The sequence below is a fragment of the Kitasatospora sp. NPDC088783 genome, assembly GCF_044750705.1.
In the GTDB taxonomy this organism is placed as follows: domain Bacteria; phylum Actinomycetota; class Actinomycetes; order Streptomycetales; family Streptomycetaceae; genus Kitasatospora; species Kitasatospora fiedleri.
The window spans coordinates 1-111754 of record NZ_JBIVKJ010000019.1; the positions used below are offsets into that span (position 1 = coordinate 1).

100 protein-coding genes, 2 tRNA genes, 2 pseudogenes and 1 riboswitch (1 of these 105 cut by a window edge) are annotated in these 111754 nt (G+C 74.6%); of the genes and pseudogenes, 51 read left to right on the plus strand and 53 right to left on the minus strand.

Annotated elements, in window-relative coordinates:
- Window positions 1-371 precede the first annotated feature (371 nt).
- Together ACIP60_RS33190 and ACIP60_RS33195 are read right to left on the minus strand one after the other, a co-directional pair.
- Window positions 372-1604 (minus strand): PP2C family protein-serine/threonine phosphatase, encoded by a 1233-nt coding sequence (locus ACIP60_RS33190; RefSeq protein ID WP_400692057.1) that lies wholly within the window; start codon window positions 1602-1604, stop codon window positions 372-374.
- A 269-nt stretch (window positions 1605-1873) separates the two neighbouring features.
- The gene (locus ACIP60_RS33195; RefSeq protein WP_400692063.1) at window positions 1874-3211 is read right to left on the minus strand and encodes an NAD(P)/FAD-dependent oxidoreductase; all 1338 of its coding nucleotides are present in this window, start codon (window positions 3209-3211) and stop codon (window positions 1874-1876) included.
- A gap of 696 nt (window positions 3212-3907) precedes the next feature.
- Between ACIP60_RS33195 and ACIP60_RS33200 the strand changes: the two genes are divergently transcribed.
- A complete protein-coding gene (locus ACIP60_RS33200) occupies window positions 3908-4738 on the plus strand; it encodes a TetR/AcrR family transcriptional regulator (RefSeq protein WP_400691807.1) in 831 nt (276 codons plus the stop codon).
- A gap of 353 nt (window positions 4739-5091) precedes the next feature.
- Window positions 5092-7083, plus strand: coding sequence for a sigma-70 family RNA polymerase sigma factor (locus ACIP60_RS33205; RefSeq protein WP_400691809.1), 1992 nt, complete (start codon window positions 5092-5094; stop codon window positions 7081-7083).
- A 48-nt stretch (window positions 7084-7131) separates the two neighbouring features.
- Here ACIP60_RS33205 and ACIP60_RS33210 read toward each other — a convergent pair whose 3' ends face one another.
- The 4 genes from ACIP60_RS33210 to ACIP60_RS33225 form a co-directional block, all read right to left on the minus strand.
- Window positions 7132-7587 (minus strand): hypothetical protein, encoded by a 456-nt coding sequence (locus tag ACIP60_RS33210; protein WP_400691812.1) that lies wholly within the window; start codon window positions 7585-7587, stop codon window positions 7132-7134.
- 178 nt (window positions 7588-7765) lie between these two features.
- Complete coding sequence (locus ACIP60_RS33215; RefSeq protein WP_400691815.1) at window positions 7766-8461, minus strand: DsbA family oxidoreductase; 696 nt, start codon at window positions 8459-8461, stop codon at window positions 7766-7768.
- Window positions 8462-8583: 122 nt separating this feature from the next.
- Window positions 8584-9081, minus strand: a complete 498-nt coding sequence (locus ACIP60_RS33220; RefSeq protein ID WP_400691818.1) for a universal stress protein — start codon at window positions 9079-9081, stop codon at window positions 8584-8586.
- Window positions 9082-9180: 99 nt separating this feature from the next.
- Window positions 9181-11262: an asparagine synthase-related protein gene (locus tag ACIP60_RS33225; RefSeq protein WP_400691821.1), complete on the minus strand. Its 2082-nt coding sequence runs from the start codon at window positions 11260-11262 to the stop codon at window positions 9181-9183.
- A 665-nt stretch (window positions 11263-11927) separates the two neighbouring features.
- On the opposite strand from ACIP60_RS33225, the gene ACIP60_RS33230 reads away from it, so the two are divergent.
- The 3 genes from ACIP60_RS33230 to trmB all read left to right on the plus strand — a co-directional run bounded on the left by ACIP60_RS33230 (window position 11928) and on the right by trmB (window position 15731).
- A complete protein-coding gene (locus ACIP60_RS33230) occupies window positions 11928-13376 on the plus strand; it encodes an MFS transporter (RefSeq protein ID WP_400691824.1) in 1449 nt (482 codons plus the stop codon).
- 79 nt (window positions 13377-13455) lie between these two features.
- The gene (lhgO, locus tag ACIP60_RS33235; RefSeq protein WP_400691827.1) at window positions 13456-14688 is read left to right on the plus strand and encodes an L-2-hydroxyglutarate oxidase; all 1233 of its coding nucleotides are present in this window, start codon (window positions 13456-13458) and stop codon (window positions 14686-14688) included.
- A 212-nt stretch (window positions 14689-14900) separates the two neighbouring features.
- Window positions 14901-15731, plus strand: a complete 831-nt coding sequence (gene trmB, locus ACIP60_RS33240; RefSeq protein WP_100836879.1) for a tRNA (guanosine(46)-N7)-methyltransferase TrmB — start codon at window positions 14901-14903, stop codon at window positions 15729-15731.
- Window positions 15732-15776: 45 nt separating this feature from the next.
- On the opposite strand, the gene ACIP60_RS33245 is transcribed toward trmB, so the two are convergent.
- Window positions 15777-16286 (minus strand): hypothetical protein, encoded by a 510-nt coding sequence (locus tag ACIP60_RS33245; protein ID WP_400691830.1) that lies wholly within the window; start codon window positions 16284-16286, stop codon window positions 15777-15779.
- A 703-nt stretch (window positions 16287-16989) separates the two neighbouring features.
- Here ACIP60_RS33245 and ACIP60_RS33250 point away from each other — a divergent pair.
- From ACIP60_RS33250 to ACIP60_RS33260, 3 genes are all read left to right on the plus strand, one after another.
- Window positions 16990-17955, plus strand: coding sequence for a PrsW family intramembrane metalloprotease (locus ACIP60_RS33250; protein ID WP_400691833.1), 966 nt, complete (start codon window positions 16990-16992; stop codon window positions 17953-17955).
- 159 nt (window positions 17956-18114) lie between these two features.
- Window positions 18115-18188 (plus strand) — tRNA-Met (locus tag ACIP60_RS33255).
- Window positions 18189-18306: 118 nt separating this feature from the next.
- A tRNA-Met gene (locus tag ACIP60_RS33260) sits at window positions 18307-18380 on the plus strand.
- Between the two features lie 280 nt (window positions 18381-18660).
- Here the strand turns inward: ACIP60_RS33260 and ACIP60_RS33265 are convergent.
- Window positions 18661-19944 carry an MFS transporter gene (locus tag ACIP60_RS33265; protein ID WP_400691835.1) on the minus strand — a complete coding sequence of 428 codons (1284 nt, stop codon included), beginning with the start codon at window positions 19942-19944 and terminating at the stop codon, window positions 18661-18663.
- Window positions 19945-20022: 78 nt separating this feature from the next.
- On the opposite strand from ACIP60_RS33265, the gene ACIP60_RS33270 reads away from it, so the two are divergent.
- Window positions 20023-20394 (plus strand): MerR family transcriptional regulator, encoded by a 372-nt coding sequence (locus tag ACIP60_RS33270; RefSeq protein ID WP_400691838.1) that lies wholly within the window; start codon window positions 20023-20025, stop codon window positions 20392-20394.
- Here the strand turns inward: ACIP60_RS33270 and ACIP60_RS33275 are convergent.
- The 3 genes from ACIP60_RS33275 to ACIP60_RS33285 form a co-directional block, all read right to left on the minus strand.
- Window positions 20352-21116 (minus strand): class I SAM-dependent methyltransferase, encoded by a 765-nt coding sequence (locus ACIP60_RS33275; RefSeq protein WP_400691841.1) that lies wholly within the window; start codon window positions 21114-21116, stop codon window positions 20352-20354. The genes ACIP60_RS33270 and ACIP60_RS33275 overlap by 43 nt on opposite strands.
- Window positions 21117-21670: 554 nt before the next feature.
- Window positions 21671-22369: a sensor domain-containing protein gene (locus ACIP60_RS33280; RefSeq protein ID WP_400691844.1), complete on the minus strand. Its 699-nt coding sequence runs from the start codon at window positions 22367-22369 to the stop codon at window positions 21671-21673.
- 194 nt (window positions 22370-22563) lie between these two features.
- Entirely contained in the window at window positions 22564-23133 is a 570-nt protein-coding gene (locus ACIP60_RS33285) for a GNAT family N-acetyltransferase (protein WP_400691847.1), read from the minus strand.
- Between the two features lie 50 nt (window positions 23134-23183).
- On the opposite strand from ACIP60_RS33285, the gene ACIP60_RS33290 reads away from it, so the two are divergent.
- The gene (locus ACIP60_RS33290) at window positions 23184-23996 is read left to right on the plus strand and encodes a hypothetical protein (protein WP_400691850.1); all 813 of its coding nucleotides are present in this window, start codon (window positions 23184-23186) and stop codon (window positions 23994-23996) included.
- A gap of 52 nt (window positions 23997-24048) precedes the next feature.
- Here ACIP60_RS33290 and ACIP60_RS33295 read toward each other — a convergent pair whose 3' ends face one another.
- Window positions 24049-24855 carry a M23 family metallopeptidase gene (locus tag ACIP60_RS33295; RefSeq protein WP_400691853.1) on the minus strand — a complete coding sequence of 269 codons (807 nt, stop codon included), beginning with the start codon at window positions 24853-24855 and terminating at the stop codon, window positions 24049-24051.
- 10 nt (window positions 24856-24865) lie between these two features.
- Window positions 24866-25015: riboswitch (cyclic di-AMP (ydaO/yuaA leader) on the minus strand.
- 241 nt (window positions 25016-25256) lie between these two features.
- Between ACIP60_RS33295 and ACIP60_RS33300 the strand changes: the two genes are divergently transcribed.
- From ACIP60_RS33300 to ACIP60_RS33375, 16 genes are all read left to right on the plus strand, one after another.
- Entirely contained in the window at window positions 25257-25547 is a 291-nt protein-coding gene (locus ACIP60_RS33300; RefSeq protein WP_100836888.1) for a YiaA/YiaB family inner membrane protein, read from the plus strand.
- A 185-nt stretch (window positions 25548-25732) separates the two neighbouring features.
- On the plus strand, window positions 25733-26611 hold the full coding sequence (locus ACIP60_RS33305; RefSeq protein ID WP_400691856.1) for an alpha/beta fold hydrolase: 879 nt from the start codon (window positions 25733-25735) through the stop codon (window positions 26609-26611).
- Window positions 26611-27195, plus strand: coding sequence for a TetR-like C-terminal domain-containing protein (locus tag ACIP60_RS33310; protein WP_400691858.1), 585 nt, complete (start codon window positions 26611-26613; stop codon window positions 27193-27195). Before ACIP60_RS33305 ends, ACIP60_RS33310 begins: the two co-directional genes overlap by 1 nt.
- A gap of 30 nt (window positions 27196-27225) precedes the next feature.
- The gene (locus ACIP60_RS33315; protein ID WP_400691861.1) at window positions 27226-27417 is read left to right on the plus strand and encodes a hypothetical protein; all 192 of its coding nucleotides are present in this window, start codon (window positions 27226-27228) and stop codon (window positions 27415-27417) included.
- Between the two features lie 176 nt (window positions 27418-27593).
- Window positions 27594-27818, plus strand: coding sequence for a hypothetical protein (locus ACIP60_RS33320; RefSeq protein ID WP_400691863.1), 225 nt, complete (start codon window positions 27594-27596; stop codon window positions 27816-27818).
- A gap of 137 nt (window positions 27819-27955) precedes the next feature.
- Window positions 27956-30133 (plus strand): SpoIIE family protein phosphatase, encoded by a 2178-nt coding sequence (locus ACIP60_RS33325; protein WP_400691865.1) that lies wholly within the window; start codon window positions 27956-27958, stop codon window positions 30131-30133.
- A gap of 103 nt (window positions 30134-30236) precedes the next feature.
- Window positions 30237-31583 (plus strand): sensor histidine kinase, encoded by a 1347-nt coding sequence (locus ACIP60_RS33330; protein ID WP_400691868.1) that lies wholly within the window; start codon window positions 30237-30239, stop codon window positions 31581-31583.
- The gene (locus ACIP60_RS33335; RefSeq protein WP_400691871.1) at window positions 31567-31974 is read left to right on the plus strand and encodes a roadblock/LC7 domain-containing protein; all 408 of its coding nucleotides are present in this window, start codon (window positions 31567-31569) and stop codon (window positions 31972-31974) included. Before ACIP60_RS33330 ends, ACIP60_RS33335 begins: the two co-directional genes overlap by 17 nt.
- Window positions 31971-32315: a DUF742 domain-containing protein gene (locus ACIP60_RS33340; RefSeq protein ID WP_100836896.1), complete on the plus strand. Its 345-nt coding sequence runs from the start codon at window positions 31971-31973 to the stop codon at window positions 32313-32315. The genes ACIP60_RS33335 and ACIP60_RS33340 overlap by 4 nt, the downstream gene beginning before the upstream one ends.
- Window positions 32293-32889 carry an ATP/GTP-binding protein gene (locus tag ACIP60_RS33345; protein ID WP_100836897.1) on the plus strand — a complete coding sequence of 199 codons (597 nt, stop codon included), beginning with the start codon at window positions 32293-32295 and terminating at the stop codon, window positions 32887-32889. Before ACIP60_RS33340 ends, ACIP60_RS33345 begins: the two co-directional genes overlap by 23 nt.
- Complete coding sequence (locus ACIP60_RS33350; RefSeq protein WP_400691875.1) at window positions 32886-34301, plus strand: cytochrome P450; 1416 nt, start codon at window positions 32886-32888, stop codon at window positions 34299-34301. The genes ACIP60_RS33345 and ACIP60_RS33350 overlap by 4 nt, the downstream gene beginning before the upstream one ends.
- The gene (locus tag ACIP60_RS33355; RefSeq protein WP_400691878.1) at window positions 34298-35386 is read left to right on the plus strand and encodes a cytochrome P450; all 1089 of its coding nucleotides are present in this window, start codon (window positions 34298-34300) and stop codon (window positions 35384-35386) included. Before ACIP60_RS33350 ends, ACIP60_RS33355 begins: the two co-directional genes overlap by 4 nt.
- A 71-nt stretch (window positions 35387-35457) precedes the next feature.
- Complete coding sequence (locus ACIP60_RS33360) at window positions 35458-35715, plus strand: hypothetical protein (RefSeq protein WP_400691881.1); 258 nt, start codon at window positions 35458-35460, stop codon at window positions 35713-35715.
- 75 nt (window positions 35716-35790) lie between these two features.
- A complete protein-coding gene (locus ACIP60_RS33365; protein WP_400691884.1) occupies window positions 35791-37524 on the plus strand; it encodes a pyruvate dehydrogenase in 1734 nt (577 codons plus the stop codon).
- A gap of 440 nt (window positions 37525-37964) precedes the next feature.
- The gene (locus ACIP60_RS33370) at window positions 37965-38570 is read left to right on the plus strand and encodes a helix-turn-helix domain-containing protein (protein ID WP_111555021.1); all 606 of its coding nucleotides are present in this window, start codon (window positions 37965-37967) and stop codon (window positions 38568-38570) included.
- Between the two features lie 31 nt (window positions 38571-38601).
- On the plus strand, window positions 38602-38781 hold the full coding sequence (locus ACIP60_RS33375) for a DUF6126 family protein (protein ID WP_318551985.1): 180 nt from the start codon (window positions 38602-38604) through the stop codon (window positions 38779-38781).
- Here ACIP60_RS33375 and ACIP60_RS33380 read toward each other — a convergent pair.
- Window positions 38769-40199 carry a PLP-dependent aminotransferase family protein gene (locus ACIP60_RS33380; protein ID WP_400691888.1) on the minus strand — a complete coding sequence of 477 codons (1431 nt, stop codon included), beginning with the start codon at window positions 40197-40199 and terminating at the stop codon, window positions 38769-38771. The genes ACIP60_RS33375 and ACIP60_RS33380 overlap by 13 nt on opposite strands.
- 50 nt (window positions 40200-40249) lie before the next feature.
- On the opposite strand from ACIP60_RS33380, the gene ACIP60_RS33385 reads away from it, so the two are divergent.
- From ACIP60_RS33385 to ACIP60_RS33410, 6 genes are all read left to right on the plus strand, one after another.
- Window positions 40250-40717 (plus strand): carboxymuconolactone decarboxylase family protein, encoded by a 468-nt coding sequence (locus tag ACIP60_RS33385; protein WP_400691891.1) that lies wholly within the window; start codon window positions 40250-40252, stop codon window positions 40715-40717.
- A gap of 60 nt (window positions 40718-40777) precedes the next feature.
- Window positions 40778-41395 (plus strand): SDR family oxidoreductase, encoded by a 618-nt coding sequence (locus ACIP60_RS33390; protein WP_100836903.1) that lies wholly within the window; start codon window positions 40778-40780, stop codon window positions 41393-41395.
- 56 nt (window positions 41396-41451) lie between these two features.
- Window positions 41452-41919, plus strand: coding sequence for an SRPBCC domain-containing protein (locus tag ACIP60_RS33395; protein WP_400691895.1), 468 nt, complete (start codon window positions 41452-41454; stop codon window positions 41917-41919).
- Window positions 41920-41993: 74 nt separating this feature from the next.
- Window positions 41994-42737 (plus strand): HAD family hydrolase, encoded by a 744-nt coding sequence (locus ACIP60_RS33400; RefSeq protein ID WP_400691898.1) that lies wholly within the window; start codon window positions 41994-41996, stop codon window positions 42735-42737.
- Complete coding sequence (locus ACIP60_RS33405; RefSeq protein WP_400691901.1) at window positions 42734-45136, plus strand: glycoside hydrolase family 65 protein; 2403 nt, start codon at window positions 42734-42736, stop codon at window positions 45134-45136. The genes ACIP60_RS33400 and ACIP60_RS33405 overlap by 4 nt, the downstream gene beginning before the upstream one ends.
- 165 nt (window positions 45137-45301) lie before the next feature.
- On the plus strand, window positions 45302-46492 hold the full coding sequence (locus ACIP60_RS33410) for a S8 family serine peptidase (protein WP_400691904.1): 1191 nt from the start codon (window positions 45302-45304) through the stop codon (window positions 46490-46492).
- Between the two features lie 113 nt (window positions 46493-46605).
- Here ACIP60_RS33410 and ACIP60_RS33415 read toward each other — a convergent pair whose 3' ends face one another.
- Window positions 46606-48372: an ABC transporter ATP-binding protein gene (locus ACIP60_RS33415; protein WP_400691907.1), complete on the minus strand. Its 1767-nt coding sequence runs from the start codon at window positions 48370-48372 to the stop codon at window positions 46606-46608.
- Between the two features lie 221 nt (window positions 48373-48593).
- Here ACIP60_RS33415 and ACIP60_RS33420 point away from each other — a divergent pair, with 221 nt between their 5' ends.
- Both ACIP60_RS33420 and ACIP60_RS33425 read left to right on the plus strand, forming a co-directional pair.
- Entirely contained in the window at window positions 48594-49106 is a 513-nt protein-coding gene (locus ACIP60_RS33420) for a SigE family RNA polymerase sigma factor (RefSeq protein WP_100836909.1), read from the plus strand.
- Window positions 49103-50530 (plus strand): LCP family protein, encoded by a 1428-nt coding sequence (locus ACIP60_RS33425; protein ID WP_400691910.1) that lies wholly within the window; start codon window positions 49103-49105, stop codon window positions 50528-50530. Before ACIP60_RS33420 ends, ACIP60_RS33425 begins: the two co-directional genes overlap by 4 nt.
- Before the next feature lie 34 nt (window positions 50531-50564).
- Here ACIP60_RS33425 and ACIP60_RS33430 read toward each other — a convergent pair whose 3' ends face one another.
- Entirely contained in the window at window positions 50565-51443 is an 879-nt protein-coding gene (locus ACIP60_RS33430) for a phosphotransferase enzyme family protein (protein WP_400691913.1), read from the minus strand.
- A 150-nt stretch (window positions 51444-51593) separates the two neighbouring features.
- Here ACIP60_RS33430 and ACIP60_RS33435 point away from each other — a divergent pair, with 150 nt between their 5' ends.
- The 3 genes and pseudogenes from ACIP60_RS33435 to ACIP60_RS33445 all read left to right on the plus strand — a co-directional run.
- On the plus strand, window positions 51594-52142 hold the full coding sequence (locus tag ACIP60_RS33435; RefSeq protein WP_400691916.1) for an RICIN domain-containing protein: 549 nt from the start codon (window positions 51594-51596) through the stop codon (window positions 52140-52142).
- Between the two features lie 266 nt (window positions 52143-52408).
- Window positions 52409-52921: pseudogene (locus tag ACIP60_RS33440) on the plus strand (carbohydrate binding domain-containing protein); the annotation flags it as partial.
- Window positions 52922-53146: 225 nt separating this feature from the next.
- Window positions 53147-54103 (plus strand): annotated as a pseudogene (locus ACIP60_RS33445) (chitinase); the annotation flags it as partial.
- Between the two features lie 89 nt (window positions 54104-54192).
- Here the strand turns inward: ACIP60_RS33445 and ACIP60_RS33450 are convergent.
- From ACIP60_RS33450 to ACIP60_RS33465, 4 genes are all read right to left on the minus strand, one after another.
- Window positions 54193-55536 (minus strand): GH1 family beta-glucosidase, encoded by a 1344-nt coding sequence (locus ACIP60_RS33450; protein WP_100836915.1) that lies wholly within the window; start codon window positions 55534-55536, stop codon window positions 54193-54195.
- A gap of 98 nt (window positions 55537-55634) precedes the next feature.
- Window positions 55635-56477, minus strand: coding sequence for a carbohydrate ABC transporter permease (locus ACIP60_RS33455; RefSeq protein WP_400691920.1), 843 nt, complete (start codon window positions 56475-56477; stop codon window positions 55635-55637).
- Window positions 56474-57466, minus strand: a complete 993-nt coding sequence (locus ACIP60_RS33460) for a carbohydrate ABC transporter permease (protein WP_400691923.1) — start codon at window positions 57464-57466, stop codon at window positions 56474-56476. The genes ACIP60_RS33455 and ACIP60_RS33460 overlap by 4 nt, the downstream gene beginning before the upstream one ends.
- Before the next feature lies 1 nt (window position 57467).
- Window positions 57468-58778 carry an ABC transporter substrate-binding protein gene (locus tag ACIP60_RS33465; RefSeq protein ID WP_400691926.1) on the minus strand — a complete coding sequence of 437 codons (1311 nt, stop codon included), beginning with the start codon at window positions 58776-58778 and terminating at the stop codon, window positions 57468-57470.
- Between the two features lie 143 nt (window positions 58779-58921).
- Here ACIP60_RS33465 and ACIP60_RS33470 point away from each other — a divergent pair, with 143 nt between their 5' ends.
- The 5 genes from ACIP60_RS33470 (at window position 58922) to ACIP60_RS33490 (ending at window position 64184) form a co-directional block, all read left to right on the plus strand.
- The gene (locus ACIP60_RS33470) at window positions 58922-60157 is read left to right on the plus strand and encodes an ROK family protein (protein WP_400691929.1); all 1236 of its coding nucleotides are present in this window, start codon (window positions 58922-58924) and stop codon (window positions 60155-60157) included.
- Window positions 60158-60372: 215 nt separating this feature from the next.
- Window positions 60373-60618, plus strand: a complete 246-nt coding sequence (locus tag ACIP60_RS33475; protein WP_400691932.1) for a hypothetical protein — start codon at window positions 60373-60375, stop codon at window positions 60616-60618.
- 166 nt (window positions 60619-60784) lie between these two features.
- Window positions 60785-60985 carry a hypothetical protein gene (locus tag ACIP60_RS33480; protein WP_400691935.1) on the plus strand — a complete coding sequence of 67 codons (201 nt, stop codon included), beginning with the start codon at window positions 60785-60787 and terminating at the stop codon, window positions 60983-60985.
- Between the two features lie 173 nt (window positions 60986-61158).
- On the plus strand, window positions 61159-63036 hold the full coding sequence (locus ACIP60_RS33485; RefSeq protein ID WP_400691938.1) for a BTAD domain-containing putative transcriptional regulator: 1878 nt from the start codon (window positions 61159-61161) through the stop codon (window positions 63034-63036).
- Between the two features lie 152 nt (window positions 63037-63188).
- On the plus strand, window positions 63189-64184 hold the full coding sequence (locus ACIP60_RS33490) for a LuxR C-terminal-related transcriptional regulator (RefSeq protein ID WP_400691941.1): 996 nt from the start codon (window positions 63189-63191) through the stop codon (window positions 64182-64184).
- Between the two features lie 25 nt (window positions 64185-64209).
- On the opposite strand, the gene ACIP60_RS33495 is transcribed toward ACIP60_RS33490, so the two are convergent.
- The 23 genes from ACIP60_RS33495 to ACIP60_RS33605 all read right to left on the minus strand — a co-directional run bounded on the left by ACIP60_RS33495 (window position 64210) and on the right by ACIP60_RS33605 (window position 88887).
- Window positions 64210-65985, minus strand: a complete 1776-nt coding sequence (locus ACIP60_RS33495) for a DHA2 family efflux MFS transporter permease subunit (protein WP_400691944.1) — start codon at window positions 65983-65985, stop codon at window positions 64210-64212.
- A gap of 49 nt (window positions 65986-66034) precedes the next feature.
- Window positions 66035-67207, minus strand: coding sequence for a hypothetical protein (locus ACIP60_RS33500; protein ID WP_400691947.1), 1173 nt, complete (start codon window positions 67205-67207; stop codon window positions 66035-66037).
- Window positions 67204-67857 (minus strand): hypothetical protein, encoded by a 654-nt coding sequence (locus ACIP60_RS33505; RefSeq protein WP_400691949.1) that lies wholly within the window; start codon window positions 67855-67857, stop codon window positions 67204-67206. The genes ACIP60_RS33500 and ACIP60_RS33505 overlap by 4 nt, the downstream gene beginning before the upstream one ends.
- A 1379-nt stretch (window positions 67858-69236) precedes the next feature.
- Window positions 69237-71567 (minus strand): beta-ketoacyl synthase N-terminal-like domain-containing protein, encoded by a 2331-nt coding sequence (locus ACIP60_RS33510; RefSeq protein WP_400691951.1) that lies wholly within the window; start codon window positions 71565-71567, stop codon window positions 69237-69239.
- Window positions 71567-72595, minus strand: coding sequence for an aminomethyl transferase family protein (locus ACIP60_RS33515; protein WP_400691954.1), 1029 nt, complete (start codon window positions 72593-72595; stop codon window positions 71567-71569). Before ACIP60_RS33515 ends, ACIP60_RS33510 begins: the two co-directional genes overlap by 1 nt.
- A gap of 35 nt (window positions 72596-72630) precedes the next feature.
- The gene (locus ACIP60_RS33520) at window positions 72631-74652 is read right to left on the minus strand and encodes a GNAT family N-acetyltransferase (protein ID WP_400691957.1); all 2022 of its coding nucleotides are present in this window, start codon (window positions 74650-74652) and stop codon (window positions 72631-72633) included.
- A gap of 44 nt (window positions 74653-74696) precedes the next feature.
- Window positions 74697-75239 (minus strand): 3-hydroxyacyl-ACP dehydratase FabZ, encoded by a 543-nt coding sequence (gene fabZ / locus ACIP60_RS33525; RefSeq protein WP_233533710.1) that lies wholly within the window; start codon window positions 75237-75239, stop codon window positions 74697-74699.
- A gap of 2 nt (window positions 75240-75241) precedes the next feature.
- The gene (locus ACIP60_RS33530; RefSeq protein ID WP_035864774.1) at window positions 75242-75532 is read right to left on the minus strand and encodes an acyl carrier protein; all 291 of its coding nucleotides are present in this window, start codon (window positions 75530-75532) and stop codon (window positions 75242-75244) included.
- Window positions 75533-75594: 62 nt separating this feature from the next.
- Window positions 75595-76347, minus strand: coding sequence for a 3-oxoacyl-ACP reductase FabG (gene fabG / locus ACIP60_RS33535; RefSeq protein WP_100836931.1), 753 nt, complete (start codon window positions 76345-76347; stop codon window positions 75595-75597).
- Window positions 76344-77375: a 2,3-diaminopropionate biosynthesis protein SbnB gene (sbnB, locus tag ACIP60_RS33540; protein ID WP_400691962.1), complete on the minus strand. Its 1032-nt coding sequence runs from the start codon at window positions 77373-77375 to the stop codon at window positions 76344-76346. Before sbnB ends, fabG begins: the two co-directional genes overlap by 4 nt.
- Window positions 77372-78427: a 2,3-diaminopropionate biosynthesis protein SbnA gene (gene sbnA, locus ACIP60_RS33545; protein WP_400691965.1), complete on the minus strand. Its 1056-nt coding sequence runs from the start codon at window positions 78425-78427 to the stop codon at window positions 77372-77374. The genes sbnB and sbnA overlap by 4 nt, the downstream gene beginning before the upstream one ends.
- Window positions 78424-80763, minus strand: coding sequence for a lantibiotic dehydratase (locus ACIP60_RS33550; RefSeq protein WP_400691968.1), 2340 nt, complete (start codon window positions 80761-80763; stop codon window positions 78424-78426). The genes sbnA and ACIP60_RS33550 overlap by 4 nt, the downstream gene beginning before the upstream one ends.
- A complete protein-coding gene (locus ACIP60_RS33555) occupies window positions 80760-81965 on the minus strand; it encodes a PLP-dependent aminotransferase family protein (RefSeq protein WP_400691971.1) in 1206 nt (401 codons plus the stop codon). Before ACIP60_RS33555 ends, ACIP60_RS33550 begins: the two co-directional genes overlap by 4 nt.
- Before the next feature lie 13 nt (window positions 81966-81978).
- Complete coding sequence (locus tag ACIP60_RS33560; protein WP_400691974.1) at window positions 81979-82221, minus strand: acyl carrier protein; 243 nt, start codon at window positions 82219-82221, stop codon at window positions 81979-81981.
- A complete protein-coding gene (locus tag ACIP60_RS33565) occupies window positions 82202-83749 on the minus strand; it encodes a class I adenylate-forming enzyme family protein (protein WP_400691977.1) in 1548 nt (515 codons plus the stop codon). Before ACIP60_RS33565 ends, ACIP60_RS33560 begins: the two co-directional genes overlap by 20 nt.
- The gene (locus ACIP60_RS33570) at window positions 83736-84683 is read right to left on the minus strand and encodes an ACP S-malonyltransferase (protein WP_400691980.1); all 948 of its coding nucleotides are present in this window, start codon (window positions 84681-84683) and stop codon (window positions 83736-83738) included. Before ACIP60_RS33570 ends, ACIP60_RS33565 begins: the two co-directional genes overlap by 14 nt.
- Window positions 84684-84786: 103 nt before the next feature.
- Window positions 84787-85581, minus strand: a complete 795-nt coding sequence (locus ACIP60_RS33575) for an ABC transporter permease (protein WP_400691983.1) — start codon at window positions 85579-85581, stop codon at window positions 84787-84789.
- On the minus strand, window positions 85581-86600 hold the full coding sequence (locus ACIP60_RS33580; RefSeq protein ID WP_400691985.1) for an ABC transporter ATP-binding protein: 1020 nt from the start codon (window positions 86598-86600) through the stop codon (window positions 85581-85583). The genes ACIP60_RS33575 and ACIP60_RS33580 overlap by 1 nt, the downstream gene beginning before the upstream one ends.
- Before the next feature lie 170 nt (window positions 86601-86770).
- The gene (locus ACIP60_RS33585; RefSeq protein WP_400691987.1) at window positions 86771-87175 is read right to left on the minus strand and encodes a type II toxin-antitoxin system VapC family toxin; all 405 of its coding nucleotides are present in this window, start codon (window positions 87173-87175) and stop codon (window positions 86771-86773) included.
- The gene (locus tag ACIP60_RS33590; protein WP_400691989.1) at window positions 87172-87444 is read right to left on the minus strand and encodes a type II toxin-antitoxin system Phd/YefM family antitoxin; all 273 of its coding nucleotides are present in this window, start codon (window positions 87442-87444) and stop codon (window positions 87172-87174) included. Before ACIP60_RS33590 ends, ACIP60_RS33585 begins: the two co-directional genes overlap by 4 nt.
- Window positions 87445-87522: 78 nt before the next feature.
- Window positions 87523-87711, minus strand: coding sequence for a DUF397 domain-containing protein (locus ACIP60_RS33595; protein WP_400691991.1), 189 nt, complete (start codon window positions 87709-87711; stop codon window positions 87523-87525).
- A gap of 137 nt (window positions 87712-87848) precedes the next feature.
- Complete coding sequence (locus ACIP60_RS33600) at window positions 87849-88037, minus strand: DUF397 domain-containing protein (protein WP_400691993.1); 189 nt, start codon at window positions 88035-88037, stop codon at window positions 87849-87851.
- Entirely contained in the window at window positions 88030-88887 is an 858-nt protein-coding gene (locus tag ACIP60_RS33605) for a helix-turn-helix domain-containing protein (protein ID WP_400691995.1), read from the minus strand. The genes ACIP60_RS33600 and ACIP60_RS33605 overlap by 8 nt, the downstream gene beginning before the upstream one ends.
- Window positions 88888-89116: 229 nt before the next feature.
- Here ACIP60_RS33605 and ACIP60_RS33610 point away from each other — a divergent pair, with 229 nt between their 5' ends.
- Entirely contained in the window at window positions 89117-89287 is a 171-nt protein-coding gene (locus tag ACIP60_RS33610) for a hypothetical protein (protein WP_400691998.1), read from the plus strand.
- 180 nt (window positions 89288-89467) lie between these two features.
- Window positions 89468-89776, plus strand: a complete 309-nt coding sequence (locus tag ACIP60_RS33615) for a hypothetical protein (RefSeq protein ID WP_400692001.1) — start codon at window positions 89468-89470, stop codon at window positions 89774-89776.
- A 66-nt stretch (window positions 89777-89842) separates the two neighbouring features.
- On the opposite strand, the gene ACIP60_RS33620 is transcribed toward ACIP60_RS33615, so the two are convergent.
- The 5 genes from ACIP60_RS33620 to ACIP60_RS33640 all read right to left on the minus strand — a co-directional run bounded on the left by ACIP60_RS33620 (window position 89843) and on the right by ACIP60_RS33640 (window position 96456).
- Window positions 89843-91495 (minus strand): LCP family protein, encoded by a 1653-nt coding sequence (locus ACIP60_RS33620; RefSeq protein ID WP_400692004.1) that lies wholly within the window; start codon window positions 91493-91495, stop codon window positions 89843-89845.
- 302 nt (window positions 91496-91797) lie between these two features.
- Complete coding sequence (locus tag ACIP60_RS33625) at window positions 91798-93156, minus strand: basic amino acid/polyamine antiporter (protein ID WP_400692066.1); 1359 nt, start codon at window positions 93154-93156, stop codon at window positions 91798-91800.
- Between the two features lie 231 nt (window positions 93157-93387).
- Window positions 93388-94548, minus strand: a complete 1161-nt coding sequence (locus ACIP60_RS33630) for a pyruvate carboxyltransferase (protein ID WP_100836946.1) — start codon at window positions 94546-94548, stop codon at window positions 93388-93390.
- 82 nt (window positions 94549-94630) lie between these two features.
- Window positions 94631-95812 (minus strand): pyridoxal phosphate-dependent aminotransferase, encoded by a 1182-nt coding sequence (locus ACIP60_RS33635; protein WP_400692008.1) that lies wholly within the window; start codon window positions 95810-95812, stop codon window positions 94631-94633.
- Complete coding sequence (locus ACIP60_RS33640; RefSeq protein WP_400692011.1) at window positions 95809-96456, minus strand: cysteine hydrolase family protein; 648 nt, start codon at window positions 96454-96456, stop codon at window positions 95809-95811. Before ACIP60_RS33640 ends, ACIP60_RS33635 begins: the two co-directional genes overlap by 4 nt.
- A 374-nt stretch (window positions 96457-96830) precedes the next feature.
- Here ACIP60_RS33640 and ACIP60_RS33645 point away from each other — a divergent pair, with 374 nt between their 5' ends.
- The 4 genes from ACIP60_RS33645 to ACIP60_RS33660 all read left to right on the plus strand — a co-directional run bounded on the left by ACIP60_RS33645 (window position 96831) and on the right by ACIP60_RS33660 (window position 101992).
- Window positions 96831-98858, plus strand: a complete 2028-nt coding sequence (locus tag ACIP60_RS33645) for an FAD/NAD(P)-binding protein (RefSeq protein WP_400692014.1) — start codon at window positions 96831-96833, stop codon at window positions 98856-98858.
- A gap of 35 nt (window positions 98859-98893) precedes the next feature.
- Entirely contained in the window at window positions 98894-100294 is a 1401-nt protein-coding gene (gene leuC / locus ACIP60_RS33650; protein ID WP_400692069.1) for a 3-isopropylmalate dehydratase large subunit, read from the plus strand.
- A gap of 9 nt (window positions 100295-100303) precedes the next feature.
- Complete coding sequence (gene leuD / locus ACIP60_RS33655) at window positions 100304-100891, plus strand: 3-isopropylmalate dehydratase small subunit (RefSeq protein WP_400692017.1); 588 nt, start codon at window positions 100304-100306, stop codon at window positions 100889-100891.
- A 153-nt stretch (window positions 100892-101044) separates the two neighbouring features.
- Entirely contained in the window at window positions 101045-101992 is a 948-nt protein-coding gene (locus tag ACIP60_RS33660) for a LysR family transcriptional regulator (RefSeq protein ID WP_400692019.1), read from the plus strand.
- A gap of 58 nt (window positions 101993-102050) precedes the next feature.
- On the opposite strand, the gene ACIP60_RS33665 is transcribed toward ACIP60_RS33660, so the two are convergent.
- The 3 genes from ACIP60_RS33665 to pdhA are packed head-to-tail and all read right to left on the minus strand — an operon-like array spanning window position 102051 to window position 105585.
- A complete protein-coding gene (locus ACIP60_RS33665; protein ID WP_400692022.1) occupies window positions 102051-103457 on the minus strand; it encodes a dihydrolipoamide acetyltransferase family protein in 1407 nt (468 codons plus the stop codon).
- 12 nt (window positions 103458-103469) lie between these two features.
- Complete coding sequence (locus ACIP60_RS33670; RefSeq protein ID WP_100838559.1) at window positions 103470-104435, minus strand: alpha-ketoacid dehydrogenase subunit beta; 966 nt, start codon at window positions 104433-104435, stop codon at window positions 103470-103472.
- A 16-nt stretch (window positions 104436-104451) separates the two neighbouring features.
- The gene (gene pdhA, locus ACIP60_RS33675) at window positions 104452-105585 is read right to left on the minus strand and encodes a pyruvate dehydrogenase (acetyl-transferring) E1 component subunit alpha (protein WP_400692025.1); all 1134 of its coding nucleotides are present in this window, start codon (window positions 105583-105585) and stop codon (window positions 104452-104454) included.
- A gap of 483 nt (window positions 105586-106068) precedes the next feature.
- Between pdhA and ACIP60_RS33680 the strand changes: the two genes are divergently transcribed.
- The 3 genes from ACIP60_RS33680 to ACIP60_RS33690 all read left to right on the plus strand — a co-directional run bounded on the left by ACIP60_RS33680 (window position 106069) and on the right by ACIP60_RS33690 (window position 109016).
- Window positions 106069-107082 carry a taurine catabolism dioxygenase TauD gene (locus ACIP60_RS33680; RefSeq protein ID WP_400692027.1) on the plus strand — a complete coding sequence of 338 codons (1014 nt, stop codon included), beginning with the start codon at window positions 106069-106071 and terminating at the stop codon, window positions 107080-107082.
- Window positions 107083-107224: 142 nt separating this feature from the next.
- Window positions 107225-107644, plus strand: coding sequence for a cupin domain-containing protein (locus ACIP60_RS33685; protein WP_400692030.1), 420 nt, complete (start codon window positions 107225-107227; stop codon window positions 107642-107644).
- An 88-nt stretch (window positions 107645-107732) separates the two neighbouring features.
- Complete coding sequence (locus ACIP60_RS33690) at window positions 107733-109016, plus strand: MFS transporter (protein WP_400692033.1); 1284 nt, start codon at window positions 107733-107735, stop codon at window positions 109014-109016.
- Between the two features lie 200 nt (window positions 109017-109216).
- Here the strand turns inward: ACIP60_RS33690 and ACIP60_RS33695 are convergent, their stop codons facing one another.
- From ACIP60_RS33695 to ACIP60_RS33705, 3 genes are all read right to left on the minus strand, one after another.
- The gene (locus ACIP60_RS33695) at window positions 109217-110020 is read right to left on the minus strand and encodes a response regulator transcription factor (protein ID WP_100836957.1); all 804 of its coding nucleotides are present in this window, start codon (window positions 110018-110020) and stop codon (window positions 109217-109219) included.
- A 285-nt stretch (window positions 110021-110305) separates the two neighbouring features.
- Window positions 110306-110725 carry a cupin domain-containing protein gene (locus ACIP60_RS33700; RefSeq protein ID WP_400692037.1) on the minus strand — a complete coding sequence of 140 codons (420 nt, stop codon included), beginning with the start codon at window positions 110723-110725 and terminating at the stop codon, window positions 110306-110308.
- Window positions 110726-110865: 140 nt separating this feature from the next.
- Window positions 110866-111754 carry the 3' portion of a tetratricopeptide repeat protein gene (locus ACIP60_RS33705; RefSeq protein WP_400692040.1) on the minus strand. It continues 428 nt past the right edge of the window, so 889 of the gene's 1317 nt are visible here — the last part of the coding sequence; its start codon lies beyond the right edge, outside the window; it ends in the stop codon at window positions 110866-110868.

Consider the following 111754-nt stretch of genomic DNA (forward strand, 5'->3'; position numbering starts at 1 on the left):
AGTTCTCAAGGAACGGACGCTTCCTTCGAGCCGCATTCCTGCGGACCCTCCGGGCGCTTCGTTCTTTCGTGTTTCCAGCTTATCAGATCCGAGCTTGTGCTCTTTCCCGACTCGCTTTCGTCTTTCGCGGCCTGACGGCCCGTCCGACGTTTCAAACTCTAGCCGATCCCCGCTCCGAAAAGCGAATCGGCCGCAATCTCCGAAAAAACGCACGACGAATACGAACGGGGACGCGAAAGAGACGCGACCCGTCACGGATCCAGCGGTTTGTTTCTCAGGGGATTGGCCGCCCCGGGACCGTCCACGCAGATGCGTGCTCGGTGCTCCCTGTCAGGCAACTCGAAGAACTGTACATACCTGGGGGCCCGGGATCAAGTGGTGCCGGCGGACGGCACCTGGAAGACCAGGATCGCGACGTCGTCGTCGTGCTCGGCGGTGACGCCCAGGGCGCGCAGGAGGCGGGAGCAGACGGTGTCGGGGGTGCTGACCGGGCCGGTGAGGGTGTGGGCGAGGTGGTCGATGCCCTGGTCGATGTCCTGGTCGCGGCGTTCGACCAGGCCGTCGGTGTAGAGGACGCCGGTGGTGCCGGGGAGGAGGCGGAGGGTGTGGGAGAGGTGGCCGGCGCCGCCGGTGCCGAGGGGTGGGCCGTTCTGTTCCTCGCCGCGCAGGACGGTGCCGTCGGGGCTGCGGAGGAGGAGGGGGAGGTGGCCGGCGGAGGCGTAGACGAGGGTGGTGGCGGCCGGGTCCCAGACGGCGTAGGTGCAGGTGGCGATCTGGTTGGCGTCGATCTCCATGGCGAGGCCGTCGAGGAGGGTCATCACCTCGTGCGGGGGGAGGTCGAGGCGGGCGTAGGCGCGGACGGCGGTGCGGAGCTGGCCCATGACGGCGGCGGCGCGCAGGCCGCGGCCCATGACGTCGCCGATGACCAGCGCGGTGCGTCCGCCGCCGAGGCCGATGACGTCGTACCAGTCGCCGCCGACCGCGGCGTCGGCTCCGCCGGGTTGGTAGGTGGCGGCGACGTGGAGGTCGGCGGGCTGTTCGAGTTTCTGCGGGAGGAGGCTGTGCTGGAGGGTGACGGCGGCCTCGCGCTGGCGGCGTTCGGCTTCGCGGAGGCGGCCGGCGGACTGGACCTGGTCGGTGACCTCGGTGGCGAAGACCAGGACGCCGGTGGGGGTGGCGTGTTCGTCGGGGCCGAGCGGGACGCAGGCGATGTTGTAGTAGCGGTTGCCGCCGAGGCCGAGGATGCAGCGGGACTTCACGCTGCGCGGGCGTCCGCTGCGCAGGACCTGGTCGAGCAGCGGGAGGACGCCGAGGGTGGCGAGTTCGGGGAGCGACTCGGCGGCGGGGCGGCCGGGGGTGCGGGCGCCGAACAGGTCGCGGTAGGCCCGGTTGGCGTAGCCGAGTTGGTGGTGGGGGCCGTGGGTGAGGGCGACGGGGGCGGGGAGCCGGCGCAGGACGTCGCGGAAGTCGTAGGGCTGTTCGGCGTCGCGGGGGTCGGGGCAGGGGGCGGCCGGGTCGCGCGGGGCGGGAACGGTGACGGGTTCGTCCGCGGTGGCGGGAGTGGCCCGCCAGGCGGCTCCGGTGAGCCGGGCGCTCCAGCGCATGAGGTCCAACGTTGGCCGCTTCCTCGGGGACTGATGGGAGGTGGTGCCGGTCGACGGGCAGCTGCGGTGTGATGATCACCATGCGTATGCGGGTCTGCACTCGCCGTAATGGTTCCACCGGGGTTGATCCTGTCAGGCTCCGGGGTGATTCCGGAAGTCGTGCCATCGGTACGGCGCGTTCGGTGAGGTGCGCGCCGGTGGTGCACTCCCGTGCGACGGGTGAAGACGGAGAGAGAAGGCGGAGGAAGAAGGCGGAGGCGGTGCGGGCGTCAGGTGCCGGGGCCGGTGGTGAAGCCGGACTCGAACTCGGCCCGGGGGTGCTCGATGGCGCCCAGGGCGACCACCTCCCGGGGGAAGAGGCCGCCGAACAGCCAGTCCGTCAGCACCCGGATCCGGCGCTCCCGGGTGGGGAGGCGGCGCAGCTGGCGGACGCGGTGCAGCCACCAGGCGCGGCGGCCGGTGAGGCGGGTGCCGCGGCGGGTGTGGGCGACGGCGCGGTGCAGGCCGAGCGAGGTGGAGCAGGCGGGGTCTTCGGGCCGGTAGGCGGTGAGGGGTCGGCCGGCCAGCTCCGCGGCCAGGTTCTCGGCGAGCAGTCTGGCCTGGGCGAGGGCGTGCTGGGCGTTGGGGGCGCAGGGTTCGCCGGTGTGGTCGGGGACGGCGGCGCAGTCGCCGGCGGCCCAGGCGTCGGGCAGCGGGAGGCCGTCGGGGGTGGCGATCCGCAGGGTGGGCAGGCAGGTGATCCGGCCGGCGGCGTCGAGCGGGAGGTCGGTGAGGGCGAGGACGGGGGCGGGGCGGATGCCGGCCGTCCAGACCAGGGTGCGGGCGGCGAAGCGGCTGCCGTCGGAGAGCGTCATGCGCTGGTCGGCGGCGGACTCCAGCGTGGTGGAGAGCCGGACGTCGATGTTGCGTTCGCGCAGTTCGGCGAGGGTGTGGGCGGCGAGTTCGGGGGTCTCCTCGCCGAGGATGCGGTCCTTGGCCTCGACCAGGATCCAGCGCAGGTCGTCGGGGTCGAGGTTGTGGTAGCCCTTGGTGGCGGTGCGGGCCATGTCCTCCAGTTCGGCGAGGGCGCCGACGCCCGCGTAGCCGGCTCCGACGAAGACGAACGTCAGTGCGGCGTGGCGGAGTTCGGGGTCGCGGGTGGAGGAGGCCAGGTCGAGCTGTTCCAGGACGTGGTTGCGCAGGGCGACCGCCTCGCCGACGGTGGCGAAGCCCATGCCGTGCTCGGCCAGGCCGGGGACGGGGGCGGTGCGGGAGACCGAGCCGGGGGCCATCACCAGGACGTCGTAGCGGACTTCGGTGGGCAGCCGGAGTTCGCCGCGCGGGGCGGCGTCCACCCAGGCGGTGCGGGTGGCGTGGTCGATCCTGGTGACCCGGGCGGTGAGCACCCGGCAGTCGGGGAGCGCGGTGCGCAGCGGGACCACCACGTGGCGCGGGTCGATGGTGCCGGCGGCGACCTCGGCCAGCAGCGGCTGGAACGTCAGGTAGGGCTGGGGTTCGACGATCGTCAGTTCGATCCGGCGGGTTCTCAGCCGGTCGCGCAGCAGCTGCTGGAGGCGCAGCGCGGAGCTCAGTCCGGCGCAGCCTCCGCCGATGATCAGGACTCGAATGGGGCACCTCCGGCCGGCCCTGGTGCTGTGACCCGTTTCACGTTCCCCCTATGACGCACCCGGTGGTGGGCTCTTGTCCACAGTCAGGGCCGGATCGGTCCGAATCCGGCCGGGAAAGCGGGCGCCGCCGGGGTTGCCGGGCCGGGCGGGGCGTCTTCCGCGGGGGCGGGCGGGGGTGGTGCGGAGAGCGGGGGCGGGGGGCGGGAATGTGTACGTCCGACCGTTCGTCCGGCTTTCGTCCGTTCGCACGTCCGATCGCCCGTCCGGCGGTGCGGAGCGGGGTGGAGCGGGGCGGTTCGAACTGACGGCTCGTCAAGGTCCGGCAAAGGAAGGCAAGTCGGGGTGAACGGGGGCGTCGCCCGGCCCGATGATCGGGCTGTGATTCGTCTCACGTGGGTCCGCGGCGGGGGCGTGCGGGGATTTGTCCGCACGTGGGGGCCGGGTCGGACCGGTCCGGGGCGATCAGTGGTGCACTTCTGCGGCGAACTTCCTTGAACTATGGTCGGATTGTGCTTCGGACCGCCAATGGCGCCGGTCCGTTCGCCCTGGACCTGGTGGCGTCGACGCGACTGCACGGGAGCCGTCAGGGGAAGGTAGTGCGCGGACGTCGGACCACGGCCGGTGTCGGCGGCGCACACCAGGGGGCGTAGTAGCCGTTCGGGTACCCGGGACGGGGTGCCCCGGGGGAGGTTTGGCATGTCGGAGCAGGATCAGGTCGCGGGCCGGGTGCCGGTCGCGGCGTTCGGGAGGGCCGCGGTGGACGTGGTGCCGGAGCAGCGCGGTCCTGGCGAGCGGGAGCGGTACGCCTTTCCGCCCGGTGAACGCGAGCGCGAACGTGAGCGCGAACGTGAGCGCGAGCGCCAGGGCGAGTCCGGGCGCGGGGCGGGTTCGCGGTTGCGGGTGGACGCCCGGCGGAACCTGGAGAGCGTGCTGCGGGCCGCCCGCGAGGTGTTCGGCGAACTCGGCTACGGAGCGCCGATGGAGGAGGTCGCCCGGCGGGCCGGGGTCGGCGTGGGCACCGTGTACCGGCGGTTCCCCAGCAAGGAGGTGCTGGTCCAGCGGATCGCCGCCGAGGAGGTGTCCTGGCTGACCGCGCAGGCCCGGGAGTCGCTGTACGGCGGGCTGACCGGCCCGTGGGACGCGCTGGCGGGCTTCCTGCAGCGGGCGGCGGCCTCCGGCGCGGGGCGGCTGCTGCCGCCGGAGGCGTTCCGGTACGCCGAGGAGATCGGCCGGGTGCCCGAGCAGCGCGGCACCGAGCTGCGGGCGTTCGGCGGCGCGCCGGTCGCCGAGGGCGAGCAGAGCGCCGATCCGCGGCTGCTGCTGCAGTTGCTGGCGGCGCTGGTGGCCCGGGCGGGCGCGGCCGGCGAGCTGCGGCCCGGGGTGACGGTGGCCGACGTGGTGCTGGTGCTGACGGCCGCGGTGCCGGTGCACGCCTCCGCGGCCGTCCCGGTGCGGGAGGGCGAGCCGGAGGGCGGGGCCGGACACCGGCTGCTGCAGATCCTGCTCCAGGGCCTGCGCGCGGCCTGAAATCGCCCGGTGCGCGGCCGTTCTGACGCACCGTGCGGGCGCCTCTCCGGCGGGCGGGTTCCGGGGAGCGGCCGGGACGCGCCGTTCGGGTGACGGGACGCCGCCCGGCGCGACGCTCCGGCCGGGGGCGCGCGGAACGTTCCGGGTACGCGCGGTGCTTGCGCGGCCGAGGTTCGAACAGGTCCGCGAGCGGCGGCCCGGACGGGTGGGACGGGGCGGACCCGGCTACCGGTGGTCGCCGCGCTATGCCATTCTTTGCCCGTGGTTGGAGCCATTGTCCCGTTGCGCACCGTGACCGCCGTCGAATCCGAGGGGCGGCCCGTGCCGTGCGCCGTGCGGCGGGGCGGGGCCCGGTGAACCCCGACGAGCAGGGCGACGCGGGCGAGTTCGGCTCCGGCCTGGAGACGCCCGGCCAGGTGCCGGACCAGGGCGGCAGCCCGGCCCGCGAGTCGCTGACCGGCCGGGTGCCCGGCCAGGCGCCGGCCGGACGGGGCGGGGTCGCCCCCGAGGCGTTCATCGGCGAGGAGCTCCCGTCCCGCGCCGTCGTACCCGCCCCCGCCGACCCGGTGGACGGCGAACGGCCCCCTTCCGACTCCGAGTTGACCGCCCTGGTGCGGGCCGGGGACGACGCCGCGTACGAGGAGATCTACCGCCGGCACGCGGACGCCGTCCGCCGCTACGCCCGGACCTGCTGCCGGGACAGCTTCACCGCGGAGGACCTGGCGGGCGAGGTGTTCGCCCGCACCCTGCAGGCGCTCAAGGCCGGCAAGGGACCCGAGTTCGCCGTCCGGGCCTACCTGTTGACGGCGGTGCGCAACGTGGCCGCCGCCTGGGCCCGCTCGGACCGGCGCGAACAGCTGGTCGACGACTTCACCGGCTTCGCCGAAGCCTCCGCCGCCACCGTCGAGTTCGACCTCGCCGACCCGGGCGCGGACGCCTGGGCGCTGGCCCTGGCCGACCAGCGGATGGTGATGCGCGCGTACGCCGAACTGCCCGAGGACGACCGGGTGGTGCTCTGGCACACCGAGGTCGAGCGGGAGTCGCCCAAGACGGTCGCGGTGATGCTCGGCAAGACCGCCAACGCCACCGCCGTCCAGGCCCACCGGGCCCGCGACCGGCTGGCCGCCGCGTTCCTCCAGGCGCACGTCTCGGGCAGCCAGGAGTCCGGCTGCGCCGGGTACGCCAACCGGCTCGGCGCGTACGCCCGCGGCTCGCTGCGCAAGCGCGCCTCGGCGGAGGTCGGCAAGCACGTCCAGGACTGCACCCGCTGCACCGCCGCGTACCTGGAGCTCGCCGACATCAACCACGGCCTGCGGGCGGTGCTGCCCGGCGGCGCGCTGCTCTGGGTCGGCAGCGGCTGGTTCGCGGTGGCGGCCGCGGCGGTCGGCGGCGCCGCCGTCACCGGGGCGGCCGTGGGCGGGGCGGCGGTGGCCGGCGGTGCGGCGAGCACCGGGGCGGCGACGGCCGCGGGGGCGGCCGGGGGCGCCGGTCCGTCCGGCGGCGGGGCGGCGGCAGCGGCCGGGGAGGGACTCGGCACCGCCGCGAAGGCCGGGATCGCGGCCGGGATCGCCGTCGTCGCGGCGGCGGTCGCCGCGTTCGCGCTGACCGGTTCGCCGGAGCCCGCGCCCGCGGTGGCGGCCCCGCCGGTGGTCACCGCACCGCAGGCTCCCCCGCCCGCCCCGGCCCCGGCCCCGCGTCCGACGCCGTCCCCCGCGCCGACGCCGACGCCGACACCCACCCCGACGCCGAGCCGCACGCCCGCGCCGAAGCCCACCCCGTCCCCGACGCCCAAGCCGAAGCCGAAGCCGTCCCCGACGCCGACGCCGACCCCGCGGCAGGTGCCGCCGCCGTCCCCGACGCCCACCCCGAGCCCGACGCCGACGCCCACCCCGACGCCCCCGGTGGTGACCTCGCGCCAGTTCTGGCTGGACGAGCTGCCGCTGGACCGGGGCCGGCGCGCCGTCCCCGACACCCCGACCGTCCGCGGCGGCCAGGTCCTGCAACGGCCCGCGGCCTGGCTGCACGGCACCCGCTACGCGCACGTGCTGGCGGCCCCGGTGCCGTCCCGGGTGACCGTGGACCTGAACCGCGCCTGCCGGTCCTTCGACGCCGTCGCGGGGCTGGACGACTTCGGCGTGAGCTACGGCGAGGCGGTCTTCTCGGTGCAGGGCGAGGACGGACGGGTGCTGTGGAGCTCCCCCCGGATGTCCGCGGGCGACCGCCCGGTGCCGGTGCACGTCCCGCTGGACGGCCGGACGTCGATCCGCCTGGTGGTCACCCCGGTCCGCGGCTCGTTGCCGGTGATCGACCTGGCGGACTGGGCGCAGGCCCGGATCACCTGCTGAACCCGGCGGTTCGGCCGGTCGGGCGCGACGACCGGCCGGGCGCGGCGGTCAGCCGAGCCGGGCGGTGAGCGCCTGCTGACCGCGGGCGATCCAGCGCACCGGCCAGCGCAGCAGCAGGACCAGGCAGAGCGCCCAGCCACCGGCGTGGACGGCCCAGACGCCCGCCATGGTCGGCCCGCCCCACGCCTGGTGGTAGTCGGTGTGCAGGTACCAGAGCGGGTAGCCGAAGTTGCGGACCGAGTTGAAGACCGCGTAGCCGAACAGCAGCAGGGCGGACGCGTCCAGCGGCAGGCCGAGCAGGAGCCGGGCCAGCCGCCGGCCGACGCCCGTCGGCCCGGGCTGCAGGCGCTCCGCCGCCGTCCGCCGCCCGGCCAGCAGCAGCGCGGTCGCGGCCAGGCCGGCCGGCAGGGCCAGACCGGCCCGGAGGACGGGGACGGCCGCGGCGGCGGTCCGGCGGCCCGGGACGGCGGTCCGAGGGCTGGTCGCGGGCACGGTCACGGCCATCTGCGGGCTCCTTCTGCGCGGTACTTGCCGGTCTCCCGGCGGACACCCGCCACCTTCCCGGAGCGGGGCGGTACGGGTCATCACACCGGGGAGCCGGACCGCCGTCATACCGGGGTACTACCCGCGCCGTCCGTCGCCGCGCCGGTCGAAGCGCCGGGTGGCACCGGGCGGCGCCGGGTCAGATCGCGCAGGCGCCGTCCTCGCAGGTGTCGGCGGGCGGGGCGAGCGGGGTGATCCGCTTGGCGGTCTCGGCCTCGACCTGGCGCAGGACCTGGAGGAAGGTCTCGGCCTCCTGGCCGCCCTGGACGGCCCACTGGCCCTCGAAGACGAAGGTCGGGACGGCGGTGACGCCGATGGCGCGGGCCTCGGCGAGGGCGGCGCGCGTCTCGGCCTCGCCCTCGGTGCCGGCCAGGTAGGCCGCGGCCCGGTCGCGGTCGATGCCGGTCTCGGCGGCCAGGGCGGCGAGCGCCTCGACGTCGCCGACGTCGACGCCCTCGGAGAAGTGCGCCTTGAGCAGCCGCTCCTTGAGGGCGGCCTGGACGGCGGTGCCGTACTCGGTCTCGGCGAGGTGCAGCAGGCGGTGGGCGCGCAGGGTGTTGACCTCCAGCGCGGCGTCGAAGTCGTAGTCGATGCCGACGCTGCGGCCGACCTCGGTGATCCGGGCGTCCATGGCGAGGGACTGCGGCCCGTAGCGCTCGGCGAGCCACTCGCGGTGCGGGCGGGCCTGCTCGGGGGCGTCGGGGACGAGCTGGTAGGGGCGGTAGACCACCTCGACGCCGTCCTTGCCCTCGAACCGGTCGAGTGCCTGCTCGAAGCGCCGCTTGCCGACGTAGCACCAGGGACAGGCGATGTCCGAGTAGATTTCGACCTTCATGGCGGGCGGGCTCCTGTCCGGCGGTTCGGGTGCTCCCGGGCGACCGGGGGCGGCCGTCCGACGGAAGGTGAACGCTCAACCATCCGCGGACATTCCGGTCAGGCCCCCGCGGTTCGGTCCCCTCAGGCCCCCTCGGCGGGGGGTGCGGGGACGACCAGCACCGGGCAGGTGGCGTGGTGCACGGCCGCGGTGCTGACCGAACCGAGCAGCAGCCGGCCGAAGCCGCCGTTGCCGCGGGTGCCGACCACCAGGGTGTGCCGTCCGTCGGCGGCCCGGAGCAGCACCTCGATCACGTTGCCGAGGACGACGTACAGGGCGAGCTGCCCGGCGTACGGGCGGACCCGGGCGGACTGCACGGTGGCGACGGAGCGGCGCAGGCCGTCCGCCATGCTCTCGGTCAGCCGCTCGATGCTCTCCTGGACCAGGTCGGCCATGCCCGGCGGGTAGCCGGTCGGCGAGGGGTTGACCGCGGCCAGGACGTACAGCGGGAGGTGGTGCGCCTCGGCCTCGGTCATGGCGCGGTCGAGGGCCCAGAGCGCGGCGTCCGAGCCGTCGCAGCCGGTGAGGATCGCGGCGCCGGGCGGCGGCGCCTCGTGGTGCACGGGGAGGGTGGCGGTCATGGCGCGCGCTCCGGGAGGGACTCGGGGCTCAGCGGGTCGGGGGTTCCCGACGCTATCCGGCGCGCGGCCGGCGGCGGGGCAGGCGCACCCGGTCCGGGGTCAGGTTTCCAGGGCGGCGCGGGGCGCGGCGGGCAGGCCGGTCCAGGAGGAGCCGGGGCGGCGGGCGGCCAGGCGGCGCAGCCAGAGTTCGGCGGCGACCAGGTCGGCGAGGGCGGCGAGGGTGCCGGGCGGGGCGTTCCCGGCGGGGTCGGTGGCGGCGGCGAGCGCCTTGCGGGCGGCGGGGGCGTCGAGCAGTCCGGCTTCGGCGAGCAGCGGGCGGTCGAGGAGTTCGGCGAGTGCGGGGGCGGCGGCGCGCAGGCCGCGGCGGGCGGGTGCGTGCGGGTCGGGGCCGGGGGCGCGGCCCCAGTCGGCGGGGAGGTCGGTGCGGCCGGTGCCGGCCAGCACGGCGGCGAGCAGGGCGTGCCGGGCGCCGGGTTGCAGGCGCAGGTCGTCGGGGAGCAGCCGGGCGGCGCGGACCACCTGGTTGTCGAGGAAGGGGGCGTGCAAGCGCTGGCCGTGCTGTTCGGTGGCGTGCACCAGGGTGCGGTAGTGGGCGGCGTGCCGGTGCAGGGCGAGCCGGGCGCGGCGGGCGCCGGGGGCCTCGGTGGGGGCGCTGCCGCGGGCGGCGGTGCGCAGGTGCTGGGCGAGGGCGGCGAGCGGTTCGTCGGCGAGCAGGTGGGCGGCGGGGCCGGGGCGGTGCCAGGCGAGGTCGGCGGCCAGGGCGCGGCCCACCGTCCTTTCGGACGCCGGTTCCTGACGGAGCGTCAGGTGGAGTGCCAGGTCGTCGAGGGCGTCGGCGTAGCGGGCGCGGGCGAGGCGGCGGGCGGCGCGCAGCACGGTGACGGGGGTGTGCAGGGTGCCGGTGAGGGCGCCGGCGGTGGCCCGGTCGGCGCCGGCCAGGGCGGCGAGCGGGGCGAGCAGGTCGAGCGAGCGGCCGGCCCGGACCAGGTCGGCGAGCCGGGCGGGGTGGCCGTCCAGGACCTGGCGGGCGCCGTGGCCGGTGAGGTGGTCGGCGCCGCCGGCCCGGTGGGCGGCGGTGTGCCGGGCGGCGTGGACCAGGGCGGGGCCGGGTTCGTCGGTGAGCGGGCCGGCCAGGGGGTCGGCGAGGCCGGCGTACGGGGCGACCGGCGGGACGAGCAGGTGGCGCAGGCGGGGGGCGTGCACGGCGAGGGCGGGTCCGTCGGGGTCGCCGAGGGTGACGGCGGGGAGGGTCTCGGGTTCGGGCGGTTCGGCGCGGCGGGCCCAGGAGCCCTTGACGGCGCCGGTGCGGGCGGCGGGCCGTTCGGGCCCGGGGTCGGTGCCGGGGCCGGACGGCAGCGGGACGGCGGCGGCCAGCAGGGCGACGGTGGCGGAGGCGGTGCCGTAGGAGAGGTCGACGCCGAGCCGGGGCCGGTCGGCGGGCCCGGTGGCGCGGACCCGGCAGCGGACGGCCTCCAGCAGGGCACGGGTGAGTTCGCGGACGGCGGGGGCCTCGGCGCGCTCCTCGGCCCCGCTCTCCGGGTAGGGCGTGTGGCCGGGCCGTCCGCCGCGGATGCCCAGCGCGTGTCCGGGCGGGACGCGGCGCACGCCCCGGTAGGGGGTGCGGTCGCCGAGCGTCTCGGGGGTCTCGGGGGTGGCCAGCCGGGCGGCCAGGTGGGCGGTGTCGACGGGGGCGCCGACCAGGTCGGCGAGCGGGAGGGCGGCGGTGGCGTAGGCGGTGCCGCCGGCGAACGGGGTGTGGAAGACCGGCTGGGCGCCGGCGAGGTCGGCGAGCAGCACGGTGGAGCGGGTGCCGGCCCGCAGCACGACGGTGTAGCTGCCGGGCCAGTGGGTGAGGTGGCGCAGCGCGCCGCCGCGGGCGGCGGCCAGGCCGTCGGCGAGTTCGCGGTCGGTGGCGCCGCAGCGGCCGGCCACGGCGAGCCGCAGGGTGGCGGGGGTGTCCCGGTCGGCGCTGTCGGCGGGGTCGTGCGGGTCGAGCCCGCCGCGGACGGTGGCGGGGCCGCCGGGGCGGAGCACGGCCAGCCGCAGTTCGTCGGGGCGCCAGTCGCCGACCGCCCAGAGCGGGTCGGGGCCGCCCCAGAGCAGGGTGCCGGCGATCGGGCGGACCGCGGCCAGGGCCGGGTCGGCGGCGGTCAGGCCGCTCCAGCCGGTGAGCCACCGCATCGCGCCTCCACCTGTGGTGCCGCGGCGCGCGGCGGACCCCCGGGCGGGCGTACGGGGTCGGCGCGCCGTCAGGAGACATCGTGCCACCGATGGGGCGGGTGAGCGCCAGGCTTTCGGGGCCGCGGCGGAACGCACGGGCCAGGCCTCCCCCTCCGGGGCCCGGGCCGTGCGGGTCTCGAACTCCCGTCCGGCGCACGGGCGGTGGCCTGGAACGGCGGCGCGGAGGAGGGCCGCGACCGTCGCGGGTCGGCCGAAGTTGGCCGAAAGCCGTCGCACGGCCCGGGAGGGCATCCGCATGCCCTCCCGGACGCGCAGCTGCCCGCGGGGAATTGAGGCAGCGTTTCCCCCGGCCCGCCGGGTCCTCGGCGGCGGGCCGATCCACAGCCTCCAGCGAATCGCCCACCTGCCGCTGCGGCCAGGGAGCACGGGTGGCGCACGCGGGCACGGGACCGGAGCACGGGCGTCCGGCAACTGCCCGCAGGACGTCCGGCGGGCGTCCGGGCGCCGGTCCCCGACGCGGCGCGTTCCCGCCAACCGGAATGCGACCTCTTAACCGTCGGAACGCGGACGACTACGCTAGGTGCAAGCAGTCCGGTGGCCCACTGCGGTTCGCCGCGGCCCGCCGCCATCCGCGCACGACGTCGCCAGGGGGTGCCACCGCCACCATGACCGTCAGCTCACGAGGGCCGAACGACCGGCTCGGGGCACTCCTCGCGCTCGCCCAGATCAGCAACGCCGGGCTCGCCCGCCGGGTCAACGACCTGGGCGCGCAGCGCGGCCTGACCCTCCGTTACGACAAGACCTCGGTGGCCCGCTGGGTGACCAAGGGGATGGTCCCGCAGCGCCCGGTGCCGCACCTGATCGCCACCGCGCTCGGCAACAAGCTCGGCCGCCCCGTCCCGCTGGAGGAGATCGGCCTCGCCGACTCGCACCCCACGCCCGAACTCGGGCTGGAGTTCCCGCGCGAGGTCCCGGAGGCGGTCCGCTCCGCCACCGAGCTGTGGCGGGTCGACCTGGACCTGCGGCGCGGCCCCGGCGGCGGCCGGTGGAGCGACAGCCTGGCCGGGACGTTCTCGGTCGCCGCGTACGCCACGCCCGTCTCGCGCTGGCTGATCACGCCCGCCGACGGCTCGGTGGCCCGCGAGGCTGTCCCCGACCTGACCGGCAGGGGGGCACCTCCCGGTTCCCCCGGGAACCGGGGGAGGGTCGGGCACGCGGACGCCGCGAAGCTCCGCGAGGCCGCCCAGGAGGCCCGCCGCTGGGACTCCAAGTACGGCGGCGGCGACTGGCGCTCCTCGATGGTGCCCGAGTGCCTGCGGGTCGAGGCCGCCCCGCTGCTGCTCGCCTCGTACAGCGACGCGGTCGGCCGGGCGCTGTTCGGCGCCACCGCCGAACTGACCAGGCTGGCGGGCTGGATGGCCTTCGACACCGGCCAGCACGAGGCCGCCCAGCGCTACTACATCCAGGCGCTGCGGCTGGCCCGCGCGGCCGGGGACGTGCCGCTCGGCGGCTACGTGCTGGCCTCGATGAGCCTCCAGGCCGCCTACCGCTCCTTCCCGGACGAGGCCGTCGACCTCGCCCAGGCCGCCCTGGAGCGCAACCGGGGCCTGGCCACCGCCCGCACCATGAGCTTCTTCCACCTGGTCGAGGCCCGCGCCCACGCCAAGGCGGGCAACGCCCCGGCCTGCGCCACCGCGCTGGCCGCCGCCGAGACCGCGCTGGACCGCTCCCGCCCCGGCGACCCCGACCCGACCTGGATCGACTTCTTCGCCTACGACCGCCTCGCCGCCGACGCCGCCGAGTGCTTCCGCGACCTGGGCGTCCCGTCCAAGGTCCGGCAGTTCACCCGCGAGGCGCTGGCCCGCCCGACCGAGGGCTACGTCCGCTCGCACGGCCTGCGGCTGGTGGTCTCCGCGATGGCCGAGGCCGAGGCGGGGGACCTGGACGCCGCGGTGGCCGCCGGGGAGCGGGCCGTCGAGGTGGCCGGGCGGATCTCCTCGTACCGCAGCCGCGAGTACATGGTCGAACTGCTGCGCCGCCTGGAGCCGTACCAGCACGAGCAGCGGGTCAAGGACCTCACCGAGCGCGCCCGACTGGTCCTGGCCACTTCCTGACGCGCACCGCCGCACCGGCCCCCGCCCGTGGCACCATCTGGGCGGGGGCCGGTGGTCCGCGGAGCGGAGGGTGGCGGGGATGAGGCACGACGTCCGGGTCCTGGTGGTCGGCGGCGGCATCGTCGGCCTGTCCACCGCGTACGCCCTCACCCGCGAGCACCCCGGCGCGGACGTCGCCGTCCTGGAGAAGGAGGACGCCCTCGCCGCCCACCAGACCGGCCGCAACAGCGGGGTGATCCACAGCGGCGTCTACTACCGGCCCGGCTCGCTCAAGGCCCGGTACGCCACCGACGGGGCCCGCGAGATGGTCGCGTTCTGCCGCGAGCAGGGCATCGCCCACGAGGTCACCGGCAAGCTCATCGTCGCCACCGACCCCGCCGAACTCCCCCGGCTGGCCGCCCTCGCCGACCGCGGCCGGGCCAACGGCATCCCGCTGACCGCGCTCGACCCGGCCGGCATCCGCGCCCACGAACCCGAGGTCACCGGCATCGCCGGACTGCACCTGGCCACCACCGGCATCTGCGACTACCCCGCGGTGGCCCGCCGCTACGCCGCGCTCGCCGGCGAGCGCGGCGCCGAACTGCGCCTGAACACCCCCGTCCTGGGCGTCGACCGGCGTCCGGACGGCGTCACCGTCACCACCCCGCACGGCGAGATCCGCTGCGCGGTGCTGGTCAACTGCGCCGGACTGCACAGCGACCGGATCGCCCGGCTGGCGGGCGACGACCCGGGGGTGCGGATCGTGCCGTTCCGCGGCGAGTACTACGAACTGACCGAGGAGCGGCGGGAGTTGGTGCGCGGACTGGTCTACCCCGTCCCCGACCCGGCGTTCCCCTTCCTCGGCGTGCACCTCACCCGGGGCATCCACGGCGACGTCCACGTCGGGCCGAACGCGGTGCCCGCGCTGGCCCGCGAGGGCTACGACTGGCGCACCTTCAGCGCCCGCGACCTCGCCGAGACGGTGCGCTTCCCCGGCACCTGGACGATCGCCCGCCGGCACTGGCGCCACGAACTCGGCGAACTCCACCGCTCGCTCTCCAAGCGCGCCTTCACCACCGCCGTCCGCCGCCTGCTCCCCGCCGTCACCGAGGCCGACCTCGTCCCCGCCGCCGCGGGCGTCCGCGCCCAAGCCGTCGCCCGCGACGGCACCCTCCTCGACGACTTCGCCTTTGCCGGCTTCGACCCCGCCGACCCGCGCTCCACCCGCCGGGTCGTCCACGTCCTCAACGCCCCCTCCCCGGCGGCGACGGCCTCGCTCGGCATCGGCCGCGAGGTCGCCCGCCGAGCGGTGGCGGCCCTCCGGGCGGGGTGACGCGGGGAGTTCCGCGCACGGCCGGGGGCGCGCCCGGCCGGGTGGACGCCGGCAAGGTCGCGGGACAGGGCAGGCCCCCGTCCCGCGTCGCGATCCTGCGGTGCGTGCTCGACGGGCCGCGCAGTCCCCCGCACCCCCGACTCCGCCCTGCCGGTACGTGTCCTGTTCGCGCCCGCCGGCCTGCCCGGGGGCTCCCTTAGACTGGTGCGATTGTGACCTCCTCCGCCCCCAGCCCCCAGTTGTCCGCGTCGGCCCGGCTCTCCGCCGCCCCGGCGGCGTACCCCGCGCCGATGTACCCGCACAAGGCCACCGAGGCCCAGCACCGCGAGCAGCGGATCCGCAGTTTCCAGCCGCGCCGTGGTCGGATGACCAAGGCGCAGGCGGGTGCGCTGGACCGCGGGTGGGAACGGTTCGGGCTGGCGATCGACGGGACCCCGCTGGACCTGCCGGAGCTGTTCGCGGGCCGGCCGGTGACGCTGGAGATCGGCTTCGGGATGGGCGACACCACGGCCGCGATGGCGGCCGCCGACCCGTCCGCGGGCATCCTCGCGGCGGACGTGCACACCCCCGGCCACGGCAACCTGCTGCAGTTCCTGGAGCGGGACGGCTCGGAGAACGTCCGGCTCGCGGCGGGCGACGCGGTGATCCTGCTGCGCGACATGCTGCCGGACGCCTCGCTGGCCGGTCTGCGGGTGTTCTTCCCGGACCCGTGGCCGAAGCCGAAGCACCACAAGCGCCGGCTGATCCAGGCGTCGTTCCTGGAACTGGTGCTGCCCCGGCTGGCCCCGGGCGCGCTGGTGCACTGCGCGACCGACTGGGAGCCGTACGCGGAGCAGATGCTGGCGGTGCTGGGCGCCTCGCCGGAGCTGGAGAACCTGCACCCGGAGGGCGACGGTTCGGGCTGGCTGGAGCCGGACGGGCACCCGGCGGGCAGCGTGCCCGGGTACGCGCCGCGACCCGGGTGGCGGCCGGTGACCAAGTTCGAGCGGGCCGGTCTGGCCAAGGGCCACGTGGTGCACGACCTGCTGTTCCGCCGCCGCTGAGCCGGTAGCCGCGGTCGGCGGTCGCCGGGCGGTCGCTCAGGTCGCTCAGGCGGTGGCCTTGCCCGCGGCGACCAGCGCGGTGAGCGCGGTGCGCTGGACGTAGGCCAGCAGGGCGACCGTCACCGTGCTCATCGCCAGCGCGAACAGCACGTGGCCGAGCGTCGAGGCGACCGCCGCGCCGAGCAGGCCGAGCACCAGGTGGCTGCCCAGCCGCAGGGCGACCAGGCCGATCGCCACGTTGCGGGTGCCCTTGCCGCGCCACAGCAGCTTCGCGAGCTTGAGGCGCCGGCGCATCAGGGTGAGCGAGACGCCGAGGTTGACGGCCGCCAGCAGGACCAGCGCGGGCCAGGCCGAGGGGGCGGCCCGCAGCAGGTCGAAGGCCCCGGCGAGGACGCCCTCGAAGCCGAAGAACCAGACCGGCAGCCGCATCTCCGCGACGCTCGGCCGCGAGGCGTCGGCGGTCCCGGCGGCCCCGGCGGTCTCCACGGCCCCGGCGGTCTGCGTGGCCCCGGTCGCGGTGAAGGCGGTGGCCGTCTCGAACCCGATGCTGCTCATGGTGTCTCCCCCGTGTCGTCCCCGGCCGCCCGGTCGCTCCCCGGCGGTGCCACCACTGTGCCCGCGCGGCCCGGTCCCGGCCCAGGAGCTGCCGTCACCGACCCGGCATGACGGATGTCACGGGCCCGGCCGGGCGGTGGGGGGCGTTCCGCTCCGCTGACGATCGGTCACCTCGCGGGTACGGATTGTGCCGACCCCTCCCCCCGGGGCGGCGGCTTCGCCTACCCTGCTGCAGGTGAGCAGTCCGCCCAGCGGCGGGGCCTCCTCCGGGCCGCCCGTGGGGGCCGACGCCCTGGCCGCCGATCCCCCGACGCCCCCCACCGGTTCTCGGCCGCTCCCGGAACCGACCGCGCGCCGGTCCGGCGGCCTGCTCCCGGACGTGCCGCCGCGCCCGGTGCCGAGCGGGCGCATCCCGGGGCAGCAGGGCGGCCCGGTCACGGGCGGCCCGGTCACGGGCGGCCCGGTCACGGGCGGCCCGGTCACGGGCGGCCCGGTCACGGGCGGCCCGGTCACGGGCGGCCCGGTCACGGGCGGCCCGGTCACGGGTAGTCCGGTCACGGGTAGTCCGGTCACGGGTAGTCCGGTCACGGGTAGTCCGGTCACGGGTAGTCCGGTCACGGGTAGTCCGGTCACGGGCACCGCGGCGGCGGTCTCGCTGTGGCGGCGGCTGTGGCCGTTCCGGCGGCCGGCGCTGTCCTCGGCGGTGGCGGCGCTGGCGCTGGCGGGTTCGGGGGTGCTGATCCTGCGGCTGGTGCAGCGGCAGACCGGGACGACCGGGCTGCTGGTGGGGCTGGGCCTGGCGCTGCTGCCGCTGCCGTTCGTGCTGGGGGCGCTGGCCTGGCTGAACCAGACCGCCCGGGTGCCGCTGCGGCACCTGCTGTTCTGCCTGGCCTGGGGGGCGTGCGCGGCGACCACGATGGCGATCCTGGCGAACGGCTGGGCGAGCGACTTCCTGATCGCCCACCAGGGCGCCCGGGGGGAGACCCTGGGCGCGGAGTTCGCGACGCCGCTGATCGAGGAGCTGGCGAAGGGCGCGGCGCTGCTGGTGCTGCTGCTGCCGTTGCGGCGGCGGCACCGCTGCGAGCAGGGCCGCCCGTGCGCCGGGTGGCGCCGGCTGCTGTGGCACTGGCCGGGCCCCGGCCGTCCCGCGCACTTCCGCCCGGCCCCGGCGGGCCGCCAGCGGGCCCGGTCCTCCCCGCGCACCCTGGCGGCGGGCACGGTGCTGGGCGGGGTGACGGCCTGCGGGTTCGCGTTCACCGAGAACGCGCTCTACCTGGGGCGGGCGTTCACCGCGGACCGGCAGGCCCGGCTGGACGCGATCGGACAGGGCGGGGCGCCCAGCCTGCGGGACTTCGACGGGACGGTGCACACCTTCGTGCTGCGGGCACTGCTCTCGCCGTTCGCGCACCCGCTGTTCACCGCGCTGACCGGGCTGGGCCTGGCGATCACCCTGACCACCGGCCGGCGCTGGTTGGCCCGGCTCGGCGCACCGGCGGGCGCGCTGCTGGCGATGGGCCTGCACGGGGTGTGGAACGCGGCGGCCGGACTGGGCACGGACGGCTTCCTGCTGGTGTACGGGCTGGTGATGGTGCCGTGCTTCGCCGCGCTGGTCAGCTTCGCGGTGTGGGCACAGACCCGCCGCACCCGGCAGCCGTCCCGCCCGGGCTGACCGGCGGCCGGACAGGGACGGGACGGGCTGAGCCGGGCTGGGCCGGGCTGGGCCGGGCTGGGCACGGACGGCCGAGGGGCTGTCCCGACCTGCGCGGATGCTCGGCCGGGAAATGGATTTCCCTTTCCCGCCGGCCTCACGTAGAGTCGTGTTCACCGACGCGGGGTGGAGCAGCTCGGTAGCTCGCTGGGCTCATAACCCAGAGGTCGCAGGTTCAAATCCTGTCCCCGCTACTCAGTAGCACGAAGGCCCGGAAGCATCGCTTCCGGGCCTTCGCCGTGTGTCCGGAGGTGCTGCCGTTCGCCGGTGTGACGGGTGCGTCCCGTGATGGGGTAGGGTGGTGTTCACCGACGCGGGGTGGAGCAGCTCGGTAGCTCGCTGGGCTCATAACCCAGAGGTCGCAGGTTCAAATCCTGTCCCCGCTACTCAGTAGCACGAAGGCCCGGAGGCAACGCCTCCGGGCCTTCGCCGTGCCCGCCCGGAGGTCGGCCGGACGGTCGGTCGGAAGGTCGGCCGAATAAATCCGTTGCCTCTCCCGGCGGGCGGTGCCTATGGTGGCGGCACACTGAAAGGAGGTGATCCTGAGTTGAGTTCTTTCAGGATGCGTGAGGTGGCTGCTCGCTAGAGCCGCCCCTGCCTGCGCAGCGGTGAGGCCGTTCGGTCTCCGGCTCAGGCGAATTTCCAGCAGTCACCCGGCCCGTGGGCTCACCGGTACATCCCCGGTGCCTCGGTCGCCGTCCCCAGCGGGACGGTCCGAGGAGCAGCCCGCGGGCCGTCTGCGTTCTCGGAGGTCCGGGAGGTCCCGGGGGTCCCGGGGGCCGTCGCCCCGCGCCGGGGCGGGAAGCCGTGGCGGCGGGCCGCCGCGGTGACGGCGAGGACGGGCAGCAGCAGGGCGAGGGCGAACGGGGGCAGCGCGCCGGGGCCGCCCAGGTCGAGCAGCAGCCCGCCGACGGCGCCGCCGAGGCCCATCGCGGTGTTCCAGGTGGCGACCAGCAGGGTCTGGCCGCGTTCGCCGCCGGCGTCGGCCACCGCGGTCTGGAACAGCGGGGCGGCGCCGCCCCAGCCGAGGCCCCAGAGCGCGGCGGCGAGCAGCACCAGGGGTGCGGCGGGCGCGGGCAGCAGCAGGAGGGCGACGGCGGCGAGGAACGCGGTGCCGGCGGCCAGCGTGAGCCGCCGCAGCCGCCGGTCGACCAGCGCGCCGGTGGCGGCGAGCCCGACGACGGCGGCCAGGCCGAGGACGAGCAGCAGCAGGTCGCGGCGGTCGGCCGCGCCGTAGTGGTCGAGCAGCGCGGCGATGTAGGTGTAGAGCACGTTGTGGGCCAGGACGTACGCGGCGGTGACGAACAGCACGGGCCGCACGCCGGGCAGGCGCAGGGCGGCGCGGACGGGTTCGGGGCGGCCGGAGCGGCGTCCGGGGGCGTCGGGGACGGCGGCGGCGATCCACAGCAGCAGGGCGGCGGCGAGGACGGCGACCAGCGCGAAGGTGGGCCGCCAGCCGATCAGCCGGCCGGACCAGGTGCCGAGCGGGATGCCGAGGGAGAGCGCGAGCGGGACGCCGATGCCGGTGACGGCGATCGCCCGGCCGTGCAGGGCGGGCGGGGTCAGGCGGCGGGCGTAGCCGACGAGCTCGGCCCAGATCGCGGCGACGGCGACCCCGGCGGCGATCCGGACGGCCATGGTGAGCGGGTAGGACGGGGAGAGCGCGGTGACGGCGTCGGCCAGCAGCAGCACGGCGACGGCGGCCAGCACCAGGCGCTTGCGGGACCAGTGGGCGGTGGCCCGGGCCAGCGGGATCGCGGACAGGCCGGTGGCCAGGGCGTAGCCGGTCAGCGACTGGCCCATCGCGGATTCGCCGACCCGCAGGTCGTGGGCCATCTCGGGGAGGACGCCGGCGGGCAGCGCCTCGGTGACGATGCCGAGGAAGGCCGCGGTGGCCAGGGCCAGCAGCGGGGACCAGCGCAGCCGGGGCGCGGACGGGGTGGTTGCCATGCGGGTATGGTCGAACTCTGACATCGATGTGAGAGTCAAGTCCTTCCGGCGGGCCGGGGACGGCGGACGGAGGAGCCGGTGCGGATCGGTGAACTGGCGGCCCGGACGGGGGTGGCGCCCCGGCTGCTGCGCTACTACGAGGAGCAGGGGCTGCTGAAGCCGGGCCGCTCCGCGAACGGCTACCGGGAGTACCAGGAGCCGCTGGTGGAGCGCGTCCGGCAGATCCGCTCACTGCTGGCCTCGGGCCTGTCCACCCGCACCATCCGCACCGTGCTGCCCTGCCTGACGGACGGCCAGTTCCACGTCCGGGACGCCGCGCCGGAGACGCTGGCGGTGCTGGAGCACGAGTACCGGCAACTGGCGGAGCGGGCGGAGTGCCTGGCCCGCAGCCGGGACGCGGTGGGCGCCTACCTGGGGGCGGTGCGCTCGCTGCGGGCGGCCGGGCGGTAGCCGGGGCGCGGCGGGTGGGCCGGGCGCAGCACCAGCACCCGGCCGGTGGCACCGGTGCGCAGGACGCGGCTGGCGATCCGGTGGTGGCGCAGCGCGGCGCGCAGTTCGGTCAGGTGCGGGCAGCGCCGGCCGCGTTCGTCGTACAGCGGGAAGACCCGGACCTCGCCGTCGGGGGCGGTGACCCGGACGAGTTCGCGCAGCGCGCGGAGCTGCTCGACGGGGCCGAAGACGGCCGGGTAGGCGAACAGCAGGTAGGAGCTGAGGGTGAGCGCGAAGGTGCCGTCGGCGAACGGGAGCCGGGGCAGCGCGGCGGCCACGTAGCGGTCGGGGTGGGCGGTGGCGTCGGCGGTGAACAGCCGGCGGGCGCGGTCCCAGCTGCGCAGGTACTTCTCGGGGCGGCGCAGGGCGGGCAGGTGTCTGCGGGGGTCGCGGCGGATGGCGGCGGCCATGGTCGCCCGGCCGTCGGCGGCGAGCGCGGCGAGGCGGTGCGGACCGAGCGCGTAGCCCGGGTCGGCGGCGACCACCTCGCAGCCGAGCGCGCGGGCCTCGGCGGCGAGCGCGGCGGCCCCGCCGGGGCAGTCCAGGACGGGGCCGGGCAGCCGGGCCAGTTCGACCCGGGTGAGGCCGAAGCAGGCGCAGTACTCGTCCAGCGGCCGGGAGGTGACCAGCACCGGCGGAGCCTCCGCGGGCCGGGAGAGCCGGGCGAGGGTGGTCGGGCACATGCGGGGCCTCCGGACGTTCGACGGGCCCGGGGTGCGGCCCGGGCCCGTGGTCATCCGACCACGGGCCCGGGGGTGTCGCACGTCCAGCCGGTGCCGGGGGCGCGACCGACGCGGGAGGAGATCCGGCCGTCGACCGGTCGGCGGCGGAGGTCCGCACGACCCCGGGGAGACCGGGCCCCGACCGAAGGGTCGGCTGGCGACCGGGAAGCCGAACGGCACCCGCAGGCTCGGCCACCGACGGAGAGCAGGGCTCGGACGGCCGACGGCGGAAGCCCGACCGGCCCCGGCAGGACCGGGCACCGGCCGGGGAGTCGACCGACGACCACGAGGCCGAACAGCAACCACCAGCCCAGCCACCAGCAGAGAACTCGGCCGACGGAAGGCCGACTGGCCCCGGAGGGACCCGGGCCCCGGCCGGGGAGTCGACCGACGACCACCAGCTCAGCCACCGGCGAAGAACTCGACCGAAGGCGGAAACCCGGCCGGCCCCGGGAGGACCGGGCACCGGCCGGGGAATCCGCCGACGGCCGCGAGGGCGAACGGCGGCTGGGGGCTCAGTCGTTGGCGGAGAGGAGGGCCCGGGCGGCGAAGCGGTGGATGCCGGTGAGGCCGCGGATCAGCTGCGGGGTGAGGAGGACGAAGACCAGGCCGAGCACGCAGACGCCGGCGATCTGCCAGGGCTCGGTGAGCTCGTAGACGTGCTGGACGCCGTGGGAGTCGCGCCAGTCGGCGACCCGGTAGCCGTCCCAGGGGGTGTAGCGGCCGAACACCCACTGGTAGGCCGGGAACAGGGCGAGCGACCAGCCGAGGCAGAAGAAGGTCACCGAGAGCGTGAAGCTGAGGATCGCCCAGGGGAGCATGACGAACTGGTGCAGCGCGGCCTTCCAGCCCGCCGGGTCGGCCAGTCGGCCGGTGATCCGGCCCCAGACGCCCTCCCGGCGGACGGTGATCTCCGGCGGAGTGGGCAGTTCCTCGCCCAGCAGGGTGCGGATCCGCAGCCGCTCGGCGGCGCCGAGGCCGCGGGCGACGGCCAGCAGCAGGGCGAGGACGGGCAGGCCGATCGCGGTGAGGGAGAGGCCGAGGCCGGCGCAGAACAGCGGCACGACCAGGGCGAAGCCGAGCACCGCCATCGGCAGCCCGCTGAGCACGTAGCCGAGCTGCTGGAAGGTGCGCCGGGAGAACGGGGCGCGCCAGAACCCGGGCCGGTCGAGGTGGCCGCCAGGGCTGGTGACGGGGTACGCAGCGGTGGACATCCGCGGTCCTTCGGGTCGTCGGGCGGCCCCGCCGGTCGGCGGTGCCGGGCACGTGCTCCAATCTGCCGCAGCGGCCCGGCCGGGGTAATGACGCCTGCTGCCGAATCCGTGGTGGGGTTAACCCCCGTCCCGCCCTGCGGCCCGCTCTCCCCCGGACGCGACGGACGCGACGGACGCAGCGGACGCGACAGGCGCTACGGACGCGACGGCCCGGCCCACGGCGGGCCCGGCCACTCGGGGGCCAGCAGCGAGTACTGGAGCGCGTCGTGCCACCCGCCGTCCCGGTGCGACTCGGCCCGGATCCGGCCCTCGTACCGGAACCCGGCCCGGGCCAGCAGCCGGACCGAGGCGGTGTTGGCGGGGTCGCAGCGGGCCGCCAGCCGGTACAGGCCCAGGGTCTCGAAGCCGAGCGCGCACAGCAGCGCGGTGACCTCGGTGGCGTACCCGCGGCCCCAGGTGTCGCGGCGCAGGACGCAGCCGAGCTGGGCCGCGTGCCCGTCCTCGCGGGTGAGCGCGGCCTGGCCGACCGGCTCGCCCGACGGGTCGTCGACGGCCAGCCGGTAGTGCGTCCGGGGCTCCTCCTCGGCGGCCTCCAGGTACAGCTCGACCTGGTCGGCGCAGTCCTCGAAGTCCCGCACCCCGAACGGGAGGTGGCGGACCGTCTCGGGGTCGCCGTGCACCGCGTGCAGGGCGGCCACCTCCTCCGGGGTGTGCCGGTACTCCCGCAGGGTGAGCCGGGGGCCGCGCAGCCGGAGGGTCTCCATGGCCGCCGACCCTACCGGGCGCCGGTCCGGGGACCGGCTACCGTACCGGGGTGGACGACGACGACCTGCACCTGCTCCCCCGTACCCGCGCCGCCGATCTGCTGAGCTGGGCGGACGGGGCGGGGCTCGACCCGGTGCCCGAGCCGGCGGTGCGGACCGTGCTGACCCTGCTGGAGCTGGGCGGGGCCCGGCTGCACGAGGGCCTTCCCGAACTCACCTCCCCGGTGCTGGAGCACCTGCTCTACGAGCAGCTCCACCTGTACGTGCAGCCGGACGGCGACCCGGCGGCGTACCCGGCGGCGGTGCGGCTGCTGATCGAGTGGCAGCGGGCGGCCCGGCGGCTGAACGCCAAGCGCGCGGAGAAGCTCCGCGCGGAGGCCGACTGGCAGGGCGAGGTGCTGCTCTCCCTGCTGCGCCGCTCCGACCTGGTGACCTGGCCCCGGCTGTACGCCCTGCTGCTGCGCGCGGACGGGGTGCCGACCGCGGACCTCGGTGCGGTCCGGGCCTGGCTGGCGGCGTTCCGCGAACTCCCGGAGGAGGAGCGCTTCGCCGCCTTCGACCGGGTGCCCGGCCTGGACGGGGACGGCCACTGGGACCAGCCGGGACGGCCGCTGCTGATCGGCGTCTCCACCGACGGGGCCCGGCGGCTGCTGGAGCAGGGCCTGATGCGGCGCAGCTACCGCAACCTCGCCGAGCTGAACGCCCGCGGACTGCCGATGCCCGCCGAACTCACCGGCGCGTTCGAGGAGTTCGAGGAGGCGGTGGCGCAGGCCGCGATCGACCTGTGCGGCGAGTGGACCGTCCCGGGGCTGCCGCGGCTGCTGCTGGAGGAGTTCCCGGAGCTGGCCCCCGAGGAGTACTGAGCGGGCCGGGGCGGCCGGGCGCGAGAGGGCCGCGCACCGCCCCGGGCGGGGCCTAGGGCCGGAGGCCGAGGTGGTGCAGCCAGGGGAGGGGGTCGACGGGGGCCGCGCCGCCCGGGCGGACTTCGAGGTGCAGGTGGGGGGTGGTGGCGTTGCCGGTGGCGCCGACGGCCCCGAGGACGGTGCCGGGGGCGACCCGGCCGGCGGGGGCGGCGATCCGGGAGAGGTGGCAGTACCAGAGCTCGGTGCCGTCGGGGAGGGTCTGGATGACCCGGTAGCCGTAGGTGCCGGACCAGCCCGCCGAGGTGACGGTGCCGGCGGTGACGGCGGTGACGGGGGTGCCGGTGCGGGCGGCGAAGTCCAGGCCGGTGTGCAGGTGGGCCCAGTGCGCACCGGGCTGGGCGGACGGGTCGGCCAGCCGGTAGCCGGCGACCGGCAGGACGGCCTCGGCCGCGGTGGCCTCGGTGGCCGCGGTCTCGGGCGCGGCCGCGGTCTCGGCCCGGCGGTCGGCGTGCTTGGCCTCCGCCTCCTGCGCGGCGGCGACCCGGGCGGACTCCTCGGTGGCGGTGCGCTGCCCGTCGGCCTGCTGGAGGATGCGGGCGGCCAGGGCGAGGCCCGGGTCCGCGGCGAGCAGTCCCTCGGAGGCTTCGTCGGCGGCGGCGACGGGGGCCGGGGCCGGTGCGGCGGCCTGGGCGGGGGCGGCGGCGAGGCCGGTGGCGCCGAGGGCGGCGGTCATCGCGGTGACGCCCAGCAGCGGTGCGCCGACGCGGGCCTGGCGGGGCAGCCGGGGCCGGACGGGTTCGGTCTCGACCGGGTGGTCGAGCAGCTGGGTGCCGGTGCTCTCGGTGTAGGTCGACGCCACGGGGGCGCGCTCCTTCCTTCCCTGCCGCCGACCGGGTTAGCTGACGGGTTCGGAGGTGGAAGGTCTCCTACGGTCGGGCCCAGGGCCGTCCCGATTCACCCCGGTGGAACGTGGTTCCCCGGCTCCCGGGCCCGACCGCGGGGGTGGGCCCGATGGATTAGGCGTGGCGCACGGTGCCGCATGGTTACGGCGTTGCCGACCGCGCTGCGTTATCAAACGTTAATCCTATGGACCCCATGATTCCAAGCGCCTACCGAGGTGCAGTGAAACTTTCCTGACGCCCTATGGGCGATTTGTGACGGTTCGCCAAGGGGCCCGGTTCCGGACATGACGGACCGTGACGGCGCGGTTGAGTATCCGTACTCACGACCCCCCGCGGCCCCCGGCGGGACCCTGGCCCCATGACCGCATCCGTGCCGCACCGCACCACCTCCGCCTACTACCTGCAGGCCGTCGCCTCCTTCGCGTTCGCCACGGCCGCCCTCGTCCTCGGGATCGCCTACCTCCCGGTCAGCGCCTGGATGCGCGCCTTCCTCGGCGTCGGCCTGCTCTACGAGATCACCTCCGCGTTCACGCTGGCCAAGGTGATCCGCGACCGCCAGGACGAGGGCGCGCTCACCAGCCGGGTCGACCAGGCCCGGCTGGAGAAGCTGCTCGCCGAGCACGACCCGTTCAAGGTCGACGGGATCTGACCGGACGGGGCCTGGCGGGATCCGAGCGCCCGGCGGGCGGGCGGCGCGGGCGGCAGGGGCGGGCGGCAGGGGCGGGCCGGTGGCCGGGAGTTGACGGCTAAGGCTATTAGCCTTAGCTTTATGGCTATCGGCAGGAGCCGGGCCCTGAGCGCCCGGAGCGCCGGACGCCCGCCAGGAGGCCCGCGATGAACAGCACCCTCGGCACCACCACCCGGTACCTCGACGTCACCGGCGGCCGGATCGCCTACGACGACGCCCCCGGCCCCGGCGTCCCGGTCGTCCTGCTGCCCGGCATGCTCGACAAGCGGGCCGTCTACCGCCACCTCGCCCCGCTGCTGGGCGCCGCCGGGCACCGGGTGGTCAGCATGGACCTGCGCGGCATGGGCGAGTCCTCGACCGGCTTCACCGACCACAGCCCGGCCGCGATCGCCGAGGACCTGGCGGCCCTGCTGGACCACCTGGACCTGCGCGGCGCCGTCCTGGTCGGCAGCTCGTACACCGGCGCCAGCGTGGTCCGGGCCGCCGCGCTCGCCCCCGGGCGCACCGGCGGCGTGGTGCTGATCGACGCGTTCGTCGAGAACCTGCCGCTGAACGGCTTCCAGAAGGCGCTGTTCGGCCTGGCCGCCCCGCTGGTCACCGCGTTCCCCGGGCTGTGGAGCGCGATGCAGAAGTTCTACTACCCGGGCGAGCGGCCCGCCGACTTCGACGCCTACCGGGCCGGGCTGGCCGCGATGCTCCGCGAGCCCGCCCGCAAGGCCGCGCTGCGCGGCTACCTGAGGGGCGACTCCGCGCCGGTCGGCTGGTGCGCGGCGGTCGACGTGCCCGCACTGGTGCTGATGGGCGACAAGGACCCGGACTTCCCGCGGCCCGGGCTGGTCGCCGACCGGCAGGCCGCCGCGCTGCGCGGCCGCACAGTGATGATCGGCGGCGCCGGCCACTACCCGATGGCCAGTCACCCGCAGGCCGTCGCCGACGCCCTGCTGCCCTTCCTGGCCGGACTGGGCGGGCCGGCCGGGCAGGCCGGGCAGGCAGGCCCGTCCGACGAGAACGGGACCGCCCGCTGATGCCCCGCGCCGGACTCTCCACCGCCGCCGTGGTGGACCACGCCCTCGAACTGATCGACGAGCGCGGCGCCGAGGCGCTCACCCTGGCCGCCGTCGCCGCCCGGGCCGGCGTCGCCACCCCCTCGCTGTACAAGCACGTCGCCGGGGGCCTGCCCGAACTGCGCCGGCTGGTGGCCGTCCGCACCACCGAGGAGCTGGCCGACCACCTGGCCGCCGCCGTGCTCGGCCACTCCCGGGACGCGGCGGTCCGCGCCCTGCTCGCCGCCTACGCCGGGTACGCGCTGCGCCACCCCCGCCGGTACGCGGCGCTGCCGCAGGCGCCGGACCCGGAGCCGGGCCCGGCGCTGGCCGCGGCGGCCGAACGGCTGGTGGGCGTGCTGTTCGCGGTGCTGCGCGGCTACGGGCTGGCGGGCTCGGAGGCGGTGCACGCGGTGCGGACGCTGCGGGCCGCGGCCCACGGGTACGCCTCGCTGACCACGGCGGGGGCGTTCCGGCTCGCCGAGGGCACGGACGTCACGCTGGAGCGGCTGACCGGCGTGCTGGTCGAGGGCCTGGCCAACTGGCCCGGCGCGGAAGGCGCGTGACCTCCGGGGCGCTGCCGCGTTCTACCCGGTATGAAGAAGCGCAGCCTGCTCGCCTTTGCCTCGCTCGCCGTCGGCGTGGTCGCCTCCCTCACCGCCCCCAGCGCGCACGCGGCGCCGGAGCACGGGGCCGGGCTCGGCCCGCTCAAGGACGCCGTCTCCGCCCCGGACCTGCCGCTGGACGGGGACACCGTGCGACCGGCCGCCGAGCAGCCCGGGGCGTGACCCGGGCGGCCACCGGGCCCCGGGGGAACGCGCCGGTGGCGCGACGTCCACACCTTTTCGCAACCTGACGCCCACCATTCCGACACCACTGGTGCGTAACACTGTCCTTCGGTCGGGAAGTCATACCGCGTGGAGACCTTCCACGGGTGTGACCGACAAGCACGGAGGACCAGGACATGCCGCAGGCGACCCAGCGCACCGAGCCCGGCACCGGGCTGATCCCCGTTCCCCGGACGGCGCCGGACGGCGCGCCCGGCGCCGCGCGCCCGGCGGCCGCCCCGCCGCGGGAGGGCTGGGGCGCCGCGCTGCTGCGCGGGATCGCGGTGGCGCGTTCGCTGCGCTCGCTGCGGCCGGTCGCCGCGCGCCCGCAGCGCGGGTACGGCGAGGTCGACGGCCAGTAGCCGCGGGCGGTGCCGGGAGCGGCCGGGTGTCGGAAATGCCGGTGCTGTCCCACGTGTCGTGAAAGCGCCCGGTTGACCGGTGCGTCCATAAGATGGGCAGCACTGGCACGTCGACCGGAAGGGCCGGGCGCCTCCCCATGGACCAGGACCAGAGCTCCCCGCGCCGCGCCAGCCGGTCCGAGCTGCGGTGCGTACGGGCACTGCTGCGGGCGTCGAGCGCGGCCGAGCTGCTGGCGGCGCTGCTGGCCGAGGGCCCGGCCTGGATCACCGGCGAGGGCTCGGCGCTGTACCTGCTGGACGGCGACGGGGCGCTGCGGCTGACCGCCTCGCACGAGCTGCCCGCGTGGGCGCACCGCAAGTACGCCGTGGTGGACCCGGCGGGCGGGCTGCCGGTGGCGCTGGCGCTGCGGCGGCGGGAGCCGGTGCTGCTGAGCCCGCAGCGGACCAGCGCGGACTACCCGAACGCGGCGGCGGGCCTGGGCACCGGCCTGGTCGCGCTGGCGGTGCTGCCGCTGGTGGTGGACGGGGACCCGGTGGGTTCGCTGGCGCTGGCGCTGGCCCACCGCGGGGCCGTCCCGCGCCGGGACGTGGAGCTGCTGGAGACCTTCGCCGACGTGGTCGCGCACCGGCTCGCGCACCTGTTGGACCACGTGCGGGCGGCCGATCCGGCGGCGGCCGGGCCCCGGCCGGAGATCCCCTCCGCCGACGGACAGTTGGTGTCGCTGGCGGTGCGCTCGGCGGGGGCCGGGGCGTTCGAGCGGGACCTGGTGACCGGCGAGACGGTGTGGGACGCCCAGGCGTACCGGGTGGTGGGCCTGCCTCCGCCGGGGGCGACCGGGCGGGCGCCGGACCTGGCGGAGGTGGTGCACCCGGAGGACCTGCCGGACGTGCAGACCGCCCTGGCGGAGGCGCTGGCGGTCGGCGGCCCGTACCGGGTCTCGTACCGGGTGGTGCGGCCGGACGGCACCACCTGGCAGGTGGACGAGGTCGGCGAGGTGATGCTGGACGTGCACCGCCGGCCGGTGCGGACGGCGGGGCTGCTGACCGGGCGGGCGTGGCGGCCGGGCCCGGCGGGCGGTCCCGCGGCGGCCGCGGCGGCGGGGGCCCGGTCGACCCTGCTGCTGGCGCTGACCCGGGCGCTGTCCCGGGCGGTGACGGTGCGGGAGGTGACCACGGCGCTGACCGACGTGGCCCGGCCGGCGCTGGGCGCGGCCGGGGTGGTGCTGGACCTGGTGGACGAGGGCCGGCTGACGCCGGTGTCCCCGGCGGTGTTCGGCGGCCCGCACCGGGCCGAGCTGAACCGGCTGCACGACCTGGCGGGCGGGGTGATGGAGCACGTGCTGGCCCGGGCCGCGCCGCTGTTCAGCGAGCCGGACCGGGAGCCCCGGGGTCCGGAGGAGCCGGCCGCCTGGACGGTGCTGCCGCTGGTGGCCTCGGGGCGGCAGGTCGGCTCCTGCCTGATCACCTTCGCCACCGAGCGGGCGTTCAGCCGCGAGGACCGCACCATGTACTCGGCGTTCGCGGGCATCCTGGCGCAGTCGCTGGAGCGGGCCCGGCTGTACGACGTGCACCACGAGCGGGCCAGCGAGCTGCAGCGGGCGATGCTGCCGCGCTCGCTGCCGGCGCTGCCGGGGATCGCCTCGGCGGCGCGCTACCTGCCGTCCACCGAGGGGATGCAGATCGGCGGCGACTGGTACGACCTGCTGCGGCTGCCGGGCGGCCTGGTCGGGCTGGTGATCGGCGACGTGCAGGGCCACAACGCGGAGGCCACCGCGGTGATGGGGCAGCTGCGGTCGGTGCTGTGGGCGTACGCGACGGAGGGGAACGACCCGGCGGCGGCGCTGGAGCGGACCGGCCGGCTGCTGGCCGAGATGGAGACCGAGCTGTTCGCCACCTGCCTGTACGTGGTGCTGGACCCGGCGAGCGGCCTGCTGCGGGCGGCCCGGGCCGGGCACCCGCCGCCGGTGCGGATCGGGGCGGCCGGGGCGGCCGAGCTGGAGCTGCCGGGCGGCCCGCCGCTGGGGGTGCTGCCGGAGGTGCGCTACCCGCTGGTGGAGGCCCGGTTGGAGCCGGGCGAGACGCTGCTGGCCTACACGGACGGGCTGGTGGAGGTCCGGGACGAGGACTACGACGAGTCGGTGCAGCGGATGCTGGGCGGGCTGGAGCTGTGGACGGCGGAGGCCGGCGGGGCCCGGCGGCTGGGGCGGCCGGGGGCGCTGGAGCGGCTGGCCGACCTGCTGACGCTGAACGTGACCGAGCGCGCGGTGCGGCAGGACGACGTGGCGCTGCTGCTGCTGCACCGGACGGCTAGCTGAGATCCGCCCGAACCCGCCCGGCTTGTCCGAAATTGACGGAATCTGAACGGCGGAAGTTGGAACCGTTCATACGCAAGTAGTAACACCACCATAAACTCCGCGTGTGACGACCACTCAATGGTGCCTGGCAGCAGCTTCCTTGCTCGCCCTCCTCGCCCTCGCGGCGGCTGCCCGCTCCCGCGCCGTCACCCGGGCCCTGCGCTCCCGGCTGTCCCGTACCGAGAACGAACTCGCGGCCGTCCAGCAGCAGTTGGCCGCCGAGCTGGCCGACCGCCGGGCCGGGGCCGAGGCCGCCCTGCAGGAGCAGGAGATGAACGCGGCGACCCGCCGGGCCTTCCTCAACGTGGCCCGCCGGATCCTGGTGATGGCGCACGACCAGCAGGCCGGGCTGGACGAGATGGAGCGCACCCACGACGACCCGGTGCTGCTCGACGGCCTGCTGCGGGCCGACCACGCCGCCGCCCAGCAGGCCCGCCTCGCCCAGACCCTGGCCGTGCTCTGCGGCTCGCGGGCCGGCCGGACCTGGCCCGAGCCCGTCCCGCTGGAGGACGTGGTGCGCGGCGCCCAGGGCCGGATCCTGCCGTTCCAGCGGGTGGTGGTGCACAGCCGGGTGGACACCGCGGTGCTCGGCGCCGCCGCCGAGGCGCTGATCCACGCGGTGGCCGAACTGCTGGACAACGCCACCCGCTACTCGCCGCCCAGCTCGCAGGTGTACGTGACGCTGATGCCGGTGCACAACGGCGCGGTGATCGAGATCGACGACTGCGGCGTCGGCATGACCGACGTGACGGTGGCGAAGGCCGCCGCCGCGCTGGCCGGCGGCGGCTCGCTGGAGGTCTCCCGGATCGGCGAGGTCCCGCAGCTGGGCCTGGCCGCGGTCGGCCGGCTCGCCCAGCAGTACGGCTTCCGGGTCACCGTGCACTCCACCCCGTCCCCGTACGGCGGCGTGCGGGTGGTGGTGCTGCTGCCGAACGCGCTGCTCACCGACCCGCTGCCGCACGGCCTGCCGGGCGCCGCGGCCCGCCCGGCGGTGGCGGCGCCCGAACCGCGCCGCGCCGGGCCCGAGCCGCGCCACCGCACGTCCGAACCGCGCCACCGCGCGCCCGAACCGCGCTCCCGCGCCACCGACCCGCTGCCCGTCCGCCCGGTCACCCCCCGGACCGCGGCGGCCCAGCCCCCCGGCGCGGCCCAGCCCCCCGAAGGGCCGCCGCGCGGCGGCGCCCTGCCGCGCCGCACCAACCGGCGGGGCAGCGCCCCGCAGCACCAGTTCCCCGCGGAGCCGGCGGTCTCGCCGCGCTCCGCCCGCGAGGCCCAGGCCTTCATGTCGCTGTTCCAGAGCGGTACCGCTGACGGCCGCGTCGCCGCCCAGCAGGACCGGTGGTCCGACCCGGACCGCCCCGACGTATTCCCCGCTTCCCCCCAGGGAGACTCCCATGACGACCAACCCTGATCTCGGCTGGCTGCTGGCCGACATCGTCTCCGTACCGGAGGTCCGGCACGCCCTCGTGGTGTCCAACGACGGACTGGAGATCGGCCGCAGCCCGCGGATCGACCGGGACGACGCCGAGCGACTGGCCGCCGCCTGCTCCGGGCTCCAGTCGCTGTCCCGGGGGGTGGCGACCGGCTTCGGCGACGGCAGCACCCGGCAGATCGTCATCGAGTACGGCGGCGGCTACCTGTTCGTGGTCGCCGCCGGGGCCGGGGCGCACCTCGCAGTGGTGGCCGGGGAGTCGGTGGACGCGGGCCTGGTGGCCTACCAGATGCAGATGCTGGTCGGGCGGATCGGCGAGCACCTGACCGCCGCGCCCCGGCAGGAGAGCGCCGCCGGGGACCTGCGGTGAGCCGCGGACCGGTACGCCCGTACGTCATCACCGGCGGACGCAGCCGGACCGGCCGGAGCGTGCTGGAGTTCGAGAGCCTGGTGCGGACCGTGCCGGGGGTCGCGGTCGACCCGATGGTGGTGAACCGGGAGCAGTTGGAGATCCTGGAGATCTGCCGCCAGCTGCTGTCGGTCGCCGAGGTGGCGGCCCACCTCGGCCTGCCGATCAGCGTGCTGAAGGTGCTGGTGGGCGATCTGTGGGAGCTGGGCGCGGTCCAGGTGCTGCCGCCCGTACGACCGGCCGAGCGGGCACCGCTGGCCCTGATCGAGGAGGTGCTGGTTGGTCTCCGTCAGCTCCGTTGAGCCGACCTACCTGCCGCCCAGCGTGCAGGGCGCGGTGAAGATCCTGGTCACCGGGCCGTTCGGGGTCGGCAAGACCACCCTGGTCGGCGCGCTGAGCGAGATCGACCCGCTGCGCACCGAGGAGACGATGACCGCGGCCGGCGAGGACGTGGACGACCTGACCGGCCGTCCGCACAAGTCGACCACCACGGTGGCGCTGGACTTCGGCCGGATCACGCTCAGCGGCCGGCTCGCGCTGTACCTGTTCGGCACGCCCGGGCAGCAGCGGTTCTGGCCGCTGTGGGAGGACCTGTCGCGCGGGGCGCTGGGCGCGATCGCGCTGGTCGACTCGCGCCGGATCGAGGAGTCCTTCGACGTGCTCGGGCTGCTGGAGGAGCAGCGCATCCCGTTCGCGGTCGCGGTCAACCTGTTCCCCGACACCCCGCCCTACCCGGAGGAGGAGCTGCGGGCCGCGCTCGACCTGCTGCCCGGGGTGCCGATCCTCACCTGCGACGTCCGTGACCAGGGCGCCGCTCACCGCCTGCTGATCGATTTCGTCGACCACCTGCGGGTGGGCGCCCTGGAGCTGTCATGACCGTTCCCGAACACCTGGCGGCCACCACCGGCTGTCCCTACACCGGCCGCCCGGCCGGTGCCGCGCTGTACGGCTCGGCGGTCGCCGCCGACCCGCACGGCCTGTACGCCCGGCTGCGCGCCGAGCACGGCCCGGTCGCCCCGATCGAGCTGGAGCCCGGGGTGGAGGCGTGGCTGGTCATCGGGTACCAGGAGATGCTCGAACTGACCCGCAACGAGCAGCAGTTCTCCAAGGACTCGCGGGGCTGGCGGGTGCCCCGGGAGGGCCGGCTGCGCCCGGACTCGCACCTGGTGCCGATGACCATGTGGCGGCCCACCCTGCAGAGCATGGACGGCGCCGAGCACCAGCGGCTGAGCAGCGCGGTCGCCGACACCCTGGCCCGGATCGACCACAAGCGGCTGCGGGAGACCACCGAGGCCGCCGCGATGGCGCTGATCGAGAGCTGGGGGCCGGACGGCACCGCCGACCTGGTCGGCCAGTTCACCCGGCGGCTGCCGCTGCTGGTCTTCACCCAGCTGCTGGACCTGCCCGAGGAGGACGGTCCGCACCTGCTCGAACTGATCACCGGGGTGGTGGACAGCAACGCCGACTCGCAGCGGGCCTCCGCCGCGCTGGCCGCGCTGCTGGCCTCGCTGGTGCGGCGGCGGCGCGAGCGGCCCGGCGAGGACCTGACCTCCTGGCTGCTGACCCACCCGGTCGGGCTGACCGACGAGGAGGTGGTGCACCACCTGGTGGTGATCCTGATCGCGGGCAACGAGCCGACCATCAACTGGATCGGCAACACGGTGCGGCTGCTGCTCACCGACCGCCGCTTCCGCACCAGCCTGACCGGCGGCCGGGCGACCGTCGCGGACGCCCTGGAGGAGGTGCTCTGGCGCGACCCGCCGGTGCAGAACTTCCCCGGCCGGTGGGCCACCTCGGACACCGTGCTGGGTGGCCAGTACATCAGCGCGGGCGACCTGCTGGTGCTCGGCCTGGCCGGGGCCAACGACGACCCGTCGGCGCACGGCCCGGACGGCCTCAGCGGCAACCGGGCCCACCTGGCCTGGGGCGCGGGCCGGCACGTCTGCCCGGCCAAGGACCCGGCCCGGCTGATCGTCGAGACCGCGATCGAGACGCTGCTGCACTGCCTGCCGGACCTCCAGCTCGCCGTCCCCGCGCACGAGTTGACCTGGCGCCCGTCGCCCTGGTCGCGCGCCCTGACCAGCCTGCCGGTGCTGTACAGCGCCTTCACCCCGCCCCGCCCCGCACCGCCCGAGAGGACCGCATGGACACCGCAGCCGCAGACCGGGTCTGCCCCTACAGACTCGACCCCGTCGGAGCAGACCAGCACGCCGAGAACGAGCGGCTCCGCGCTCGCGGACCTGCGACGCAGGTTGAGCTCCCTGGTGGGGTGGTGGTCTGGGCGGTGACCCGGCACGACGCCCTCCAGCGGGTGCTGGCCGACCCCCGGGTCGGCAAGGGCGTCGGGCACTGGTCGCTGTACCGGGAGGGCGGGCTGCCCGAGGGCTGGCCACTGCTGACCTTCGTCACCGTGCCCGGGATGACCACCTCCGACGGCGCCGACCACCGGCGGCTGCGCGCCCTGTCCGCGCAGGCGCTCACCCCGCGCCGGATCGCCGAGCTGGCCCCCGCCGTCCGGCAGCGGGTCGCCGAGCTGCTGGACGCGCTGCCCGCCGCGCAGGACCCGGCGGCCGGGGTCGACCTGCGCGCCCGGTTCGCCTACCCGCTGCCGATGCACGTCATCGGCCGGCTGCTGGGCCTGGACCCGGACCAGCAGGACCGGCTGCACGAGCTGTCCGACATCGTGGTCAGCTCCTCCGGCGCGCCCGGCGCCAGCGCGGCCGCCGCCCGGGACATCGGCGTGCTGCTGGCCGGCGTGGTCGCCGCCAAGCGGGCCGAGCCCGCCGACGACCTGACCACCGCGCTGATCGCCGCCCGCGAGGACCAGGACCGGCTCAGCGAGCCCGAACTGATCGGCATCCTGCTCCAGCTGGTGGTGGCCGGCCACGAGACCACCCTCAACCTGATCTGCAACGCGGTGCACGCCCTGCTCACCCACCCCGAGCAGCTGCGGCTGGTGCTGGACGGCACCGTGCCGTGGTCGGCGGTGGTCGAGGAGACGCTGCGCTGGAACTCCCCGGTCGGCCAGTTCCCGATGCGCTACGCGCTGGAGGACATCGACCTGGGCGAGGGGGTGGTGATCCGCGAGGGCGACGGGATGCTCGCCTCGTACGCGGCGGCCGGGCGCGACCCGGAGCAGTGGGCGGACGCGGACCGCTTCGACCTGACCCGCTCCCCGCTGCGGCACCTCTCGCTCGGGCACGGGCCGCACTTCTGCATCGGCTCGGCGCTGGCCCGGCTGGAGGCGGAGACCGCGCTGCGCGAGCTGTTCGCGCGCTTCCCCGGGCTGCGGCTCGCCGAGGGCGCGGACCCGCGGCCGATCCCGTCCTTCGTCAGCAACGGCATCAGCAGCCTGCGGGTCCGGCTCGGCTGACGCCCCGCCGCGGGCTCCCCCGCCCGGCCGGTCCACGTGACCGGGCGGGGGTCGCCCTCGTTGCACCTGCCATGAAGAAGCTCACCGCACTCGCCGTCCTGTCCGTGGCCGGGCTGGCGCTCACCCAGGCCCCCGCCCAGGCCGACCCGATCGCCTCGGCCGGCGGCCTCGGCCAGGCCCAGGGCCTGGACACCGGCTACCACGGCGCCCTGCCCTCCACCGCCGAGCTGTGCCACCGCGACCTGGCCCAGTACCCGGTGGTCGGCCCGCTCACCGACTCCGCCACCGGTGCCTGCGAGACGCTCGGCGCGGCCGTCGACGGGCAGTAGCCACGCCCCGGACATCCGGAACCGTTATGGTGCGAATGTCCGTTTCTTCCGTGGTTCCTGGCGTGAGGTGATCCCGTGGGCAGCGTGGCCGACCAGATGGTGGAAGTGCTCCGGCAGGCCGGGGTCGAACGCGTCTACGGAGTGGTCGGCGACAGCCTCAACCCGGTCGTCGACGCGATCCGCCGCGCCGAGGGCATCTCCTGGGTGCACGTCAGGAACGAGGAGGCCGGGGCGTTCGCGGCCGCCGCCGAGGCCGAGCTGACCGGGCGGCTCGCGGTCTGCGCGGGCAGCTGCGGCCCCGGCAACACCCACCTGATCCAGGGCCTGTACGACGCCCAGCGCAGCGGGGTGCCCGTGCTGGCCCTGGCCTCGCACATCCCGTCCGGGCAGATCGGCACCGGCTTCTTCCAGGAGACCCACCCCGAGCGGGTGTTCACCGACTGCAGCACCTGGTGCGAGATGCTCTCCAACCCCGCCCAGCTGCCCCGGCTGCTGCGGGTCGGCATCCAGCACGCGCTCGGCGCCCCGGGCGTCTCGGTGCTGGTCTTCCCCGGCGACGTCGCCGCGCTCACCGCCCCCTCCCCCACCGGGAGCAGCGCCTTCCTCACCGAGCAGGCCGTCGCCGCCCCGCCCTGGTCCCAGGTCCAGGCCCTCGCCGAGACGCTCAACTCCGCCCGCACCGTGACCGTCTTCGCCGGCGCGGGCGTCCGCGGCGCGCACGAGGAGCTGATGCACCTCGCCGAGGTGCTGCAGGCCCCGGTCGGGCACTCGCTGCGCGGCAAGGAGTGGGTGCAGTACGACAACCCGTACGACGTCGGGATGAGCGGCCTGCTCGGCTACGGCGCCTGCCACGAGGCGCTGCACGAGGCCGAGTTGGTCCTGCTGCTGGGCACCGACTTCCCCTACGACTCCTTCCTCCCGCAGGCCCGCACCGTCCAGGTCGACCACGACGCGACCCGGCTCGGCCGCCGCACCCCGCTGGAACTCGCCGTGCACGGCGACGTGGCCGCCACGCTGCGGGCCGTGCTGCCGCTGCTGGAGCGCAAGACCGACCGCCGTTTCCTGGACGGGATGCTGGACCGGCACTGCAAGGCCCTGGAGACGGTGGTCGGCGCCTACACCAAGGGCATCGAGAAGCACCGGCCGATCCACCCCGAGTACGTCGCCTCGGTCCTCGACGACGTCGCCGACCAGGACACGGTGTTCACCGTCGACACCGGGATGTGCAACGTCTGGGCCGCCCGCTACCTCACCCCCAACGGGCGCCGCCGGGTGATCGGCTCCTTCCTGCACGGCTCGATGGCGAACGCGCTGCCGCACGCGATCGGCGCCCAACTCGCCTTCCCCGGACGGCAGGTGGTCTCGATGTCGGGCGACGGCGGGATCGGCATGCTGCTCGGCGAACTGCTCACCGTGGCGAAGTACCGGCTGCCGGTGAAGACCGTGGTGTTCAACAACGGGGCGCTCGGCATGATCAAGCTGGAGATGCTGGTCTCCGGCTACCCCGAGGCCGAGATCGACAACGGCGACGTGGACTACGCCGCGATCGCCCGCGCCTGCGGCATCCCCGCCAAGCGGGTCACCGACCCCGCGAAGGTCCGCGAGGTGCTCGTCGACGCCCTGGAACGCCCCGGCCCCGCGCTCGTCGACGTGGTCACCGACCCCAACGCCCTCTCCATCCCCCCGCACATCACCGCCGCCCAGCTCAAGGGCTTCGCCCTCGCCGCCGGCCGCACCGTCCTGACCGGCGGAGTCGGCAAGATGATCGACCTGGCCCGCTCCAACCTCCGCAACATCCCGCGCCCCTGAGCGGCCTTCAGGGGGCCGGGGCTCTCCGGGGAGAAGCAGGGGGGAGAAGCGGGGAACAGGCCCTGCGGGCGGCAGGGGGAAGAGGAGAGCAGTCGGCAGCCTTCAGGGGCGGGACCGGGGCTGCCCGGGGAGGAGGCCGCCGGCGGGAGGTGGGAGGGGAGGGGAACAGGCCCTGCGGGCGGCAGGGGGAAGAGGAGAGCGACCGGCAGCCTTCAGGGGCGGGACCGGGGCTGCCCGGGGACGAAGCCGCCGGCGGGAGGCGAGGGAAAGAGGCCCTGCGGGTGGCAGCCTTCAGGGGCGGGGGCGGGGTTGTCCGGGGAGGGACGGTCGGCCCCTTGCGAGGGGTGGGTGGGGGTGGGGAGGATGAGGGGCGGTCGCGGGGGGTTTGCCTGGGAGGCAAGTTTGTTGCCTGTGGGGCACGGAGGGTGTCCACTGGGGGCATGACGGACAGCCCACTCGGTGAGGACCAGGAGGTCGCGGGCCTCGGTGCGCGACTGCGGGAGCAGCGGGTCTCCAGCCGCTTGACGCTGGAGGCCGCGGCGGCCCGGGTCGGCCTCTCGCCAGCTTACTTGTCGCGCCTGGAGACCGGGCGGCGGCAGCCCTCGCTGCCGGTGCTGCTGGGCCTGGCCCGGGCGTACGGGACGAGCGTGGCCGGGCTGCTCGGGGAGCAGCCCGGCGAGCCGGACCCGGTGATCCGGGGCGGCGGGATCGAGCCCGGGCGGGCCGGCGGCTGGGGCTACCGGCGGGCCGGTGCGCCGGGCCGGGCGATGCAGGCGCTGCGGGTGCACGTGCCGCCGAGCACGCAGGACGCGGTGGTGCGGGTGCACCCGGGCGAGGAGTGGCTGTACGTCACCGAGGGCCGGATGCGGCTGACCCTGGGCGACCGGGTGCACCTGCTGGAGCCGGGCGACTCGGCGCACTTCGACTCGATGACCCCGCACGTGATCGCCGCGGACACCGCCGACGGCCTCGACCTGATCTTCGTCCACACGCTGTTGCAGAGCCCGGCCGGCGAGCTGTGCCTGGGCGACGCCCCCCGCATCTAGCCCCGTCCGCCACCACCGTCAGGAGACCGCCATGGCCGACACCGCGAAGCACCCCGCCCACGCCCCCGTCCCGAAGTACGCCGAGACCATCGACGCGGGCTACCGCGCCTCGAACCGGGTCTGGATCCGGGTGTGGATCTACATCGTGTCGGGCCACGTCTTCGTGGGCTTCCTGTTCCTGCTGTTCTACGTCGGCAGTCACAAGGGCTGACGGAGCAGCGCGCAGAGCGCGTCGAGGGCGGGTTCGAAGGCGTGCTCGGGCGGGGTGCCGTAGCCGATCACCAGGCCGGGGGCCCGGCCCGGGGCGGGGGTCGCGCCGGGGGCCAGGCTCCAGCCCAGGGTGTTCAGGGCGAGGCCGGACTTCCTGGCGCGGCGCAGGAGTTCGTCCTCGCCGGGGCCGTCCGCGGGCAGTTCCAGGACGGCGTGCAGGCCGGCGTTGAGGCCGGTGACCCGGACCTGCGGGGCGCGGGCGGCGAGCACCTCGACCAGCCGGTCGCGGCGGCGGCGCAGCAGGTGCCGGCTGCGCCGGACGTGCCGGTCGTAGCCGCCGGAGTCGATCAGTTCGGCCAGGGTGAGCTGTTCGAGGGCGCCGCTCTGCCCGTCGGCCAGCCGCTTGTGCCGGGCCACCGGTTCGACCAGGGCGGCGGGCAGGGCCAGCCAGGCCAGCCGCAGGCCCGGGGCGAGCGACTTGGCGGCGGTGCCCGCGTACACCACCCGTTCGGGGTCGAGGGCCTGCATGGCGCCGATCGCGTGCCGGTCGTAGCGGAACTCGCCGTCGTAGTCGTCCTCCAGCAGGTAGCCGCCGGTCTGCCGGGCCCAGTCGACGGCGGCGGCCCGCCGGGAGGCCCGCAGCGGGACGCCGGTGGGGAACTGGTGGGCGGGGGTGAGCACGGCCAGCCCGGCGCCGGTGCGGTCGAGGCCGGTGGTCAGGGCGCCGCCCTCGTCCAGCGGCAGCGGGCGCAGGGCCAGGCCGCGGGCGGTGATCGCGGCGTGCTGCGGCGGCAGGCCGTACTCCTCGACGGCGACCTCGGTCAGGCCGTGCTCGCGCAGGGCGGCGCAGAGCAGGCCCAGGCCCTGGAGGTAGCCGGTGCAGATCAGCAGCCGCTCCGGGTCGGTGCGCACGCCGCGGGCCCGGGCCAGGTAGTCGGCCAGGGCGCGGCGCAGTTCGATCCGGCCGCGCGGGTCGCCGTAGCCGAACGCCTCGTGCGGGGCGGTGGCCAGGGCCCGGCGGGCCGCGGCGAGCCAGGCGCCGCGCGGGAAGCGGCTCAGGTCGGGCGAGCCGGGGCGCAGGTTGTGCACGGGCGCGGGCCGGACGGGCAGGCCGGGCGGCGGCGCGGCCGGGGACGGCTGCGGGCCGCGTCCGGCGACCACGGTGCCCGAGCCCTGGCGGGAGGCCAGCCAGCCCTCGGCGGCGAGCTGGGTGTACGCCTCGGCGACGGTGTTGCGGGCGATGCCGAGGTCGGCGGCGAGCGCCCGGGAGGACGGCAGCCGGGTGCCGGCGGCCAGTCGGCCGTCGCGGACGGCGGTGCGCAGCGCGTCCTCCAGGGCGGCGCGCAGGCCCAGGCCGCGGGCCCGTCCGGCGTCCAGGTCGAGGTGCAGGTCGCCGCCGAAAGTGGCCCAGGAATCCATCCCCCCAATGAACCACGCCGCCGGTCCACCGCGCGCCTACGGTGGGCGGCATGACCGACGGATCCACCGTTCCCGCCCCTGCTCCCCGCATCCTGCTGCACCGCAGCGCCCCCGACTTCCACCGCGCCCTGCTGGAGGCCTCCCGGGCCGCCACCGCCGGCCTGGCCGACCCGGTGGTCACCGAACTGGTCAACCTGCGCGCCTCGCAGATCAACGGCTGCGCGTTCTGCCTCGGCGTGCACGCGCGGGACGCCCGCGCGAACGGCGAGCGCCCGCACCGCCTGGACACCCTGGCCGCGTGGCGGGAGACCCCGTACTTCACCGCCCGCGAGCGCGCCGCGCTGGCCCTCACCGAGTCGGTCACCCTGCTCGCCGGGACGCACGTCCCGGACGAGGTGTTCGACGAGGCCGCCGCGCACTTCCCGGAGGCCGAACTGGCCCACCTGATCGGCCTGATCAGCGCGATCAACGCGCTCAACCGGGTCGGCGTGACCAGTCGGCTGACCCCCCGCCCGTAGCGGGGCCGGCGGCGCGTCCCGGCGTGCCGGGGCCCCCGGCCGGAGGTAGCGTCGCGTTCCATGGACGTGGTGATCGCAGGTGGGCACGGAAAGATCGCGTTGCGGCTCTCGAAGCTGCTCTCGGCCCGGGGCGACACGGTCGCCGGGCTGATCCGGAACCCGGCGCAGGCCGGGGACCTGGAGGAGGCGGGGGCCCGGCCGGTGGTGTGCGACCTGGAGCGGGCCTCGGTGGAGGAGCTGGCCGGGCACCTGGCGGGGGCGGACGCGGTGGTGTTCGCGGCCGGGGCCGGGCCGGACAGCGGGGCGGCCCGCAAGGAGACCGTGGACCGGGCCGGGGCGGTGCTGCTGGCGGACGCGGCGCACCGGGCCGGGGTGCGACGGTACCTGCTGGTCTCCTCGATGGGGCTGGACCGGATCGGGGACCCGGAGGTCACGCCGGAGTTCGACGCGTACCTGAAGGCGAAGTGGGCGGCCGAGGAGGCCGTGAAGGAGCGTCCGCTGGACTGGACGGTGCTGCGCCCCGGCGGCCTGACCGACGGGCCCACCGAGCGGCACGCGCACCTCGCGCCGCCGCCGAACCGGCCCGGCCGGGTGTCCCGGGACGAGGTCGCGCACACCCTGGTGCGGCTGCTGGACGACGAGACCACGGTGCACCAGACCCTGGAGCTCACGACCTGACCGCGGTTGCCCGGCGCCGGGCCGGGCGGGATCGTGGAGGGGGTGAGGTGAGTGCGATGGCCGAGATCGCCCTGCAGGTCGACGTCGCGGCGTCCCGGGAGCGCCTGCTCGCGGCGCTGGACACCCGCGAGGGGCTGGCGTCCTGGTGGACCACCGAGGTGGAGCGGGACGGTGAGGACCTGCTGTTCCCGGTGCCGGACACCCCGGGGCCGTTCCGGCTGCGCCGGGAGCGGGCCGACCTGGAGCGGGTGGCCTGGCGCAGCGTCGGGGTGTTCCCGCCGGCCTGGCAGGGCACCACGGTGACCTGGGACTTCTTCGACCACCCGGACGGTCCGCGGCAGTCGGTGCTGCTGCTGCGCCACCTGGGCTGGGCCGCGGACACCGGCCCGGCGGTGGCGGTGGCGGCGGGCCGGTGGGCGGAGCTGCTCGTCCGGCTGAAGGACTACGCGCAGAGCGGCCGCCCGCAGCCGCTGTTCGTCCCGGCCGGCTACCCGCACCCGGGGGTGCACGTGCAGGCGGAGTGAGGGCCCGGCGGGTGCGACGCGCCGGATCGGGCGATGACCGGCATGGAGCGGGCCGGACGGGTGAGACTGACTGCATGTTGGGACTTCCGGACCGCATCACGGCCTTCCTGTTCGACCTGGACGGGGTGCTCACCCAGACCGCGAAGGTGCACGCCGCGGCCTGGAAGGACATGTTCGACACCTTCCTGCGGGCCGAAGCGGCGCGCACCGGCGGCGAGTTCAGGCCGTTCGACCCCGGCGACTACGACCGGTACGTGGACGGGCGGCCCCGGCTGGACGGCACCCGGCAGTTCCTGGCCTCGCGCGGGATCGACCTGCCCGAGGGCACCCCGCAGGACCCGCCGGGCACCCGGACGGTCAACGGGCTCTCCAGCGCGAAGAACGAGACGGTGCTGCGGCTGATCCGCGAGCAGGGCGTGCAGCCCTACGAGGGCTCGGTGGCGTACCTGCACCGGCTGCGCGAACTCGGGCTGCCGCGCGCGGTGGTGTCCTCCAGCGCGAACTGCCGGGACGTGCTGCGGGCCGCCGGGATCGACGACCTGTTCGAGGTGGTGGTGGACGGGGTCGTGCTGGCCCGCGACCACCTGGCGGGCAAGCCCGCGCCGGACACCTTCCTGGCCGCGGCGCGGCAGTTGGGCGTCGCCCCGGAGCACGCGGTGGTGTTCGAGGACGCGCTGGCGGGCGTCGCGGCCGGGAAGGCCGGCGGCTTCGGCGCGGTGGTGGGCGTGAACCGCACCGGCCAGGCCGACGCGCTGCGCGAGCACGGCGCGAGCATCGTGGTCGACGACCTGTCGGAGCTGATCGAGGAGCACCGGTGAGCCCGTCCGAACTGTTCACCGTCGACCCGTGGGGCATCAGCGAGCACGGCCTGGACCTGCCCGGGCAGGCCCGCGCCGAGTCGGTGTTCGCACTGTCCAACGGCCACATCGGGCTGCGCGGCAACCTGGACGAGGGCGAGCCGCACGGGCTGCCCGGCACCTACCTGAACGGCGTGTTCGAGCTGCGTCCGCTGCCGTACGCGGAGAGCGGCTACGGGTTCCCGGAGTCCGGGCAGAGCGTCATCAACGTCACCAACGGCAAGCTGATCCGGCTGCTGGTCGACGACGAGCCGTTCGACCTGCGCTACGGCGAACTGCGCAGCCACCGGCGGACCCTGGACTTCCGGGACGGCGTGCTGCGCCGGGAGGCGGAGTGGACCTCGCCGGCCGGGCGGACGGTGCGGGTCACCTCGTCCCGACTGGTGTCGCTGACCCAGCGGGCGGTCTGCGCGGTCGACTACACGGTGGAGGCCGTGGACGGGCCGGTGCGGATCGTGCTCCAGTCCGAGCTGGTCGCCAACGAGCAGCTGCCGGGCGGCGCGGGCGACGGCGACCCGCGGGCGGCGGCGGTGCTGGAGGCCCCGCTGGCCGCCGAGTTGCAGCACGCGGACGGCACCAAGGGCGTGCTGGTGCACCGCACCCGGTTCTCCGGGCTGCGGGTGGCCGCCGCGATGGACCACGTGGTCGACGGGCCGGAGCGGATCGACACCACCGCCGAGTCCTCCGACGACCAGGCCCGGATCACCGCCACCACGGTGCTGAACGCCGGTCAGAAGCTGCGCCTGGTGAAGTACCTGGCGTACGGCTGGTCGGCGACCCGCTCGCTGCCCGCCGTCCGGGACCAGGTGGAGGCGGCGCTGACCGCCGCCCGGTACACCGGCTGGGACGGGCTGGTGAGCGAGCAGAAGGAGTACCTGGGCCGGTTCTGGAGCGACAACGACATCGAGATCGAGGGCGACGTCGAGCTCCAGCAGGCCGTCCGGTTCGCGCTGTTCCACGTGCTGCAGGCGGGCGCCCGCAGCGAGGAGCGGGCCATCCCGGCCAAGGGCCTGACCGGGCCCGGGTACGACGGCCACTCGTTCTGGGACACCGAGACCTTCGTGCTGCCGGTGCTCACCTACTGCCTGCCGGACGCGGTCAAGCAGGCGCTGCGCTGGCGGCACACCACGCTGCCGATGGCCCGCGAGCGGGCGGCCCAGCTCGGGCTGGCCGGGGCGGTGTTCCCGTGGCGGACGATCCGCGGCGAGGAGTGCTCCGGGTACTGGCCGGCCGGCACCGCCGCGTTCCACATCGGCGCGGACATCGCCGCCGCCGTGGTCCGCTACGTCCGGGCCACCGGGGACACCGAGTTCGAGCGCACCCACGGCCTGGAGCTGCTGGTGGAGACCGCCCGGATGTGGCGCTCGCTCGGCCACCACGACGCCAAGGGCAACTTCCGGATCGAGGGCGTCACCGGCCCCGACGAGTACTCCGCGGTCGCCGACAACAACGTGTTCACCAACGTGATGGCGCAGTCGAACCTGTGGAACGCGGCGGCCACCGCGCTGAAGTACCGGCACGAGTCCTCGCTGCTCGGGGTGGACACCGAGGAGGCGGCGGCCTGGCGCGACGCCGCCGACAAGATGTTCATCCCGTACGACGAGCAGATCGGCGTGCACCCGCAGGCCGACGGGTTCACCGACCACCAGATGTGGGACTTCGAGGCCACCCCGCCGGAGAAGTACCCGCTGCTGCTGCACTACCCGTACTTCGACCTGTACCGCAAGCAGGTGGTCAAGCAGGCCGACCTGGTGCTGGCCATGCAGGTGCGCGGCGACGTCTTCACCGCCGAGCAGAAGGCCCGCAACTTCGCCTACTACGAGCGGCTGACCGTCCGCGACTCCTCGCTCTCCGCCTGCACCCAGGCCGTCATCGCCGCCGAGGTCGGCCAGCTCGACCTGGCCTACGACTACACCGCCGAAGCCGCCCTGATGGACCTGCACGACCTCGGCGGCAACACCCGCGACGGCCTGCACATGGCCTCGCTGGCCGGTGCCTGCATCGCCCTGGTCGCCGGGTTCGGCGGGCTGCGCGACCACACCGAGCAGCTCTCCTTCCGCCCCCGGCTGCCCGCCGGGCTCCAGCGGCTGCGCTTCTCGATGAGCGTGCGCGAACACCTGCTGCGGGTCGACATCACCCACGCCACCACCACGTACACGCTGCGGCGCGGCAGCGTGCTGCCCGTCCTGCACGACGACGAGCAGCTGCGGGTCGAGGCCGGGAAGCCGGTCAGCCGGCCCACCGCGAAGATCGGCGACCCCGGCGAACGCCCCGCCCAGCCGCCCGGCCGGGCCCCCGCCCGACGGCACAGCCAGGCCGGGGTCAAGGTGGGGGCGGTCGACCACCTGCCCGCCGAGTAGCCGCTGCGCTCGGCGCACTCCGCCCGCCCGGTGCCCTCCCCCGGGCGGGTGACCGTGCGTGTACCGGTCCGACGGCACGTCAACACTCCCTGCACCCCCCGTGAACCGGCGGGTGCGGGGAGACCCCCGGCGCCTCCGGTTCCGCCGCCCCGAACGGAGGCCCCGTTGCGCCCCCTCGCGCTCACCGCCGCCCTGCTCACCGCGCTCACCGCCACCGCCGCCACCACCGCCCGACCCGCCCCGGCCGCCCCGGCCGCCCCGCGCTGGGTGCACAGCTGCGCCGCCCCCGCCCGGGCCGACACCGCCTCCTGCGACGCGCTGCGCGTGATCAGGCCCGGCACCGCCGCCACCGCGGGCGACGACGGGTACGGGCCCGCCGAGCTGCGCGCCGCGTACGGGCTGCCCGCGGGCGGCGGCGAGGGCGCCACCATCGCCGTCGTCGACGCGTACGACCACCCGCGCGCCGAGGCCGACCTCGGCACCTACCGCGAGCGCTACGGGCTGCCCGCCTGCACCTCCGGCAGCGGCTGCTTCCGCAAGACCGACCAGCGCGGCGGCAACCGGCTCCCCCGCGGCGACACCGCCTGGGCCGGGGAGACCGCGCTCGACCTCGCCATGGTCTCCGCGGTCGCGCCGCGCGCCCGGATCGTCCTGGTCGAGGCCGACAGCGCCGCCGTCTCCGACCTCGGCACCGCCGTCAACACCGCGGTCGCGCTCGGCGCGCGGTACGTGTCGATCAGCTGGGGCACCACCGAGAACGCCAACGCGGCGGCCTACGACAGCCGGTACTTCGACCACCCCGGGGTGGTGATCGCCGCCGCCTCCGGCGACGGCGGCTACGGCGTCAACTTCCCCGCCTCCTCCCCGCACGTGGTCGCGGTCGGCGGCACCACCCTGCGGCCCGACGGCACCGCGCCGCGCGGCTGGAGCGAGAGCGCCTGGTCCACCGGCCCCGACGAGGGCACCGCGAGCGGCTGCTCCGGCCGCCTCCCCAAGCCCGACTGGCAGACCGACCCCGGCTGCGACCGCCGCACCGTCGCCGACGTGTCCGCCGTCGCCGACCCCGCGACCGGCGTGGCCGTCTACCAGAGCTACGGCGGCAACGGCTGGTACACCTACGGCGGCACCTCCGCCGCCGCCCCGATCATCGCCGCGACCTACGCCCTGGCCGGCCGCCCCTCGGCCGGCAGCCGCCCGGCGTCCTTCCCGTACCGGCACCCGGACGCCCTGCACGACGTCACCTCCGGCGCGACGGCCGACTCCTGCGACCCGGCGTACCTGTGCACGGCGGGGCCGGGGTACGACGGACCGACCGGGCTGGGCAGCCCGGACGGGGTGGCGGCGTTCCGGGAGTAGCCGCGCGGGGCCGACGTCCGGGAGAGGCACGTCCGGGGGCGCGGTTCCCGCGCCCCCGGACGTGCCTCTCCCGGACGTGCCTCCCCCGGTCTCGCCGCGCCGGAGACCGCGGGTCAGGCGAGCTGGGCGGCCTGGAGGCCCGCGTAGGGGCCGCCGGTGCGCAGGAGTTCGGCGTGCGAGCCGATCTCGGCGATCCGGCCGTCGTGCATGACGACGATCCGGTCGGCGCCGCGGATGGTGGACAGGCGGTGGGCGACGACGAAGACGGTGCGGCCGCGCACCAGCCGGGCCAGGGCCTGCTGGACCAGGGACTCGGAGCGGGAGTCGAGCGCCGAGGTGGCCTCGTCGAGGATCAGGATGCGCGGGTCGCGGATCAGCGCGCGGGCGATGGCCAGGCGCTGCTTCTGGCCGCCGGACAGGCGGGCGCCGCGTTCGCCGACCACGGTGTCGAGGCCGTCGGGGAGGCGGTCGATGAACTCCATGGCGTTGGCGTCGCGCAGGGCCGCCAGGACGGTCTCCTCGGGGACGTCCTTCATGCCGTAGGTGACGTTCTCCCGGATGCTGCCCTCGAACAGGATCGACTCCTGCGGGACGACGGACAGGAAGGTCCGGTAGGAGCGCAGGTCGAGCTCCTCCATGTCGCGGCCGTCGAGCAGGATGCGGCCCTCGGTGGGGCGCAGGAAGCCGATCACCAGGTTGAGGACGGTGGACTTGCCCGCGCCGGACGCGCCGACCAGGGCGATGGTCTCGCCGGGGCGGACCGACAGGTCGAAGCCGGTGACGGACGGGGCGTCCGCGCCGGGGTAGCTGTGGCCGACGTTCTGGAAGTCGATCCGGCCGGTGACGCCGGCGACGTCCGCCTTGCCGGAGTTCTCCTCCAGGTCGGGGGCCTGGAGCACCTCGCCGACCGAGCGGACCGAGGCCAGGCCCTTGCCGAGCTGCGGGGTGAGGGTGAGCAGGGTGGTGACGGAGCTGGTGAGCGAGGAGAAGTAGGCGCTGAGCATGACGACGGCGCCGGGGGTGACGTTCAGCCAGCCGTAGTAGGCGACCAGCGCGGAGCCGGCCAGGCAGCCGACGCCGATCGCGTTGAGCAGGATCCAGGAGATCGAGCCGAAGCGGCCGTTGAGCAGGTCGAGGCGCAGTCCCTCGTCCAGGACCCGGCCCAGGGTGCGGTCGACCCGGCGCAGCGCGGTGCGCTCCAGGCCGTGCGCCCGGGTGATCGGGATGAGGGTCGTCATCTCGCCGATGCGGGAGGAGAGTTGCTCGACCTCGCGGCGGAAGGACTCGTTCTGGCTGCGCAGCCGTTCGCGCAGCCGGACCACCAGCAGGGCGCTGGCCGGGACGACGACCAGGAAGACCGGCAGGAAGGCCGGGGTCTGGACGGCGATGACGACCAGGCCGCCGAGCAGGGTGGCGATCGCGGCCAGGCCGTTGTCGGCGGTCTGCTGGGAGGCGGTCTCGATGCCCTCGACGTCGCGGATCACCTTGGCCTGCAGGACGCCGGCGCTGACCCGGGAGTGGTAGCCGATGGACAGCTGCTGCATCCGGTGGCACAGGGCGGAGCGCAGCCGGGTGCCCATCCGGCGGATCGAGCCGTGCATCCACTGCACGTACAGCATGTGCAGCGGCAGGTTGAGCAGCAGGATGACCAGCAGGACGGCGGAGTTCCACCAGAGCACCGAGACGTCGCGGTGCTTGACCACCACGTCGACGATGTTCGCGGTGATCAGCGGCAGCAGCCAGACGGGGGCGTGCTTGGCGAAGAAGACGCCGACCGCGCCGAGGACGCGGGCGCGGTCGGGGCGGAAGAGGAACAGCAGGGTGCGGACGGGGTGCTCGCCGCGGTAGCGGTGGCTGAGCGATCCGTCGGGCAGGGCCATGGGGGAACTCCAGTACGGGGGGTGAACAGGCGGTGCCGTCCCATCCTTCCAGCGGGCGGGGCCCCTCGGACTGTCCGCAACCGGACAGTGATACTCCATGGACGGACGACTTTTCGAACAGGTCCGGTCAGGGGTGAAACATCGCGGCACCTCCGCGCCGTCATAGGGCGGATCAGGGCGAGGGGAGACGGAACGTGGGCACTGCTGGACGGCGGGCCGCCATGGAGGAGGAGTTCGTCGTGTTCGCGACGGCCCGGTCCGGGCAGCTCTACCGCTCGGCGTACTTCCTCACGGGCGGGGACTCCCACCTGTCGGAGGACCTGGTGCAGGACACGCTGGGGCAGATGTACGCGCACTGGCACCGGCTGCACCGGCCGAGCTGGGCCGGCCGGATCGACAACCCGGCCGGGTACGCGCAGACCGTGCTGGTCCGGGCGTACCTGACGCACCAGCGGCGGCGCAGCAGCAGCGAGCGGCCCAGCCAGGCCCTGCCGGAGGTCGCCGAGGACGGGCCGGACTCGGCGCTGCGCCTGGCCCTGGTCGAGGCGCTGGCCCAACTGCCGCCCCGGGACCGGGCGGTGGTGGTGCTCAGGTACTGGGAGGACCGCAGCGTGGAGGAGACCGCGGCGATCGTGAAGGACAGTTCGGCGGCGGTGCGGACCAGGTGCTCGCGGGCGCTGGCCAAACTGCGGGGGCTGCTGGGCGGGGACCTGGCGGAACTGGTGGCGCGATGAACCCGGGACGCGACGGACGGAGTGGTGCGGTGGACGGCGGGGCGGGCGGCGCGGCGCGCGGCGCGGGCGGCGACCGGGACGGGGAAGGGGCGTTCGAAGTGCAGTTGGGGGCGGCCTTCGGGCTGACGGGCGGCGGGCCGGGTCCGGAGGTGACGGCCCGGCTGGTCGACGGCGGGCTGGCGGCCGGACGGCGGCGCCGGCGGGCCCGGCGGCGGCGCACCGTGCTGCTGGCGGGGGTGCTGACCGCGGCGGTCGCGGTCGGGGCGGGGGTGCTGACGGTGCCGCGGGGCGTGCCCGGGGAGAAGACCTCCGTGGTGGACCTGGCGCACTCCGGCCCCGACCCGGCGCCGCCGCCGCTGGCCGGCGGGGTGACCGTCCTGCTGGTCGGCCTGGACACCGCGGTCGACGCCCGGGGCGGGCCGGCCCCGGACGCGCTGCGGCGCGACGGCCTGCACGGCTCGTCCCGGTCCCCCGGCTCCACCGACACCGTGATGCTGGTGCACGTCCCGGCGGGCGGCGGCGAGGTCCGGCAGCTGTCGCTGCCCCGGGACGTCTACGTCACCGGGGCCTCCGGCGAGGAGGTGCCGCTCGACCAGGTCTACCCGGACGCCGCGCGCGCCGCGACGGAGCAGCAGCGCGACGCCGGGCTGTCCGAGCAGGAGCTGTGGGCGCGCGGCCAGGGCGCCGGGCGGCAGGCCCTGCTCCGGGCGGTCGAGCAGCTGACCTCGGTGCGGGTGGACCACTACGCCGAACTCTCGCTGGTCGGCTTCTACCACGCCGCCGAGGCCCTCGGCGGGGTGCCGGTCTGCCTGAACCACCCGGTGGACGACGCGTGGAGCGGGGCCCGGCTCCCGGCCGGGCGGCAGGAGCTGGACCCGGCCCAGGCGCTGGCCTTCGTCCGCCAGCGGCGCGGCGTCGGCACCGGCACCGACATCGAGCGCACCCGGCGCGCCCAGGCGTTCCTGGCCGGGGTGGTGGAGAAGCTGCGCGGCGGCGGCGTGCTGGCCGAGCCGGGGAAGCTCACCGCGCTGTACCGGGCCCTGCAACAGGACCTGGTGGTCGACACGGGGTGGAGCCCGGTGGACTTCGTCCGCCAGGTGCCGGCGCTGGCCGCCGGGCGGGGCACCCTGCGGACCCTGCCGGTGGTCCTCGACGGCTCCCGGCTCCGGGGGGTGCCGGGGGCGGCCCGGAAGCTCCTGGAGGACGATCCGGCGACGCCCGCGCCCGCGCCGTCGGGGTCGGAGTCGGCGGGCCAGGGGTCGGCGGACCAGGGGTCGGCGGTCCAGGGTTCGGCGGCGGACGCGGAGGCGGTGGCGGCGGCGGAGGGGTCGACGGGGGTGCGGGCGTCGCCGGACCCGTCCGCGCGGGTCTCCGGACTGCTGCCGGAGCCGGTCGAGCTGGGCGGGGTGCCCTGCGTGGACTGACGGCCGGGCGGGTGGGCCGGTGGTCGGCGGGCGGTCAGTCGAGCGCCGTCCAGCCCCAGGGGCGGGGGCCGTGCTCGCCGAACAGGCAGGCCAGCCGGTGGCGGGCCTCGGCGCGGTGGCGGGGGTCGGCGCCGGCCTGCTGCCAGGCGTAGCAGGTGAGCCGGAGTTCGCGGATGTCGCGGAGCACCGGGTAGCCGGGCCACTCGGTGACGTCGGCGCCGTAGGCGGCGCAGAACGCGTCGTACGTCCCGGGCGGGACGGTGCCGAAGGTGTGGCGGCCGACGGCGGTGGTGGTCAGGTCCCACTCGGCCGGGCCGAGCGCGGTGCGTTCGAAGTCCAGCAGGTGGGAGGCGGTGGCGGTGACCGCGAGGTTGCCGCTCCAGGCGTCGCCGTGCACGAGGTGCGGCGGCCGGGCGGGGAGGGCGAGTTCGCTCCAGGCGGTGCGCAACTCGGCGAGGTGGGAGCGCAGTCGGCGGCGGCCCGGCTCGTCGAGGGCGGCGGCGGCGATCCGCTCGGGGAGCCGGACGAACGGGTCGAGGGCGCCCAGTCCGGCCGGTGGCGGCGGCAGTCGGTGCAGGCGGCGCAGCGCGGTGGCCAGTTCGACCGGGGTGCCGGGGCGGTGCGGCGGCAGCTCGTGCCAGAAGGTGACCGGGCGGCCGTGCACCGCCAGCGGCGCGGCCGGGTGGCCGAGCGGGCGGACGGCCGGCACCCGGTGCCGGTGCAGCCAGTCGGCGACGGCCAGTTCCTTGGCCGCGACCGCGAGTTGGCCGGGGCGGCCGATCCGGGCGACCACTCCGCCGGGCAGCCGCCACAGGGTGTTCTCACCGGCCCGGATCAGCCGCGCGCCGGTGCTCGGGCGCCCGGCGGCGGCGCAGGCTTCGGCCAGCAGGGCGGCGGGGGTGCGGCAGTCCACGTCTCGGGCTCGTTCCGTTCGACGTCCGGGGGCCGGCCGGGGGCCGGATGCTGTGGGCCGGGGCCGCTGCCAGTGTGCGCCGCGGGCTCGGCGGGCGGGGAGGGCGTACGGGGGCGCGGGAGGCCGGGGGCAGGCCCTAGCATGGCGGCCATGCCACCGGGAGAGCGCCGCGTCAGTGCCGAGATCGGCGTACCGTTCCTGAAGATCGGTACGGACGACGTGGGTTCGCTGTTCCGCCGCCGGGCCCGCAAGCCGCTGGGGCCGTTCCTGGTGCTCTCGGTGAGCAGCGGGCTGGCGCTGGACACCGCGCTGCACACCCGGCACGGCACCCGTCCGCACCTGTGGAAGGCGCACGGGCAGCCGCACCAGCTGTGGCTGCTGGGGCCGACCGACCGGGACGGGGAGTTCGAGCTGGTCTCGGCGGCCAACAACCTGCTGCTGGACGGCCGGGGCGCGCAGGACGGCGACTCGGTGCGGATGTGCGACCGGCACGGCGCGGACGCGGCCTGGCAGCGCTGGCGGGTCGTCGCGGTGGACGGCGGCCGGGCGCACCGGATCGAGAACGCGGGCACCGGGATGGTGCTGGACTGCCCGTACGAGGCGGTCTCCCCCGCTCCGGCGACGCTCTGGGCGCCGCACGGCGGCTCCAACCAGACCTGGGTGCTGGCCGCGCCGTTCACCGTGGCCCCGACGGGCTGACCGGCGGCCGGGCCGCGACGCCCCCGGCCCGCCGGTGGAGGGGCCGCCGGTGGAGGGGCCGCCGGTGGAGGGGCAGTCGGCGACCCTTCGCCGGGATGGTCCGGACCCTCGCCATTGGTCCAGACCTATTGACGCCCCCTGCCCCCGCTCCTACGATCCGGCTGGGCACAACCCCCCACATGTCCCCACCTCACCCACAGCCGCGCATCGCGCCCCCACAGCGCTGGTCATGCCCATGACCAGGTGTTCGGCGGGAAGGGAGCACCATGTTCCGTCGAAGGTCGTACTCGCCCGTGGAGCGCGCCGCCCAGGCGCCGCGGGTCAGCCACGCCCAGCCGGGTCCGAGCGTCCTGAAGCGGTCGCTGGCCGGCGTCAGCGCCGCCGCCGTGATCGGCACCGGCCTCGCCGTGGCCGGCTCGGTCACCGCGTCCGCCGACGTCGCCAACCTGGTCGCCAACCCCGGCTTCGAGAGCGGGCTCGCCAACTGGACCTGCACCGCCGGCTCCGGCGCGACGGTCGTCAGCAGCCCGGTGCACGGCGGCACCGCCGCGCTCAAGGCCACCCCCAGCGGCCAGGACAGCGCGCAGTGCTCGCAGACCATCAGCGTGCAGCCCAACGCGCAGTACACCCTGAGCGGCTTCGTCCAGGGCAGCTACGTCTACCTCGGCGCCACCGGCACCGGCGTGAACGCCTCCACCTGGGCCCCCGGCAACGCCTCGTACGGGCAGCTCAGCACCACCTTCTCCACCGGCGCCTCCACCACCTCGGTGACCGTCTTCGTGCACGGCTGGTACGGCCAGCCCGCCTTCTACGCGGACGACCTGGTGCTCAGCGGCCCCGGCGGCAGCGGCAGCCCGTCGCCGTCCACCAGCGCCCCCAGCTCCCAGCCGCCCACCTCCCAGCCGCCGACGTCCCAGCCGCCCACCTCGCAGCCCCCGACGTCCAAGCCCCCGACCTCGCAGCCGCCCACCTCGCAGCCGCCGACCAGCAACCCGCCCGGTGACGCCACCTGCGCCACCAAGCCGCGGCCGACCGGCAAGGTGCTCCAGGGCTACTGGGAGAACTGGGACGGCGCCTCCAACGGCGTGCACCCGGGCCTCGGCTGGACCCCGATCACCGACAGCCGGATCGCCCAGCACGGCTACAACGTCCTCAACACCGCCTTTCCGGTGATCCTCTCCGACGGCACCGTGCTCTGGCAGGACGGCATGGACACCGGCGTCAAGGTGGCCACCCCCGCCGAGATGTGCCAGGCCAAGGCGAACGGCGCGACCATCCTGATGTCGATCGGCGGCGCCGCCGCGGGCATCGACCTGAGCTCCAGCGCGGTGGCCGACAAGTTCGTCGCGACCATCGTGCCGATCCTGAAGAAGTACAACTTCGACGGCATCGACATCGACATCGAGACCGGCTTGTCCGGCAGCGGCAGCATCACCACCCTGTCCGCCTCGCAGTCCAACCTGATCCGGATCATCGACGGCGTCCTCGCCCAGATGCCGGCCGGCTTCGGCCTCACCATGGCCCCCGAGACCGCGTACGTCACCGGCGGCAGCGTCACCTACGGCTCGATCTGGGGCTCCTACCTGCCGATCATCAAGAAGTACGTCGACAACGGCCGGCTGTGGTGGCTGAACATGCAGTACTACAACGGCTCCATGTACGGCTGCTCCGGCGACTCCTACTCGGCCGGCACCGTCCAGGGCTTCACCGCCCAGACCACCTGCCTCAACAACGGCCTGACCATCCAGGGCACCACCGTCAAGGTCCCCTACGACAAGCAGGTCCCCGGCCTCCCCGCCCAGTCCGGCGCGGGCGGCGGCTACATGGCCCCCGGCCTGGTCTCCCAGGCCTACGGCTCCTTCAACGGCCAGCTGAAGGGCCTGATGACCTGGTCCCTCAACTGGGACGGCTCGAAGGGCTGGACCTTCGGCGACAACGTCAAGTCCCTCCAGGGCCGCTGACGCCCCGTAGCCGGTAGGAAGTGCACGAGGCAGGGCCCCGGGAGCGTCGGTCGCTTCCGGGGCCCTGTGGTTCGGGGGGGTGGTGGGGGTCAGGCGCGGGCGCGGTGGGCGGCGATGAGCTGGGCGTAGCGTTCGCCGCTGGCCTTGAGGGTGCGGACCTGGGTGTCGTAGTCGACGTGGATCAGGCCGAAGCGCTTGTCGTAGCCGTAGGCCCACTCGAAGTTGTCGAGCAGGGACCAGGCGAAGTAGCCGGCCAGCGGGGCGCCCTTGGCGACGGCGCGGGCGCAGGCGGCGAGGTGGGACTCCAGGTAGGCGGTGCGCTCGGGGTCGTCGACGCGGCCGTCGGCGGTGACGGTGTCGCGGTAGGCGGAGCCGTTCTCGGTCACGTAGATCTCGCGGACGCCGTAGTCCTCGGTGAGGCGCAGCAGGAGCTCCTCGATGCCGGGGGCGTGCACCTCCCAGTCCATCGCGGTGCGCTCGGGGTTGGGGCCGGGGACCTGGCGGAAGCCCGGGACGGGGCCGGTGGGGTCGTCCTCGACGATCTGGCGGAAGTAGTAGTTGAGGCCGACCCAGTCGAGCGGGGCCGAGATCAGGTCGAGGTCGCCGTCCCGGACGGGGAGTTCGACGCCGTACAGGTCGAGCATGTCCTGCGGGTAGCCGCGGCCGAGGATCGGGTCGAGCCACCAGCGGTTGATGTGGCCGTCGGCGCGCCGGGCGGCGGCGAGGTCGGCGTCGGACTGCGTGGCGGGCTCGATGGTGGAGAGGTTGTTGACGATGCCGATCCGGGCGCCGGGGACGGCGGCGCGCAGCGCCTGGACGGCGAGGCCGTGGCCGAGGTGCAGGTGGTAGGAGGTGCGGACGGCGGCGGTGAGGTCGGTGACGCCGGGGGCCATCTTGCCCTCGAGGTGGCCGATCCAGGAGGAGCAGAGCGGCTCGTTGAGGGTGCACCAGTCGCGGACCCGGTCGCCGAGGCGCTCGGCGACCACCGCGGTGTACTCGGCGAAGCGCTCGGCGGTGGAGCGCTCGGGCCAGCCGCCGCGGTCCTGCTGGGCCTGCGGGAGGTCCCAGTGGTAGAGGGTCGGGAACGGGGTGAGGCCGCGCTCCAGCATGCCGTCGACCAGGCGGTCGTAGAAGTCCAGGCCGGCCGCGTTGACCCGGCCGTCGGCCTGCGGGACGACCCGGGGCCAGGCGATGGAGAAGCGGTAGGCGTCCAGGCCGAGCCCCTTGGCCAGGTCGAGGTCCTGGGGCCAGCGGTGGTAGTGGTCGCAGGCCGTGTCGCCGGTGTCGCCGTTGTCGACCTTGCCGGGGGTGTGCGAGAAGGTGTCCCAGATCGACGGCGCGCGGCCGTCGGTGCTCGCGGCGCCCTCGATCTGGTAGGCGGCGGTGGCGGCGCCCCAGCGGAAGTTGGCCGGCAGCGCGTCGAGGTGGTTCACGGGGTGGTCCTTTCGAGGGTGAGGGGGCGGCGGTCCGGGCGGTGCGTCACGCGTCGGCACCCTGTCGGTGCGTCAGTTGTCGACACCCTGACGGTGCCTCACTTGACGGCACCGGCGGTCAGACCGGCCACCAGGTAGCGCTGCAGCAGCAGGAATCCGGCGACCACGGGGAGGCTGACGACCAGCGAGGCGGCCATCACCTGGTTCCAGTAGACGTCGGTCTGCGTGGCGTACCCCTGGAGCCCGACGGCCAGCGTGCGGGTCTGGTCGTTGGTCATGACGGAGGCGAACAGCACCTCGCCCCAGGCGGTCATGAAGGCGTACACGGCGACCGCGATGATGCCGGGCAGGGCGGCCGGGACGATGATCTGGACGAGGGTGCGGATCGGGCCGCAGCCATCGACCGCGGCGGCCTCGTCGAGGTCGCGCGGGATGGAGTCCAGGTACCCGGCCAGCATCCAGATCGAGAACGGCAGCGAGAAGGTCAGGTAGGTGAGGATCAGGCCGCCGCGGCTGCCGTACAGCGCGATGCCGGTGGTGTTGCCGATGTTGACGAAGATCAGGAACAGCGGCAGCAGGAACAGGATGCCGGGGAACATCTGGGTGGACAGCACGGTGATCGTGAAGACCTTCTTGCCGCGGAACCGGTAGCGGCTCACCGCGTAGCCGGCCAGCAGCGCGATCAGCACGGACAGGCCGGTGGCCGAGCCCGCGACGATCAGCGAGTTGGTGAAGTACTTCGCGAGCGGGACGGTCTTCCAGATGTCGATGTACGGCCGGAAGGTCAGGTGGCTGGGCATCCAGCGCCACGGGCCCTGGACGTCCTGGAGCGGCTTGAGCGAGGAGCTCAGCATCACCGCGACCGGGGTCAGGGTGAAGACGGCCAGCACCAGCAGCACGATCCGGCGCAGCCAGCGGAAGGAGGCGGGCGGGTTGATCATTCTGCGTCCCCCCGACGGCGGTTGGTGGCGAACAGGTAGACCGCGGTCACCAGCAGCAGGAACAGCAGCAGCAGGACGGACATCGCCGAGCCCTGGCCGAAGTTCCAGGTGATGAAGGAGGACTGGTAGATGTGGATCGAGATCAGGTCCGCGGCCTGCGGGGCGGACTTGCCGAACAGCACGAACGGCGTGTTGAAGTCGTTGAAGGTCCACAGGAACAGCACCAGCACCAGCACCAGGTTGACCGGGCGCAGCGAGGGCAGGGTGATCCGGCGGATCTGCTGCCACACGCCGGCGCCGTCCAGCGCGGCGGCCTCGTACAGCTCGCGCGGGATGTTCTGCAGGCCCGCGGTGAGGGTGAGGAAGGCGAACGGCCAGGACTTCCAGACCGAGACGGTCAGCAGCGCCCAGAAGCTGTTGTCGCCGATCAGCCAGAACGGCTTGTCGCTGGTCAGGTGGAGCTGGTCGTGCAGCACGTGGTTGATCAGGCCGGTGTCCCGCTGGAACATGAACGACCAGGTGATCACGGCCGCGAACACCGGCAGCGCGTACGGCAGCATGAACGCCGCGCGCAGCAGCCCGCGGCCGCGGAAGGCGTCCTGGGTGAAGACCGAGGCGGTGACGCCGATCAGCCAGGACAGGCCGACCGACAGCACCGTGAACCCGCAGGTCACCCAGAACGAGTGCAGCAGCGCCTTGCCGACCGGGGCGTCGAACTCCAGCGCGACCTTGAAGTTGTCGAAGCCGGACCAGGGCGCCGAGCCCCAGTCGCGGATGAAGAACTGGGTGAGCTGCTTGAAGGCCATCACGATGCCGGTGACCATCGGGACCAGGTGGATCAGCAGTTCGGCCAGCAGGGCCGGGAGCAGCAGCAGGTAGGGCAGTGCGCCGCGCCCGAACTTGTCACGGAGGCGCCGGGGGGCGGGGGCCGCCCCCTTCGGGGCGGCCTCCTGTCCGGCGGTCTGGCGGTCGATCACTTTCTCGGGCACGTCAGCTGGCCGGCATCTGCTGCTGGGCCTTGGACAGTTCGTCCTTGACCGTGGCCTCGGTGATCGGCTTGCCCGCGGCGGCGGACGCCAGCAGGTTCTTCACGGCGGTGCCGATCAGGGTCTCGAACTGGCTCTCGGTGGGGACCTGCGGGAGCGGCGCGGCGCTCTTCTGCAGGACGCCCGCGAGGGTCTGCAGCTCCGGGGTGGAGAACGCGGCGTCGGACTGCGCGGCCTTCACCGGCGGCAGCGAGCCGTAGGTGCCGTTGAGGGTCTTCTGCTCCTCGTCGCTGGTCATGAACTTCACGAAGTTCAGGGCGCCGTCGAGGTTCTTGGTGTTCTTGAAGACCGCCAGGTTGATGCCGGCCACCATCGAGGTGGTGGCCTTGTCGCCGGTGGCGCCGGCCGGGGCCGGGACGGGGACGACGCCGTAGTCGTCCGGGTTCATGCCGTGCGACTTGAGGTTGGCGCCCGCGGACTGCCACATCAGCATCGCGGCCTTGCCGGTGGCGAAGTCGGTCACCGACTGGTTGGCGGCGTACTCGGCGTTGCCGGGGGCGGCGATCTTGTCGTTGGCGATGAAGTCGACGTACTGCTTGACCGCGGCGACGGCCTCCGGGCTGTCGAAGGTCGGCTTGCCCGAGGCGTCGTAGAAGCCGGTGCCGTGCTGCATGCCCAGGGTGAAGGCGTGGTGGACGTTCTCCGAGACGTTGCCGCCCTCGATCGCCAGGCCGTACTTGTCGCTCGAGGTCAGCTTCTTGCCGTCCGCGACCAGCTCCTCCCAGGTGGCGGGCGGGTTGGCGATCCCGGCCGCCTGGAACAGCTTCTTGTTGTAGTACAGGCCGTAGGCCATCGAGTACAGCGGGACGGCCGCCGGGTCCTTGCCCTTGGCGCCGGCCGAGGCGATGGTCGACTCCAGGAAGCGGTCCTTGCCGCCGATCTTGTCGAAGGCGGCTTGGTCGAACGGGAGCAGTGCGCCGGTCGCCTGGAGGGAGGCGGACCAGGTGTTGCCGATGTTCAGCACGTCCGGGCCCTGGCCGGACGCGGTGGCGGCCAGGATTCTGTTCAGCAGGTCGGACCAGGGGATGACCTCGAGGTTGACCTTGATGCCGGTCTGCGCCTCGAACTTCTTCAGCTCGGGCTCCAGCACCTGCTTGTCGTTCTCCAGGCTGCTGCCCTGGTTGGAGGCCCAGTACGTGAGCGTCTTGGGGCTGGAGTTGCCGCCGCTGCCGCTGTCGCCGCCGCCGCAGGCGGAGGCGGTCAGGACGATCGCGGCGGTCAGGGCGAGGGCGGCGGAGATCCGGTGGGTGCGCATGGGAGGAGCCCCTCTCGGGCTGTCGTCTCGTGGGGGTGAAGAGGCAGTCGGAACTGCTTACTTCACGCCGAGATTTAACGTCTGAGAAAAGTAGACGTCAAGAGGCGCGACGGCGTAGATTCTGCAACGAAGAAGGGAAACCGATGACACCGCGAGGCAAGCAGACCGTTCGCGACCTGCGCCGGAGCAGCCGTTCCACGCTACTGCGACACCTGTACTTCAACGGTCCGCTGAGCCGCCAGGAGCTGGGCACCGCGACCGGGCTGAGTGCCGGATCGGTCAGCAACGTAACGGGCGAGTTGCTTGCCGACGGGCTGATCGAGGAGTGCGGATCGGTCGAGTCCGACGGCGGCCGCCCGCGCATCCTGCTCCGGGTCACCCCCGGCCAGGCCCACCTGGTCGGCATCGACATCGGCGAGACCCAGGTCCGGGTCACCCTCTTCGACCTCGCGCTCACCGAACTCGCCTCGGCCGACCAGCCGTTGCTCGCCGCGCACGACCCCGAGCGGGTGGTCCGGATGATCGCCGGCGGCCTCGACCAGGTGCTCGCCGCGGCCGGCGTCGCCGCCGAGAACGTGCTCGGCATCGGGATAGGGGTGCCCGGCATCGTCGAGCAGGGCACCGGCGCCGACCCCGGCGCGGGCATCGTCGTGCACGGCCAGACCTTCGGCTGGGACGCCGTCCCGTTCGGCCGGATGCTGCGCGAGCACACCCCGCTGCCGCTGTACGTCGACAACGGCGCCAAGACGCTCGGCCAGGCCGAGATGTGGTTCGGCGCCGGGCGCGGCAGCCGGCACGCGGTGGTCGCCCTGTTCGGCTCCGGCGTCGGCGCCTGCGTGATCGCCGACGGCGTCCGCTTCCGCGGCGCGACCAGCTCGGCCGGCGAGTGGGGCCACACCAAGGTGCACGTCGGCGGCCGCCCCTGCCGGTGCGGCTCCCGCGGCTGCCTGGAGGCGTACGTCGGCGCCGAGGCGCTGGTCGAGCGCTGGGACGGCACGGTGCCCGACACCAGCGAGAAGGCCGGTCTGGCGGCCCTGCTGCGGGCCGCCGAGGAGGGGCAGCCGAGCGCCGTCGCCCTGCTCGACGAGGCCGCCGAGCTGTTCGGCGCGTCCATCGCCGACCTGGTCAACCTGTTCAACCCCGAGCGGATCGTCATCGGCGGCTGGGCCGGCCTGCTGCTCGGCCCCCGGCTGCTCCCCGCGATCGGCGAGGCGGCGACCCGCTACGCCCTGTCCTTCCCCCGCTCCCGCACCACCATCACCCTCTCCGACCTCGGTCCGGACGCGGTGACGCTCGGCGCGGCGACGCTGCCGCTGACGCACTTCCTGGACAGCGGCGGCGAACTGCCCGACCACCTCGCGGCGGTCGCCGCCGTCTGACCGGCGCCCCGTCCCGCACGTCCCACGCGTCCCGCCCGTCCCGTCCCGTCCACGCCGTCCCGTTCAGGACCGGCGCGGGCGGGACGGTTTGTGCCACGGCATAAAGAGACCACCCGGAAGTCGTTCGGGTACTTAGCGGCGGGGACGAAGATGGGACCATGTATCTGGTTCACGCGAGGTTGCGAATGCCGGCCGGCGGTGGAGTTCCCCCGGGCTTGGCGGAAATGGTCCAGTCCCATGCCCGCGAGGCGGACGCCCTGGAGCACGTGAGCGTCCACCAGGACGGGACGGGCGAGGTCACCGTGGGCGTGTTCAGCCTGTCGGCCGGGCTGGCCGAGGCGGAGGAGCGGGCCGCCGCCCTGCTGGGGCGCGCCGTCGGCGAGGAGCCCGAGCTGGCCGGCGTGGACGTGCTGGCCGTGGGTGCGGCCCTGGTTCCGGGCCCCTGGTGGGACTTCGACTGAGGTCGGCCTGGACGGCTTAGGTCAGTGCATGTTCCGTCCAGCCGGAGTCTGTTCCCTCCCGCTGCCGGCGGGAGCAGAGTGGAGGTGTCGGGGGGAGCGAGAGCCCCGGCCAGGAACCCCGGGAGGAAATCCCGGGAAATCCCCACTACTTTCCGAGGAGAATTCCGTGCTGGTCACCCGTGTCTCCAAGTTCGCCGCTTCCGCGATTGTCGCCGTCGCCGCCCTGACCGTTTCGGCGGGCGCCGTGGAATTCTCCGGAAACGTCGCGGACGGCGCCGGGACCGTCCAGGTCGACCCGACCCCGACCGCCACCGCCACCCCGCACCCGGGCGCCTCCCCGCAGGGCGACGTCACCTGGGGCGGCTGAGCCGACCGGCCGCACGGCACCCGCCGACGGACCGGCAAGGCCCGTCCGCACCGCACCAACTGACCGAAGGTCAGCACAACAGCACAGCGCAACCGCACCGCACCGCACCGCACGAGCAGCGAGCGGCGAGCGGCGAGTAGACGGACCGATCGGATTCACGGGGGTGAAGGACGATGGAATTCCTGGTGCTGGGCGCCCTGGAGGCCCGCCAGAGCGGTGTCCCCGTGGACGTCCGGGGCATGCGGCAGCAGAGACTCCTGGCACTGCTGCTGCTGAACGTCGGCCGGGTGGTGCCGATGGACTTCCTGGTGGACGAGCTCTGGGAGGACCCGCCGACCTCGGCCCGCCCCCAGGTGCACAACGCCATCCGGGACCTGAGACGGGTGCTGGCCGCCGGCGAGCACCGGCTGGTGACGGCCGACGTCGGCTACCGGCTGGCCGCCCCGGAGGACGCGGTGGACGCCAACCGCTTCGCCCGCAAGGTCCGGGAGGCCCGGGCCGCCGAGCGGGACGGGCGGTTCGCCGAGGCGATCCGGCTGCTCCAGTCCGCGGTCGACCTGTGGCGCGGCGAGGCCTTCGCCGGAATCCACTGCCCGGCGGTGACCAGCGCCGCGGTGAAACTGAACGAACAGCGGATCGCCGCCGTCGAGGACCTGATGGCACTGCGCCTGAAGGTCGGCGAAACCTCCTCGCTGGTGGGCGAGTTGACGGCGCTGCTGGCCGAGTACCCGCTGCGCGACTCGCTGCGGCGGAGCCTGATGACGGCCCTGTGCCGCAGCGGCCGGCAGGCCGACGCGCTGGCCGTGTACGACGAGGGGCGGCGCTTCCTGGCCGACGAACTCGGCCTGGAGCCCAGCCCCGGGCTGCGCGCCCTGCACGCCGAGATCCTGGCCGACGGCCCCGGCGTGCACGGCGCCGCCGCCGCACCGGCCGAACCGCCCGCGCCGCGGCCCGCCCGGGGGCAGGAGCCGCCCGGCAGCCCCAACTGCCTCCCGCACGACCTGGCGGACTTCACCGGCCGGGCCGCCGAGTCGGCCCTGCTGCTGGAGGCGGTCGGCCGGCGGGCCCCCGGCGCCCCGCTGATGCTGGCCGTCGACGGCATGGGCGGGGTCGGCAAGACCACCCTGGCGGTGCGGCTCGCCCACCAGCTGACCGGGCAGTTCCCGGACGGCCAGTTCTTCGCCGCGCTGGACGGCTTCGACGAGACCCGGCCGCCGGTGCCGCCGATCCGGGCGCTGGCCGCGCTGCTGCGGGCGGACGGCCTGCGGCCCGAGGAGGTCCCGGCCTCGCTGGAGGAGCGCAGCGCGCTGTGGCGGGCCCGGCTGGCCGGCCGGCGCTGCCTGCTGGTGCTGGACGACGCCGCGGACAGCGCCCAGGTGCGCCCGCTGCTGCCGGGCGCCGGGGAGACCCTGGTGCTGGTGACCGGGCGGCGCAAGCTCAGCGCCCTGGACGGCGCGGTGGCGCTGCCGCTGGACGTGCTGCCGCCGTCCGACGCGGTCGAGCTGCTGGCCCGGGTGGCCGGCCGGGCCCGGGTGGCCCGGGAGCCCGCCCGGGCCGCCGAGGCCGTCGCGCTGTGCGGGTACCTGCCGCTGGCGGTGCGGATCGCCGCGACCCGGCTGCGCGACCGTCCGGCCTGGACGGTCGCGGACCTGGTGGAGCGGCTGGCCGACCCGGCCCGGCGGGCCCGCTGCCTGCGCACCGCGGACCGGGACCTGATGGCGCTGCTGCGCGCCTCCTACCAGTACCTGGACCGGGCGCAGCAGCGCTTCTCCCGGCTGATGAGCCGGCAGGGCGCGGAGAGCTTCGACGTGCAGCGGGCGGCGGCGCTGACCGGGGTGAGCCCGGACGAGGCCGAGTGCTTCCTGGACGTCCTGTTCGAGCACAACCTGGTCCGGCAGGAGGCGTCGGCGCTGTTCTCCTTCCACAGCCTGATCCGGGACTGCTCCTCGGCCCTGCCCGAGCCGCCGGCCGAGCCCGTTCCCGGGGCCGTCCCCGGAGCGCCCGAGGTCACCGAGCTGGTCGGCCGCCTGCTGCTGACCGCCGCGGTGTGATCCCCCCGGTGCCGGGCCGCGGTCCCGGTGGTCCCGCGTCCGCTGCCCGGACACCTCTCCGGAACATGACGGTCAGTGCGTGGTTGCCCCGTATCAGTAAGCTCTGAGCCCGAGCAAACGTTACTGGCGCTGATCGAAACGGGGATCGATTCATGCTGGACGCACTGGGACTCGACACCGAGGCCGAATCCATCTACCGCCGGATGCTGGCCGAGCCGCAGTCCGGGGTCGCCGCCCTGGCCAGGTCGCTGGGCATCACCGAGGAGAGAGTGCGCGCCGGGCTCGACCGGCTGAGCGAACTGGCCCTGGTGCAGCCCTCCGCCCGGGAGGGCATCGGGTTCCGGGCGATCGGCCCGGAGACCGCGATGGAGGTGCTGCTGGCCCGCCAGCAGGCCGAACTCGCCGCCCAGCAGCTGCGGGTGGAAGCCTCCCGGGCCGCCGCCGCGCAGCTGATCGCGGAGTGCTCGGCGTTCCGGCCGACCGCGACCGACGCCGCCTCGGAGCAGTTGAGCGGCCCGGAGGCGATCCGCGAGCGGCTGGCCGAACTGGCCGGCTCGGTGCGCCAGGAGGTGGCCACCTTCGCCCCCGGCGGCGCGCACACCGAGGAGGACCTGCGGGCCAGTCGGCAGCCGAACGCGGCGCTGCTGGAGCGCGGCGTCCAGATGCGCACGGTCTACCTGGACAGCGTCCGCAACCACCGGCCCACCCTGGACCACGTGACCTGGCTGAACCTGCACGGCGGCCAGGTCCGGACGGTGCCCGAACTCCCCATCCGCATGATCATCTTCGACCGGCGGCAGGCCGTGCTGCCGATCGACACCGAGGACGCCCGGGCCGGCGCGGTGGTGCTGCGCGGCGCCGGCACGGTGGCCGCGCTGTGCGCCCTGTTCGAGGGCGTCTGGGACAACGCGATCCCGGTCGGCGACATGCCGAAGGTCGACGCGCACGAGATGCCGCCGCAGGAACTCGCGGTGCTCAAGATGCTCGCCCAGGGCCACACCGACGAGGCGATCGCCAAGCGGATGGGCGTCTCGCCGCGCACCGCCCGCCGGTTCGCCGCCAACCTGATGGAACGGCTGGACGCCCGCAGCCGCTTCGAGGCCGGGGTGCACGCCGTCCAGGACGGCTGGCTCCCCGCCACGCGCTGACCGCGGGCGCCCGGCTGACGCGCCGTCAGGCCGTCTGCGCCGCCGGTTCTGCCGGTGCCGCAGGTGCCGCCGGTGCTGCCTGCGCCCGCTTCTCCCGCAGGTCCGCGAGGAGCAGCGCCAGCGCGGGCAGCAGCGTCACCCCGTACACCCCCAGCAGCCAGCCGAAGGAGTGCGCGAACGCGGCGGGCACCATGCCGTGGTGCTCCTTCGCGGAGTCGGTCAGCACCACCGTGACCACCGCGATGGCCAGCGCGCCGCCGATCCGCTGGGTCAGGTTGAGCTGCGAGGAGGCGTCCGGGATGGACTCCTGACGGATCGACTGGAACGCCCGGGTCATCGTCGGCACGATGGTCAGGCCGGTGCCCAGGCCGCGCACCACCAGGCTCGCGCAGATCAGCGGGTACGGGGTGGTGCCGGTCAGGCCGGTCATCGGCAGCGTCGCCAGCATGGTCAGGCCGATGCCGATCAGCACCGTCGCGCCGCCGCCGATCTTGCGCAGCAGCACCCGGGACAGCCAGGCCGCGGACACCACGCCCAGGCCGCCGGTCGACATCAGCAGGCCGGTGGCCACCGCGGACTCGCCGCGGGCGTCCTCGAAGTACAGCGGGATGAGCATCATCGGCGAGTACAGCACGAAGCCCAGGCAGAAGATGTTCACCACCGCGGTCGCGTACACCGGGATGCGGAACAGCCGCAGGTCCAGCAGCGGCGCCTTCGCCCGCAGTTCGCGCAGCACGAAGACCACCGCGCCCAGCACCGCCAGGCCGACCGGCACCAGCAGCGCCGCGCTCGCCCGGGCGCCCTGCTCGGCGTACTCGTGGATCGCCAGCACCGTGGAGACCGTCGCCGTCGCCGAGGAGACCAGGCCCAGCACGTCCAGCGGCCGGGCGCTCCCGGCCGGCGGCGCGTCCTTGCGGACCCAGCGCAGCGCCGCCGCCAGCAGCACCGCGCAGAACGGGACGTTCACCACGTACACCGCCGACCAGCCGCCCCAGCCCACCAGCAGACCGCCGATGGTCGGGCCCAGCAGCGGACCGATCAGCATCACCGAACCGTTCAGCGCCTGCACCCGGCCCAGGTGCTCGCGCGGCACCCCGCGGGTCAGCAGGATCGTCGACACCGGCGTCAGCACGCCCGCCGCCGCGCCCGAGAGGCCGCGCGCCGCGATCAGCTGGTCCAGCGACTGCGCGGCGGCGCAGCCCAGCGAACCCAGCGCGAACAGCGTCACCGCGGCGGCGAACACCCGCTTCGTCCCGAACCTGGTGGCCAGCCAGCCGGTGGCCGGCATCACGGCCGCCAGCGCCAGCAGGTAGGCCGTCACCACCCACTGCACCTGGTTGATGCCGCCGAACCGGGCCGTGGTCTCCTGCATCGAGACGTTGACGATGGTGGTGTCCAGCAGCGCGATGAAGCCGCCGGCCACCGCGATCACCATGGTGAGCAGCGCGGCCTTCGACGGCGCCTCGGCGGGGGGAGGCGTCCGGTCGGCGGGGGGCGCGGCCTGCTCGACGGGGGTGGGCTCCTCCTCGACCGCGACGGCGGTGGGGGCGTCCTTCGGCGCGTCCTTCGGGGTGGCGGCCTTCGGGGTGGCGGCCTTCGGGGTGGCGGCCTTCGCGGACGGGGCGGGGGACTCGGGCTTGGCACCGGTCGCCTTGGTGGCGGCGGTGGCGGCGGCGGTCGCGGTGGCGGTCGTCTTGGTGACGGTGACGGTGGTGGCGGCGGGCTTGCGGGCCGGGGCCGGCTTGCGGCGGGCCTTGCCCTTGGCCGCGTTCACCGTGGTGCGGGCGGGTGTGGTGGGCATCTTCGCGGGTCCTTCATCAGCGGGGAGGAGGAGTGTGGGCCGGACCGGGTCAGTCGACCGTGAGCAGGGCGCGCTCGACCTCGTCCAGCACGGCTTCGGCGGCCGGGCGGGCGTCCGGGCGGTTGCGGCAGGACAGGGTGAGCTCGGTGCGGTCGTCAATCTGGCAGGTGCTCAGGAACATCTCGGCGTACGGGACGAGCATCGGCAGGGTGTAGTACTCGGTCGGGCGGAAGTGCGCGGTGCGGTACAGGCCGGTGTCGATCCGGCCGTGGTCGGTGAGGATCGCGGTGCACGGGAAGCGGGTGCCGTCCAGCTCCTGGGCCTCGCGCAGCGAGTTGGCGAACGGGTTGTTGCGGAGGAAGTCCCTTTCCAGGGAGGCGACTTCGCGCTTGCGGAGCATGGCGGCGAGCAGCTGGCTGTGCAGCCGGTTCCAGCGGTCCTCGCGGTGCAGGTCGAGCACCAGCTGGGAGGTCAGGTTGGCGGTGGAGCGCACCTCGCGGTCGTGCCGGCGCAGGTCCACCGGGATGATCAGCCGGCCGGTGTCGGCGGTCAGCAGCCGGGAGACGGCGGCGCCGATCCGGGCGGTCACCGCGGTCGGGGTCGCCGCGATCGAGCGGCGCAGCCACAGCGCGGTGCCGTCGGCCGCGCCCCGGCCGAGGATCGCCGGGAAGCCCTCCACCCGGGCCGGGACGGGCGCCGCCGGGACGGGGGCGGCGGCGGCCCGGAAGTGCGTGTCGTCGACGGTGGAGTCGGCGCCGAGGAGCTGCTCGCCGCGCAGGGCCCGGAACAGGTCCTCGATCCAGTGCCGCAGCCCGCGGCCGTCGGTGACGATGTGGCTGGCCCGCACCACCAGCCGGGTCACCGGCCCGTTCGCCAGGCCGAGTTCGCAGACCGGACCGGTGACGACGTCCAGGTCGCGGTGGAAGAACGGGTGCTCGAACCCGGCCCCGGCGGGCAGTTCGGTGACCGGCGGCAGGGCGGCGTCGTCGGCCCGCCAGTTCGGGCCCTTCCGGCGCACCGCGAGACCGGGGTTGACGGCGGTGGACTTCCGTACCGCGTCGGCGAGTTCGGCCGGGTCGATCCGCCCGCTGCCCTCGATCACCATCTGGATCAGCTGCGGGGTGCCGGTGGCGTTGGCGTTCAGGTAGCCGCGCTCGATCTGCGAGATCCGCCGGGTGTAGACGCGCCCCGGGGCGGCGGTGGGAGTGGCGGTGGGGGTCATGCGACGGGCTCCAGTTTCGGGGTGGCGGTGCGGACGGGGCGGGCGGCGGGCTCCGGCTGCCACCACCAGCGGACCTGCGCGGGGGCGTCGGTGGCCAGGGCCAGTTGCAGACCGTCGCCGAGGTCGGTGGAGCGGACCAGGTAGCCGACGTTGGTGGGACGCCAACCCGGCCGCCAGTCCGGGAGCCGGACGCCCGCGAAGGTCTCCTTGCGGATGTGCGACGCCTTGATCAGCGCCTCGCACTCGGCGAAGTCCCGCATGGTGGCGGGCTCGCCGTCCGGGCGGCCGAGCAGCGCGCCCAGCCACTGCATGGCGAACGGCCGGTCCCGGTGGTCCTGGAGGTCCACCCCGACGGTCTGCCCGGCGACCAGCGCCACCGTCGAGTACGCGGCGCAGTGCGCGACCGAGGCGGTCAGGCCCAACTCCGGTACGCTCCACCGCCAGTGCTCATCGCGAGCCAGCTCGCGCGGCGAGATCCGGACCCCGTACAGGTGGGCCACCGCCTCGGCGATCAGCCACCGCCCGGCGTCGTTCAGCCGGTGGCCCATCCGATCCCGGGGCAGCCGCGGATGATGGGTGACGAGACAGTCGACCACCCCCCGCTCCGCCCCGGACACCACCCGGTCGGCCACGGTGACCGGAACCGGCACGGCCCACCCGCCGTCGACCCCGGGGCGGCGCCCGGTGCCCCGGACCGCCGACCGGGCCGCTGCATCGGCGGCGGGGACGGAGACAGGAACGGAGAGGGGGGCGGGGACGGAGGCAGGGACGGAGAGAGCGGCGGGGACGGGGGCAGGGGCGGAGAGAGCGGCGGTGGCCGGGACCGGCACGGCCCACCCGCCATCGGCCCCCGGGCGGCACCCGGTCCCCCGAACCGCTGCACCAGCGCCAGCGGCGGAGAGAGCGGCGGTGGCCGGGACCGGCACGGCCCACCCGCCGTCGACCTCCGGGCGGTACCCGGTCCCCCGGACCGCCGACCGAACCGCTGCACCAGCGCCAGCGGCGGAGAGGGCGGCGGCAGAGACGGTGGCGAGCCCGTCCTTCACCGCCGGCGGTACGGACCCGGTGGCGGGGAGGGCCGGAGCCGTCCGCCCCGTCCCCACCAGCCGGGCCGTCAACCGACGCACGGCGAAGACCATCCCGGCCACCCGCCGCCCGGCCCCGCCGGACCGGACCGCTCCCCCATCGGCGACCGGAGCGGGTTCACGCTCCGCCGCACCGGCAGCGGACTCGGTCTCGGCCCCCACGACGCGACCGGCACCGAAGCCGAACCGCGCCCGACCGGGGGCCGCCAACGTCCCTGCCAACGGAGCAAGTCGTGTCCTCAGCGGAGCCGCCGAAGGCTCGGCACCGACCGCCGGACGGCCACCTCCCGACCCTGCCACGGCACGGCCGACGCCACCCGGCGCCAACGCACCTACCCAAGAGGACAGTTGCGCCCACAGCGGGGACACCGCAGGCTCGGAGCCAACCGCCGGACGGCCCGGAGACGCCGCAGCACGACCGACACCATCCGCCGCCGACGACCCTTCCGAAGAGCCCAGTTGACCCTCCAGTGGGACCGCCGCAGGCTCGGAGCCAACCGCCGGACGGCTACCTCCCGGTCCCGCCGCAGCTCCGTCGACTCCACCCACCGCCAACGACCTTCCCGAAGAGCCCAGTTGAGCACCCAGCGGGACTGCCGCAAGCTCGGAGCCAACCGCCGGACGGCCCGGAGACGCCGCAGCACGACCGACACCACCCGACACCAACAACCCTCCCGAAGGGCCCAGTTGAGTCCCCGGCGGGACCGCCGCAGGCTCGGAGCCGACCGCCGGGCGGCCACCTCCCGACCCCGCCGCAGCACCGCCGACACCACCCACCGCCGACGATCCTCCCGCCGAGGCGAGTTGATCCGCCGACCGCTCCCCCGCCTCGCCGTGCTCCGCCCCCGCCGGGAGGCGGGTGGCGGCGTGCAGGGCCGGGCCCAGGTGGAGGGACCAGCTGGCGGTGAGGGCGGTGGGGGGTCGGGGTGTCCGCAGGGGGGTCATCAGGGCCTCGCGTCGATGACCGCGGCGGCGTAGGAGCCGCCGTAGGCGAAGCTGGAGAGCAGGAGGCGTCCGGCGGGGGCGTCGCCCGCGAGGGCGGCGACCAGGCCGAGGGCGCCGGCGGAGCCGTAGGTCTCGCCGAGTTGGGCCTTGGGGGTGCGGGTGGGGCGTTCGGCGAGGCCGGCCAGGGCGAGGGCGCGGCGCTGGGCGAGGTCGACCAGGCGGTAGCCGGAGGCGGCGGAGACCACGGTGTCGATCTGCTCGGGGGTGGAGTCGGCCTCGGCGAGGGCGGCGCGCAGGGCGCGGGCCCAGGCTTCGCCGTCGCGGCCGATCCGGCCGATGCCGACGGACTCGCCGGAGGCCCCGAAGCCGCGGACGTCCGCCAGGACGCTCGCGCCGCGGGCGGCGGCGGAGGCTTCGGATTCGAGCAGGATCGCGGCGGCGCCCTCGGAGAGGACGGTGCCGGTGCCGCCGTCGGGGACGACGTGCGCGGTCTTCGCGTATCCGGGCAGCCGGGCCTGGGTGGCCAGGGCCTGGGCGGGGAACTCGTCGGCGACCACCACCATGATCCGGTCGGCCATGCCGCGGGCGATGACCCGGGCGGCGAGCTGGAGGGCGAGGACGGAGGAGGTGCCGCCGTTGGCGATGGTGGCGGTGTAGCCGCGGTAGCGGTGCAGCATCGCGACGTGGCCGGCGGCGGCGTTGACGACGGTGTTGGCGAACATCGCCGGGTTGGCGCCGGTGATGCCCTGTTCCAGCACGCCCTGGTGGAAGTTGAGGACGGAGGTGACCGGGCCGTAGCCGGTGGCGAAGACGATGCCGGTGCCCTCGGCCTCGGCCCGGGAGGGCTTGCCGTGGCGCTCGTACAGGTCGCCGACGGCGCCGGCGGCGAGCACGCCGAGCGGGTCCATCCGGCGGGCCTTGCTGGGGTTGAGCCGCTTGGTGACGGCCTTGACGTCGATCCGGCCGATCGGGCGCTCGCCGATCCCGGCGACCTGCTCCAGGGTGTCGAAGCCGGTCCGGCCCTCGGCGAGGGCGGCGGTCAGTTCGGCGGTGGAGCCGGCCGAGCCGGCCAGTCCGGCGACGCCGGTGACCACGACGTGGTGCACGGGCTGGGTGTGCCGGGCCGAACGGGCGGGCCGTCCGGGCTTGTTGAGGACGACGGTGGCGTTGTTGCCGCCGAACGCGAAGGAGTTGGAGGCGACCACCTCGAGCGGCGCGGGCCGCCCGTTGTCGGGGACGATGTCCAGGCCGAACGGGGAGGCGGTGCCGCGGGTGTTGACGGTCGGCGGGATGACGCCCCGGTCGATGGCCAGGGTGGAGACGATCGCCTCGACCGCGCCGGCCGCGCCCAGGGTGTGGCCGAGCATCGACTTGGTGGAGCTGGCGGGCGGCAGCTCGGCGCCGAACAGCAGCTTCACGGCCTTGGGCTCGGAGACGTCGTTGGCGGGGGTGCCGGTGCCGTGCAGGTTGACGTAGTCGACGTCCTGCGGCTCCAGCCCGGCGGTGCGCAGGGCCTGGGCCATCGCGGCGGCGGCGCCCTTGCCGCTCGGGTCGGGGGCGGTCTGGTGGTAGCCGTCGCAGGAGAGGCCGTAGCCGCCGAGTTCGGCGAGCGGGGTGGCGCCGCGGGCGGCGGCCCGTTCGGCGGACTCCAGGACCATGAAGCCCGCGCCCTCGCCGAGGGTGAGCCCGGTGGAGGCGGACATCGGCGCGCACGGCTCGGGGTCGAGCGCGCCGAGGGCGGAGAAGCCGTACGCGGAGAGTTCGGCTAGCGGGTCGACGCCGCCGCAGATGACGTGGTCGACCTCGCCCTTCCAGAGCAGTTCGGCGGCGTAGCCGAGGGCCACGGCGCTGGCCGCGCAGGCGTTCGACAGCACGATCCGCGGGCCGCGCAGGTCGAACTCGGCGGCGATGTAGTCGCCCACGCAGGGGAGTTGGGAGGCGGCGGCGGCCTGGGCGTCCAGCTCGCCGTCCTTGACCAGGCCGCGGTGGACGTTCTCCAGGGTCGGCATCGCGCCGAGGCTGGAGCCGACCACCACGGCGACCCGGTCGCGGTCCACGGTGTCCAGGTCGAGGCCGGAGGTGCGCAGTGCCTCGCGGATCGCGGTGGCGGCCAGCGCGTAGCAGCGGTCGAGGTCGGCGGGCTGCTCGGCGGTGACCATGCCGGCCCAGTCGGTGAGCAGCTCGGTGGTGTCGAACAGGGTGTTGGTCTTGATGCCGGAGACGCCCTGGGAGATCGCGGCCCAGCTCTTCTCGGCGTCGTCGCCGGCGCCGGTGATCAGGCCGACCCCGGTGAGGGCGATCCGCTCGGTGGTGGTGGTGTGGTCGGTCATCAGTGGATCCGGGTGGTGAGGGAGCGGGCGATGACGCGGGGCTGGGTGACGGTGCGCAGCGGGGTGCTGTCGGCGTCGTCGGCGGCCAGCTCCAGGCCGGGGACCCAGAACGGGGCGTCCAGCAGGGCGACGACCAGTTCCTCCTCGGCGTTGGCGGACGGGGCCTGCCAGACGACGGTGCCGATCCGCTGCCCGCCGGCGGTGACGGGGGTGCCGGCCGGGACGACGGCGCCGGCCGGGGCGGCCAGGGCGGTGGTCTTGGCGGTCTCGGAGGTGGGCTTGACCAGTTCCTCGGAGCCCTGGAACTCGCCGATCCGGTTCCAGTCGACCATCCAGGCGAGGTCCGCCTCGTGCACCGGCAGACCGCCGAAGCCGGCCGCGTAGACGGCCATCCCGGCCTCGGCCTGGACCCGGGCCAGGCCCTGCGGGCCGACCTCGGCGCCGTTCTCGGCGGTGACCGCCTCGACGACGGCGGCGTGGGCGGCCTCGGGGGCGTTGGAGAGCAGCAGGTAGCCGTACTCGCCGGTGGTGCCGACCCGGGCGAGGTGGGCCAGCGCGGCGGGCTCGCCGGGGACGGCGGACTCGGTGACGCCGTGCAGGGTCAGGCCGGAGATGTCGAACTCGACGAACGTGGCGGCGGCGGCCCAGGCGTGCGGGCCCTCGAAGGCGCTGGCGCCCCAGCCCTCGGGGGCGACCTCGACGGTGACGTCGGACGGGGCGTCGACGGCGTCCAGGTAGGCGGTGAGCTGCTCGGCGGTGACGGGGGTGCGGGGCAGCAGCCAGGAGTCGTCGCCGATCTCGAAGTGCAGCAGGACGGCGAACGGGGAGCCGTCGGTGTTCAGGGCCAGGGCCTCTCGGACGCTGTCCGGCTCGACGTACTCGCTGGACTTGGCCAGGAACAGGTCGAGGAACTCGTAGCGGTCGCCGCCGGAGACCCGGACCAGCGGGGCGGTGATCCGGTAGGCACCGATGGCGGTGCGGACGGTGGTGTAGTCGTCCTGCGCGGTGCGGGCGGGGGCGGTGGTCATGGTTCTTCGGTGTCCTTTCGGGGAGTGACGGGGTGTCAGATCGCGGGTGCGGGGTGGACGGACAGCTGCCAGGCGGCTTCGGTGCCGGTGGCGGCGCAGCCGATCAGCAGTCCGGAGGAGGTGGTGCGCAGGACGATCTCCTGGGTGGGGCTCCCGCCCGCGGGGGCGAGGTGCAGCCAGTGGCCGCTGCCGAGCCGGACCGCCGCGGCGGCGGCCCAGACCTGCCGGAAGCCGGCGCTGTCCAGCTCCCGGCGGGTGCCGGCGGAGTCGATCACCACGGCGGTGTCGGCCGGGGTGTCGGGGGTGAGCCACAGGACGGTCTCCTCGTCCGCGCCGGGGGCGTGGACGTCGATCCGGACCGGCTCGGCGGACCGCTCGGGGGCGGTGACCTCCCAGCTGATCCGCTCCTGCGGGGCGGCCAGGCCGAGCGGGTGCTTCTGCTCCCACTCGGCGGTCGGGACGCCCCAGCCGAGGCCGGTGGCGAGGCTGTGCCGGTGGTGCTCGCGGGTGACCCACGCCCCGGCGCTCCAGCGCGGGTTGCAGCCGAAGGGCCGGGTGCGGGGGGCGGGGCTGCGCAGCACCCTGGTGCCGTTCTCGGTCCAGCCGGTGATGCCGCCGGCCGCGGCCTTGACGGTCAGCTTCCGCCGGCCGTCCAGGGGTTCGGCGCCGGTGACCGGTCGGGTCGCGGCGGCCCGGGGGCCGGTGGCGAGCTCGGTGCGCAGGCGGGCGGTGCCGTCGGCGTCGGGCTCCAGGTGGCGTTCGACCAGGGTGGTGGTGATCAGCCGGACGGGGTGGCCGGCCGGGAGGGCCACCCGGGTGGCGCCGTCGGTCCAGGCGAGGGCGCTGCCGGCCGGGGCGGTGCGGGCGGCCGCGACCACCTCGGAGGTGTCGCGGACGCCGAGGCCGGTGCCGATCGGGTGCTCTTCGGCGGTGCCGTCGGGGCCGGTCAGGGTGAAGTCGCCCTGGCGCAGTCCGACGGTCTGGAAGATCCGGCCGGGCCGGGTGGTGTACGTGAACTCCTGGCGCAGCACCCCGTGGTGCAGGGTGAGGGTGCCGGTGACCAGGTTGCCGCCGGTGCGCTCGGTGACCCGGACGCCGTGTTCGACGGGCTCGATCTCCAGGTCGCGGGCCTGGCCCTCGCGCCAGCCGGCCGAGCGGTCGGCCTCGGCGCTGGGCCAGGTGGAGGCGAACACCGGTCCGTGGTGGCCCTCGGCGTGCACGGTGAGGGTGCCTTCGGCGGCGTCCAGCTCGGCGGTCAGGCCGTGGTCGCCGAAGCGGTGCGGCCGGCCGTCGCCCGGGGCCTTGACCTGGTAGGGCGGTTCGGCGATCCGCAGCGGCCGGGTGGTGCCGTCGGGGCCGGTGAGGGCCGCGTCGAGCATCAGGCCGCGGTCCACGTCGATGGTGGCGGCGAGCTTGAAGGCGCCGAGGGCCAGAGCGTAGGCGACGGTCCTGGTTCCGTCCACCACCCGTACGTCGGAGCGGAGTTCGCCGTCCCGGCCGTCGGTGACGTTGCCGAAGCTGCTGAGCTTGCCGAGTTCCGCCACGGCCTCGGGGCCGAGGTCGTGGAAGACGCTGCGCAGGATCAGCGGGATGTAGTTGTGCAGTTCGACGTTGCCGTCCTCGCCGGGGACGGTCTCGCCGACGGAGACGCAGCCGACCCGCCGGTAGAGCTTGAACGCGACGGTGTTGGCCGGGTTGACGGTGAGGCGCAGGACCAGGCAGCCGCAGCGCATCATCCACTCGACGGCCTCGGTGAACAGGCGTCCGGTGATGACGCCGTTGCGGTAGGCCGGGGCGACGAAGAACATGTCGGCGATCAGTTCGCCGGCCCGGGCCGAGCGCCGTCCGGTGCTGTGGAACAGCCCGAAGGTGCCCACCACCCGGCCGTCCTCGGTGGCGATCAGGAAGGTCGCGGTGTCGCGCTCGGCGAGTTCGCGCTCCAGTTCGGCGCCGGTGATCCCGCCCGCCACCGGGTTGGGGTTGTCGCGGTGCCGGTTGTACAGCTCGGCGATGTCGTGCGCGTCGCCCTCCTGGTAGGGGCGGATCGTGATGGACATGGCACACCTCCTTGTCTGTGCTGGTGCGGTGGGGCGGCGCCGGGTCAGCCCTTGCGCTCGGTGGTGACGATCAGCGAGCCGGCGGCGGCGAGTTCGGTGCCGACCGAGGCCCGGACCGAGACCGAGCGCAGGCCGCCGAGCTTCTGACCGAGCTTGGCCTCCAGGGTGAGCTGGTCGCCGGGGACGACCAGCCGGGAGAACTTCATCGAGCTGATCGAGCCGAGGTAGCCGACGCTGGCCGACGGGTCGGCGGGCGCGTCCCCGGCGGCGGGGGCCGGGGCCTCCAGCAGTTCGGCGACGTAGACCACGGCGACCAGCTGGGCCATCGCCTCGACGATCATCACGCCGGGCATGATCGAGTGGTCGGGGTAGTGGCCGGCGAAGAACGGCTCGTTCACCGAGACGCTCTTGACGCCGCGTCCGGAGACGCCGGGGACCACGTCGTAGGCGCGGTCGATCATCAGCATCGGCCAGCGGTGCGGGAGCATCCGCTTGATGTCGTCGGAGGAGTAGGCGAAGGTCTTCGGCTTCTCCTTGCCCGGGGCGGCGGGCGCGGCGGCCCTGGCGGGGGCGGGTGCGGTGGCCACGGTCAGACCTCGCGGGCTTCGATGAAGTCGACCAGGGCGTTGATGGAGCCGAAGGCCTCGAAGTCGTCGTCGCTGATCAGCACGTCGTACTCGTTGTTGATCATGACGACGATCTCCAGGGTGTCCAGCGAGTCCATCTCCAGGCCGCGGCCGAACAGCGGCTGGTTGTCGGAGACGACCTCGGCCTCGGCGTCCAGGCCCAGGCGGTCGATGATCATCGACTTGATCTTCAGGTTCTTCTCCAGGCGCTGCTCGGCCTGGGTGCGGACGTCCTCGAAGGTGGCGGTGGACATGGGGGACTGCCTCTCTCTGTGGGTTGATGGAACGTCAGTTCGATTGCGGAGGACGGCGGCGGTCAGCTGTAGAGCATCCCGCCGTCGACCGTGAGCACCTTGGCGGTGATGTACGAGGCCGCCGGGCTGGCCAGGAAGACCGCCGCCTGCGCGACCTCCTCCGGGGTGCCCATCCGGCCCAGCGGGATCGCCGCCGCGGCCTCCTTCAGCTGGGCGCGCGGCACCTTCTTCACCATGTCGGTGTCGATGAAGCCCGGCGCGACCACGTTGACCCGGATGCTCTTCGGCGCGCCCTCGTAGGCCAGGGTCTTCGCCATCGCGATCACCCCGCCCTTGGAGGCGGCGTAGTTGGCCTGGCCGACCCGGCCGGCGATGCCGGAGGTGGAGGCGATGAAGACGATCGCCCCGCCGGAGGCGTACATCTGCTTGGTGGCCTCGCGGGCGGTCAGGAACGCCCCGGTCAGGTTGGTGGAGATCACCTCCTGCCACTTGGCGGCGCTCATCGCCGCGAAGTGCCCGTCGGCGGTGATGCCCGAGTTGAGGACCGCGACGTCCACCCCGCCCCAGGCGGTGCGGATCTCCTTGTACATCGCGGTGACCTGCGCCTCGTCCGAGACGTCGGCCCGCACCAGCAGCGCGCGGCGTCCCAGGCCCTCGATCTTCTCCGCCAGCTGCTCGGCCTTCCCGGCGCTGGAGCGGTAGTTGAGCGCGACGTCGCAGCCGTGCTCGGCCAGCTGGAGCGCGATGGCCGCGCCGATGCCGCGGGAGGCACCGGTGACGATCGCCCGGGTGCCCTCGGTGAACAGCCCGGTCATGCCGCGCTCCCGGTCAGGTTGGAGGTGACGGTGTGGGTGCCGGGGTCGAAGCCCTCGGCCTCGGTGCCGAGCCCGGCCTTCTCGGCGGCGGTCAGCACCGCCTCGGCGACGGCCAGGTCGAGCACCCCCAGCCCGAACGGGGAGAACACCACGGTGCGCGCGCCGGACGGGAGTTCGGCGGTGCCGTCGAGCAGCGCGCCGATCTCGGCGGTGACGAAGCGGCGGTGGCCGGCCTGCTGCTCGGCCTTGTGCAGCGAGGTCTGCTCGCGGATCGCGTGGTCGGCGTCGTCGACCACGTTGACCGCGCCGAGCACCGACTCGACCGACAGGTCGCGCAGCGACAGGTGCAGCACCACCTGTCCGTGCGGGCGCTGCGGGTGGTCGGCGAGGTCCAGCCAGTACGAGGAGTCGGTGGTGGCGATCGACACCGTGTCGGCGCCCAGCACCCGGCTCAGGCCGGCCGCCCGGAAGGTCAGGTGCGGGTACGCGGCGGCCAGTTCGGCGGCAAACACCTCGGCCCGCTCCGGGAAGGCGTCCTGGAGCAGGACGGTCTCCAGCTCCTCGTGCACCTGGTCGAGGAAGTGCACCACCCGCTGGTTGATGGTGCCGCAGCCGACCAGGCCGACCGTGCGGACCTCGCGCCCGGCGTTCAGCAGGCCGGAGGCGAGCGCCGCGCCGGCCGCGGTGCGCACCGCGGAGATCTGGCTGCCCTCCATCAGGGCGAGCGGGTAGCCGGACTCCAGGTCGTTCAGGATGCACAGCGAACTGGCGCGCTGCATCCCGCGCTTGACGTTCTCCGGGAAGGAGGAGATCCACTTCAGGCCCATCACCGGGGCCGGTCCGCCGAGGTAGGCGGGCAGCGCGATGATCCGCGAGTCGGAGCGGTGCAGCGGGCGCAGGAAGGTCGAGAAGGGGAGGTCGGACTTGCCCTGCCCGTGCAGCACGTAGGCGTTGCGGACCAGGTCGACGACGGTGGCGTCGAGGCCCGCCAGGGCGGTCCGGACGTCCTCCCGGCCGAGGATCCTCATGTCGTTTCTCTCTCTTGCTCGGTGGGCGGCAGGTACTGCCGCAGGTAGGTCTCGACCCACTGGTCGTCGTAGATGGTGTCGAGGTAGCGGTCGCCGCCGTCGGGGAGCACGGCCACGCAGGTGGCGCCGGGCTCGATCCAGGAGGCGGACTGCCCGATCGCGGCGATCACCGCGCCGGAGGAGCCGCCGGCCAGGATCGACTCCTGGCCCAGCAGGCTGCGGCAGCCCCGGATGCACTCCGAGTCGGTCACCTTGACCACCCGGTCGGCCAGGCCCGGCTTGAGCAGGGCGGGGACGACCGCGGCGCCGTGGCCGGGGATGGTGCGCCGGTGGGAGGACTCCCAGGGCTGCGGCGGCCCGAAGATCACGCTGCCGACGGCGTCCACCGCGACCACCCGGGTGGGCAGTTGCTGGTCGTGGATGTACTCGGCGCAGCCGCGCAGCGTGCCGGTGGTGCCGGCCGCCAGGAACAGGTAGTCGGGGGCGGCGGGCAGCGCGTCCACGATCTCGCGCATGGTGGTGCGGTGGGCCCGCGCGTTGTCCTCGTTGGCGTACTGGTTGGGCCACCAGGCGTCGGGGACGGTCTCCAGCAGGTGCCGGACCCGGGCGATCCGGGCCGGCAGGTACTCGCCGGTGGCGGGGTCGCGGTGCTCGACCACCTCCACCTTGGCGCCGTAGGCCCGCATGATGGCGAGGTTCTGCGGGGTGGTGCGCGGGTCGACCACGATGACCAGGCCGAGCCGGTGGAAGTTGCACAGCTGGGCGAGCGCGATGCCCAGGTTCCCGGAGGAGGACTCCACCACGGTGGAGACGCCGGGGACGATCCGTCCGGTGGCGATGGCCTGTTCGACCATCGACTTGGCGGCGCGGTCCTTGATGGAGCCGCCGGGGTTGAACCGCTCGCACTTGGCGTACACCTGGAAGCGGGCGGGCGGGAAGAGTCGGTCCAGCGCCACCAGCGGGGTTCCGCCGATCGTGGCGACGATGTCGGGGTCCGACGGCCGGTGCGGGCGGGCCCGCACCGTGGCGCCGTCGGGGACGAGCACGGTCATTGGGGCACCTCTCGGCTGATCTGGAGCCGCAGCTCACTGACGTAGCGCTCGCCGTCGGCGTCGGGCAGCCAGGACTCCTCGGGGGCCGGCAGCGGCTCGCTGACGGTCACCGCGGCGTCCGGGTCGGCCTGCACCGCCCGGCGGACGAGGTTGGCGAAGGAGAGCACCAGCACGGGGCTGGTGAAGTCGACCAGGGAGGGCTTGGTCTCCTCGGGGAACTTGACGAAGGCTCGGTCGGGCAGGCCGCGGTCGGTCACCCAGCGGCGCACCGCCAGGTAGTCGCGGTGCCGGTCGGCCTTGGCGGGCAGGGCCAGACCGGTCAGCGGCAGCCGCCAGGTCTCCCGGAACAGCACCAGGTCGTCCAGGGTGACCCGGGGGGCGTGCGGGCGGTCCAGGCCGATCTTGAAGGCGTCGCAGGCGATGATCGAGATGAGCACGGCGAGCAGTTCGGACAGCGAGCGGGAGCGGCCGTCGGCGGTGGTCGCGGTGACGGTGCCGTCCTGTTCGGCCAGCGTGATGGAGACCGCGGGCTCGATCCGGTCGCGCCGGTCGAACGGGGCGCGGGTGAAGCCGATCAGCCGGTCGCCCTCGCCGATCGGGGCGGGGACCATCCGTCCGCTGTTGCGCTTCCAGCCGACCGGGAGCAGCGGCACCAGGCGTTCGGCGCCGATCGCCCGGTTGACCTTGTCGCGCACCGAGCCGCCGTCGGCCGTCCAGTCCAGGAAGGGCAGGTCGAGGGTGGCCAGGCAGGCGTGCATCTCGCCGAGCACCACCAGGTGCTCGCCGGCGTTGACGGCGTCCACCGAGCGGGCCACCACCTGGAGGTCGGGGCTGTGCACGGCCAGGTGCGGGGAGCGCACCGGCCCGGTGGCGAAGACCCGCCGCGCCCGGTCGGCGATCGCGTCGACCGCCAGGTCGATCCGGGTGGCGCCCTCGGGCACCTCCCCGATCACCTCGCGCCACTTGAGCGCGAGTTCCCGGACGGCCTGCTGCACGGGGTGGTCGTGCTCGCCCCAGAACAGCGCCAGGGTCTGCGGCCAGACGTCGGCCAGCGTGACGGGGGCGCCGGCGGGCAGCCGGCCGGCGGCGGTGCGGACGAAGCCCGCGACCTCGGCCTCGACCAGTTCGGCGAGGCGGTTGCCGAACCAGTCGGCGGCGTCGGCGACCAGGGCGAGCGGGCGGGCGATGCCGTCCAGGAAGTCCCGGCCGAGCTCCATCCGGCAGTCCCGCAGCGCGTCCTGGTAGCTGAGGGTGCGGCCGGCGTACGCCTTGCCCTCCTCGCGGGAGGCGGCCTGGCCGGTCACCTCGACGAAGTGGGCGTCCAGCGCGTCCAGCGCCTCGACCAGCTGCTCGGCGGTCCGGGCCCGGTGCACGGCGTCCTTGAGCCGGGCGAGTTCGGTGAGCACCGCGTCGTAGCGGACGAACAGGGCGGGGTCGCCGATCGCCGCGACCCGGCGGCGCAGCACCTCCTCGGCCCGGACGTCGACCGGGATGTTGGCGTCCCAGCCGAGCACGCGCTGGCGCAGCAGCCGGCCCAGCGTCCTCTCGACCTGCCGGCGGGCGGTGGCGGCGTCCCGGCCGTGCTCGGCGACCAGCAGGTCGGTGATCTGCTCGGCGTTGCGGTCGCCGTCGGCGAGCCGCAGCACCTGGGCCTCCTCGGGGCGCAGCCGCAGCACCTTGCGGGTGGGGAGCACCAGCTGCTCGCCGTCCAGGTGGACGTCGGGGCGGAGCATCGGCGGGAACCACCAGCGGGCGCCGGGCTGTTCGGCCATCCAGTCGGCGATCGCGGCGACCGTCCAGCGTTCCAGCGCGGTGTGGGTGGCGGCGACCAGGCCGGGGCCGTTCTCGATCGTGACGGCGCGGTCGGTGCGGCCGACGCCGATCCAGGCGGCGGGGCCGAAGAAGCCGATGGTGTCGGCCTTGGCGCAGTAGCGCAGCCAGTACATGGCGAGGGTGCGTTCGCGCTGGCGGCGCTTGGTCTCCTTGCCGCCGGGGGCGGCCAGCGAGTCGAGGACGCGGAAGACGGTGCGGTTCTGCCAGGCGATGGCGAGGCGGAGCTTGGGGTCGGTGGCGAGGGCGGCGAGGGCGGCGCCCTCGTGGTCGGCGTCGGCGGTGTAGGCGGCGCGGAACTCGTCCTCGGTGGCGCGGCCGGCGGCGAGCGCGGCGGCGGCGGCCGGGGCGCGGGTGCCGCCGACCAGGTCGAGGCCGGAGACCGGGAAGCCGGCGTTGCGCAGCAGTCCGACGCCCCAGACCTTCCAGTCGGTGCCGGCCAGCGGGTGGCGCGGGCCGAAGTCCGCCCAGTCGGCGGCGGGGGCCTCGACGGCGGGCGCGGTCATCCGGCCACCTCCGCCAGCTCGCGGGCGGCGGCGGGGGTCTCGGTGAGGGCGGCGGCCAGTCGGCCGATCCCCTCGGCGATCTTCTTGCGGGGCACGTTGCTGAAGCACAGCCGCAGGCCGTCGGCGTGCTCGCCGTCGATCGAGAAGTGCCCGCCGGGGACGACCGAGACGCCGCGGTCGGCGGCGGCCCGCGCGTACGGCCCGGCGTCGGCCCGGTCGCGGTGGCGCAGCCACAGGTAGAAGCCGCCGGCGGGGCGCTGCCAGTGCCAGGGGCCGTCGGTGCCGAGTTCGGCGTCCAGCGCGTCGGCCATCAGGGCGCAGCGCTCGCGGTAGCTGTCCCGGTAGCGGTCGATCAGGTCGCTCCAGCCGGAGCGGGAGTAGTAGGCGGCCAGCGCGCCCTGGGCGAGCGCGGAGGGCGACAGCGAGATGATCTCGGCGACCCGGGCCAGGTCGTGCCGCAGGTGCTCGGGGGCGGCGATCCAGCCGGAGCGCAGGCCGGGCGCGAAGATCTTGGAGAACGTCCCGAGGTAGACCACCCGCTGCGGGTCGAGGGACTGGAACAGGGCGGTGGTGGTGCCGTCGAAGCCGAGCAGCCCGTACGGGTTGTCCTCGACCAGCAGCAGGTCGAGCTCGCGGCAGGCGGCGAGGACCTCGGCCCGGCGCGGAACGGCGAGGGTGGCGCCGGTGGGGTTCTGGAAGGTCGGGTTGGTGTAGAGCAGCCGGACGGTGTGCCCGGCGGCGCGCAGTTCGGCGACGTCGCGGCGCAGCCGCTGCGGGTCGATCCCGTCGGCGTCCTCGGCCGCGGCGTGCGGGCGCAGGCCGACGGTGCGGAACGCGGCGGTGGCGCCGGGGTAGGCGGGGGTCTGCACCAGGATGGTGTCGCCGGGGGCGCCCAGGGCCAGCGCGACGGCGGTCAGGCCCATCTGCGAGCCGCTGGTGGGGATCAGGTTCTCCGCGTCGGCCCGGCCGTCCTCCCGGGCCATCAGGTCGGCGACGGCGGGGACGAGCGCCTTGGCGACGTGCGGGGTGGTGTACTGGAGGGCGAGTTTGCCGCCGAGCCGCACGAGCCGGGCGAGCTGGGCGGATATCTCCGCCAGCGGCAGGACGTCCAGGTCGGGCAGTCCGCCGGCCAGGGAGATCACGTCCGCGCCCCGCTCGAACAGCTTCGGCATCTCGGCCGGGGGTCTGGTGTCGGTCCACATGGCTGTTCGGTCCTCAGATCCCGGCCGGGGCGGCGGTGTTGGCGTGCACGTAGCGCAGCAGGCCGGCCGGGGAGGCGAGCGCCGGGTCGACGAGGGCGTCGGGGTCGACCTCGAAGCCGAACTCCTCCTCGATCGCCATCAGCAGAGCGATGGTGTGCAGGGAGTCGACGCCCAGGTCCACCAGCGGGGTCTCGGAGTCGGTGACCTGCACCGAGCAGGTCCGTTCGACGAGCTGGTCAAACTGCGACTGGTTCATGGCTGCTCCTCGGGGATGCGGTGGTGGTCTGGGGGGCGGTGCTCGCGGCGGCCGGCGCGTCGGCGGTGCTCCCGGCGGCCTCGACCAGGCGCCTGGCGGCGGCCCGGTCGGGCTTGCCGTTGGCGGTCAGCGGGACGGCGGCGATCGGGACGACCTGGTCGGGCATCCGGCTGTGGTCGAGCCGCTCGGCCAGCAGCGCCCGAACCCGCTCCGGCGGGAGGGTGCCGTGCACGGCCAGCAGCAGCGGGGCGCCCTCGGGTTCGGGGCGCAGCGCGACGGCGGCGCTGACGCCGGGGATGCGCTCGGCGGCGTCCTCGACCTCGGTGAGGGCGATCCGCATGCCGCGGCGCTTGATGATGTCGTCGTCGCGGCCGACGAAGTACAGCCGGCCCTCCTCGTCGAGCCAGCCCTTGTCGCCGGTGCGCAGTTCCAGCGTGCCGTCGGGGCGGCGGACGAACCGGCTCTGCTCCTCCAGCGGGATGCCCCAGTAGCCGGCCATCACGGTGGGGCCGGAGACGGTGATCTCGCCGGTCTGCCGGGGGCCGAGCTCGGTGCCGTCGGCGGCCAGGATGCGGATGCGGTCGCCGGGGATGGCCGGGCCGACCGAGTCGGGGTGCTCGGCGTACTCCTCGGGGTCGAGGATGGAGATCCGCTTGCACTCGGTCATGCCGTACATCGAGGCGAACTCGGAGCCGGGGAACAGCTCCAGCAGTTCGGCGGTGACGGCCCGGCCGGGGCGGGCGCCGGTGTTGGTGAACAGCCGGACCCTGGTGGGCCGGTGGAGCTTGCCCTGGAGCAGGGTGAGGATCTGGGCCAGCGAGGGCACCAGCGGGACGACGGTGACGCCGGTGCGTTCGATCAGCCGCAGCAGGCCCATGTCCTCGCTGCGCCGGGCCAGCACCAGGGTGGCGCCGACCAGGGCGGACATCAGGGCCTGGTAGAGGCCGTAGTCGAAGGAGAGCGGCAGCCGGCAGAGCACCACGTCCTGCTCCTCGTAGCCGAGGCAGGCGTTGACGGCGTCGACGGCGGCGAGCATCTGGCGGTGCGGGCAGACCACGCCCTTGGGGCGGCCGGTGGTGCCGGAGGTGTAGATCAGCAGCGCCACCGCGTCCTCGTCGACCTCGGCCCGGTGCGGGTCCGCGGGGGTGGCGAGGACCTGCTGCCAGGCCGGGCCGACCTCGACGGTGCGGGCGGCCCGGCGGCCGGCCGCCGGGCGGCAGACCGCGAGGGCGGCGCCGCTGTCGGCGACGATGTGGTCGACCTGGTGGTCGGTCAGTTCGGGGTGGACGGGGACGAAGACGGCGCCGGTGCGCAGGGTGGCCCAGAACAGGGCCAGGAAGGCCCGGTCGTTGCCCCCGGCGTACACCACCCGGTCGCCGGGGGCGATGCCCTGGCCGCGCAGCCAGCCGACGGCGCGTTCCACGGCGGTGCCCAGCTCCCGGTAGTCCAGGGTGCCCTGGGCGTCGATCACGGCGGGGTGGTCGGCCCGCTCGCTGAGCGGGTACTCCAGCAGGTCAGACACCGGCATGGGCGGACACTCCTCGGCCGGCGGGGGCGGTCAGCCGCTCCCGGGCCCGGGCGACGTCCCGGGCGGTGGTGACGGACAGGACGTCGAGCTCGGGGTGCTGGCGCTTGAGGATGCTCGCCAGCGTCTTGGCGGGCGGCAGCGACACCGTCAGTTCCGGTGCCATGGCGGCGAGTTGGAGCAGGCACAGGTCCCAGCGGACCGGGCTGACCACCTGCCGGACCAGTCGGCGGCGGATCTCGTCCGGGTCGGTGACGGCCGCGCCGTCGGCGTTGCCGAGCAGCGGCTGGGACGGCCGGGCGAACGGCACCCGGGCGGCGGCCTCCTCGAAGGACTGCCGGGCCGACTCCATGTACGGGGTGTGGAAGGCGCCGGCGACGCTGAGCCGCTTGACGGTGGCGCCGGCCGGCGGGGCGGCGGCGAGCTGGTCGAGGGTGTCGGCCAGGCCGGCCGCGACGATCTGGCCGGGGCCGTTGAAGGTCGCCGCGTACAGGCCCAACTCGCCTATTCGGTCCAGGACTTCGCTCTGCTCGCCGCCGACCACGGCGGCCATCGAGGTGGGTGCCTCGGTGCAGGCCACCGCCATCGCCCGGCCGCGGACCGCGGCCAGCCGGACCGCGTCGGCGGGGCTCAGCACCCCGGCGTACGCGGCGGCGGTGAGTTCGCCGACCGAGTGGCCGGCCGCCACCGCGGCGCCGTCCGGGACGGCGTCCCGGAGGGCGTGGTGGGCGAGCAGTCCGGCGGCCACCAGGAGCGGCTGGGTGTGCTCGGTGCGGGCGATCTCGGCGGCCGGGGCCTTGGTGCCGAGCTGGACGAGGTCGACGTCGGCGGCCTCGGACCAGGCCCGCACCCGCTCGGCGGTGGCCGGGTCGCGCAGCCAGGCGGCCAGCAGGCCCGGGGTCTGGGAGCCCTGGCCCGGCGCGATGAATGCGAACATGTGTTCTAACCCCCTTTCGGGTGGGGCCCGCGCCCGGGAGGCGGGCGCCGGATGCGTGCGTGCTCGTGGACGGGAAGTGCGTGGGGCCGCGCGGTTGCGACGGTTACGGGCGGCCGGTGGACTTGCGGAAGCGGCGGATCGCCAGGAACGAGAACCCGGCGAACCAGGCCAGCAGGTTGAACACCGCGCCGGCCACGCTGGAGTGCTCCCCGTGGAAGGAGAAGCCGTCGTTCAGCGGGTACCGGGCCAGCGTCGCCACCCCGTACATCGGGGTGTAGCGGGAGACCTCCAGCATGGTGCCGCTGAGCGGGATGAACAGGTTGCCCAGGAAGGCCAGCGCGGTCATGGTCAGGCCCGGCATGTGCATCACCACGTCGGGCTTCATCGCCAGGCCCATCCCGATGCCGAGCGCGGCGAACACCGCCGACCCGACCCAGGCCACCAGCAGCGAGACCACCCACACGTTCGCGTCGGCGTGCGCTCCGGTCAGCGCGCCCAGCACGCCCACGATGGCGACCGGAACCCCGGCCATCAGCACCGAGCACAGCACCTTGACCAGCAGGTAGCCGGGCGGGGTGAGCGGGCTCATCGCGATGGTCCGCATCCAGCCGGCCGACTTCTCCACCGAGATGGTGGCGGCCGAGCTGACCGCCGCGGTGGCCGCGCCGTACACCGCCTGGCCGATCATCATCCAGGCCGCGAAGTTGCCGTGCGGCAGGTCGGCCCCGCCGGACGGGGCGGTGCGGAACAGCGCCAGGTAGAGCACGGCGGGCAGCAGCACCGTGAAGATCGTGGTCTGGCGGTTGAAGCGGCGGCGCAGCTCGTAGCGGACGAAGGTCGGGTTGACCCCGTTGAAGACCGAAGTGCGGGGGGCGGCGGGCGCCGTGACGGCGGCCATCAGACGTTCTCCTTGGCGGTGGCGGTGGCGGTGGCGGTGTCGGTGGCGGTGGCGCGGGCCTCGCGGGCCTCGCGGGCCTCGCGGGCGTTCTCGGTGATGGCCAGGAAGGCCTCCTCCAGGCTGCGCGGCGCCACCTCGACGTCCCGGGCCCGGGTCTCGCCGACCAGCACCCGCAGCAGGGCGTCCGAGTCGGTGCAGGTGAAGTAGGTGCGCTCACCGCGCGAGGTGCTGGAGCGCACCCCGGGGGTCCGGGCCACCAGGGCGGCCTCGTACGGGCTGAGCACCGCCGAGACGGTCCGGCCGCTGATCGCCGAGCGGATCGAGGAGGCGGAGCCGTCGGCCACCACCGCGCCCTTGTCGATCATCACCACCCGGTCGGCGAACTGGTCCGCCTCCTCCATGTAGTGGGTGGCGAACATGACCGTCATGCCGCGCGCCGCGTCCTCCCGGACGGCCGCCCAGAAGTTCCGCCGGGCCACCACGTCCATGCCGGCCGTCGGCTCGTCCAGCACCAGGAAGTCCGGCCGGGAGAGCAGCGCCAGGGCGAAGCGCAGCCGCTGCTGCTCACCGCCCGAGCAGGCCGCCACCCGGCGGGCGCGCAGCTCGGTGATGTCGGCCCGGGCCATGCAGCGCTCCGGGTCCGAACCCGGGTGCAGCGAGGCCAGCATGTGCACGGTCGCCTCGACGGTCAGGTCCGGCAGCAGCCCGCCGGACTGGAGCACCGCCGCCACCCGGCCGGCCCGGACGGCCTGCTCCGGGTCGGTGCCGAACAGCCGCACCTCTCCCTCGTCCGGGCGGGTCAGCCCGAGCAGCATGTCGATCGAAGTGGTCTTGCCGGCACCGTTCGGGCCGAGGAACGCCACCACCTCGCCGCGCCGGACCCGCAGGTCCAGCCCGTTCACCGCGGTGAACACCTCGCCCTTGGCGTTGCTGAACCGCTTGACGACGCCGGTCAGTTCAGCGGCCAGGGGATCGGACGCCGTCCCCCTCGACGTCGTTCGGTTCTGGTAATCGATCATCATCCGGGTCCTCACGGTTCGGCGGAGGTTCGCCTCCTGGTGAGCACCACTCTCCCGGCCGCCCCTATCCCCCCGAACCGACCGGCCTATCGGCCCCCTATCCCCTCCCGCACCCGCCCGAACACCCACCCCACCCGCCCCGCGAGCGCCACCGCCACCGATGGGTGCCGTCAGACCTCGACGACCTCCACCCCGGCCTCCAGGCCCCGGAAGTCGTCGGCGTTGCGGGTGTACAGCGGCAGCCCGTGGGCGGCGGCCGTGGCGGCGATCATCAGGTCCATCCGGCGCGGCCGGGGGTTCCGGTCCGCCTTGACGGTGAGCGCGACCAGGGTGCCGAACCGCCGGGCCGCCTCCCGGTCGAACGGGAGCGCGGCGAACTCCGCCTCCGCGTCCGCCAGTCGCTGCGCCCGCGCCATCATCTCCACCGGGTCCTTCGCCAGGGCCACGCCCTGGGCCAGTTCCGCGAGCACCACGGCGGAGACCGCCGCCTCCAGGGGCAGCGACTCCGGGTCGATCGACGGGAGGTCGATCAGGACGCAGGTGTCCAGCATCCCGCGCGGCCTGCGTCCGCTCACCTCCGCTCCTCCGGCTCGTCGCCGATCCGGTCCTCGTCGCCGAAGAACCCGTCCGCCTCCGCGCGCATCCGCGCGGTGTCGACCGCCGGGGCGTTGCGCCACTTGCGCTGGAGCTCGTCGAGCGGCACGAAACGGCGGCGCGAACCGAGGGGCCGCACCTCGGCGATCTCGGTGCCGTTCCGGGTGACGTGGTACGTCTCGCCCGCCTCGACGTCGTCCAGCACGGCCTTGGACCGGGCGGCGAGCTCCCGCTGCGTGATGGTCTTCATCCCTCCAGCGTAATGCGCCGTATTGCAGTGCGCCACGCCTGCGCGGCCAGGGTGTCGCGGGGCACTGCGCGTCCCGGGTCAGAGGTTGGCGAACTCGCCCGCCGCGACGGCGGTGACGAAGGCGTCCCAGCTCGCGGGCGTGAAGCGCAGGCGCGGGCCGTCGGGGTCCTTGGAGTCGCGGACGGTGCCCGGGCGGTTGGTGTCCACCTCGATGCAGTCGCCGCCGTCCTCGTTGCTGTAGCTGCTCTTGACCCAGTTCTCAGGCATGCCGTCGGAGTGCATCTTCGGCGAATCCTTCCAGGACGGACGGGAGCACAGACCCAGGGCTCCGGTCGACAGGGCCCCGTCCAAGAAAGTGCCCCGCGGTTCGACCGTGAACCGCGGGGCGCCGTAGGTATTTCGGGTCAGAGGTTGGCGAACTCGCCTGCCACGACGGCGGTGACGAAGGCGTCCCAGCTCGCGGGGGCGAAGCGCAGGCGCGGGCCGTCGGGGTCCTTGGAGTCACGGACGGTGCCCGGACGATTGGCGTCCACCTCAACGCAAGCGCCGCCGTCATCGTTGCTGTAGCTGCTCTTGACCCAGTTCTCAGGCATGCCGTCGGAGTGCATCCTCAGCGAATCCTTCCAGGGCGGAACTGATCACGGTCTCGGAGTCCCGTGGAGAGAGGGATTGAGCCCGCAACAGATCGTAGTCCTTCCGGCGGCTCACGACGGTCACCGCGTCATCGTGCAGGCGCCCCCAGCGATCGCCCTCTTCGTAGACGGCCACCGACCGATCCGGCGAGGTCAACATGATCAGCGAAGAACCACTCATCCGCGAGTACGCACCGGCGCTGAACGGCAGCACCTGGATCGTCACATTGCGGCGCCGACCGGCAGCCAGCAGCACGGAGAGCTGTTCCACCATCGTCTCCGGACCGGCGATCGGACGTCGCAGCGCGGACTCATCGAGGATGAACCAGTACTCGCACACTGCCGGTTCGGCGCGGAGTCGTTTCTGCTGTTCGAGTCGGGCGGTCAGCCAGCTCTCGATCTCAGCGTCCGACGCACGGGATGCGCTCGCGTACATGATGGCCCGGATCACCGGCTCGATCTGGAGCAGACCGGGGATCGACAGCGAGTAGGAGGCATGTTCCACCGCGCGGTCGTTCAGCCTGTGGAACGCGCTGTACTTGTCGGGGAACGGCTCCCGTTTCGCCATCTCGTAAAGGCGGCAGAACAGTCCGTCCGTCCCGAAGGCCATGTCCAGCTTCTCCGACAGGCCGACCGGCGGCTTGGACGCGCCGCTCTCGATCCGCGACAGGTGCGCCTTGGAGAACATGAGGATGTTGCCCAGCGCCTCCAACGACATGTTGTCGTGCAGCTTGCGGAGGCGGCGGATCTCGGCGCCGTAGAAGTGCCGGGGCGAAAGGTCCGGCTGAAGGTCCCGTTCCTGCCAGGCCATCCGTCCAGCCCCCTCCTTGTTCCGTGCCGGACCCCTGCTCAGGTCCGCAACACCGTGCTCCTTGTCGAGGGTAGCGCCGCCCGGCAACGCTTGAAGCACAGACAGTGACCGAAGCGGACGGCAATCTCCCCACGGAGCAACAATCATGACGACTTGTCAGCCAGACCCCTTCATCCCACCGACGGCAGCCGAGGGCCCGTCCGACGGCCGCCCCGCCCCGAAGCCCGGGATGACGATCCGCGTCTACACGGTGCGGGCGGACGGCAGCCGGGAGCAGGTCTCGTTCCGGACGTCCGACGAACCGCTGATGCCCGCGCCGCGCTCCACGCTGACCTGGCCGGCCTGCGGGTGCCCGCGCTGTGTCGGCAGCGGCACCGCGCAGGAGCCGGACGCGGCCTGAACCCCCTCTCCCCTCACCCACCGAACGGAATCAAGTGCTGTACACCGGACAGTCGTTGGAGGAAGTCGCCACCCTCCGGCGTTCCCTGCGCGAGGGGTCCGACGACCCCGAGCGGACCTCGGAACCGGCCGAGCCCGCCGCGCCCCTCCCCCTCCCGCCCTCGTCCACCGCGTCCCGCCCGTGACGGACCGGGAGGCCGCCGCCGAGGCGTCGCAGCAACGCGCGTGGACGATCGCCGAGCGGCTGGCGCGGGCGGGCGGCGGGAAGGCGCGGCTGAGCACCACCCCCGGCGGGTACCGGATCGAACTGCACCTGGAGGGCCCCGCGCCGGACGAGTACGGGGTGCTGGCGGCCCTCGCGCTGGGCGACCGCTGGGGCCACCGCCGCTCCCTCACCTCGCGCGACGGCGGCGGCGGCGTGCAGGAGAGCGTGTGGAGCGAGGTCCACCTGCCCCCCGCCGACGGCGCGGCCCCTCCTGCCGGCCGGTGAGAGTCCCCCGCCCCGGCCCTCCGCCCGAAGGCCCGCCCGGTCGCCGCACCCGGACGCGACGAGCCGTCAGGGCGCCGAGTCGGGGACTCCCTTGCTGCGCTCGTACGCCTGAATTGGGGTCATCTGGCCCCGGTAGCCGGGCAGTTCGACGGTGCCCTCGTGGCCGACCTGGGCGCAGCGGCTGGTGTCGTCGGCGGTGCTGGCGTCGGCACCCTTGAGGATGGCGGACGGGTCGGCGGGGGGTGCGGGCGCGGTGGTGGTGCCGGTCTCGGCCGGGTAGCCGGTGCCGGTGGGCCAGTCGGTGCCGATCAGCAGCTCGATCGAGTTGCCCTGTCCGGCCCGGACGGCGCTCGCGGGCAGGCCGAGGGCGGCGGCGACCTGCTGGGCCTCGGCCTCCTCGCCCGCCGGGTACGTCACCGCGCTGTGTTCGGCGGTGACCTTCGGACCGGTGGTGGTGCCCTTGGCGAAACCGGCCTGCCGCAGCGTGTCGACGAGCGCTCCGGCCCGGCCCGTGACACCGGTGCCGTTGCGCACCACGACGGTGATCCCGCCGCGGGCCGGTCCGGTCGCGGCCGGGGGCGCCGACGACTCGGCGGGGGCGGACGGGACGGACGGGGCGGTGGAGGAGGCGGCGTCCCCGGGCTGCGGGCCGCCGCTGAGCGACCGGTCGTCCTTGATCGCCCGGAACAGCTCGGTCGCGCCCGGGCCGATCAGCCGCCGGTTGTCGTCCGCCGGGTCGTGGATGATCTGCATGGTGGTGAAGGTGATCCGCTCGGACGGCACCTTGCTGATGTCCTGGCCGAGGCCGACCAGCTCGGTGATGCCGTCCAGGCCGGGGTCGACGGTGAGCGCCTTGGTGGCGGCGTCGGCGAGCGACAGCAGCTTGCCCGGGTCGGTGAGCGTCCCGGCGCCCTTGAGCTGGCGGATCATCGAGCCGAGGAAGAGGTGCTGGGCCGAGGAGCGGCCGGTGTCGGTGCCGTCGCCGAAGCCGTGCCTGGTCCGGACGAACTGGAGGGCCGCCATGCCCTGGAGGGTGTGCTCGCCCTTGGTCAGCTTGAGGTGCGAGTACGGGTCGTAGACGTTGTCGCTGACGCACACCGGGACGCCGCCCACCGCGTCCGACATCTTGATCACGCCGCTGAAGTCGACCTGCACGAAGTGGTCGATCGGGAGGTCGGTGAGCTTGCGCACGGCCGCCACGGTGCAGCCGGGGCCGCCCTGCAGGGTGGCGTTGATCAGCCCGCGCTGCGCCTTGAAGACGGTCTTGCCCGCCGCGTCGCGGCAGCCCGGCAGGTCGGTCCGCAGGTCGCGCGGGATGCTCATCACGGTCGCGTTGCTGCGGTCCGCGGAGACGTGCAGCAGCAGGTTGACGTCGGCGTTGGCGCCGCTGCCGCAGTCGGCGCCGCCGATCGTGCAGTCCTCCGGGTCGGCGCGCGAGTCGGAGCCGATCACCAGCACGTTGATGGGGGTGCGGCCGAAGGCGTCCGCCACCTCGTGCCCGGCGTCGCCCTCCTCGCCCGCGTACAGCGGCGCCTGCTTGATGTTGGCGTTGAACCGGTAGTAGAGGTAGCCGCCCGCACCGGCGGTCAGCACCACCGCCCCGACCGCCGTCCACAGCAGCGTCCGCTGCCAGCGCCGCAGCCGTCGGCGTCCCCGCCGCCCCGGCCGGCGGGCCGCCTCCCGGCGCGCCGCCCGCCCGCCCGTCGCCGGGCCGGACACCGGGCCGGAAACCGGGCCGGAAACCGGGCCGGAAACCGAGCCGGGAGCCGCACCCGCGGACGGACCCGCCGACGCGTCCGCCGCGCCGCCCGCCCGTCGGCGGGCCGCCCGGCCGCCCTCCCGCTGCCGGGGCACCGCGCCCTCGGACCCGTCCTCCGCCGGTTCGGCGGCCTCGGCCTGTCCGCGTATCACATCGCACCCCCGTGGCCCGGCCGTTCCGGGCTCTCACCCCTATAGATGCGCGACCGGGTCCGGGTGTTTCACGGTTCGTCCGAACACTTCCGCGCACCGCCCCGGCGGGGTCACAGGCTGATCCACCCCGCCGCCAGCGCCAGCACGCCCAGCACCGCCCCGGCCACCGACACCGCCAGCACCACCGCCTCGCGCGGCGAGAACAGCCGGCGGCCCTGCTCGCGGCGGGCCATCACGAACAGCACGGTGGCGGGCGCGTAGACGACGGACGACACCAGCAGGTACGTCCAGCCCGCCGCGTAGACCAGGAACGCGGTGTACGCGGTGGCCAGCCCGGCCACCAGCAGCGCGGCCGGGCCCGCGCGGTCCCGCCGGGCCACCCGCACCCCGTACCCGGCGGCCAGCAGGTACGGGACCAGGCCGAGCGTGCTGGTCAGGTCGAGCGCGAAGTCGAAGGCGTCGTCGGAGAAGGCGGTGACCACCAGCATCAGCTGCGACAGCACGCTGGTCAGCAGCAGCGCGGGCACCGGCACGTCCCGGCCGCCGGTCCGGGCCAGGAAGCGCGGCATGTCCCCGTCCCCGGCCGCGACGAACAGCACCTCGGCGGCCATCAGCGTCCACGCCAGGTACGCGCCCAGCACCGAGACCACCAGGCCGACGCTGACCAACACCTGGCCCCAGGTGCCGACCGCCGCCGCCAGCACGCCCGCCATCGAGGGCTGCCGCAGCGCGGCGATCCGGTCCGCCGGCAGCAGGCCGTAGGAGACCACGGTGACCGAGGCGAACACCGCGAAGACGCTCAGGAAGCCCAGCACGGTGGCCCGGCCGACGTCCGAACGGCGCGCCGCGTGCCGGGAGTAGACGCTGGCGCCCTCCACCCCGAGGAACACGAACACGGTGGCCAGCATCGTCCCGTGCACCTGGTCGTAGAGCGAGCCCGTGGCGGCGGCGCCCCGGAGGTTGGCGGCGAACACGTCCGCCCGGAAGCAGGCGAGCGCCAGCACCACGAACACCAGGATCGGCACCAGCTTGGCCGCGGTGACGATCCGGTTGACCGTCGCGGCCTCCCGCACGCCGCGCCGCACCAGCAGGAAGAACCCCCACAGCCCGGCCGAGGAGAGCAGCAGCGCGAGCCAGGTGTCGCCGTCCCCGAGCGCCGGGACGAGCGCCCCGACCGTCGACATGATCAGCACCCAGTACGTCACGTTGCCGACGCAGGCGCTGGCCCAGTAGCCGAACGCCGAGAAGAAGCCCAGGTACTCGCCGAAGCCCGCCTTCGCGTACGCGTACACGCCCGCGTCCAGCTCCGGCCGCCGCACCGCCAGCGCCTGGAACACCAGCGCCAGCATCAGCATGCCCGTCCCGGCGATCAGCCAGGAGACCAGCGCGCCCAGCACGCCGGTCTCCTGCGCGAACCGGCCCGGCAGCGAGAACACGCCCGCGCCGACCATCGAGCCGACCACCAGCATGGTCAGCGTCCGCCGGGTCAGCCTCGCCGGGCCCGCCGCCGGTCCCCGGACCGCCGCCGCCGTCTCCTGCGCCGTCTCCTCCGCCGCCACCCGCGCCGCTCCTCCCGCTCGCGGCCCGGCGGCCCCGGAGGCCGCCGCCGCGGGCGGAACGCTACCAACCGGATGTCCGTTTGGCACCGTTGTGCACCTATTGGTCACCCGTCCGCGCGGCGACGGCCACTGCGGCGGCGGCTACTGCGGCAGCAGCTCCTGGCGCAGGCGCTCCTTGATGACCTCCAGGTCCTCGCAGTCCCCGTCGGTCCGCTCGGCGATGTGCACCCGGTACAGCTCCTCCAGCCGCGCGTCGTCGGGCTCCAGGCCCAGCTGCTCCAGCAGGTGCCGGAGCACCGTCCGGCCGGAGTGCCGGCCGATCAGGACGGAGCGGGTGCGGCCGAAGCGGGCGGGCTCGACGTACTCGTAGGTGGCCGGGTTGCGCAGGACGCCCTGCTGGTGGATGCCCGCGGCGGTGCCGAAGGCGTAGGTGCCGAAGATCGCCTTGTTGCGCGGCTCCTCCAGCCGGATGACCCGGCGCAGGACGGTGTAGGCCCCGTACATGGCGGCCAGGTCGATGTCGGTGCGCAGGCCGGTCTCGTCCTCCTTGTAGGCGAGGATCGCCGCGATCTCCTCCAGCGGGGTGTTGCCCGCCCGCTCGCCGACGCCGCCCAGGGTCGCCTGGACCTCGTCGGCGCCGGCCAGCAGGCCGGCCAGCGCGTTGGCGGTGGACAGGCCGAAGTCGTCGTGGCAGTGGGTGGCGATGCAGGTCTCCGCCGGGACCCAGGACCGGAACCGGCGGATCAGCGCCGCGTACCCGTCGGGGGTCATCGCGCCGGAGGTGTCCGCCACCACGAAGCCGGTCGCCCCGGCCTCGACCGCCCGCTCGGTCATCGGGCGGAGCAGGTCGTCCTCGCCGCGGCTGGCGTCCTCGATGCCGACGGTGACCGACTCCACGCCGTAGGAGCGGGCCAGCCGCACCGACTCGACCACCTCCTCGATCGCCTGCTCCCGGGTGATCCGCCGCTTGTACTTCAGGTGCAGGTCGCTGCCGGTGGCGGCGACCTGCACCTGGTGGTTGGCGGTGCCGCCGGCCTCGACCGCGGCCAGGACGTCCCCGGCGACGGCCCGGCAGAAGGTGGTGAAGCGCGCCCTGGTCAGGTGCTTGGAGATCAGCCGGGTGGCCTCGAAGTCGCTGGGCGAGGAGGCCGGGAAGCCGGTCTCGATGCGGTCGACGCCGAGGGCCTCGATCCGCAGCGCGAGGTCGAGCTTGTCCTCGGGGCCCATCGCGTTGGCGGGCGCCTGCTCGCCGTCGCGCAGAGTGGTGTCGAAGAAGGAGATCCGCCGCACGTTCTCGTTCATGGTTGTCCCCGTTTCCCGCACTGCGTCGCGGCAGTGGGTGACGTCTCGGAATTGCGGAACCGGTTCGGGCCGGTCGGCGGTGTCACCGACGGCGTTGGTGCAGCGCGGTGGCCATCCGGTCGATCGCCTCGGTGATGACCTCGCGCGAGGTGGCGAAGGAGAGCCGGATGTGGCCCTCCCCGCCGGGGCCGAAGGCCGATCCGGGCATCACCGCGACGCCGGCCTCGGACAGCAGCCAGGTGGCGAACTCGGCCGAGCTCGCGAAGCCGGTGCCCCGGATGTCGGGGAAGGCGTAGAAGGCGCCCTCCGGCCGGGGACAGCTGACGCCGGGCAGCGAGTCGAGCCCGGCGACGATCAGTTCCATCCGGGCCGCGTACTCGTCCGTCATCTCCTGGACGGCGTCCTGCGGACCGGTCAGCGCGGCCAGGCCGCCGCGCTGCACGAACGAGCCGGCGCAGCCCACCGAGTGCTGCTGCACCTTGAGCATCTCGGAGATCACCGGCGCCGGTCCGGCCACGTAGCCCAGGCGCCAGCCGGTCATCGCGTACGCCTTGGAGAAGCCGTTGACCAGCAGGGTGCGCCCGGCGCCCGCGGGCAGGCTCGCCGGGCTGACGTGCTTGGTCCCGCCGTAGACGATCTTCTCGTAGATCTCGTCGGAGACCACGAACAGGTCGTGCTCGTCCGCGACGGCGGCGACCGCCTCGGCCTCGGCGGCGTCCAGCGCCCGGCCGGTCGGGTTGTTGGGGGTGTTGACCAGGATGACCTTGGTCCGGTCGGTGATCCGGCTCTCCAGCAGCTCGCGGGTGATCCGGAAGCCGTCGTCGCCGTCGAGCGGGACGTCCACCGGGACGGCGCCGATCAGGTGCGCCATCGAGTGGTAGCTGACCCAGCCCGGCGTCGGGACGAGCAGTTCGTCGCCCGGGTCCAGCAGCGTGGTCAGGGCGGTGAACAGCGCGTTCTTCGCCGACGGGGTGACGATCACCTCGGTGGCCGGGTCGACGCTGACGCCGTTGTCCTCGGCCAGCTTCCGGGAGATCGCGGTGAGCAGCTCGGGGATGCCCCGGCTGGCCGTGTAGTGGGTGAAGCCGCCGGCCAGGGCGCCGGCGCCCTCGGCGGTGATGTGCGCGGGGGTGTCGAAGTCGGGTTCGCCGCCGCCCAGGTCGAGCACCTTGACGCCCTGGGCGCGCAGCGACTGCACCAGTTCCAGGACGGCGAAGGTCGCGGACTTCTCGATCCGGCCGAAGCGGCGGGCCACGCTCCTCATCGGTCCGCCCCCGGCGCCCCGGCGGCCTGCGCCCCGTCGGCCGGTGCCCCGTCAGACGGCGCTTCGTCGGCCAGCGCCTCGTCGACGGTGGTGATCTCGGCGCAGCGGGCGATCACGGTGAGCGCGGCCCGGTGCATCTCGGGGCCGTCCGCGGCGGTGGCGTCCTCCAGGACCTTGACCCGGTAGTCGCGGTCGTGGCCGTCGCGGGCGGTGGCCAGGATGACCATGTCGGTGGAGACGCCGGTCAGCAGCAGGGTGTCCACCCCGAGGGTGCGCAGCAGGAGGTCCAGTCCGGTGCCGTGGAACGGGCTGATCCGGTGCTTGGCGATGACCGGCTCGCCCTCGGCCGGCTTCACCGCGTCGTGCACCTGGGTGGCCCAGTCGCCGAGCAGCAGGCGGCTGTCGGGCTTGGCGGCCCGGAAGATCGGCGAGCCGGGCGGCCACTCGGGGTAGCCGGCGGTGAAGCCGACCACGACGTAGATCACCGGGACGTCCGCCGCGCGGGCCCGCTCGATCGCCCGGGCCGCGTTCTCCAGCACCCGGCGGTCGGCCACCTGCTGCTGGTACCCCTCGGCGCCGTATTTCCCCCGCGGATGCACGATTTCATTTATCAGATCGAGTACAAGAAGCGCCGATCGGCCCACCGATTACCCCTCCAATGAAACCCCGGTCAATACCTCCGCCATTAGAACCAACCGTTCCAAGATCGTCAAGATTGTTATGTGAACCCCGTGTCAAACCCGCCCCGCCGACCGCCCGCACCGCCCGCAACGGACCGCCAACACCCCATCCTACCTGCACGTATGCCACGGCGGACGGCCGTGCTCGATCCATGAGCAAAATCGATGCGAAGCATGAATCCATTGACATTGCATTTCCCGGCCGGAGCCGGTTAGCGTTGATCGCGCACTGCGGTCGCCGATAAATCACCCGCGGACCAGCTGGTTCGCCGGACGGGCGCCCAACATATCTCGGGTCAATTTCTGGTGAATTTTTCACCACAGGCTGCAGGGGTGACATGAAGGACCGCGCCACCACCAACTCCACCGGAACGGCCCCGCACCGGATCGCGCTGATCGGGAGCGGCCCGCGGGGGCTCAGCATCGTCGAGCGGCTGGCCGCCCGGCTGGCCGGGGGACCCGCGCACCGGCCGGTGGAGATCCACCTGATCGACGCCGTCGAGGTGGGCACCGGCCGGATCTGGCGGACCGACCAGCCCGACTGGTTCCTGATGAACACCGTGGCCGACGAGGTCTCCTCCTTCTCCGGCCCGCCCGACGACGGACCGGCCCGCCCCGGCGCCGGACCGTCGCTGGCCCAGTGGTGGGCCGAGCACCGCCCGGACCACCCGGGCCCCAACAGCTACGCGCCGCGCCGGCTCCACGGCGAGTACATGCAGTTCGTGCTGAGGACGGTCGAGGAGAACCTGCCGCCGCACGCCACCCTGCACCGGGTGCGCGGCGAGGTCACCGACCTGGAACGGCTGGCCGACGACTACCGGCTGACCTTCGCGGACGGCACCGAACTGCGCGCCGACCGGGTCGTCCTGACCACCGGCCACACCCGGCCCGAACTCTCCGGGCTCCAGAAGCGGCTCGCCGACTTCGCCGCCGAGCACCCGGCGCTGCGCTACATCCGCGGCGACTCCGCCGCCGACATGCCGCTCGACGAGATCCCCGCCGGGTCGCCGGTCGGCGTCCTCGGCCTGGGCCTGTCCTTCTACGACGTCATGGCGGCCCTCACCGAGGGGCGCGGCGGCACCTTCGTGGAGTCCGGCGCGCGGGGCCTGCGCTACGAGCCCAGCGGCGCGGAGCCGCTGATCGTGGCCGGCTCCCGCAGCGGCCTGCCGCTGCTCGCCCGCGGCCGCAACCAGAAGCACCACGACCACCGCTACACCACCCGGCTGTTCACCCTGGACCGGGTCCGGGCCGCCTGCGCCGGGAAGCGCGTCGACTTCGCCGCCCACGCGGTGCCGTGGCTGATCGCCGAGGTCCACCTGGTCCAGTACGCGACCGTGCTGCGCGAGCGCGGCGCCGGCGGCGAGGACGCCTTCGTGGCCGACGTGCTCCGGGCCGCCGAGACCGGGGTGCCCGACGTCGCGGCGATCGCCGCCCGGCACGGGATCACCGGACTGCCCCCGATCGACCTGGACGAGGTGGCCCGCCCGTTCCACCGGCGCAGCTACCCCGGCACCCGGGAGTTCGAGGCCGACCTGCTGGCCGCGGTGGGACGCGACCTGGACCACGCCGAGCAGGGCAACGTCGGCTCCCCGGTCAAGGCCGCCCTGGACGTGCTGCGCGACACCCGCAGCATCGTCCGGGCCCTGGTCGACTTCTCCGGGCTCACCCCGCGCTCGCACCGCACCGACTTCCTGGAGTGGTTCGTCCCCCGGGTCTCCTTCCTCGCCGCCGGCCCCCCGCTGCGGCGGCTGCGCCAGGTGGTCGCGCTGGTCGAGGCGGGCGTGCTGCGCGTCCCCGGGCCCGACACCCGCTTCGAGACCCGCCCGGACACCGGCCGCTTCGCCGTCCGCTCGCCCCAGGTGCCCGGCTCCGAGACCGCCGTCGACACGGTGATCGACGCCCGGGTCCCGGTGCCCGACCTGCGGTCCGACCCGGCCGAGCTGACCAGGCGGCTGGTCGAGCGCGGCACCCTCACCAGCTACCTGAACGGCCTGGACGACGAGGTCTTCGACACCGGCGGCGTGGCCGTCACCCGCAGCCCGTTCCACCCGGTCGGGCGCGACGGCCGCCCCGACCCGGGCCTGTACGTGCTCGGCATCCCGACCGAGCACACCCGCTGGTTCATGCAGGGCGGCAGCAGCCGCCCCGGCTTCTGGACCGACTTCGTCCAGGACGCCGACGCCATCGCGGGCGACGCGCTGCGGCCCGCCACCGAACCGGCCGCAGCCGAACAGGCCCACGCCGAGCAGGCCCACGCCGAGCAGGCCGCCGAACCCTCCGCCGCCGAACCGGCCGCCGAACCGGCTCCCGCCGGGGACACTTCCGTACGGGAGTCCGCCGTCCCCGCCGGCGCCGGGAGCCGCTGACCACCATGACCGACGACCGGGAGCACACCAGCAGCATGGGCACGACCCTCGCGCAGAAGACCTGGCAGCAGCACGTCGTCCGGCGCCAGCCGGCCGGCGACGACCTCCTCTACATCGACCTCCAGCTGCTGCACGAGGTGAACACCCCGCAGGCCTTCGACCGGCTGCGGGCGGCCGGCCGCAAGGTCCGCCGGCCCGACCTCAACCTGGGCACCGAGGACCACAACACCCCGACGCTCGCCCTGGACCGCCTGATCACCGACCCGAACGGGCGCCGGCAGAGCGAGCTGATGCGCGCCAACTGCGCCGAGTTCGGCATCCCGCTGCACCGGCTGGGCGACCCGCAGCAGGGCATCGTGCACGTCATCGCGCCCGAACTCGGCCTGGTCCGGCCCGGGATGACGATCGTCTGCTGCGACTCGCACACCACCACGCTCGGCGCCTTCGGCGCGCTGGCCTTCGGCATCGGGGCCAGCCAGGTGGAGCACGTGCTGGCCACCCAGACCCTGCCGATGCGGCCGATGAAGGACATGTCGGTGACCGTCACCGGCACCCTGCCCGCCGGGGTCACCGCGAAGGACCTGGTGCTCGCGCTGATCGCCGAGATCGGCACCGCGGGCGGCCAGGGCCACATCATCGAGTACCGCGGCGAGGCGATCACCGCGCTCTCGATGGAGGCCCGGATGACGCTGTGCAACATGTCCGTCGAGGCCGGCTCCCGGGCCGGGCTGATCGCCCCCGACGAGACCACCCTGGCCTACCTGCGCCAGCGCCCCGGCCTGCCGCAGGGCGCGGAGTGGGACGCCGAGGTCGCGCACTGGATGTCGCTGCGCACCGACCCGGACGCGGTCTTCGACCGGGAGGTGGTGATCGACGCCACCACCCTGAGCCCGTACGTGTCCTGGGGCACCAACCCGGCCCAGAGCGTCCCGCTGGACGGCGCGGTGCCCGACCCGGCCGGCTTCGCCACCGCGGAGGAGCGCGCGGCGGCCGAACGGGCCCTGGCGTACATGGACCTGGCGCCCGGCACCGCGATGCGCGACGTCCCCGTCGACACCGTCTTCATCGGCTCCTGCACCAACAGCCGGATCGAGGACCTGCGGGCCGCCGCCCGGGTGCTGACCGGCCGCAAGGTCGCCGACGGCCTGCACCTGATGATCGTCCCCGGCTCGGCGCAGGTCCGCCGGCAGGCCGTCGAGGAGGGCCTGGACCGGGTGTTCGCCGAGGCGGGCGCCGACTTCCGGGCCGGGGCGGGCTGTTCGATGTGCGCCGCGCTCAACGAGGACCGGCTGCTGCCCGGCCAGCGCGCCGCCTCCACCAACAACCGCAACTTCGAGGGCCGGCAGGGCAAGGGCTCGCGCACCCACATCGTCTCGCCGCCGGTCGCCGCCGCCACCGCCGTGGCCGGCCGGCTCGCCTCCCCCGCCGACCTCTGAGGAACCGTCATGGAGAAGTTCACCGTCCACCGCGGCACCGCGGTGCCGCTGCGCCGCAGCGACGTCGACACCGACCAGATCATCCCGGTCCGGTTCTGCGCCAGCACGGACCGTGACGGCCACGCCGACGCCCTGTTCGCCGACTGGCGCGACGACCCCGGCTTCGTGCTCAACCGGCCCGAGCACCGGGGCGCCACCATCCTGCTCGCGGGCAACGACTTCGGCACCGGCTCGTCCCGCGAGTACGCGGTCTGGGCGCTCCAGGACTACGGCTTCCGGGTCGTGGTCGCCCCCCGCTACGGCGACATCTTCCGCGGGAACTCGCTGATGAACGGCCTGCTGACGATCGTCCTGCCGAGCCGGGTCGTCACCGGGCTGTGGGAGGCGGTCGAGGCCGACCCGGCGGTCCCGCTCGTCGTCGACCTGGAGGCGCTGGAACTGCGCTGCGGCGACCGGGTCCACCCGTTCGAACTGGACGCGGAGGCCCGGGACCGGCTGCTGGCCGGCCTGGACCCGATCGACGCGACGCTGCGTGACGAGAACGAGATCGAGGCGTACGAGAAGAACCGGCGGCCCGCCCTGCCGACCACCTGTTGAAGTGCGCGAAAGCGCCATAGCCGATCATTTCCCGTGCGAATCCACAAACCACTCACGACAACAGAACGACCGTTGTCGCCATTTTCGAACATGCTAGGGTCGAACGACCTGGCAGCACCGCCCTGCTGCTGACACGGGAACGGGGGCCCGGACGTGAAACTGTCCCAGTGCGCCGCCTTTGTGGCAGTCGTGGACACCGGGAGTTTCACCGGTGCCGCGAGAGCGCTGGGAATCAGCCAGTCCGCGGTCAGCCACGCGATTGCCGGCCTGGAGGCGGAACTCGGCGTCGGCCTCATGCACCGCGACCGCAAAGGCATCGAACTGACCGATTCCGGACACCGGGTGCTCACCCACGCCCGGGCCGTCATGCTCCATTCCGAGCAGATGCGCAACGTGGCCGGGAGCGCGGCCAGGGAGCCTTCCGGCCGAATACGGATAGGAACCAGCCAGAGTTTCGCCTGCCGCCTGCTCCCGGCCCTGATGACGGAATTCCGCGGCCGCTACCCGGAGCTCGAAATCGAGCTGAAGGAGGGGCCCGACCTCCGGATCTCCGAGTGGCTGCGCGGGTACGCCGTCGACGTGGGCATCGTGACCCTCCCCAAGCGGGACCTCAAGACCCACCCGCTGCTGGAGGACCAGCTGTACGCGGTGCTGCCGGCCCGGCACCGGCTCAGGTCCGCGGCGGGCGTGCGCATCCTGCAACTGGCCGACGAACCCCTGCTGATGCCGCACGGCGACACCGAGGGGCTGGTCCGCTCGCTGTTCCGCGCGGTGGGCCTGGAGCCGAACGTCTCCTACCGGGTCCAGAACCTGAACACCCTGCTGGCGATGGTGGCCGAGGGCCACGGGGTGACGGTGCTGCCCTCGCTCGCCATGCTCCCGATGTCCCCGGCCCTGCGCGCGGTGCCGCTGGCCCCGGCCGTCCGGCGCAAGCTCGCGATCGGGATCAGCCCGCTGGTGCGCAACTTCCAGGCGGTGTCCGCCTTCGTCTCGACCGCCCGGGCACTGGCCGGCAACCGCGACTGGACGCTGCCCCCGGGCACCGTCGGCGTCGGCCCGCAGAACACCGCCCGCCCGATGGGCGTGGTGCGCGTCCCGTGAACCCGCCCGACGGGCCCCGCTCCGGCGTCCGGAACGGGGCCCGCGGGCGCGGGGCGGCTCAGCCCCAGGTGATCAGGCGCTTCGGGTGCTCCAGGACGGCGGCCACGTCCGCCAGCACCTTGGAACCCAACTCGCCGTCGACCAGCCGGTGGTCGAAGGAGAGCGCCAGCGTGACGACCTGCCGGGGCACCACCGCGCCCTTGTGCACCCGGGGCCGGAGCCGGATCGCCCCGACCGCCAGGACGGCCGACTCCCCGGGGCTCAGGATCGGGGTGCCGGTGTCGACGCCGAAGACCCCGAGGTCGGTGACCGTGACGGTGCCGCCGAGCAGGTCCGCCGGATCGGTGCGGCCCTCGCGGGCCGCCTCGGCCAGCTCCTCCAGCGCCCCCGCCAGCTCGGGCAGCGTCCTGGCCTGGGCGTCCTTGACGTTCGGGACCACCTGGCCGTCCGGCGAGCCGAGCACGAGACCCAGGTTGACCGCCCGCCGGTGGACGATCTCCTGGCGCTCCTCGTCCCAGGCGGCGTTGATCTCCGGGTGGCGGCGCACCGCGGTCAGCAGCGCCCGCACCACCAGCAGCAGCGGCGTCACCCGCAGCCCGGCCAGCTCCGGGTCCCGCCGCATCCGGTCGGCCAGCTTCACCGTCCGGGTCACGTCGACCGTGGCGAACTCGGTGACGTGCGGGGCCGTGAAGGCGCTGGCGACGGCCGCCCGCGCCGCGGCCAGGCGGGCACCCGTCACCGGCACCCGGCGGTCCCCGGGCGCCACCGGGACGGCCTGGGTCCGGGCCGCCGGGACGGCCTGGGCCGGAGCAGCCGGAGCGACCTGGGCCGGAGCCGTCGGAGCGGCCGGAGCCGCCTCGACGGCGGTGGTGACGGCCGCGGCGGCGGCGGTGACGGCGGCCTCGGCCGCCGCCCGCACGTCCTCCCGGCTGACCGTCCCGTGGACGCCGGTCGGGGGCACCGTCCGCAGGTCGATCCCGAGGTCCTTGGCGAGCTTGCGGACCGGGGGCTTGGCCCGGGGCCGCTCCGGACGCGCGGTGCCCGCCGGGGCCCCGTTCGCCGGCCGCCGCTCGGCCTGCGGGCGCTCGGCCTGCGGGCGCTCGGCCTGCGGGCGCCGCCGGGCGGTCCCCGAGGGCGCGACCCCGTAGCCGACCAGGACCGGCTGCCGGGCCGGGGCCGGGGCGTCGGCGGCCGGGGCGTCGTCCGCGGGCGCGGTGTCCACCAGGATGATCACCGCGCCGACGTCGACCGTGCTGCCCTCCGGGTGGCGCAGCTCGCTGACCACGCCGGTGAAGGGGATGGGCAGTTCGACCGCCGCCTTGGCGGTCTCCACCTCGCAGACCGGCTGGCCGTCGACCACGGCGTCACCGACCCGGACGTACCACTTGAGGATCTCCGCCTCGGCGAGGCCCTCGCCGACGTCGGGCATCGCGAACTCGCGGAAGCGCTGGGTGGTCTTCGTCATCGGGCCGCCCCCTCAGTAGGAGAGCGAGCGGTCGACGGCCAGCAGCACCCGGTCGATGTTGGGGAGGTACTCCTCCTCCACCCGGGCCGGCGGGTAGGGCGCGTGGTAGCCGCCGACCCGCAGGATGGGCGACTCCAGGGAGTAGAAGCAGCGCTCCTGGATGCGCGCGGCGACCTCCGCCCCGGGGCCGGTGAAGACCGGCGCCTCGTGCACCACGATCAGCCGGCCGGTCTTCTCCACCGAGGTCTGCACGGTGTCGAAGTCGATCGGCGAGAGCGAGCGCAGGTCCACCACCTCGAGGGAGCGGCCCTCCTCGGCGGCGACCTCGGCGGCCTCCAGCGCGAGCTTGACCATCGGGCCGTAGGCGACGACGGTCAGGTCGCCGCCCTCCCGGACCACGTGCGCCCGGTGCAGCGGCAGCGCGGGGGCCGAGAGGTCCACCTCGGACTTGTCCCAGTAGCGCCGCTTCGGCTCCAGGAAGATGACCGGGTCGTCGCTCTCGATCGCCTGGCGGAGCATCCAGTACCCGTCCGAGGCGTTGGACGGCGAGACCACCTTGAGGCCCGCGGTGTGCATGAAGTACGCCTCGGGGGACTCGCTGTGGTGCTCGATCGCGCCGATGCCGCCGCCGTAGGGCATCCGCACCACCACCGGCAGCTTCACCTTGCCCAGCGAGCGGGCGTGCATCTTGGCGAGCTGGGTGACGATCTGGTTGAACGCCGGGAAGACGAAGCCGTCGAACTGGATCTCGACCACCGGGCGGAACCCGCGCAGGGCGAGGCCGATCGAGGTGCCGACGATGCCGGACTCGGCGAGCGGCGAGTCGGTGACCCGGTCCTCGCCGAAGTCCTTCTGGAGGCCGTCGGTGATCCGGAAGACGCCGCCGAGCCGGCCGACGTCCTCGCCCTGGATGAGGACCTTGGGGTCGTCCTCCAGCGACGTGCGCAGCGCCTCGTTGAGGGCCTTGGCCAGTGACAGGGTGGTGGTGGTCACTTCAGTTCCCCTCCTCGAACGCGGCCTGGTACGCGGCGAATTCGGTCCGCTCCTCGTCGACGAGGGCGTGCGGTCCGGCGTAGACGTGCGCGAAGATCGCGTCGGCGTCCGGGTCGGGCATGCCGCGGACGCCCTCGCGGACCCGCGCGGCCAGCTCCTCGGCCTCCCGGTCGACCTGCGCGAAGTACTCCTCGTCGGCCTGGCCGCTGGTGGTGAGGTAGGTGCGCAGGCGGCGGATCGGGTCCTTGGCCTCCCACTCCTGCCGCAGCGAGCTCTCCCGGTAGCGGGTGGGGTCGTCGGAGGTGGCGTGCGGCCCCATCCGGAAGGTGAACGCCTCGATCAGCATCGGGCCCTGGCCGGAGCGGGCCCGCTCCAGCGCGGCCCTGGTGACCGCGAGGCAGGCCAGCACGTCGTTGCCGTCCACCCGGACGCCCTCGAAGTCCCAGCCCGCGGCGCGCCGGTAGATCGGCGTGCGGGTCTGCTTCTCGGTGGGGGTGGAGATCGCCCACTGGTTGTTCTGGCAGAAGAACACGATCGGGGCGTTGTAGACCGAGGCGAAGGTGAAGGCCTCGGCCACGTCGCCCTGGCTGGAGGCGCCGTCGCCGAAGTAGGAGAGCACCGCGGCATCCGCGCCCTCCTTCGCGATGCCCATCGCGTAGCCGGTGGCGTGCAGCAGCGGGGGGCCGATCACGATGGTGTAGAGGTGGAAGTTGTTCTCGTTCGGGTCCCAGCCGCCGTGGTTCACGCCGCGGAACATCCCGAGCAGGTTCAGCGGGTCGACGCCGCGGGTCCAGGCCACGCCGTGCTCGCGGTAGCAGGGGAAGACGTAGTCGTCCGGCCGGGTCGCCCGGCCCGAGCCGATCTGGGCGGCCTCCTGGCCGAGCATCGGGGCCCACAGGCCCAGTTCGCCCTGGCGCTGCAAGGTGACCGCTTCGGTGTCGAACCGCCGGGTCATCGTCATGTCCCGGTACAGTCCGCGCAGTTCCTCCGCCGACAGGTCCACCGAGTACCGGGGGTCCTCGACCCGTTCGCCCTCGGGGGTGAGGAGTTGAACCATCTCGGGGTCGCGGGCCCTGCTGTCGGCCGCCTTCCCCCGAGCGGGCCGGGACCTGCCCGTCTTGCCCTGTGCTACCACGTGTGCTCCTTCGTCTGTCCGACAACGGGATCGGCCGGTGTCGGGAGTTCCCTGCCGCCGGCAGGGAGGGGTATCCCCTGCGCCTGCGCGGCGCACGGGATGTGCGCGCCGGGACCGGGCCAGGGGTGACGATGTCCCTGGCGACCGGCGTTTTTCGGCCCGCCCTTCGGCGCACCGACAGTATCCGAATCCCCTTGAGCACCACAGTTTTCCGCTGGGTCCAGCCGCGGGTGCCCGGGACACCCGTCACCGTACCCCCCGGGTATCGCCCGGGGTAAGAGTCGAAATGCGCCTTTGCACCACCCCTTTCGGGGTGGAATGCGCGCCGACTCAACTTAAGTGGAGTTCCGACCACCGCGATGGCGGAGGCGAGTTCGGCGGACTCCGCCGTCCGGCCGATTCCCCGCGCGCGGGGCCGGGCGAGACTGGCAGCGCGCACGGTCCCACGCGCCCAAAAAGATTCGTCCAGAGGGAGAGACCGCAATGCAACCGCTGTACACGATGACCGACGCCGAACGCGAGGAGCTGTTCGCGGTCCTGGCCACCGTCGACAAGCAGCCGTACCGCGACTATCTCGCCTTCTCCGCCGCAGTGCACGACCTGATCGACCGCGGCGAGGTGCCGGCCTTCTTCACCGAGGTCTGCGAGCGCATCCGGCTCGACCGGGAATCCGGCACCGCGGTCGCCCACGTCCTGCGCAACTGCCCGCTCGACCGGGAGATACCCGAGCTCGACCTGGACGACCCGATCGCGGACAAGCACGCGAAGAAGACCACCTTCGTCTCCGAGGCGTTCCTGGCGCTGTTCGGCCACCTGGTGCGCACGCCGCTGCTCTCCTACGGCACCCGCTTCAACGGCGACTTCTTCGTCGACGTGATCGCCATCAACCGCTACAGCGGCCTGCAGACCGGCTTCAGCGACAGCGAGCTGGTCTTCCACAACGACCGCACCGCGCACCCGGTCCGCGCCGACTACATCTCCCTGCTCGGCATGCGCTGCCCCGACCGCGACTACATCTACACCGGCTTCGTCGAGGGCCGGAAGCTGCTGGCGAACCTCACCCAGGAGCAGCAGGACGTGCTGCGGCAGCCGTACTTCATCACCCCGTACGACGTGCTCTCCCGCGACAACAACGGCGCCCTGTCCGTCTCGGACGTGCACGCGGTCCTGGAGAACGAGCACAGCTTCCGCTACCTCGACACCACCACGACCGTCACCCCCGACGCCCCGCCGCAGGCCATCGTCGCCCTGCTGGCCCTGAAGAACGCGCTGGTCCGCGCGGACAAGACCCGGCACCGCATCCTCACCGGCGACCTGTTCACCTTCGCCAACCAGGACGGCCTGCACAGCCGGGACAAGATGGAGATCAACGACCCCGAGGCCGCCCGCCGCCGCTGGCTGCTCAAGTCCTACGCCTTCCGCGACCAGGCCGCCGCCGACCGGCACACCGACCGCTGGATCGACGGCGTGCCCGGCCGGGTCGGCGACGGCACCTGATCGCGCCCGCTCCCGTCCGAGCCCGCCCGGTCCCGTCCGATCGCACCCGGTCCCGTCCGAGCCCGTCCGGTCCCGTCCGACCGCACCTGATGGGCAGTCAGTTCCCTCCCGCAGCCAACGACTTCACCAGGAGACCGCGCAGATGACCGACAACGCCCTCGCCGACAGCGCCGTGGCCGAGAACGGGCTGGCCGAGTGCCTGCCGGTGCTGTTCACCGAGCTGGCCGGCGGCAGGTTCGACTTCCAGGAGCTGGAGTTCGAGCCGCTGCTCACCGACGGCCGGGTGGGCGCCGAGATCCACCGCCTCTACACCACCGAGCAGACCGGCCCCACCGGCCCGGCCGCCGCGATCGTCCGCTACCTGCCGGGCGCCGCGGCCAAGCCGCACCGCCACCCGGGCTACGAGCTGATCTACATCTGCAGCGGCCAGCTGGAGACCGACGAGGGCGTCTACCCGGCGAACAGCCTGCTGGTGATGAAGCCGGACAGCGTCCACGCCCCGCGCAGCGCCAACGGCTGCATCGCCCTGGTGGTGTGGGAGCAGCCCGTCCAGCCGGTCTGACGGCACCACCACCGGCCGGCGGCCCGCCCCCGACGCAGCCTCGGCGGGCCGCCGGCCACCCCCGACATCCGAGTTCCGAGGAGTTCCTGTGACCGTCGTCCCTACGGCTACCGACCGAGGGGAATCCGGCGCCGCACCGCCGTCCCGCTTCGGCCCCAAGCACCGCTGGACCGTGCTCGGCCTCGGCGTCGCCGCCCAGGCCAGCTTCTCCGCCAGCTTCGCGGGCATCCCGGTCACCGGTACCACCATGCGGGCGGACTACCACCTGACCACCGGCCAGCTCGGCTTCGTCCTCGGCGCCACCCTGCTCGGCGTCGCGGTCTCCGAGATCTTCTGGGGCCTGCTGACCGACCGGTTCGGCGACCGGAAGATCCTGCTGACCGGTCTGCTCTCCACCGGCGCCGTGCTGGCCCTGATGGCGGTCTTCGTGGTGCCCGGCGGCGGCTCGGTCCCGGCCATCGGGCTGCTCGCGGCGGGCCTGCTGCTGGTCGGCCTGCTCGGCGGCAGCGTCAACGGCTCCTCCGGCCGCGCCGTGATGATCTGGTTCCGCGACGGCGAACGCGGCTTCGCGATGAGCATCCGGCAGACCGCGATCCCGGCCGGCGGCGCGATCGGCGCCGCGCTGCTGCCCTGGCTCGCCTCCTCCTACGGCTTCCGCCCGGTCTACGGCGTGCTCGCGCTGTTCTGCTTCGTCACCGCCGCCGCCACCTGGCGCTGGCTGCACTCCCCCGAGGACCTCCCGGCCGCCGGGGGCGCCGCCGCCCGGGCCGACGCCCCGCAGGACACCCGCTCGCCGCTGGTCCGCTGGGACTGCTGGCGGCTCGCCCTGGCCAGCGCGCTGCTGACGATGCCGCAGATCGCCGTGCTCTCCTTCGCGGGCGTCTTCCTGCACGACGCCAAGCACGCGGGTCTGTTCGCCGCCAGCGCGACCATCCTGACCGCGCAGATCGGCGGCGCGGCCATCCGGGTCTGGAGCGGCCGCTACACCGACCGGAACAAGAACCGCCGCAGCTACGTCCGGGCGGTCGGCGTGATCGCGGGCGTCCTGATGGCCGGTGCGGCCGTCCTCGCCCACGCCCCGACCTTCTGGACCGCCGCCGCCCTCGCCATCGGCGGCATGGTCGCCAACGCCTGGCACGGCGTCGCCTACACCGAGATCGCCGCCATGGCCGGGGCCGAACGCGCGGGCACCGCACTGGGCCTGGAGAACACCACCGCGTTCACCGGCGCCTTCGTCACCCCGATGCTCATCCCGCTGCTGCTCGGGGTGTCCTCCTGGACGGTGGTCTGGATCGCCGTCGCGGTCGCCTCGCTGCTCGCGGCGCCGCTGGCCCCCGGCAAGTCGGTCGGCCGCCCGCTCGCCACGGCCTGACGCCCCGCGGCGCGGCGCGGACCGCGCGGCACCGCCGGCCGAACGCCCGCCGTACGCGCCTCGGCCGCCCGTACCCGCCGTACCCGCCTCGCCCTCCCTACCCTCCTCACCCGCCGTGCCCGACACGGCCCCGAAACCCCGGGACAGTCTCCCCGGCCTCGTCCCGGGCGGCCCCGTCCGGACCGTGCGCAGGACCGCCGTCAGGCACCCTGCGCCCGGTCCGGCGGGGCCTGCAACCGTGCCTGCCGGGCCGCCCGGCCGCGCTGCATCAGCAGCACCGCCTCCAGCCGGTTGCGCACCCCCAACTTCGCCAGCGCGTGCGAGACGTGGCTCTTCACGGTGGCCGCGGAGAGCTTCAGCACCCCGGCCGCCTCCGCCGTGGACCGGCCGTCGGCCAGCAGCTCCAGCACCTCGCGCTCGCGCTTGGTGAGGCAGCGCAGCAGCCGGTCCGGGTTCTCCGTCCCGGGCGGTCGCGGCTCCCCCGGCGCCGGGCCGGACGGCGACCCGACCGAGGACAGCCGCCGGGTCTCCAGCACCTGCGCGAGCACCTGCGGGGAGAGCACCACGTGCCCGGACGCCACCGCCCGGGTCGCGCTGGCCAGCCGGGCGATCTCGGTGTCCTTGACCAGGCACCCGGTGGCCCCGGCGGCGAACGCCGCGTCCACCCGCCACCGGCTCCAGTCCGTGCCGATCAGCAGCACCTTGACCTGGCACCCGACCAACTGCCGCACCACCGACCAGGGTTCGTCCTGCGGGCCGACCACCAGCACCACCACGTCGGCCAGCGCCAGCCGGGACCACTCGTGGATCGGCCGGTGGCTGTCCACGCACCGCAGGTAGTCCAGTTGCGCGGCGTCCCGCAACACCGTCCCGAGCACCCGGCGCGAGATCGGGTCGTGATCCGCCAGCAGTACGCTCGTTCTCGGCTCGAACTGCTCGACGTCGACCACCCAGTCGTCATCGGCCCGCGGGGCCGCCACCGGCGGCTCGGCCACCGTCGTCATGACGCGTGCCACCTGCCGTAGAGCTGAGTCGTTCTTGATCACGGTTCAGCGCCCCCCGGATCGCATCGCACTGAGATAACGTTTCGACCCGCCAGCCTAGCGCCCGCACACGAAGCCGTCGTGAAAAAGTTGTGTCCGGCCGATCCGCCCCCGCCACCGCCCCGGCCCGCCACCGCCGTGGACTGATGCCCCGTCAACCGCCTTCCCCCGCAGCGCGGTGCCGGCCGGAAGGAGCCGGACAACGGCTCAGAACGGACGACGACGGGACCGACGGCGCCCTCGCGGTCAGCAGCTGCGGGTGCGTTCGGCGCCGTACTGCTCGTCAGTGACGTGTTCGAGCCAGGTGATCTCGGGCCGGTCGTCGCCGGGGGCGGTGGCGTCCCACAGGGCGAGGTGCTGCATGAAACGGTCGGGAGCGGCACCGTGCCAGTGCTCCTCGCCGGGCGGGCAGGTGACGGTCTCACCGGGGTGGGCTTCGAAGACGGTGCCGTCACGCGTACCGATCAGAGCGACGCCGGCGACGACGTGGAGGGTCTGCCCGACGGCGTGGTGGTGCCAGGCGGTGCGAGCACCGGGAGCGAAGCGGACCATGCTGGCGCACAGCCGGGACGGCTCCTGGCCGACCCGGATGCCGTCGAACCAGACATCACCGTTGAAACGGTCCCGGGGGCCCTTGCTCGTGGGCCCGGGGCTGACGAACTCCACGGGGTGATCCTTCCTCTCGTACGGACGGGGCGGATCGGAGCATACGGGCGGCCGGACGTCCAAGCACGGCACGTCCCCGCCGACTTCCCCGGCGCCTGCCCTCACCGGATCCGGGTGGCGGGCGACCGCCTTCGAACCTTCTACTCCATGGCCGACGCCCGGTCGTCCAGTTCATCGACACCGGGTACGTCCCGGAGCCGGTAGAGGCGGGCGCGCATGTCGTGGACGGCGTCCTGGACCTTGATCGAGCGGATGCCGTCCGCGCAGTCGAGGAAGTCGTTCCAGGCGGTGAGTGCGCCGTCGACGTCGTCCTGGCGGAGTCGGACGGTGCCGAGGTCGGCGAGGACGATGGCGCGGGTGCGGCGGCGGTCGAGGCCGTGGATCTCCAGGGCGTGGTGGAGGTGGTCCTGCGCGCTGGTGTAATCGCCGAGCTGGGCGAGGATCATGCCGGCTTCGTGGGCCCAGCGGCCGATGCTGTAGTGCGAGGCCCAGGAGTCGCCGGGGGCGCCGGTGGCTCGTTCGATGGAGGTCTGCGAGGAGACGAGGGAGCGGGTGGCGGTGGTCCGGTCGCCGTCCAGCGCGGCGGCATTGGCCAGGGTGGCCTGGTAGTAGGCGACCGCGCGGGGGTCGTCCAGGTTCTTCGCCTGGTTGACGCAGTCCTCTGCCACCCGGACGGCGGTGGCGCGGAAGCCCAAGTCGATGGCCTGCACGGCGAGTCCGCGCAGGGCGGTGGCGGCGAGTTCGGCGTCGCCGGCCTCGGAGGCCAGGCGGAAGGAGTGCGCGTAGTACTCCTGGGCGGCGCCCTGGTTGCCCTCGTCCTGGGCCATCCAGCCTGCCAGGTGGACGAGTTGGGCGGTCGCGGCGAACAGTTCGCGGCCGACGGCCTCGGTCCAGGTGCCGTCCAGCCAAGTGGACACGTCGTCGTGGAGGTAGCGGACGGCGAGGTGGCGGGCGTGTCCGCCGCCTAGTTCGGCCGCGGCGTCGCCGAGGGACCTGGTCATCTGGCGGACGGCCGCGACTTCGCCCCGG

Excerpts from the sequence above, each read along its gene's own strand:
- lhgO (WP_400691827.1), top strand. The coding sequence starts at position 13,456 with ATGAGGCACGACGTCCGGGTCCTGGTGGTCGGCGGCGGCATCGTCGGC.
- ACIP60_RS33580 (WP_400691985.1), bottom strand. The coding sequence starts at position 86,600 with ATGATCGATTACCAGAACCGAACGACGTCGAGGGGGACGGCGTCCGAT.
- ACIP60_RS33695 (WP_100836957.1), bottom strand. The coding sequence starts at position 110,020 with ATGACGACGGTGGCCGAGCCGCCGGTGGCGGCCCCGCGGGCCGATGAC.
- ACIP60_RS33315 (WP_400691861.1), top strand. The coding sequence starts at position 27,226 with ATGAAGAAGCGCAGCCTGCTCGCCTTTGCCTCGCTCGCCGTCGGCGTG.
- ACIP60_RS33630 (WP_100836946.1), bottom strand. The coding sequence starts at position 94,548 with ATGAACGAGAACGTGCGGCGGATCTCCTTCTTCGACACCACTCTGCGC.
- ACIP60_RS33285 (WP_400691847.1), bottom strand. The coding sequence starts at position 23,133 with ATGGAGACCCTCCGGCTGCGCGGCCCCCGGCTCACCCTGCGGGAGTAC.
- ACIP60_RS33220 (WP_400691818.1), bottom strand. The coding sequence starts at position 9,081 with ATGACCGCCACCCTCCCCGTGCACCACGAGGCGCCGCCGCCCGGCGCC.
- leuC (WP_400692069.1), top strand. The coding sequence starts at position 98,894 with ATGGGCACGACCCTCGCGCAGAAGACCTGGCAGCAGCACGTCGTCCGG.
- ACIP60_RS33645 (WP_400692014.1), top strand. The coding sequence starts at position 96,831 with ATGAAGGACCGCGCCACCACCAACTCCACCGGAACGGCCCCGCACCGG.
- ACIP60_RS33380 (WP_400691888.1), bottom strand. The coding sequence starts at position 40,199 with ATGGATTCCTGGGCCACTTTCGGCGGCGACCTGCACCTCGACCTGGAC.
- ACIP60_RS33350 (WP_400691875.1), top strand. The coding sequence starts at position 32,886 with ATGACCGTTCCCGAACACCTGGCGGCCACCACCGGCTGTCCCTACACC.
- ACIP60_RS33300 (WP_100836888.1), top strand. The coding sequence starts at position 25,257 with ATGACCGCATCCGTGCCGCACCGCACCACCTCCGCCTACTACCTGCAG.
- sbnA (WP_400691965.1), bottom strand. The coding sequence starts at position 78,427 with ATGACCGTGCTCGTCCCCGACGGCGCCACGGTGCGGGCCCGCCCGCAC.
- ACIP60_RS33495 (WP_400691944.1), bottom strand. The coding sequence starts at position 65,985 with ATGCCCACCACACCCGCCCGCACCACGGTGAACGCGGCCAAGGGCAAG.
- ACIP60_RS33590 (WP_400691989.1), bottom strand. The coding sequence starts at position 87,444 with ATGAAGACCATCACGCAGCGGGAGCTCGCCGCCCGGTCCAAGGCCGTG.
- ACIP60_RS33200 (WP_400691807.1), top strand. The coding sequence starts at position 3,908 with ATGTCGGAGCAGGATCAGGTCGCGGGCCGGGTGCCGGTCGCGGCGTTC.
- ACIP60_RS33575 (WP_400691983.1), bottom strand. The coding sequence starts at position 85,581 with ATGGCCGCCGTCACGGCGCCCGCCGCCCCCCGCACTTCGGTCTTCAAC.
- ACIP60_RS33265 (WP_400691835.1), bottom strand. The coding sequence starts at position 19,944 with ATGGCAACCACCCCGTCCGCGCCCCGGCTGCGCTGGTCCCCGCTGCTG.
- ACIP60_RS33225 (WP_400691821.1), bottom strand. The coding sequence starts at position 11,262 with ATGCGGTGGCTCACCGGCTGGAGCGGCCTGACCGCCGCCGACCCGGCC.
- ACIP60_RS33530 (WP_035864774.1), bottom strand. The coding sequence starts at position 75,532 with ATGTCCACCGCCACCTTCGAGGACGTCCGCACCCAGGCCGAGCAGCGC.
- ACIP60_RS33435 (WP_400691916.1), top strand. The coding sequence starts at position 51,594 with ATGCCACCGGGAGAGCGCCGCGTCAGTGCCGAGATCGGCGTACCGTTC.
- ACIP60_RS33515 (WP_400691954.1), bottom strand. The coding sequence starts at position 72,595 with ATGACCACCGCCCCCGCCCGCACCGCGCAGGACGACTACACCACCGTC.
- leuD (WP_400692017.1), top strand. The coding sequence starts at position 100,304 with ATGGAGAAGTTCACCGTCCACCGCGGCACCGCGGTGCCGCTGCGCCGC.
- ACIP60_RS33305 (WP_400691856.1), top strand. The coding sequence starts at position 25,733 with ATGAACAGCACCCTCGGCACCACCACCCGGTACCTCGACGTCACCGGC.
- ACIP60_RS33245 (WP_400691830.1), bottom strand. The coding sequence starts at position 16,286 with ATGAGCAGCATCGGGTTCGAGACGGCCACCGCCTTCACCGCGACCGGG.
- ACIP60_RS33455 (WP_400691920.1), bottom strand. The coding sequence starts at position 56,477 with ATGATCAACCCGCCCGCCTCCTTCCGCTGGCTGCGCCGGATCGTGCTG.
- ACIP60_RS33415 (WP_400691907.1), bottom strand. The coding sequence starts at position 48,372 with ATGGCCCTGCCCGACGGATCGCTCAGCCACCGCTACCGCGGCGAGCAC.
- ACIP60_RS33280 (WP_400691844.1), bottom strand. The coding sequence starts at position 22,369 with ATGTCCACCGCTGCGTACCCCGTCACCAGCCCTGGCGGCCACCTCGAC.
- ACIP60_RS33605 (WP_400691995.1), bottom strand. The coding sequence starts at position 88,887 with ATGGCCTGGCAGGAACGGGACCTTCAGCCGGACCTTTCGCCCCGGCAC.
- ACIP60_RS33325 (WP_400691865.1), top strand. The coding sequence starts at position 27,956 with ATGGACCAGGACCAGAGCTCCCCGCGCCGCGCCAGCCGGTCCGAGCTG.
- ACIP60_RS33375 (WP_318551985.1), top strand. The coding sequence starts at position 38,602 with ATGGCCGACACCGCGAAGCACCCCGCCCACGCCCCCGTCCCGAAGTAC.
- ACIP60_RS33565 (WP_400691977.1), bottom strand. The coding sequence starts at position 83,749 with ATGCCGGTGTCTGACCTGCTGGAGTACCCGCTCAGCGAGCGGGCCGAC.
- ACIP60_RS33610 (WP_400691998.1), top strand. The coding sequence starts at position 89,117 with ATGACGATCCGCGTCTACACGGTGCGGGCGGACGGCAGCCGGGAGCAG.
- ACIP60_RS33465 (WP_400691926.1), bottom strand. The coding sequence starts at position 58,778 with ATGCGCACCCACCGGATCTCCGCCGCCCTCGCCCTGACCGCCGCGATC.
- ACIP60_RS33490 (WP_400691941.1), top strand. The coding sequence starts at position 63,189 with ATGCTGGACGCACTGGGACTCGACACCGAGGCCGAATCCATCTACCGC.
- sbnB (WP_400691962.1), bottom strand. The coding sequence starts at position 77,375 with ATGAGGATCCTCGGCCGGGAGGACGTCCGGACCGCCCTGGCGGGCCTC.
- ACIP60_RS33685 (WP_400692030.1), top strand. The coding sequence starts at position 107,225 with ATGACCGACAACGCCCTCGCCGACAGCGCCGTGGCCGAGAACGGGCTG.
- ACIP60_RS33400 (WP_400691898.1), top strand. The coding sequence starts at position 41,994 with ATGTTGGGACTTCCGGACCGCATCACGGCCTTCCTGTTCGACCTGGAC.
- ACIP60_RS33310 (WP_400691858.1), top strand. The coding sequence starts at position 26,611 with ATGCCCCGCGCCGGACTCTCCACCGCCGCCGTGGTGGACCACGCCCTC.
- ACIP60_RS33555 (WP_400691971.1), bottom strand. The coding sequence starts at position 81,965 with ATGTGGACCGACACCAGACCCCCGGCCGAGATGCCGAAGCTGTTCGAG.
- ACIP60_RS33635 (WP_400692008.1), bottom strand. The coding sequence starts at position 95,812 with ATGAGGAGCGTGGCCCGCCGCTTCGGCCGGATCGAGAAGTCCGCGACC.
- ACIP60_RS33385 (WP_400691891.1), top strand. The coding sequence starts at position 40,250 with ATGACCGACGGATCCACCGTTCCCGCCCCTGCTCCCCGCATCCTGCTG.
- ACIP60_RS33470 (WP_400691929.1), top strand. The coding sequence starts at position 58,922 with ATGACACCGCGAGGCAAGCAGACCGTTCGCGACCTGCGCCGGAGCAGC.
- ACIP60_RS33520 (WP_400691957.1), bottom strand. The coding sequence starts at position 74,652 with ATGTCCATCACGATCCGCCCCTACCAGGAGGGCGACGCGCACGACATC.
- ACIP60_RS33550 (WP_400691968.1), bottom strand. The coding sequence starts at position 80,763 with ATGACCGCGCCCGCCGTCGAGGCCCCCGCCGCCGACTGGGCGGACTTC.
- ACIP60_RS33570 (WP_400691980.1), bottom strand. The coding sequence starts at position 84,683 with ATGTTCGCATTCATCGCGCCGGGCCAGGGCTCCCAGACCCCGGGCCTG.
- ACIP60_RS33420 (WP_100836909.1), top strand. The coding sequence starts at position 48,594 with ATGGAGGAGGAGTTCGTCGTGTTCGCGACGGCCCGGTCCGGGCAGCTC.
- ACIP60_RS33395 (WP_400691895.1), top strand. The coding sequence starts at position 41,452 with ATGGCCGAGATCGCCCTGCAGGTCGACGTCGCGGCGTCCCGGGAGCGC.
- ACIP60_RS33485 (WP_400691938.1), top strand. The coding sequence starts at position 61,159 with ATGGAATTCCTGGTGCTGGGCGCCCTGGAGGCCCGCCAGAGCGGTGTC.
- ACIP60_RS33595 (WP_400691991.1), bottom strand. The coding sequence starts at position 87,711 with ATGCCTGAGAACTGGGTCAAGAGCAGCTACAGCAACGAGGACGGCGGC.
- ACIP60_RS33625 (WP_400692066.1), bottom strand. The coding sequence starts at position 93,156 with ATGCTGGTGGTCGGCTCGATGGTCGGCGCGGGCGTGTTCTCGCTGCCG.
- ACIP60_RS33320 (WP_400691863.1), top strand. The coding sequence starts at position 27,594 with ATGCCGCAGGCGACCCAGCGCACCGAGCCCGGCACCGGGCTGATCCCC.
- ACIP60_RS33190 (WP_400692057.1), bottom strand. The coding sequence starts at position 1,604 with ATGCGCTGGAGCGCCCGGCTCACCGGAGCCGCCTGGCGGGCCACTCCC.
- ACIP60_RS33510 (WP_400691951.1), bottom strand. The coding sequence starts at position 71,567 with ATGACCGACCACACCACCACCACCGAGCGGATCGCCCTCACCGGGGTC.
- ACIP60_RS33230 (WP_400691824.1), top strand. The coding sequence starts at position 11,928 with ATGACCGTCAGCTCACGAGGGCCGAACGACCGGCTCGGGGCACTCCTC.
- fabG (WP_100836931.1), bottom strand. The coding sequence starts at position 76,347 with ATGACCGGGCTGTTCACCGAGGGCACCCGGGCGATCGTCACCGGTGCC.
- ACIP60_RS33335 (WP_400691871.1), top strand. The coding sequence starts at position 31,567 with ATGACGACCAACCCTGATCTCGGCTGGCTGCTGGCCGACATCGTCTCC.
- ACIP60_RS33665 (WP_400692022.1), bottom strand. The coding sequence starts at position 103,457 with ATGACGAAGACCACCCAGCGCTTCCGCGAGTTCGCGATGCCCGACGTC.
- ACIP60_RS33370 (WP_111555021.1), top strand. The coding sequence starts at position 37,965 with ATGACGGACAGCCCACTCGGTGAGGACCAGGAGGTCGCGGGCCTCGGT.
- ACIP60_RS33360 (WP_400691881.1), top strand. The coding sequence starts at position 35,458 with ATGAAGAAGCTCACCGCACTCGCCGTCCTGTCCGTGGCCGGGCTGGCG.
- ACIP60_RS33600 (WP_400691993.1), bottom strand. The coding sequence starts at position 88,037 with ATGCCTGAGAACTGGGTCAAGAGCAGCTACAGCAACGATGACGGCGGC.
- ACIP60_RS33560 (WP_400691974.1), bottom strand. The coding sequence starts at position 82,221 with ATGAACCAGTCGCAGTTTGACCAGCTCGTCGAACGGACCTGCTCGGTG.
- ACIP60_RS33275 (WP_400691841.1), bottom strand. The coding sequence starts at position 21,116 with ATGTGCCCGACCACCCTCGCCCGGCTCTCCCGGCCCGCGGAGGCTCCG.
- ACIP60_RS33210 (WP_400691812.1), bottom strand. The coding sequence starts at position 7,587 with ATGGCCGTGACCGTGCCCGCGACCAGCCCTCGGACCGCCGTCCCGGGC.
- ACIP60_RS33390 (WP_100836903.1), top strand. The coding sequence starts at position 40,778 with ATGGACGTGGTGATCGCAGGTGGGCACGGAAAGATCGCGTTGCGGCTC.
- ACIP60_RS33425 (WP_400691910.1), top strand. The coding sequence starts at position 49,103 with ATGAACCCGGGACGCGACGGACGGAGTGGTGCGGTGGACGGCGGGGCG.
- ACIP60_RS33500 (WP_400691947.1), bottom strand. The coding sequence starts at position 67,207 with ATGACCCCCACCGCCACTCCCACCGCCGCCCCGGGGCGCGTCTACACC.
- ACIP60_RS33680 (WP_400692027.1), top strand. The coding sequence starts at position 106,069 with ATGCAACCGCTGTACACGATGACCGACGCCGAACGCGAGGAGCTGTTC.
- ACIP60_RS33215 (WP_400691815.1), bottom strand. The coding sequence starts at position 8,461 with ATGAAGGTCGAAATCTACTCGGACATCGCCTGTCCCTGGTGCTACGTC.